Origin of the sequence: Ruania albidiflava DSM 18029, assembly GCF_000421225.1 — a bacterium.
Taxonomy (GTDB): Bacteria; Actinomycetota; Actinomycetes; order Actinomycetales; family Beutenbergiaceae; genus Ruania; species Ruania albidiflava.
Genome location: NZ_ATWL01000003.1, coordinates 112,086 through 227,428, shown reverse-complemented (window position 1 = coordinate 227,428; position 115,343 = coordinate 112,086). Strand labels below are relative to the sequence as shown.

The window sequence follows — 115,343 nt, the reverse complement described above, 5'->3', positions numbered from 1 at the left end:
CGCGGGACGTGTACGTGGCCACAGTGGGTGGCGCCCGGGTGACCGAGCCTGCCTGCGACCTGGCGATCGCGTTGGCCGTGGTGGGAGCGCGTCGCGACATGACCATGCACGAAGGGCTGGTGGCGATCGGCGAGGTCGGGCTGACCGGTGAGGTGCGCTCAGCGATCGGGCTGCCCCGGCGGCTGGCCGAGGCCGCCCGCCTGGGATTCACCAAGGCGGTGGTCCCCGCGGCCGGTGAGCTGGGCACGGTCCCGGACGGCCTCGAGGTGGTGCGTGTGGCAAACCTGCACGAGGCGGTGGCCTCTGCGGAGCGGGTGACGAAGGGCCGCAGCGCCGACCCGGTCCCCCTGCACCGCGTCTGAGCCCTCACCCCGGGTGGGGACCTCGCGTAGAGTGTGCTGCGACCGGCCTGCTCGTGCGGAAGGACCACCTCGGTGCCCGACTCCACCTTCTCCCCGTTGCTGCGGGAGACGTTGCGTGCCGTGGCGCCGGGCACCGAGCTGCGGGACGGGTTGGAACGTATCCTGCGCGGCCGCACCGGCGCGCTGATCGTGCTCGGCTATGACGACGTGGTGGCCTCCATCTGCTCCGGTGGGTTCGAGCTGGACGTGCAGTTCTCCTCCACCCGCCTGCGAGAGCTGGCGAAGATGGACGGGGCGATCGTGGTCGACCAGGGTGCGAAGCGTATCCTGCGCGCCGCCGTGCAGATGATCCCCGACGCCACCATCGAGACCTCCGAGTCCGGCACCCGGCACCGTACCGCCGAGCGGGCCGCGAAGCAGACCGGTTTCCCGGTGATCTCGGTGAGCCAGTCGATGCGCATCGTCGCCCTCTACGTAGGCGGCAAGCGGTACGTGCTCGAGGACTCCGAGGCGATCCTGTCCCGGGCGAACCAGGCACTGGCCACGCTGGAGCGGTACAAGTCCCGCCTGGACGAGGTCTCCGGCACGCTCTCCGCGCTGGAGATCGAGGACCTGGTGACCGTCCGGGACGTGACCTCGGTGGTGCAGCGCCTGGAGATGGTGCGCCGGATCTCCGCGGAGATCTCCGACTACGTGGTGGAGCTGGGCACGAACGGGCGCCTGCTGGCGCTGCAGTTCGACGAGCTGGTCGGTGGCATCGGCCCAGGTCTGGAGCTGGTGGTACGCGACTACCTGGATCCGCGCGGCAGCCGCACCCTGGACGAGGTGCTGGACGCACTGGCGGGTCTGGACTCGGCCCAGCTGATCGACCTGCCGCAGATCGCCCGGATCTTGGGCATCGGCGGTCGGCAGGGGGAGTCGCTGGACTCGGCGATCGCTCCCCGCGGTATCCGGATGCTCACCCGCATCCCTCGGCTGCCGATGTCGGTGGTGAACGCACTGACCGACCACTTCGGCACGTTGCAGAAGATGCTCGCTGCCACCATCGACGACCTCGAGGTGGTCGAGGGAGTCGGCAGCCAGCGCGCCCGCGCGGTCCGCGAAGGCCTCTCCCGCCAGGCTGAGGCGTCGCTGCTGGAACGCTTCTCCTGACCCCCTCCCGCCCCCACCTGCCGCGAACGCTCGCCTTCGCGGCCGCTGAACCGATTCACCTCGCGAAGCGGGGCGTTCGCGGGGCAGGGTCAGGTCAGGGTCAGCGTGCGCCGCTGGGTCACCTCGTCACCGTCGACGGCGATGCTCACCTCGATCTGGTACGTCCCGGCGCGTGCTTCGCGCGTGTCGTCCGGGCAGTCGGCTGCACTGCGCCGCCCGCTCCAGGAGATGGTCGTCTCCTCCATACCACCGACAGGCAGCAGGATCGGCTGCTCCGCCGTACCAGCCGGGCACTGCGCCGTGGTCCAGACGGTGTCGTTGCCGGAGGTGACCTCCAGCTGCAGGGCGTCGTTGCCCACGTCCAGCAGGCAGGGCACCTGGCCGGTGTTCGTGATCGTGATCGGCACCTCCACCTTGGTACCCGCGGCCACCTCGGTGCCTGCCGTGCCGAGCTCGAGCGAGACCGCCTCCGGCAGACAACCGACCGGATTGGCCAGCGCCTCCTCGTCCGGGCCGGTGGGCTCCTCGGTCGGTTCAGCTGACGGCTCCGCACGGTCCGGGCCGAACCGCTCCAGCAGCAGCGGCACACCCCGCACCGCTCCGACTGCCACCCCGGCGACCAGGACGAGTGCGAGCAGCCCGACCGCTATCCGGCGCCGGCGGAACGTGGCCGCGCGCTCCTCGCGTGAACGGCGCGGAGGCCTCCCCCGCCCCGACCCACGGGAGCCGCTGCGGCCGGCACCACCGCGAGCACCGGTGCCACTGCGCCCGCCGGCGCTCCGGGCCGGAGATGGCCCGCCCCCGGACGAGCGCCCACCACCAGAGGCGGTGCGCCCAGCAGTGTCCCTGCCTCGGCCTGCGCCCTGCTTCGTAGCCCCGCTGTCGGTGCGCCGGGTCGGCCTGCCCGCTGTGCGCGTGGCGGTCGTTCCGGTCGCGCGCTTGGTGGTCCCGGTGGTCGCGCGACCGCTGCTGCGTGTGGCGGCGCCCCCGGACCGGTCCCGGACGGCGGGCCCGGTGCGGCCGGCGGGGCTGCGGCGGCGCTCGGGAGCGGGGGTCTTTCTCGGCACGCCCTGACGGTAACCCGCACTGCCGCCTACACCTACGTGCACGCGCCGAGGCGTATCGAGTAGGCGGGAACCAGGGCCCTTAGCGTGACTGCCCAGCCCTCTTCTCCGCTCGCTCTCGGCGCACCCGTTCCTCCTCGGCCAGCACCTGCTGGTGCACGTGCCGCTCCTGCAGCAACCAGGGCGGTGGGTCGGCCCGCAGCGCATCGATCTGCGCGGTGGTCATCGCCTCATCGGCCCCAGAGCGCGCCAGACCGGCGATGGACACGCCGAGCCGTCCGGCAACTACCGGCCGCGGGTGCGGGCCGTCGCGCCGGAGTGTCCGCAACCACTGCGGCGGGTTGCGGTCCAGGTCGGCCAGCTCCTCCCGGGTCATCCAGGCTGCCTGGAACTCCTCCGGCGCGGCCGGCAGGTAGATGCCCAGCTTCCGTGCGGCGGTGATGGGTTTCATCCGCTGCTGCACACTCATCTGTCCTCCAGCTTCTCCGACCGCTGCGGTGCCTCGCTACGGTACCCTGGGCCCGCACCGGATCTCCCCGTACCTCCGTGGCGGCTCCTCGCACTCACTGGGGCAGTATCGCACCGCGGGTACCCTGTCTGGATGCCAGCTGTCGCCTTCCGGCTCGGATACGTGCCGGGCGTCACTCCTGCGAAGTGGGTACGCACCTGGCAGCAACGCCACGAGCTCCCGCTCGAGCTGGTCCCGCTGACCCACCCGGCCGCTGCCGAGGCTCTCGCCGATGGCCATGTAGACGCTGCGTTGCTGCGACCCCCGGTCGACCGCGACACGATGAGCGCGATCCCGCTGTACACCGAGGTGACCGTGGTGGTCGCCGCCAAGGAGCACCCGCTCGCTGCGCTCGACCCCGAGGAGCAGGTCACGGCTGCGGACCTTGCCGAGGAGACCCTGCTGCACCCCCTCGACGACGTCTACGCGGGCACCGAGCACCTCCCCGGCACCGTCCTCGAGCACCGGCCGGCGAGCACGGCCGAGGCGATCCAGCTGGTCAGCGCGGGGACTGGGCTGCTGGTGGCACCGCTCTCCCTGGCCCGGCTGCACCAGCGGCGCGACCTGGTGCACCGTCCGCTCGCCGGAGCACCCGGTGCACCGGTGCTGCTCGCCTGGTGCACCGACCGCACCACGGACGCCGTCGAGGACTTCATCGGCATCGTCCGTGGCCGCACCGTCAACTCCACCCGCGGGCGCCGCCTGCCGGCCGACCCGTCTGCCGGACCGGACCGCACGGCTGACCGAGGCAGGCCCCGCAGCCCCCGCTCGACCCAGGACCGAGGTGGGGCGGCCTCCCCAGGTGGGCACCGCCGTCGACCAGCACCACGGGGACGGCGCGGCCGCCCGCACCGCCGAGGGCGACGATGACCCTTCCCGGACCGAGCGCCCGCACCGCCCTGCGCACGGCAGTGCTGGACTGGTACGACGGCCACGCCCGAGACCTGCCGTGGCGCCGCCCGGAGACATCCGCGTGGGGCGTGCTGGTCAGCGAGGTGATGCTGCAGCAGACCCCGGTGGCGCGGGTGGAGCCCCGGTGGCGGGAGTGGATGGCGCGCTGGCCCACCCCGGTCGACCTGGCCGCCGCGCCGACCGCCGAGGTGCTGCGCGCCTGGGACCGGCTCGGCTATCCGCGCCGGGCGCTGCGGCTGCGCGCGGCCGCCCGCGCCATCACCACTGAACACGCCGGTGTGGTACCTGAGGACGAGCAGACCCTGCGCACCCTGCCCGGCATCGGCGACTACACCGCCGCCGCGGTCGCGGCCTTCGCCTACCGCCACCGGGCAGTGGTGCTAGATACCAACGTGCGGCGGGTGCTGGCTCGCGCTGTACGCGGCGAGGCGCTGCCACCACCCTCACCGCGCCGGTCCGAGGGCGAGCTGGCCGAGTCCCTCCTGCCCGACGACGGCGCAACGGCTGCACGCTTCAGCGTCGCCGTGATGGAGCTGGGCGCCCTGGTCTGCACTGCCCGGTCACCGGGATGCCAGGAGTGCCCGTTGCTCCAGCAGTGCGCCTGGGTGGCCGCAGGCCGCCCCGAGGACCCCCACGCCCATCGACGGCGCACGCAGGCCTGGCACGGTACCGACCGGCAGGCGCGGGGCCGGGTGATGGCGGCGCTCCGGGAGCAGGACCACCTCGCCGCTGCCGACGTGGCCGACCTGTGGCCGGATGCCAGGCAGCGCGAGCGCATCCTCGCCGCACTGGTAGCCGATGGCCTGGCCGCTGTGGAGACCGACGCCGACGGGGTGCCGCTGGCCTACCGACTGCCGGTCGACGAACAGCACTAGCTCAGCGCTAGCAGGCCGCTGCCTGGCGCCCGCTGGTCCGGCCTGGCCGTGGCGCCGCCGGAGGCTCCAGTGACCATCTGCTGAGCAGGGCATTGCGGGGGATGCTCGGCACCGCTAGCCTGCAGCATGTTCATGCAAGGGTGCGTAGATACCTATTCTCGCACCGGACCGGACGGGGGAGAAGAAGTGTCGAATAACGACCAAGGCGCAGCGGACCAGGGACACAGGACCGGGCTCTCCCGGCGGCGGGTGCTGGCAGCGAGCGTGGCAGCGGGCCTGGGCACTGCCGTGACCGCCGCGCCGGCAGCGGCCAGCGAGCGGGCACGCGCCCCCGGCAGCGGCGGCCAGGACCAGCGCTTCCCGGGACCGTGGCAGCGCGGCAAGCTGCAGGCCTCGGAGAACGGACGCTTCCTGCAGCATGAGGACGGCACCCCGTTCTTCTGGACGGCGGACACCGCGTGGCTGCTGCACAAGCTCTCTCGGGAGGAGGTCCGGCAGTACTTCGAGAACCGGCAGGAGAAGAAGTTCAACGTCGTGCTCCTGCAGGTGATCCCGGCGAACCTGGAGTACCAGGACTACTACGGGAACTCACCGTTCCTGCGCGAGAACGTGCGCCGGCCGAACCCGGCCTACTGGGACCACATCACCCACATGGTCGAGGAAGCCGCCCGTGCCGGGATCTACATGGCGATGAACGCCGTCTGGCGCAACATCGTCAAGGACGGGCTGATGGACGCCCGAGAGGCGGCCTGGTACGGCCGCTGGCTCGCTCGCCGCTACCGGGACTACCCGAACATCGTCTGGCTGATCGGCGGCGACTCGGTCGGCTCGCAGCAGATGGACGTGTGGTTGAGCCTGGCCGAGGCCATCCGGCAGACGGACCCGGACCACCTGATGACCTACCACCCCAACGGCCGGTTCTCCTCCTCCACCTGGTTCCACAACGAGTCCTGGCTGGACTTCAACATGTTCCAGTCCGGGCACCGGAACTACGAGCAGACCTATGACGGCGTCTCCCCCACCTACGACAGCATCGACGTGCCCACGTACTGGAAGGGCGAGGACACGTGGATGTACGTGCACGAGGACTACGCCCTCTACCCACCGAAGCCGACGCTGGACGGCGAGCCCAGCTATGAGCACGTGCACCAGGGACTGCACGACTTCTCCACCCCGTTCTGGGACGATGCGGACACCCGCCGGTACGCGTACTGGTCCGTCTTCGGCGGCTCCTGCGGGCACACCTACGGCAACGGTGGGGTGATGCCGATGCACGTCCCCTCCGACGGGCCGGTCAACGGCTACGACGTCTCCGAGTACTGGTACGAGACGATGGACGACCCGGGCGCCGGGCAGATGCAGCACCTGCAGAACCTGATGCTCTCCCGACCGTACTTCCAGCGCATCCCCGGCCCGACCTTGGTCAGCGGGGACCCGGGGTACCGGTACGACCGGGTGGTGGCCACCTACTCCGAGCAGTACGCCTTCGCCTATATCCACACCGGCCGGTCCTTCTCGCTGAAGATGGGCAAGATCTCCGGTGACCGGGTGGTGGCATGGTGGTACGACCCGAGGGACGGGAGCGCCACCCGGATCGGGGAGATCGACAACTCCGGGGTACACACCTTCGACCCGCCGGACGAGCCCGGGGAGAGCAACGACTGGGTGCTCGTCCTCGATGATGCCTCCCAGTCCTTCGGCGTGCCGGGGGAACCGATCTACGACTCCTGACGGCGACCGGGCGCCGGTGGCGTGGCCGCCGGCGGGCGCACGGTGGCCGCGGGCTGCCCCGGTAGGCTGCATCGGGACGACCTCGCCCCGTCGAGGGTGCGTCCAGAGGCCGAGCGGAGCAGGAGAGGCGCGTGCAGGTGGACGAGGACGAGGACGCGGCGCTGGAAGACGTGGCCATCGCCCGCGCTCTGCGCGCGCACACCCGCACCCTGCTGCTGATGTGTGCCACCTGCCTCGTCCTGGCCCTCGTGGGCGCCGGGGCGCTGAGCATGGCCGGTGTGCACCGCACCGACCTGCGGGTGCTGGCCGGACTGACGATGCTCGGCGTCGCCCAGCTGTTGGCGATCGTGGCCGCCGTGGTCGCGGCGCTGGGATGGCTGACGATCGCCCGAGGCGTCGGCGACCCGGGCAGCCGCACCAGCCACGACGCCGCGCGCCGCCAGCTACCGCAGCAGCAGACGATCCGCACCGCCCGCCGCCTGGCGGTCCTGCTGCGGGTGGTCGTGGCCCTGGCCGTGGTCGGGGTGACCGGGTGGGCGATCGTCGACATCAGCGCGGTCCTGGGAGCAGTGGTCGGAGCAGTGCTGCTCGTCCAGGTCGCGGTCGTGCTCGCGGTCGTGCGGGTGAACGTGCTGCTGCGCCCGAGGCTGCCCTGACCATGCCCGCCGGGGCGGCCGGCGACGCTGGGGACCAGTCAGTCGAGCTGCCGCAGCATCCGGGTGTTGCCCAGGGTGTTCGGCTTCACCCGGGCTAGGTCGAGGAACTCCGCGATGCCGTCGTCCCGGGAGAGCAGCAGCTCCAGGTAGACCTCCCGGTCCACCACCTCCCCCTCGATCGGGGCAAACCCGTGCCCGGAGAAGAAGCCGACCTCGAAGGTCAGGCAGAACACCCGGGCCAGGCGGTAGTCACGGGCACGTTGCAGCAGCGCCTCGAGCAGCTGGTGGCCCACCCCGGTACCCAGCCGGTCCCGGCGCACCGCCAAGGTGCGCACCTCCCCGAGGTCCTCCCACATCACGTGCAGCGCACCGCAGCCGATCACCTGGCCGCTACCGGGGTCCTCGGCCACCAGGAACTCCGGGACCGCCTCGTAGAAGTCGACCAGGTCCTTGGCCAGCAGGATGCGCTCCTCTGCGTACGGATCGACGATCGTCCGGATCGCGCGCACGTCCGCAGGCAGGGCAGGGCGGATGAGAGGGGCAGTCTCCGGGGTGGTGTCCACCTGCTCAGCCTGCCACGGACTCACGGTGCAGGTGCTCCAGAAGCAACCGTGCCGTGGCCTCGTCGGTGACCAGGTCGGTGGCCACCCGAGCGCGCAGCGCGCCGAGCAGCGCCGGCACCTTGGCCGCACCGACCGCCACGCACACCCGCCGCCCCAGGGTGCGCAGCTCGTGCGGGGTGGGCCCGGTGGCGCGCGCGTTGATGGCCACGTCCCGGTAGGTGCCGTCCTCGCGCAGGAACACGGTGCACACGTCCCCCACCACCCGGTCGGCCGCCAGCTCGGCCATCTCCGCATCGTCCAGGTAGCCCGCGTTGTAGACGTGCGAAGGGACGTCCGCCGCGAGCGCACCGACGCCGAACAGCGCCAGGTCCACGCGACGCTGCACCGCTAGCACCCGGCGGATGCTCCGCTCCCGCCACATCGCCTCCTTGGTCTCGGCGAAGTCGAAGAACGCGGGTACCGGGAACAGGTGCGGTGTGGAGTCGAAGGCCGTGGCGATCGAGGAGACCAGGTCGCCGGCGTAGGTGACTCCGCCAGCGAACGTGTTCGCCGCCCCGTTGAGCTGCACCACGACCGAGCCGCGCGCTGGGCTGGGGGTGAGGTGCCTGGCGATCGCGGTGACCGTCGTCCCCCAAGCCACACCGATGACCATCCCGGCCTGTACCCAGTCGGTCACCAGCCCGGCAGCCACCATCGCCACCTGTTCCAGCCGCTGCACCTCGCTGGCACGCTCCCGCACCGGTACCACGTGCGCCATGATCCCGAACGTCGCCGCCAGGCGGTGGCCCAGGTCGGCGCCGGTGCCGCTGGGCCGACGCAGCGCGATGCGCACGATGCCTTCGTCCCGCGCGGCCTTGATCAGCCGGGACACGGTGGACCGGGACACGCCGAGGGTGCCGGCGATGACCTCCATGGTCTGGTCCTGCAGGTAGTACATCGCCGCGGCCCGGTACGCATCGTCCTCACGCACTCGTTCATCCTTTCCGCGGCGGCGGTGCACGTTCGTGCACGATGGTTGCGCACTCGTGCGCCCGGGGCAACCATGACAGTCAGGACACCGTGCAACCACACCGACGTGCGGCGGCGAGTCCGCCACCGAGGCGTCGCGAGGAAGCGTCGAGAAGATCCGCCCGAGCGGAGCCCTACGAACACGAAGGAACGACATGCCTGACTACGTACTCGCCATCGACCAGGGCACGACCAGCACCCGCGCCATCATCTTCGACCACTCCGGTCAGATCGTGGAGTCCGGCCAGATCGAGCACGAGCAGATCTTCCCGAAGGCCGGCTGGGTCGAGCACGACCCCCTGGAGATCTGGCGGAACACCCGGGAGGTCGTCGGCCTGGCCCTCGCCCGTGCGCCGCTGAGCAAGAGCGACATCGCCGCTGTCGGCATCACCAACCAGCGCGAGACCGCGGTCGTGTGGGACAAGAACACCGGCGAACCGGTGTACAACGCGATCGTCTGGCAGGACACCCGCACCCAGAAGATCGTCGACGAGCTGGCTGGGTCGGACGGACCGGACAAGTACAAGGCCAAGGTGGGGCTGCCGCTGGCGACCTACTTCTCCGGTCCGAAGATCCGCTGGATCCTGGAGAACGTCGAGGGCGCGCGCGCCAAGGCCGAGGCTGGTGACCTGCTGTTCGGCAACACCGACGCCTGGCTCCTGTGGAACATGACCGGCGGGACGAACGGCGGGGTGCACGTCACCGACGTCACGAACGCGTCGCGCACCATGCTGATGGACCTGAAGACGCTGGACTGGGACGCCGACATCGCCGCCGACATGGGCATCCCGATGTCGATGCTCCCGGAGATCCGTTCCTCCTCCGAGGAGTACGGCAGAGGCCGCGAGGGCGGCATGATCCCAGGCGTACCGCTCGCCGGCATCCTCGGCGACCAGCAGGCCGCCACCTTCGGCCAGGCGTGCTTCGAGGTCGGCATGGCCAAGAACACCTACGGCACCGGCAACTTCATGCTGATGAACACCGGTGAGGAGGCCATCCCCTCGGAGAACGGTCTGCTCACCACGGTCGCGTACAAGATCGGGGATCAGAAGCCGATCTATGCGCTCGAGGGCTCGATCGCCGTGACCGGGTCGCTGGTGCAGTGGTTGCGCGACAACCTGGGACTGATCACCGAGGCTCCGCAGGTGGAGGACCTGGCCAAGACGGTGGAGGACAACGGTGGCGCGTACTTCGTCCCTGCGTTCTCCGGCCTGTTCGCCCCACACTGGCGCCCGGACGCACGCGGTGCGCTCGTCGGGCTGACCCGGTATGTGAACAAGGGGCACCTCGCCCGGGCGACGCTGGAGGCGACCGCCTTCCAGACCCGTGAGGTGGTCGATGCGATGAACGCCGACTCCGGGGTGGACGTGACCGAGCTGAAGGTCGATGGTGGCATGATCGCCAACGATCTGCTCATGCAGTTCCAGGCCGACATCCTCGGTGTCGACGTCATCCGGCCGAAGATTGCCGAGACCACTGCGCTGGGTGCCGCCTACGCGGCCGGCATCGCGGTCGGGTTCTGGTCCGGGGAGCAGGACGTGATCGACAACTGGTCCGAGGACAAGCGCTGGACCCCGCAGATGGAGGAGAACGAGCGGGAGCGGCTGTACCGGAACTGGAAGAAGGCCGTGACCAAGACCTTCGACTGGGTAGACGAAGACACCGAGGCCTGACCGTCAGTCGTCGCCGGGGCGGGTAGCGTGGCTACCCGCCCTGCTGGCACGCGTCCCGCCCGCATCGGTCCCGCCCCATCTGTCCGGCCCCGTCCGACCACATGACATGCGGCCAGCCCGGCCTGCCCCACCGACGAGCGAGGGCGGCACGCCAACCGGCCCGGGGCCGTGCCGAGCCTTGCCAGCGTGACAGCTCGCCGCTCACCGGGCCCCACGCCCCCCTTGCGGGCCGGAACCGGTTTCTAGACCTCGCTCGCAAGGCGGAGCGGCTCAGTTGACATCAGGCCGGCAATTGATTAGGTTGGTCGGAAATCGGTTTCTCGCCGTCGATCACCGAGTCGAAACAGGATCCCCATGTCTGATCGTCCCGCCCGCCGTCACGCCGTCATCGGGACCGGCGGGCGCTCCCGGATGTACATCGATGCCCTGACCTCCAGCCATGCGGATCTGGGCGAGATCGTGGCGTTCCTCGACCCGAACGAGGCGAGGATGGCCTACTACGACCGGTACCTGGCCGACCGCGGTTACGACCACCCGCCGCACTTCTCCCCCGACCAGCTCGAAGAGATGCTCGCCGCCACCCGGCCGGACGTGCTGATCGTCACCAGCAAGGACTCCACCCACGCCGATCACATCGTCGCGGGCCTGGACCGCGGTCTGGACGTCATCACGGAGAAGCCGATGACCATCGACGTGCCCAGCCTGGAACGCATCGTGCGGGCCGCCCGGGAGTCCACCGGCACGCTCACCGTCACGTTCAACTACCGCTACTCCCCGCGGAACTCGACCGTGCGGCGCCTGATCGCCGAAGGCGCCATCGGCACGGTCACCTCCGTGCACTTCGAGTGGTGCCTGGACACGGTGCACGGGGCGGACTACTTCCGCCGCTGGCACCGGGAGAAGGACAGCTCCGGCGGGCTCGCCGTGCACAAGTCCACGCACCACTTCGACCTGGTCAACTGGTGGCTCGCAGACGTCCCGGAGACCGTGTTCGCGCTCGGCGGCCTGCACTTCTACGGTGCGGAGAACGCCGCCGACCGCGGCCTGGGGGAACGGCCCGCGCTGGGTCGGGACCTGGTCGCCGCTGGCGATCCGTTCGCCCTCGACCTGGCCGCCGACCCTCAGCTCAAGGGGCTGTTCCTGGACGCGGAGCACCTGGACGGCTACCACCGCGACCAGGACGTCTTCGGCCAGGGCATCAGCATCGAGGACAACCTCTCGGTGATCGTGGGCTACCAGCGCGGGGCGGCGATGTCCTACTCGCTGAACGCGCACTCCCCGTGGGAGGGCTACCGGGTGGCGGTCAACGGCACCGAGGGCAGGCTGGAGCTGGACGTGGTGGAACGCGGGGCGGTCAGCGCCGAGCGCACCACCAGCGGACTCGGACCGGGCGGCAAAGACCGCCCGGTGCTGGACCCGAGCGCCACCGAAGCCGAGCGCACCGGGCAGCGGCTCCGGCCGCACGGCTCGCGCCTGGTGCTGCAGCGACTCTGGGCCCAGCCGGAGGAGGTACCGATCCCCGAAGGTGCCGGCGCGCACGGCGGCGGCGACGCCATGCTGCTCGACGACATCTTCCGAGGCCCGGCTGAGGATCCGCTCGGACGCCAGGCCGGCTACGGCGACGGGGTCCGGTCGGTGCTCATCGGCGCTGCGGTGAACGACTCCCTGACCTCCGGTCAGGTGGTGCGCCTTGCCGACTACGGTGAGCCGGTGCACAGCGCCGTGCTCGGCGAGTAGCCCACCGCCAGCAGAACCACCACCTCTCGAGAGAACCGCGATGGCGCCCACTGCTTCCTCCCCACGACCGAGCACCCAGGACCGTGGCGTCCCGGCACCAGGAGACATCCAGCCCATCCCGCCAGGTCTCTACCGCAACCCGGTGCTGGACGAGGACTGGCCGGACCCGGACGTCATCCGCTTCGGCGACGAGTACCTGATGGTCGCCTCCAGCTTCAACCGGGCCCCCGGGCTGCCGGTGCTGCGCTCGGCAGACCTGGTCACCTGGCAGGTCGCTGCGCATGCGCTACCGGCGGTACCACCGCACCAGCACTTCGCCCTGCCGCGGCACGGCAGTGGCGTATGGGCGCCGTCGATCCGCGCGCACGAGGGCATCCTGTACATCGTCTGGCCGGATCCCGACCACGGGCTGTGGGTCTCCACCGCCCCGGCCGCCGAGGGCCCGTGGGCCGAACCGCACCTGCTGCTCGCCGGGCAGGGACTGATCGACCCGTGCCCGCTGTGGGACAGCGACGGCCGCACCTACCTGGTGCACGGCTGGGCCGCCAGCCGGTCCGGGGTGAAGAACCGGTTGACCGTGCTGGAGGTCAGCCCGGACCTGACCAGGGTGCTCTCCCCCGGCCGCACTGTGGTCGACGGCGCAGACCTGCCCGGCTACTCCACGCTCGAGGGGCCCAAGCTGTACCGGCGGGAGGACTGGTACTGGATCTTCGCGCCCGCCGGTGGGGTCGCCACCGGCTGGCAGGCCGCGTTCCGGTCCCGGTCGGTGTACGGGCCCTACGAGGAACGGAAGGTGCTCGCCCAGGGCAGCACCCCGGTGAACGGACCGCACCAGGGCGCCTGGGTCACTGACGCCAACGGTGCGGACTGGTTCGTGCACTTCCAGGACCGCGGCCCCTACGGCCGGGTCACCCATCTGCAACCGATGTGTTGGGACACCGACGGCTGGCCGGTCCTGGGCGAGTCGGGAGAGCCGGTGCTGAGCCACCCTGCCCCGGTGCCGCACGTGCGGCAGGGGCTGCGCGCCGTCGACGGCAGTGACGACTTCACCGGCCCGCTGAACCCGAAGTGGCACTGGCAGGCCAACCCAGATCCGGGATGGGCAAGCACCGGCGCGGGGCACCTGGAGCTGCAGGCGGTGGCCAACGACCTCGGCGACCTACGCCTGCTGCCCCAGCTGCTCGGCCAGCAGCTGGCCGGGCTGCCGTGCAGCTACGAGACCAGCGTGCAGCTCACCGACGCGGCGGAGGGCACCCGTACCGGCCTGGTGGTCCTCGGCCAGGAGTACGCGTGGATCGGTCTGCAGGTGCTCGACGGCGGACCTCGCCTGGTCTGTCGTCGTTCCGGGGCGGACGACTCACCCGACCGACGCCGCATCGAGGTACCGGTCGCCGAACACCCGTTGCCGGCTGGCGGCTCCGTGCGGCTGCGGCTGAGCAGCGACGGTGCCGGAGCAGTGCAGCTGGCGTGGGCCGCCGAGGGCGATACGAGCTGGACCACGGTCGAGGAGCCGTTCAGCGCGAGCAAGGGCCACTGGATCGGCGCCGAGGTCGCGTTGTTCGCTGCCGCCCCGCTCGGCTCCTGCGCTGGCGGCGATGGCTCCCCGGACCCTGTGGCACGGTACCGTTCGTTCCGCATGAGAGGCGCCCGACCGCCGTACGAGGAGGCGTGATGAGCAGCACCGGTGTGGCGACCATCGCCGAGGTCGCCCGCGCAGCCGGCGTCTCTCGCGCCACGGTGTCCCGGGTGATGAACGGGCGGGCGACCGTCGACCCGGAGATGGCCGCCCGGGTGCGCAAGGCCGCCCGCGAGCTGAGCTACTCCCCCTCCACCGTCGCCCGGAGCCTCTCCCTGGGCCGCACGCAGACCGTGGCGCTGCTGGTCCCGGACCTGGGCAACCCGATGTTCCAGCAGGTGCTGCGCGGGGCGAACCAGGCCGCCACCCGCGCCGGCTACCGGATCCTGGTCGCGGACAGCATCGAGGAACCGGAGCGCGAGGCGGAGCTGGCGATCGAGGCGCGCCGGCGCTGTGACGCCCTCATCCTGTGCTCCCCCCGGATGCCGGAGCGCGTGCTGAACGAGGTGCTGGCCACCACCGCCCCGGTGGTGCTGGTGAACCGGGAGCCGCTCACCGGGGACGTGCCGGCGCTGGCCGTGGACTACGCGGGCGGCATCCGGCAGCTCGCTGAGCACCTCATCGACCTCGGCCACCAGAAGTTCATCTACCTGGCCGGACCGGAGACCTCGGCGTCGAACACCGCCCGGCTGCAGGGGCTGCGCGGGCTGCAGCAGGACCACCCGCAGATCAGCATCCAGCACAGCCCGTGCGGGTCGATGATCGAGGACGGCTACGCCGCTCTGGAGGCGGTGCTGAACTCCCAGGCCACAGCGGTGCTGGCGTTCAACGACCTGGTCGCCTTCGGCCTGCTCGGCAAGCTGAACGAGATCGGGTTGGGCGTGCCGCGCGGGATCTCGGTGGCCGGGTTCGACGACATCGCATTCGCCAAGTACGCCACCCCGTCGCTGACCACGATGTCGGTGCCGCAGATGGACCTGGGCCGGCACGCCTGGGAGCAGCTGCACCAGCTGCTGGTCGGCGAGGCGGAGAGCAGCTCGCTGTTCTTCCGTCCGCGGCTGATCGAGCGGGCGAGCACCGGTCCGGCACCAGCCTGGGCGACCACTGCACCTGCCGCTCCGATGGCCGGCAGCCAGCCGTTGTGGTCGCGCGACGACGAGGCTGGTGTACTGCGCGTGTCCGGCAGCACCCTCGCCCGCTACGAGCGCCACCCAGCGATGCCGGACGTGCACGCCCCCCGCCCGTACCTGCACCCGGTGCACACCTGGAACGGCACGCCGCTGACCGAGATCTCCCCGCTGGACCACCGGCACCAGTACGGCGTCTCCCTCGCGGTGGCGCAGGTGAACGACTCCTCGTTCTGGGGCGGTCGGACCTACGTGCGGGACTCCGGTCCTACGCTCCTGCCCAACCACGGCACCCAGGTCAGCCAGGACATGACGCTGGTCGGCCCGTCGATGACGGAACAGGTCACCTGGTACGGCCACGACGGCGCCGAGCTGCTCACCGAACGTCGCCGGCTGACTGCGAGCGCCCTGACCGACCGGCGCGGCTGGCAGCTGACCTGGCACTCCACGCTGCGCGCCAGTGCGGGTCCGGTGACAATCGAGTCCCCGGCTACCCAGGGTCGGCCCGGAGCTGGCTACGGCGGCATCTTCTGGCGCTTCCCCAGCGACGGTACGGCGCTGATCACCTGCGCGGACGGCACCGGTGAGGACGCGGCCAACGGCTCCACCTCGCCGTGGCTGCTGCTCTCCCGGGACGGGGAGCGTCCGTGGACCGCGTTGCTGGTGCAGCGCGGGCAGGTACGGCCGTGGTTCGTGCGCTCCACCGACTACCTCGGTGCCGGTCCGTCCCTCGCCTGGTCCCACTCGTTGCACCTGGCGACCGGGGAGGAGCTGGAGCTGGAGCTAGAGGCCGTGCTGCTCGACGGTGTGCTGTCGGTGGAGGAGGTTGCGCCCCTGCTCGAGTCGGTCGGCTCAGCAGCGTGATGCCTCGATGACCGCTGTGCTGACCGCGCTGGGCACGATGACGCTCATCGCGCTGGCCGGTTGGCTGCTCGCCACCACCCGGGTGCTCGGCCCGGAGGCACCCAAGGTGCTTGCCCGCGTGGTGTTCACCCTGTCCACACCCAGCCTGCTGATCACCACGATCGGCAACGCCCACCTGGACCTGCTGCTCACCTCTGCGGCGCTGACCACCTGGATCACCACCCTGGCGGTAGCCGGGATCGGTGCGGCGGTGTTCGCCGGGGTACTGCGCGCCGATCGAGCCACCGCCACTGTGGGCACGCTCGCCGCCAGCTATCTGAACGCCGGCAACCTGGGCATCCCGGTCGCCGTCTACGTGCTCGGCGACGCCCTGGCGGTGGTGCCCACGATGCTGCTGCAGCTGCTGGTGCTGGCCCCGGTGGCGTTCGCCGTCGGCGACGCCCGGGCGGGCCGCCGACGGGATGCGGTCGTCCGCGCGCTGCGCAGCCCGCTGACCATCGGTGCGCTCACCGGGCTGGCGCTGGCGCTGACCGGCTGGCAGCCGCCGGCCGTGCTCTGGCAGCCGCTGCAAGCGCTGGCCGCCACCGCCGCACCACTGGCGTTGCTCACCCTAGGCATGTCCATGGTGCGCTCAGCGCCACCCCCGGGCAGCGCCCGCAAACCGCTGGACCGCAGGCACTGGGCCGGTGTGCTCACCGCAACGACCCTGCGCACCGTGGTGCACCCGGTGCTCACCTATCTGGTAGCCGCGCTGGTGAGCGTCCCGGACGAGGCGAGGTTCGCCGTCGTGCTGATGGCAGCGTTGCCCACAGCGCAGAACGTGCTGGTCTATGCGATGCAGTTCGACGCCGGTCAGCGCCTGGCCCGGGACGCGCAGGTGATCACCACGTTCGCCTCCCTCCCGTTGATGGTGGCCGTGGTGGCGCTGCTGCACTGACCACCTGCTGCGCCCGCCCGTCTGAGGTACCGGAGGCGATCGGAGGTAGACCACGCGGACCTCAGATCGCCTGCAGCACCTCCGATGGGCAGGTGGGCGGGCACTCAGCCCTTCACCGAACCGATCAGCGCACCCTTGACGAAGTAGCGCTGGATGAAGGGGTAGACCACCAGCATCGGCAGCGTGGCCACGGCGATCACCGCCATCTTCACCGACTGTGCGGGCGGGACGACCTCCACCACGGAGGCATCGGCGTTCAGGCCGCTGGCTACGATCACGATCTGGCGCAGCAGCACCTGGATCGGCCACAGCGTGGAGTCGTTGATGAACAGGATGGCCCACATGTAGGTGTTCCAGTAGGCCACGGCGTAGAACAGGCCGATGGTAGCGATCGAGGCCACCGAGAGCGGCAGCACGATCCGCACGAACACCCCGAGCTCGGAGCAGCCGTCGATGCGGGCCGCCTCCTCCAGGCTGTCCGGGATGCCCTGGAAGAAGCTGCGCATGATCACGAAGTTGAACGCGTTCACCGTGAACGGCAGGATCAACGACCAGATGCTGTCCAGCAGGCCGAGGCCGTTGACCACGATGAACAGCGGGATCATACCGCCGCTGAACAGCATGGTGAACACCACGAGGAAGTTGATCACCCGGCGGCCGCGCAGGTGCCGCTTGCCGAGCGCATAGGCCATCAACGAGGTGACCAGCAGGGACAGGAAGGTGCCCACCACGGTGACGAACACCGACACCCCCATCGCGCGGAAGATCGTCGGGGTGGACAGCACATACCGGTAGGCGTCCAGGGTGAGCTCGCGCGGGATGAGCACGAACGCCCGGGTGGCCAGCTCCCCGGGGTTGGCCAACGAGCTCCCGATCACGTGCAGGAACGGCAGCAAGCAGATCAGCGCGAAGCCGATCAGCAGCACGCCGTTGACCACCTGGAACACCCGGCGCCCGGGGCTCGGCTTGCGCAGCCGGTCCGGCCGGTAGGTCAGCTTCGTCGCAGAGCTGGCAGTGCTGGCGGTCATGAGGGGCTCCCGTCCCGGACGGGGCGCACAGCCGTCAGGCCGGCGCCGAGGAAGAAGAAGAACGCGATCGGGTAGGCGATGAGCTGGCTGCCGACGAGGCAGACCAGGCCGGCGGCGAGCAGCCACCAGCCGCTCCGCCGACGCCACGGCCGGCGGCGGAGGGACAAGACCGCCACCGCTGCCAGCGCGAGCACCAGCAGCAGGGTGAAGCCGAACCAGGCACCCAGGGTCCGACCGGCCTCGAAGGCCTCGGCTGCGGTGAGGTGGTCCGCCTCGCCGAGCAGCACCGGGCGGACCACCTCCAGATACGTGGTCTGGTCGATCCGGTTCACGACCACGCTGAAGCCGCCGAGGAAGACCACCGCGAGCACGGCTCCGACGCCGGTCAGCCACAGCTCCGCCCGCCGGCTGGTGGCCGGGGGCACGTGGTGGCCCTCGGTGGGCCATCGGCGGTTGGCGGTCATCGTGCTCACGTGGATCTCTCTCTGCGATCGAGGCCCGGGGGCCAGCCGGAGGAGGGCCGGCACCCCGGGTGCGGGTCAGCCGTTCACGCTGTTGTAGGCCTCGGTGAACTCGGTGATGATGTCGTCCAGCCCCTGGCTGCGAGTGGCGTCGATCGCCGCCTCGTAGCCGGCCATGTCCAGGTCACCGACCATGTACTGGTTGAACGCGTCCATCACCGTCTGGTCGATCGTGGACCATTGCTGGTCGTAGGTCTCCGAGGTGAGCGACTGGGCCGGGTTGACCACGGCGTACTCGTCGTTCTCGGCCATCATTTCGTCCGCCCGGTTCACGAGCTCGTTGTCGGACTTGAAGATGATCACGTTGTCCGCGGGCCTGGAGCTGGCGTAGGGCTGGACCTCCTGCTCCCACTGGGTCTGGTTGATCCGGGAGTAGACGCCGTCCTCGTCCACCTCGTAGTGCTCCCCCTCGATGCCCTGGGTCATCAGCGTGAACGGTTCCTCGTCCAGCAGGGAGTCGATGAAGCCGAGCACCTCACGCAGGTCGTCCTCGGACTCCACGGTCTGGGTGTTGATCGCGAGCCAGCCGCCCATACCACCGTTGGTGTCGGAGACGATCCGGCGGGGCACGTCGCCATAGGTCATGTCGTTGATCTGCGCCCACTCCATCGGAGTCTCCGGGTCGATGCTCTCCGCCAGCTCCACGTAGCCCCGCGCCTCGAACAGACCGGTGATCACGATGCCGCCCTCACCACGGGCGATGGCGTCCCGCTGGTTGTCCTTCTGCATGGTGACGAACTCCTGGTTCATCCAGCCGTTCTCGTAGACCTCCCGGTACCACTCCATCGCCTCCTTCCACGCATCGGTGGTGAACGCCGGCACGATGTTGCCCTCGTCGTCCAGCTCGAACTTGTCCCCGGCACCGAAGTAGCCAGCGATGATCCGGAAGGACAGGCTGAAGCTCTCCGCCCGCTCGATGAAGCCGGTGGTGTCGTCCTGCCCGTTGCCGTCCGGGTCGTCCTCGGTGAACGCCTGGGCCACGTCGGCGAGCTCGTCCAGGGTGTGCGGGGCTTCCAGGCCGAGGTTGTCCAACCAGTCCTGGCGCACCAGCACGCCATACCGGGCGATCGGTTTCTGGAACGGCACGCCGTACAGACCGCCGTCCACCCGAGCCACCTCCAGGGTGGCCTCCGGGATCTGGGACAGGTTGTCGAACTCCGACAGGTACGGCTCGACGTCCCAGAACATGCCCGAGGTGAGCGCGTTGCGGACCGTGGTGGAATCGATCTGGGTGAGCGAGGTGAGGTCGGCGATCGTGCCGGAGGCGAGCGCGGCGTTGACCTTCTCTTCCTTGGACGCGTCCGGCACCCACTGCATCTCGAAGTCGGTGCCGGTGTAGTCCACCAGTGCTTCGTGGATCGGGCCGTCCGGGTCCGGCGTGGTGGGCGTGTGCAGCATCGACATCCAGGTCAGCGCGCCGGAGTCGCCCCCGCCGCCGCTGCTGTCGTCGTCGCCGCTGCCGCAGGCGGCCAGTGCGAGGGTGGCAGCCAGTACGGCAGCGGTGCCGCCGGCGATCCTCTTCCGGTGAGTCATGCTACGGATCCTTTCTCCAGGTGCAGCTCCCGCGGTCCGGTCGGTCCGGGCACAGGGGTGGCTGCGGGTGCGTCGTTGCGGTCAGGTCGTGCAGCTGTCGGGCAGGGAGCGGTCGAGGTGCTCGCGGCGGGCGTGGCGCCGGCGGCATCGTCTGCAGCGCCGGCGGCATCGTCTGCGGCGAGCTGGCGGAACACCGGTCGCACGATCAGGCCGACGACCGCCATCGGCAGGGCGATGCCGACCAGCGGCAGGAGCGGGGCGGCGAACCGGTACATCAGCCAGTACACGGCGGTCACCGCTGTGGTGCCGAGGATCGTCCAGTGCAGCGACCCCATACCGAGCAGGAGTGCGGCGCTGAGGGTCGAGCGCAGCGAGCGGACGTCCATCGCGGCGAGCACGAAGTAGACGTAGGCGCCGATCACGGCCAGCAGCACCAGTGCCGCCAGGTTCGCCATCCGCAGGTACCAGCTGGAGACGCTGACCAGGTTCACCCCGATCACGACCGCACCGGCGAGCAGCACCCAGCTGACCAGCACCGGCCGCCAGCGCAGCTCGGTGAGGTAGCTGCGGAACGTCCGGGTCATCGGTGGCAGCTCCCCGAGCCGGAACCAGCGGTCCACGTACTTGGCGAACGCGTAGGTGGCCGGTCCGACGCCCAGCAGCCCGAGGCCGAGCACACAGGTAACCACCCAGAGCAGGTTCAACCAGATCAGCCGGTAGAAGCCGGACAGGGTCTGGTTGAGCCGGACCAGGCCTTCGTAGGACACCATGGGTTCACCTCCTCCGCCCGCGGCGGGTCAGTAGACGCCTTCTTCGCCGAACTTCTTCGCCATCCGGTTCGCGATGACCACCAGCAGCAGCCCCACCAGCCCCTTGAACATGCCCACCGCGGTGGCGTAGCTGAGCTGACCGTTCTGGATACCGGCGGTGTAGACGTAGGTGTCGAAGATCTCCGCGACCTCCCGGTTCAGGGAGTTCAGCAGCAGGAACATGTGCTCGAAGCCGAGCTCGAGGAAGTCGCCGATGGCCAGGATGAACATCACCACGATCGTCGGCCGGATCGCCGGCAGGGTGATGTGCCAGGTCTGTCGCCAGCGGCCGGCGCCGTCGAGCTCGGCCGCCTCGTACAGGCTGACGTCCACCGCGGTGAGTGCGGCGAGATAGACGATCGTGCCCCAGCCGGCAGTCTTCCAGACGTTCTGGAACACATACATCGGCCGCAACCAGTCCGGATCGGTGAGGAAGCCGATCTCGTCACCGCCGGCCCGGCTGATCAGGTTGTTGATCGCCCCGTTGTCGGTGGTCAGCAGCACGTAGAAGAGGGAGACCACGATCACCCAGGACATGAAGTGCGGCAGGTACACGATGGACTGCAGGGAACGCTTGAACAGCCTGGAGCGGACCTCGTTGAGCATCAAGGAGAGGACGATCGGTATCGGGAAGGCGAACACCAGCAGCAGCAGCGAGACCACCAGGGTGTTCCGCAGCAGCATGAAGAACGTGTCCTCGGTGAACAGCCGGACGAAGTGGTCGAAGCCGACCCACGGGCTGCCGGTCACGCCCATGAACGGCATGTAGTCCTGGAACGCGATGACCAGCCCGCCCATCGGCAGGTACTTGAAGACCAGGAAGTACACGATCCCGGGCAGGGCCATCAGGTAGAGCGTCTTGTGCCGCCAGATCGCGCGGCCACGGCGCTTGGACCGGCTGGGGCCGGCCGGGGGCAAGGGGTCTGCTGGCTCGGTGCGCTGCGTGAGCAGAGGTGCACTCATCGCGTGGCCACCCTCCATGTCGTCGTCGCCGGCATTGGCGCTTTCCCTCGTCGTCGAGCCGATCAGTCAGCCACCGGTGGTAACCGGTTTCTCGGTAGGGCGAGACTACCGCAGTCTTCCCGGATCTGCAAAGACCCCGCCCCATCGGCCCGGGATACCCGCGTTTCCGCACGAAACTCCCGTTGTTGCAGCGACAGCCACAGGCTGACTCCGGGTCCTGGTGTGTGGGATACCGGTTACTCGACCTGGACCGATTCGCCGGTGCGGGTGCACGGGGCGCCTCCGCACCGGCGCACGGGCAGGCGAAGGCCCGGTCGGCGGACGCGGTGACCAGGTCGGGCCGGTGGCGGCACAGAGGCGGTCAGCGCCGGGAGAGGATCTTCGTCCTGGCCTGGGCGTAGCGGTCCCCGAGGTCCGAGCCGGCCCCGGTGGGAGCAAAGGACTTCTGGCCGGCCAGGGCCCACTCGGGTGGGCTGCCGGCCCCGCTGAGCGCCCACGCCGCCTGGCGAGCGGCGCCGTCCGCCACGTACTCGCCCGGGGCGGGCACCAGCACCTGGGAGCCGAGTACGTCCGGCGCGATCTGCTGCACCGCGGCCGACCGTGCGGCACCCCCGATGAGCATCATCCTGGCCGGCTGCACACCCTGGTCACGCAGCGCCGTGAGCGCATCGGCCAGTCCGGAGAGCACCCCCTCGACGGCGGCGCGAGCCAGGTGCGCAGGCGTCAGGTTCGCACGGCGCACGCCATGGATCGCGCCGGTCGCGTCCGGCAGGTTCGGCGTACGCTCACCCTCCAGGTAGGGCACGAGGGTCAGCCCGTCGGCGCCGGCCGGTGCGGACAGAGCCAGCTCGGCGAAGGCGGCATGGTCCACACCGAGCAGCCCGCCGACCGCGTCGAACACCTGGCTGCCGTTCAGCGTGGCCAGCAGCGGGAGGAAGTGCCCGGTCGCGTCGGCGAAGGAGGCCACGGTGCCGCTGGCATCCGTGGTGGGGGTGTCCGAGACGGCCGAGACCACTCCCGAGGTCCCGACCGAGATCGCCACGTCCCCCACTGCCATGCCCAGCCCCAGCGCGGCCGCCGCGTTGTCTCCAGCGCCGGCACCGAGCACCAGGTCTGCGCCACCGGGCCGGGGGACGGTACGCGCCACGGCCCCCGGAGCGACCACCTGCGGTACGGCGACCTGGCGGCCGAAGCCACGCTCGAGCAGGTCGAGCTGATAGCTGCCGCTGACAGCGTCGAAATAGCCGGTCCCAGAAGCGTCCGAGGCGTCGGTGGTCAGCCGGGACAGACCGCCCGTCCCGGGGCCGTCACCGGCCAGGCGCCAGGTGAGCCAGTCGTGTGGCAGTGCCACCGCGGCCACCCGGGCCGCGTTCTCTGGCTCGTGCTCAGCGAGCCAGCGCAGCTTGGTGATGGTGAACGAGGCGACCGGTACCAGGCCCACCCGTTCCGCCCAGGCCTGCCGGCCGGCGTCCGGATCCCCCTCACCCAGCTCGGCGATCAGGTCGCTGGCCGCCCCGGCGCTGCGGGTGTCGTTCCACAGCAGCGCGGGGCGCACCACCTGACCGTCCGCGTCCAGAGCGACCATGCCGTGCTGCTGCCCGCCCACGCTCACCGCAGCGACGTCACCGAGCCCGCCGGCAGCGGCGATCGCCTGCTGCAGGGCCTGCCACCAGGCTTCCGGGTCGACCTCGGTGCCGGGCGGGTGCGGGGCAGAGCCGAACCGCCGCAGAGCGCCGGTGGCCGCGTCCCGCACCACCACGGTCGCGGACTGGGTGGAGGAGTCGATCCCTGCGACCAGGGTTCCCTCAGGAAAGCTCATAGGTCCCTGCCTAGCCGATCAGGTGCCGCAGGGCCAGCTGGTTCAGCCGGACGAAACCGTAGTTCCGCTCGCTCGCCGCGTCGGCGTCGAAGTCCTCGAAGGCGGAGCGGTCGGCCAGCAGGTCGGCCACCGTCTCCCCCTCGGCGAGGGTGGGCTCGGAGAGCTCGAGCACACCACAGTCCGCGAACGCCTGCTGCACCTCGGGGTCCGCCCGGTAGGCCTGGGCCTTGGCAGCCAGCAGCAGGTAGGTCTCCATGTTCGCCCGCGCGGAGTCCCACACACCTTCGTAGCCCTCGGTGCGGGAGGGCTTGTAGTCGAAGTGCCGCGGCCCGTCGTAGCGCGGTCCGCCGCCGGGGAAGCCGTTCTCCAGCAGGTCCACGGTGAAGAACGCCGACAGCAGGTCGCCGTGGCCGAACACGAGGTCCTGGTCGTACTTGATCGAACGCTGCCCGTTCAGGTCGATGTGGAACAGCTTGCCCGCCCAGAGCGCCTGGGCCAGCCCGTGGGTGTAGTTCAGCCCGGCCATCTGCTCGTGCCCGGTCTCCGGGTTCAGGCCGACGATGTCGCCGTTCTCCAGCTCGGCGATGAAGCCGAGCGCGTGGCCCACGGTCGGCAGCAGGATGTCTCCGCGGGGCTCGTTCGGCTTCGGCTCGAGGGCGATCTTCAGGTCGTAGCCCTTCTCCTTGATGTAGGCGGCCACGGTGTCGATGCCCTCGCGGTAACGGTCCAGCGCAGCGTTGACGTCCTTGACGCCGTCGTACTCGCTGCCCTCACGCCCGCCCCACATCACGAACGTGGACGCACCCAGCTCGGCGGCCAGGTCCACGTTGCGCAACACCTTGCGCAGGCCGAAACGACGCACGGACCGGTCGTTGGCGGTGAACGCACCGTCCTTGAACACCGGGTGGGAGAAGGTGTTCGTGGTGACCATCTCGATCACCAGACCCGCGTCGTCGGTGGCCTTCTTGAAGTCGGTGAGGATCTTGGTGCGGGTGGCCTCGTCGGAGCCGAAGGGGACCACGTCGTCGTCGTGGAAGGTCACTCCCCAGGCGCCGAGCTCAGCCAGCTTGGTGGCGTACTCACGGGGGTCCAGGGCTGGGCGGCTGGCCTCGCCGAACTGGTCGCGGGCGGTCCAGCCGACGGTCCACAGACCGAAGGAGAACTTGTCGTCGGGCGTGGGGGTCACCATGGTGGGCTCCTCGTCGGTGAGTGTGCTGGTCGATTCTGATGGACGCAGCGAAGGCCGCGTCCGCCGTTTTGTTGCTTGAAACAACTTATGCGTTGGCTGCACTAAGGTCAAGGGTCATGGACCAGCCCAGCAGTCGCGCAGCGCGGCAGGAGAGCCTGCGCGAGCACAACCTTGCCCTGGTCGCCCGCGAGGTGCTCTCCGCCAGCCGACCGCTCTCCCGGGCCGAGGTCGCTGCCCGCACCGGGCTGAACCGCGCGACCGTCTCCCGACTGGTTGCCGAGCTCGTCGCCGGTCGCCTGGTGATCGAGGACGCCCCGGTCGTCGCCGGCGCGGGCCGTCCGGCGACACCGCTGCGTCCAGCGTCCTGCACTGTGGGTGGTCTCGGCCTGGAGGTCAGCCTGGACTTTCTCGGCGCGCGCGTGCTGGACCTGGCTGGTCAGGTGGTGGCCGAGGAGGTCGTCGCCGGTGACCACCGCGCCTCCGCAGCGGCCGCAGTGCTGGGCGACCTGGGTCGCCTGGCACAGCAGGTGGCCGGGCGCGCCGCAGCACAGGGCACCCAGGTGGCCGGTAGCGCGCTGGCACTGCCTGGTCTGGTGGCGCACTCTCGCCTGCTGGTCGCCCCGAACCTTGGTTGGCGGGAGGTGGATCCGGCCGCGCACCTGCACGAGCTGCCCGGTGCGCGGCTCCGGCTGGACAACGAGGCCCGGCTGGCGGCGCTGGCCGAGCTCGCTGTGGCGGAGAGCCGGTCGTTCCTGTACGTCTCCGGCGGGGTGGGCATCGGCGCCGCTGTCGTGCAGGACGGCGCGTTCGCCACCGGCGTGCACAACTTCGCCGGCGAGCTCGGGCACGTCTGCGTCGATCCGGCCGGGCCGCGCTGCCGGTGCGGGGCGACCGGCTGCCTGGAGACCTTCGCCGGGACGGCAGCGATCCTGCGCGCGGCCGACCTGCCCGAGGCGAGCGACCTGAGCCAGGTACGCTCCGCCGTCGAGCAGGGGAACGAGAAGGCCGAGCGGGCCGTGGCCCGGGCGGCCAGCGCACTGGGCATCGCACTGGCTGCGCTGGTGAACCTGGTGGACGTGAGCGACGTGGTGCTCGGCAACACGCTTGCCGAGCTGATCGAGCCGATGCGTCCGATGGTCGAGGCCGAGCTGTCCACCCGCGTGCTGGCAGCGCAGTGGGCGCCGGTGAGCCTGCGGGTGGCGGCGACCGCAGCGCACCCGGCGCTCACCGGTGCCGCTCGGGCTGCCCTGGCCCCGGTGATCGCTGACCCGGCCGGGTGGTTGGCCGGCCCGGGCCAGGGCGGCTTCGGGAAGCTGTCGCAGTAGACCCTGACCCGGCCTAGCTCGAGCCGGTGTTCCGGGTTCGCGCACGGGCAAGGCCCAGGATCGTCGGCCAGCGGGGGTTGCCCTTCGTGCACGGGACCGCTGCCCAAAGAGCGGCGGACCGCTGCCCGTACCACCTGAGGTCTCGGCGTTTGTCAGACTGTGCACCATGACCTCTGCTGCCGCGCAGAACCGAGCCTGGTGCGATGAGGCGATCCGCCGGGTCCAGGCCGATGCGCACCGATCCGCCGACACCCACCTGCACCAGCTGCCACTACCTGCCAGCTGGGGAATCGACGTCTACCTCAAGGACGAGTCGGTGCACCCGACCGGGAGCCTGAAGCACCGTCTGGCCCGCTCGCTGTTCCTCTACGCCCTGGCGAACGGGTGGCTGCGGGAGGGCTCCACCGTGGTCGAGGCCACCAGCGGGAACAGCGCTGTGGCCGAGGCCTACTTCGCCCGGATGCTGGACCTGCCGTACGTGGCGGTGATGCCGCGCAGCACCTCCCCGGAGAAGATCGCCCGGATCGAGGCCTACGGCGGGCGGTGCCACTTCGTGGACACCCCGCCGAACATCTACCCGGAGGCCGAGCGGATCGCCGCCGAGACCGGTGGGCACTACCTGGACCAGTTCACCTACGCCGAGCGGGCCACCGACTGGCGCGGGAACAACAACATCGCCGAGTCGATCTTCAGCCAGCTGGAGGCCGAGCGGCACCCGGTGCCCACGTGGATCGTGGCCGCTGCAGGCACCGGTGGCACCTCGTGCACGATCGGCCGGTACATCCGCTACCGGCGGCACGCCACCCGGCTGCTGGTGGTGGACCCGGAGAACTCCGCCTACTACCCAGGCTGGCAGGCGGGGGTGAGCGACTACACCACCGGTATGCCCTCCCGGATCGAGGGGATCGGCCGGCCGCGGATGGAGGCCAGCTTCGTGACCAGCGTGATCGACGACATGCTGCCCGTCCCGGATGCCGCCAGCGTGGCCGCGATGCGGCACCTGGCCGAGGTGTACCGGCGGCGGGCGGGAGCCTCGACCGGCACCTGCCTGTGGGGGGTGTGGTCGCTGGTGGCGGGTATGCGCGAGCGCGGTGAGACCGGCTCGATCGTCACGCTGCTGTGCGACCCGGGCGAGCTGTACACCTCCACCTACTACGACGACGACTGGCTGGCCGCCAAGGACCTGGACCCGGCGCCCTACCGGGCGCAGATCGATTCATTGCTCGACGGCGGCCCCTTCCGTCGGTGAAAACGCTTACCATGGCGCTATGCCTTCGGTGACCCTCAGCGACGTGGCCCGGGAGGCGGGGGTCTCCCTGGCCACCGCCTCCCGCGCGATCAACGGCAGCGCGAACCGCACCGTGCGCCCCGAGCTCGGCGAGCGGGTGCTGGCCGCTGCCGCCCGGCTGGGGTACTCCCCAGACGCCAACGCCCAGGCGATGGCGCGCGGGCGGACCACCACGCTCGGCCTGATCGTGCACGACATCGCCGACCCGTACTTCTCCTCGATCGCGGCCGGGGTCTCGGCAGCCGCCGAGGAGGAGGGGCTGATGGTCACGCTGGCCAGCACCGGGCACCGGCCGGAGCGGGAGACAGCGCTGCTGGAGATGCTGCAGAGCCAGCGCGCCCGGGCGATCGTGATCGTCGGTGGCCGCCAGGACGATGCGGAGACCACCAACGCGTTGCGTGCTGCGGTGGCGGCGTACGAGGACCGGGGCGGCACAGTAGCGATGATCGCCCAGCCGATCCTGCAGGTGAACACGGTGGCGATCGACAACACCGGCGGGGCGGCGGCGCTGGCCCGGGCGCTGATGGAGGTCGGCTACCAGGACTTCGCCATCCTCACCGGTCCGCGCACGCACCTGACCGGTGCCGAGCGCACCACCGGTTTCTCCGGCGCAGTGTCGGACCAAGGGCTCAGCGTCCCCGAGGCGGCCCTGGTGGAGTGCGCGTTCACCCGCGACGGCGGTTATCAGGGGATGGCCGAGCTGCTGCGCACCGGACCGCGGGTGCAGGCGGTGTTCGCCGTGAACGACGTGATGGCGATGGGTGCGATGGCCGCCGCTCGCGATGCTGGCCTCGTGGTCGGCGCGGACATCGGGGTGGCCGGGTTCGACGACATCCACACGCTGCGGGACGTCACCCCCGGGCTGTCCACCGTCGCGGTGCCGCTGCCGGAGGTAGGCCGGCTGGCCACCCGGCTCGCGCTGCAGCCTCCCGGGCCGGAGCCACGGGTCGAACCGGTGCCGGTGCAGGTGGTGCTGCGGGACTCCACCCCGCCGCTGGCCTGACCCCAGCCCTCGGCCGCCCCACCCCGCCGGCGCCCCCACCCCTACGGCTGAATCCATTCAGGCGATACTTGCGACGGCGGGGCGTGCTCGCGGGTATCGCCGCCGCATCGGCACTGCCGCACCGGTCGCACCGCGCGCCGTCGCCCGCACTCCTTGACGCCCAGCCGCTCCCCGCCCTAGGCTTGGGAAAGCGCATTCCGGCGGGCTGGTTCCGTCATGTCTGGCGGACGCCGGCAGCACGGGAACCGCTCCCTGACTTCCGCCCGGGCGGAGCCGGCGGCGCGCCGCCCACAGCAAGCACATCCACTGATCAGCACCAGGAGACCTCTATGACCACCCGCACCCTGCGCATCGCGATGAACGGCATCACCGGCCGGATGGGGTACCGCCAGCACCTGCTCCGGTCGATCCTGCCGATCCGCGACCAGGGCGGCCTCACGCTGCCGAACGGGGACAAGGTGCAGGTGGAGCCGATCCTGGTCGGCCGCCGGGAGAACGCCCTGGCCGAGATCGCCGAGCAGCACGACGTGGCGGAGTGGACCACCGACCTGGACGCCGTCATCGCCGACGAGCGCACCGACATCGTGTTCGACGCCTCGATGACCAGCCTGCGGGCCGGCACGCTCACCAAGGCGATGAAGGCCGGCAAGCACATCTTCACCGAGAAGCCCACCGCGGAGACCCTCTCCGAGGCGATCGAGCTGGCCCGGCTGCGCCAGGAGACCGGGGTGACCGCCGGCGTGGTGCACGACAAGCTCTACCTGCCGGGCCTGGTCAAGCTCCGCCGGTTGGTGGACGAGGGCTTCTTCGGCCGCATCCTGTCTCTGCGCGGGGAGTTCGGCTACTGGGTGTTCGAAGGGGACCACCAGGCGGCCCAGCGCCCGAGCTGGAACTACCGCAAGGAGGACGGTGGCGGCATGACCACGGACATGTTCTGCCACTGGAACTACGTGCTCGAGGGCATCCTCGGCTCGGTGAAGTCGGTGACCGCCAAGACCATCACGCACATCCCCACCCGCTGGGACGAGCAGGGCAAGGAGTACCCGGCCACCGCCGACGACGCCGCCTACGGGATCTTCGAGGTCGCCGGGCCCTCCGGTGAGGAGATCGTCGCCCAGATCAACTCCTCCTGGGCCGTGCGCGTGTACCGGGACGAGCTGGTGGAGTTCCAGGTGGACGGCACGCACGGGTCCGCGGTCGCGGGCTTGCGCAACTGCGTGGCCCAGCAGCGGGCGCACACCCCGAAGCCGGTGTGGAACCCGGACCTGCCGGCCACCGAGCCGTTCCGCGACCAGTGGCTCGAGGTACCGGCCAACGACGACCTGGACAACGGCTTCAAGGCCCAGTGGGAGGAGTTCCTGCGCGACGTGCTCGCCGGCCGCGAGCACCGCTACGACCTGCTCTCGGCCGCCCGCGGGGTGCAGCTGGCCGAGGCCGGCCTGGCTTCCTCGGCCGAGGGCCGCCGCATCGCGCTCGAGCCGATCAGCCTCTGACCGCCGAGCCGACCAGCAAGGAGCCGACTGTGACCGACTTCCCCACCGGCGACCTGAGCCGGCTGTCCCTGAACACGGCGACCACCAAGGCGCTCACCCTCGCCGAGGCGGTGGACGTGGCCACCCGCGCCGGCCTGGGCGCTGTGGGCCTGTGGCGCGACCGTGTGGCCGAAGCAGGTCTGGAGGAGGCGGCCCGGATCGTGAAGGCTTCCGGGCTGCGGGTCTCCTCGCTGTGCCGCGGCGGTTTCCTCACCGCCGCCGAGGCCGCCGGGCAGGCCGAGGCGCTGGCCGACAACAAGGCCGCGATCATCGAGGCCGCCACGCTCGGCACCAGCGAGCTGGTGATGGTGGTCGGCGGACTGCCCGCGGCCAGCGGCCCGAGCGGCCCACCCACCCCCGGCGGGGACCGGGACCTGGTGGCGGCCCGGCAGCGGGTCGCCGACCGGGTCGGTGAGCTGGCCCCGTTCTCCGGCGAGCACGGGGTGCGGCTGGTGCTCGAGCCGCTGCACCCGATCTTCGCCGCCGACCGGGCGGTGCTCTCCACCCTGGAGCAGTGCCTGGACCTGGCTGCCGCCTTCCCTGCCGAGCAGGTGGGCGTGGTGGTGGACACCTACCACGTGTGGTGGGACCCGAAGCTGCGCGAGCTGATTCACCGCGCCGCCAGCGAAGGCCGCCTGGCCGGCTACCAGGTGTGCGACTGGAACCTGCCGCTGGCCGCCGACTCGCTGCTCTCCCGCGGGTTCATGGGCGACGGCTACGTCGACTTCCCCACCATCACCACCTGGGTCGCCGAGGCCGGGTACACCGGGGACGTGGAGGTGGAGATCTTCAACCAGGAGATCTGGGACGCCCCCGGGGACCAGACGGTGGCCACCATGGCTGAGCGCTACCTGGAGCTGGTGCAGCCCTACCTCTGACCGCCGCAGCTCCGCGAGGGTGCGGTGATGGTCGCTCAGAGCCCTGTTGGCGACCACAACCACACCCTCGCGACCGAGCCGTACGGCATCATGGACGCGATGTCGAAGGAGCCGGTGCACGAGTTCGACCTCGGCGCCTCCAGCCCTGCCGACCCCGCCCGGTCCAACGGTCCAGCAGGACCAGAGGGTCGCGATGGCTCCTCCGGTCCTGATTCCCGACGGCGGAGCTCACCGGGATGGCGTACCTCACCCTGGCCGGTGGTCACCCTGGCGGTGCTGCTGGTGATCGGCGGCGCGGCGTTCTCCCCCCAGGGCGGGCCGCGGCACGCCCGACCGCCGGCCACGCTCTGGACCGCCCAGGTGGACACCGGCCGCTCCCCTGGTCTCTGGATGCTCGGCGAGCACCCGGTGGTCGCCGCAGCCGGCGGCCTGCAGGCGGTCGACCCGAGCACGGGTGAGCAGATGTGGCACGTGCCGCTGGACGATCCCGCCTGCACCCCCAGCGGGGACACGCTGGTCTGCGTAGCCGACGAGGGCCAGGAAGCTGCGGTCGTGATCGTCGATGCCAGCGGCGGCACCACAGCGCACGAGTTCCCAGACGCCGATGTCGCTGCCCGGAACGGCGCCGATCTGTTCGTCGCCGGCAGCACCGAGGACCGGGCCTGGTTGGCCCGCGTCCCGGCAGGCGGCGGCGCCCCGGTCTGGCACCATCAGCCCGAGCTTCCCGGCACCGGCTCGCGGTTCACCGGGATCACGATCAGCCAGGGCATCGTCACCGTGCGCACGGCCGCCGAACCTCGCGAGAACCGGCCCACGCTGCCGTTCGCGTTCGCCGCCGACGCCGACTCCGGCGACACCCGGCCAGCGGTGGTACGCGCGATGGGGATGACGATCTTCCACGGGCCGGGCGACGAGCAGGACGACGCGCCGGAGGTGCTGCCGCTCCCCGGTGCGGATCTGGTGGTCGACGGTTATCCGCAGGCGGGTTTCACCGCGAACGGACTGGTCGACCTGCCGACGCACACGCTGCTGCACGAGCACCACGCGCTCGCGCTGTACTCCCTCGGCGAGGACGTGCTGGCCACCGGGTCGGAACGGTGGCAGGACGAGACCGCGACCCCGGACCTCTGGCTCCACCGGGTGCACGCTCTCACCGGCCAGCAGCGCTGGCGCTTGTCCGTCGAGAACCGGCCCAGCTGCCCGTGCACGCGCACGGAGGACAACGTGGTGCTCTCTGCGTCATTCTCCGACCGGGAGCAGTTCACCCCGACCGCGGTCGCACTTCTCGGCGTGGACCTCCGCACCGGTCAGCTGCGCTGGCGCCAACCCATCGACACTCCACCGGAGGGGCTTGCCGCGGCCGAGGGTCAGGTCTACCTGCTCACCGGTGGCACGCTCACCGCCTACGCGGACCGCTGATCAGGCACAGGCCGACGGTCTGCCGGACGCAGCGCCGGTCGTTGGGTCAAGATGGTCAGGTGCGATCCGGGCAGGAGCAGGAGTTCCCGGTCGCCGGCGACGGCGGAGCTCACCCGTCGTCGTCCGGCGCACCGGGGTCTGCGCGCGCCCCGGGCGGACTCACCCGGCGCGGGGCCGGCCCAGTGCCCGGGACAGGGACAGCACCGGCACACCGGTCCAGAGCAGGCCGAGCTGCACCCTGGCGAGGAGCCCTGCCCTGGGCGAGCGCCGCCGTCGTGCTGGTGCTGCTCGGTGTGCTGGCCGCGCCGGCGCGAGCGCCGGAGGCCTCGCCGTGGGAGCGGCTCGCGGACGCGACCGCACCGCCGGAGCAGGTGTGGACCTACCGGCCCGAGGAGGGCGGACTGCGCTCCGCACTGCTTGCCGGTGGGAAGCTGGTGGTCTCGACGACGCACGGCCTGGTCGGCCTCGACCCCGCCTCCGGTGCTCAGCGGTGGAGCCACGCCCTGGCCTGGCCGCGATGCACCAGCGACGGGGAGGCCCTCGTCTGCGTGCCACGCGGGTCCACTGTGCTGGACCTGGATCCGGCTACTGGCGCGACCGTGGCCGAGCAGACCGTCGCCGACGCCCAGCTCGCCGCCCGGCAGGGTGAGGACCTGTACGTCATCACCGACGACGGTTCTCTAGAGCTGCACCGGCTCACCGCCGAGGAGCAGGTGTGGTCCACCAGGCTGGCCGAGCCGACCCTGGCCATCACGCACGGGACCCAGCTGGCAGTGATCGCCGGGACCGTGCTCACCGACTGGTCGTCGGTGGCCGACCAGCCGACGTATGCCGCGGCAGCAGCCCTTGACGCCGAGACCGGCGAGTCGGTAGGCAGCGCGGACGACCCGGTGCTGGTGCACCAGGTGGCGCCGGGAGTGTGGACCGCCACCACGACGACCACCGGTTCCCGGTACCTGCGCGAGGAAGAGAGCCCCGTCCCGATCGACCCGGCCGCCCGCTCGGTCGGCTACGACGAGGACTGGCAGGGCACCGACGACCTGCGGACCGGCCCCGACGGCAACGTGGCCGTCTTCGACACGACCAGCGATTCCTGGCGCTGGCAGACCGACGGCCCGGGGATCGCCCTGGCTCGGCTGGACGGCGTGCTCGTCGGACTGGGTTTCGAGCCGGTGCCGCACCTGCAGGCTCAGGACACCGCCACCGGGGAGCTGCTCTGGCAGCACGAGCACACCACCGGCGAGTGCCCGTGCCTGGCGGACGAACGCACCTTGGTCCTCGTCACCAGCTCCGTCACCGCGGGCGAGCAGGGATTCACGGTGGGCCTGCCCCGGCTGACGGCCCTGGATGCTCGCACCGGAGCCGTGCTCTGGCAGCTGGACGAGCTCACCAGCACCCCGCAGGTGCTCACCGACGGCGAGCACCTCATCGTCATCACACCGCAGAGCATCACCGGTTTCCGGCTCGGCTGACTAGCGCAGCCCCGTGCGGCGCACCGCTGCGGCCTGATGGTGGGATATCGAGGGGGCCGGTCGAGGAGTGCACCGTCGTAGGTAGCGGCGGACCACACGGCCGACGCTGACCGGCTACGCCCACGCCACCGACGACCATGGCGCGGTCGGCTGCCCTGGGTGGGCTGCGCCGTCGTGATGATGCTGCTCGGCAGGCCCCTGGCCGGGCCGCGGTGAGGAGCAACCGGTGCCCGCCGACGGGACCGGCCGCTCCTGCTCGCCTCCACCGGACCGACCGCGCACCCTCAGTACACGTTGCCGTGCTCGCGGTACTCCCGCCAGACGTTCTCGAAGAAGTCGTCGTCAGCCGGGATCGGGCGCACCGGCCGCCACCGGAACACCGGCTGCCCGGCCGGGTCCGTGCTATCCCGCTCCGCTGCGGCGGCGAACGCTGGTTCCGTGACTGGCGCCTCGCTCGGCGCCTGCGCACCGACCGATGCACCGGGAGTACCGACCGGGGCCAGCCACGCGGTCTCCTGCACCTGCCCGGCGAGCTCACCGCCGTCCAGGCTGAACCGGAACAGCTCCGGCAGGTCCAGCTCCTGCTCGGCGTGCGGCCCGTAGCCGACCAGGGGCAGGTCACCGGCCGGGTCGGTGTACAGCACCGATCCGCGGGAGCGGCCGCCGTGGGCCACGTAGTCGGCCATCGCGCTGAGGTAGATGTAGGCGGTGGTGAGGATGTCGCGGACCAGGAAGGTGCGGTTCATCGACCGACGGGAGGTGGCATCTGCGCTCACCAGCTCGCTGTACCCGGTCAGCCAGGTGTGCACCTGCGCCAGCGCCTCAGCGATCGAGTCGGCCGAGCGCACCGGGCCGGCCTTGGCGCTCATCAGCTCCTGCACGGCGGTGAGCAGCTCGCCGGTGTTGTCCGGGGTGCCGGCGGCGGCCCGGTCGGAAGCCACCTCGGCGAGCGAACGCGCTCCGGCGAGCACCGGGGCGGCCGCAGCCGCGAACTCCTCGGTGCCCAGCGGATCCTCGGTGCGCCGGGCGGCGATGAACTGTGCCGCCCGGGTGGCGCCCACCTGGCCGGAGTTCAGCGCGGACCCGCCGGGCCGGTACACCCCGTGCGCACCGCCCGCCTCCCCCACCGGGAAGAACCCGGCCACGTTCGACTGCCACCACCGGTCCACCAGCAGACCGCCGTTGTTGTGCTGGGCGCACACGTCCACCTCGAGCATCTCCTGCTCCAGGTCCACATAGGGGTTCTTGTCCAGGTAGAACTGGTAGGCGGGCTCGTTCATCGCCCGCAGCCGCTCGATCGGGGTGCCGAACAGCACCCCGGCCTTCTCCAGGTACTCGCGGGCCTCCGGCTCCAGCTCCTCGTGGTCGAAGGTCTCCCGCACCGGGTTGGACCGAAAGTCGAGGAACACCCGCCGCCCGCGCAGCACCGTCTCCCGGTAGACGAGCAGGTCGATCAGGCTGGAGCCGTCCCGGGCCTTGCGCACGTCGAACGGCCACTGGTAGCCCTTGAGGAACACCAGGGACATCAGCCGGCCGTAGTCGCCGATGACCTCGGTGAGGAACTCCCGCTCGTCGCCGCCGTCCGCGTCGGTGGAGACGAACCGCGGGATCACCTGCATGTAGGTGCCGGACACGTTCCAGCGCGGTTTGATCGAGGCGAGCCCGAACTGCCACTCGGTGACGCCCTTGCCGTGCACCCCAGCCCGGTAGGCGGCCCCGGACGCGCCCCACTGGCCGTTCGGGAACACCCGGGTGGCGTAGATGCCGGCCGGCCCGCCGGTGGCGTAGACGATGTTCGCGCAGCGCAGCAGCAGGTACGGGGACCGCTGGCCGTCGTGCGGTACGTCGGTGCGCAGCACGAGCAGCCCGGCGATCTGGGCCTCGGCCCCTTCGCCGCGCACGATCAGGTCGATCACCCGGCAGTTGTCGTAGATCGGCGTGCCGTTGCGGGCGACCTTCTTCTCCAGCTGCTGCACCATCGAGCGGGAGGTGTAGGGCCCCACGGAGGTGGCCCGGCGGCGCGGGTCGTGGTCGGTCTTGTAGCCGATGAACTCCCCGTACCGGTTCTGCGGGAAGGGCACGCCCAGGTCGCACAGCCGCAGGAAGCAGCGGGCGGACAGCGCCGCCTCGGCGAGCGCGTTGTCGCCGTCCATGGCGCCCCCGGAGAACAGCGTCTGGGCCATCTCGTGCACGGAGTCGCCGTCACCGCCGGAGAGGGTGAGCTTGTAGTAGGTCTGCTTGTCCGAGCCGGCGTTGCGACTGGCGCCGGCACCGACCTTGTCGGTGACCATCACCACGTCCTCCTGGCCGAGCTCCCAGAGCCGGTCGGCGGCGCAGAACCCGGCCGAGCCGGTGCCCACCACCACGGTGTTGGCGCTGACCACCGGCACGTCGAGGTCGTCGATGGTCAGCGTCTCGGTGCCGGGCAGGTCCTGGGCGGTGGTCATCGAAGATCTCCTCTACTGGCTTTCGCGGTCGTCATGCCAGGAGTGCGCTATGGCGCACCCTAGGCATGACGACTCGGGACGGGGGTGGGTCAGAGCCGGGGGATGTGCATCCCGCCGTCGACGTTGATGATCTCTCCGGTGGAGTAGGGCATCCGGCCGGCGGCGAGCTGCACGACGGCGCCGGCCACGTCGGCCGGTGTCCCCCACCGGGGCATCGGGGCCAGCCCGCCGGCGAACTGCTCGTCGTACTTGTCCTTGACGCCGGCGGTCATGTCGGTGGCGATCACCCCTGGACGCACCTCGTAGACCAGCACGCCCTCCGGGGCCAGGCGCGCGGCCCACAGCTGGGTGGCCATCCCGACCCCCGCCTTGGAGATGCAGTACTCGCCGCGGTTGGTGGAGACGGTCACCGCGGAGGTGGAGGAGACGTTCACGATCGTTCCGCGCACCGAGGGCGCAGCCTGGCCAGCCGCGTGGCCCGCGCCGTCCGCTGCGGTCGCTTCAGGCCGCTGCTGGTCGATCATCACCTTCGCCACCCGCTGGGTGAGGAAGTACGGGCCGCGCAGGTTGATGCCGAGCACCCGGTCGAAGCTCTCCGGCTCGGCCTCGAGGATGTCCGCGCGCACCGACGGCGCCACGCCGGCGTTGTTCACCAGCAGGTCGATCCGGCCCCAGCGTTCCAGCGCGGCGTCGACGTACCGGGCGTGGTCGTCCAGCTCTGCCACCGAGCCCTGCACGTAGCTGACCTCACCGGAGCGGCTCAGCTCGGTGATCAGCTCGGTGGGCTCGGGGCGGGTGGCCAGGATCGCGACGGCGTAGCCCTCGGCGAGCAGCGCCTGGGTGATACCCAGACCGATTCCGCGGTTTCCGCCGGTGACGAGTGCGACCTTGGGCACAGGGGACTCCTTCGGGTGGGAGGACGAGGTGAGTTCAGGGGGGCCGGGGTGACGGCCGGGGTTGCCGGAGCGCCGAGCGCAGGCGAAACCGGCGGCCCGGCTCCCGGACCGTCTCCATCATGCCGGATCCGACCCACTCTCGGCAAGCGCTTTCCGCGATGCCATCCGCTCGCGTGGAGGATGACTGGTGTCCCGGCAACAGCAATTCTCCACGCGAGCGACCTCGGCGCCACCACGCCGCCTGCCGCAGGTGCCGCGCTGTGGCCAGGGACCGGACCCCCTACTCCGGTGATGTGACCGGCATCGGGAGAGCTCCGCCGTCATAGACCACCAGGGCCGTACCGGTCGGCGACTCCGGCGGCAGGACCAGGCGCGCCTCCGGGGTGACCGGGTGCTCCCGCAGCGAGCCGTCGTGCATCAGGTGCCAGACGCCGAGCTCCTCGACGAGCACCAGGTGGTCGGCAAGCAGCCGGCGGTGGCAGCGCCACCACAGCGACTCCGAGCACATCACAGCGGTGAGCCCGACCGGGGATTCGGTCAGGGTGCTCAGCCCGTCGCGGAACTCTTCGGTCTCCATCCAGTCGGCGTAGGAGCGGAACGCCGGGTGCCGCAGACCCAGGTGCACCGACCGCTCCCCCACGCCGCGGCGGCGACCGCCCAGACGCTTCTCCCAGACGTACTCCAGGCCCGCCTCGGTGAGCCAGTCGGCCATCACCTCCCGACCGAACTGCGGATTGCGCCGCGAGCCCGGGAAGGAGCGCACGTCGACGATCCGCCCCACCCCGGCCCCACGCACCAGGTCGAGGAACTCCTCGGTCGCGAGCGTGCCGTGGCCGAGGGTGAGGATGCGGTCCGGGGTCACGCTGCCAGAGTAGGCCGGACACCGGCGGGCCGCCCGCCACCCCCCATCGCGAACGCTCGCTCTCGCGGCTGGTGAGCGCTCACAAGCCGCAGAGCAGAGCGTTCGCGAACCGGGGGCCGTGGTTGACCCGCCCAGAGCAGATCCGTACGATGGACCCCACGTTTTGGATCGTTTCAAATTGGGAACTGAGCGAAGGTATCGATGATGACTCCCAGCATGTCCCGTCGCCTGGTCACCGGGGGAATCTGCAGCACGATGCTGCTCACCGCCCTGGTCGGCACCGGCGCGAACGCCGCCCCCGCCCAGGCTGAGCCAGCACCGGTCCCGCAGCTGGAGCACCTGGACCGCGGACTGGTCGCCGCCACCACCGACGACGGCGTCTACCTCAGCTGGCGTCTCCTCGCAGGCGAGGTCACCGGTGCGGACGCCGACCGGCAGCACGGTCCGGAGTTCGTGGTCTCCCGGGACGGGGAGCCGATCGCGACGGTGACCGACAGCACGAACCTGCTCGACCCGAACGGCACCGAGACCTCTACGTACACGGTGAGCACCGCCGTCGACGGCCGCACCGTGAGCACGAGCGACGAGGTGATGCCCTGGGCGCAGGGTCACTACGACCTGCCCCTGAACCGCCCAGAGGGTGGCGTCACCCCCGCCGGGGAGTCCTACACCTACTCCGCCAACGACATGAGCGTGGGGGACGTGGACGGCGACGGGGAGTACGAGTACATCGTGAAGTGGGATCCCTCCAACAGCAAGGACGTCTCGCAGGTGGGCTACACCGGCCCGGTCTACCTGGACGCCTACGAGCTGGACGGCACCCAGCTGTGGCGGTTGGACCTGGGGCCGAACATCCGCGCCGGTGCGCACTACACCCAGTTCCTCGTCTACGACTTCGACGGGGACGGCCGCTCGGAGGTGATGCTCAAGACCGCACCGGGCACGTCCACCACGTCCCACACCGCCGACGGCGCAGGTCAGGCGGAGTACATCAGCATGCCTGCCGAGGATGTCCAGGCGGGCTACTCCCACGACGACTACCGGCTCAGCGCTGAGGACTACTACGAGCACGTCGTGGAGATGTTCCAGGGCTGGACGGAACACCCGGAGGTGGTCGCGGGCAGCTGGCCGGCCACCCTGGAGGAGGCGTTCGGGATCGAGCCGCGCTACGACTACCCGCTGTCTGCGGCCGATGCGCGCGAGCTGGCTGACTACTTCATCGACGTCTACGCCCCCAGCCGCAGCGAGCGCAACCAGCTGCGCGACTTCGAGGGCTTCGTGCTCTCCGGCCCGGAGTACCTCACCGTGTTCGACGGTGCCACCGGTGCCGAGCTGGACACGGTGCGCTACCAGCCGGGGCGTCATGACGACGGTCTGATGTGGGGCGACTATGCGATGTCCCGGATCGAGCCGGGCAACCGGGTGGACCGGTTCCTGTCCGGGGTGGCCTACCTCGACGGTACGCACCCGTCGGCGGTCTTCGCCCGCGGCTACTACACCCGCAGCACGATCGCCACCTACGACTGGGACGGTGAGAGCATCCAGCAGCAGTGGCTGGTCGACTCCGGGTGGACCCCGATGTCCAACCCGTTCGACGACAGCCCGCACGGTGTGGACGGCACCGACCCCGAGTACGGGTCGATCACCACGCAGGGCTTCCACTCCCTGTCCGCGGCGGACGTGGACGGGGACGGCAGGCACGAGATCATCTACGGATCGGCCACGATCGACGACGACGGCAGCCTGCTGTACAGCTCCTTCGACACGCTGCCGGAGGAGAGCGCCGACCCGGGTGCGGAGGCTCGGCTCGGGCACGGCGACGCGATGCACGTGACCGACATCGACCCGAACCGTCCCGGGCTGGAGATCTACACCGTGCACGAGGGCGCAGCGTGGGCCCCGTACGGCTACGCCCTGCGCGACGCGGCGACCGGTGAGGTGCTCTACGGCGCCTACTCCGGGCAGGACACCGGGCGCGGGATGGTCGGTGACGTCGATCGCACCACACCGGGCCTGGAGACCTGGGCCTGGGACCTGCGCAGCGCTGACGGTGCACTGCTGGCTGATGCGGCACCGGGCACGAACCAGTCCATCCACTGGGCGGCTGATGGCAGCACGCAGCAGGTGCACGGCGCGCAGGAGGAGACCCCCACCATCGAGGACTGGGAGAACGGCACGCTGCTGGTGGCCGAGGGCACCCGGACGAACAACGACACCAAGGGCAACCCGAGCCTGGTCGCGGACATCTTCGGCGACTGGCGCGAGGAGCTGCTGGTGCGCACCGGCGACTCCGACGCGATCCGCATCTACCTGTCCACAGAGGTCACCGACATGGCACTGACCACGCTGATGCACGACGTGCAGTACCGGGCGGAGGTGGCCCGACAGCAGACCGCCTACAACCAGCCCTCCTGGCCGAGCTACTACCTCGCCTCGGACATGGACGTCCGTGACGTGCCCACGCCCGCGGTGTGGCTGCCGGGCGCGCTGGAGGACCTGGCTACGGCAGTGGACTCGGCGATCGCTGCCGGCCAGGTGGACCGGCCCGCGGCGGCCCAGCTGGGCAACGCAGTGTCCGCGGCACAGCGGCACCTGGACGCCGGGCGCCACGAGCAGGCGGCGCGGGCCGCGGACCGGTTCGTCCGGGCGCTGGAGCGCAGTATCGACAAGGGCTGGCTGTCAGCGGACGCGGCGGCGCGGCTCGGCTACCTCATCCAGGGACTCGGTCAGCGGTGAGCGGGCGGTGCTGGCCGGCCACAAGCAGGTCGGCCAGCACCGGCGTCACCCGGTCGGCCATCCGCAGGAAGCCGAGGTCGGTCGGGTGCGAGCTGTCCACTGTGCCCTCGTCGTCCTCGCCGAGCAGCCCGGTGTGTGCCAGCAGGTGCAGGTTCGTCTCCCCCTCCGCCAGCAACGTCTCGACGGCGGTGCGCAGCTCGCGGCGGGAGGCTGCGTGCGCCTCCTGCCGGTCCGGCCGGAGCCACGCGTTGGTGTACGAGCGGTCCTCCACCAGCAGGATCGGTGTCGCGGGGCGGGCCGCGCGCAGCGTGCGCAGGAACGGCAGAGCGCGTTCGCGGACCAGGTCGGCGTCCATGTTCGGCAGGCAGTCCACCACGTACACCGCGGCGTCGAGCTCGGCGAGCAGCTCGGCCAGCGCGGTCTCCATCTTCCCGTTGCCGGAGAACCCGAGCCCGACCACGTCCCGGCCGAGCCGGCGCCCGAGGATCGCCGGCAGGCTCATCCCGGTACGGGATGCGGCGATGCCGTGGATGATCGAGGTGCCGTAGTACACCACCGGCAGCTGCCCCCCAGGTCCCACCACGGTGAGGTCGGTCCCGCCTGGCAGGCCCAGGGTGATGTCGGCGAGCTGGTTGACCAACGGTAGGTAGAGCCGGTACCGGCGCCGGCCGGGCGCCAGGTTCTCGGCGATGACGGCTTCGCTCTGCAGGCCAGTGGGCGCGGCCGAACCGGCCCAGCGCAGCGTGCCTGCCGGGCTGTGGGCGTACAGGTCGATACCGGCGGTCGCAGTGGCCGGCATGTGTCCCAGCACCATCTCCGGGCCACGGATCTCCCAGCGCGCGTGCAGCTCGGTGGCGTCGGTCTCGAACTCGTGGAACAGGCTCGAGGCGTGCCGGCTCAGACCCCAGACCAGCTCGGGCACGAGGTGGCGGGCGTGGGCGGGCAGCCGGTCGTACCTGCGGTCCATCGCCTCGGCGGGCCAGCCGCGGCCGCGGGGTTCACCGAGGTTGTGCCAGGTCAGCGCACTGCTCATCACATCTCCTACCTGCTCGCGGGTCGCCCCCTCCGGCCGGGTCCAGCGTTGCACGCCTGGCGTCACGCCGGTGACGGCGGTGGGTCAGGTGTCAGCCGTTCGGCGTGGTGGGCAGGGCGGCTGCCTGGAGCTGGTCCTCCAGGCTGAAGATCTCCGGCAGCACCTCGAAGCCTTCGTCCGGGTTCCCCGGGTTGACGAAGTACTTCTCCATGCTTGCCTGCCATCGGGCGTTCACCTGGGTCTGGGCCATCGCGGCCTGAGCGGCGTCGTAGTCGTCGGCCTCGAAGTGCCCCACCAGCAGACCGTCCGGGCTGAGGTAGAGGCGGTAGTTGCGCCAACCGGCGTCTCGCAACGCCTTGAGCATCTCCGGCCAGACAGCAGCGTGTGCCGCGGTGTATTCGGCCAGCCGGTCGGCGCGGACCCGGTTGATGAAGCAGTAGCGGGGCATCAGCGGGCGCCCTCCGTCGTCGTGGGGGCAGATGAGGCGGCATCGTCGGTGGCCCGCGAGCCCACGGATCCGGGTGCGGTCAGGTCGACGCCGAGGTCGAGCTCGGCGATGGTCACCGGCTGGCCGCTGACCAGGGACGCGTTCCCCGCGATACCCACGCTGACTGCTCGGACACCGTCCAGCACCCCGGCGGCCCGGCCCAACGGGTCGGCGGCACCGTCGGGGTCGAAGACGTCCCTGAGCAGGATGGCGTCACCGCCACCGTGACCACCGGTGCCTTCGGGGATGGTCACCTCCTCGGCCCGCTGCCAGTACCGCTGCACCACCAGGTGCTCGCCGACCGGGCGGGCACCGTCCCCGCCAACAGCCTCGGGGTCGGCGGAGGGGTCGATGGCACCGGGATCGCGTCCGGCGTCCACCCAGCTCGACTCCACCACGTCCAGCTCGGCACGCCCCTCGGTGCCGTTCACGCTGACCCGGTAGCCCTCCCACGGGGCGTGCGCGTTCAGGGAGTAGGTCAGCACGGCGCCGCGGCTGTAGTTGACCACCAGGCCCAGGTTGTCCTCGATGGTGATACCAGGGCCGAACACGTCCTGGTCGCGGCGGTAGCCGTCATAGGCCTCGGCGTCCAGGTACAGCGCCTTCAGCCGCGGGTCCTTGGCCAGGTCGAGCGACCAGGGGTCCTCGGCCGGGGCACCGGTGCCACGGTGCGGCCGTCGCCCGGCCTGCTCGGCGCCTGCACCGTCCGGGCCGTAGAACCTCAGCCCGCCGCTGGCGAAGACCCGCGTCGGAGCGTCGTCCAGCCACCAGTTCACCAGGTCGAAGTGGTGCGAGGCCTTATGCACCAGCAGACCACCGGAGCTGGCCTTCTCCCGGTGCCAGCGGCGGAAGTAGTCCGCACCGTGCGAGGTGTTCAGCACCCATTCGAAGTGCACGGACAGCACCCGCCCGATGCGGCCGGAGGCGATCACCTCCCGCAGCGCGGAGTTGCGCGGCGAGTACCGGTAGTTGAACGTCATCACCAGGTCGCGGCCGGTCTCGTCGATCGCGGTAAGGATGGTGCGCACACCCTCGGCCGTGGTGGTCAGCGGCTTCTCCACCACCACGTCCGCACCAGCACGCATGGCCCGGGCCACCAGCTCGGCATGAGCATGGTCGGGTGCGGTGACCACCACCCGGTCGACCCGCTCGGTGGCGATCATGTCCTCGAGCTGAGCAGGCTCGTACCGCGGCACCTGCACACCGAGCCGGTCCGCGTGGTAGGCGGCGCGGCCGGGGTTCGGCTCGCAGACGGCGACGAGCTCACTGGCGCGGGAGAAGGTTCCGGTGATCTCGTGCAGGTACATCCCGGCCCGGGCTCCGGTGCCGATCACCGCATACCGGCGGCGCGAGGTGGTCATGTCTCTCTCCAACAGGTCGGGGTTCGGACGGCGAGGTCAGCGGGTCTGGCGAAGCTCGTAGCGGTAGTCGACACCCAGGATCGCCAGGGCGAGCAATCCGGGCACGAGGATGGCCAGGGCGGTGAGCATCCAGACGATCACGGCGCAGACGACGAGGGCGGCCACCAGCAGGGCAGATCCCGCTGGGTCCTTCCGGCTCAGGTCGACTGCCGCGCGGAGACTGTCCGTCCAGGTGGTGTGCCGGCCGCTCTGTCGCGCCGCTGCGTGCCGACCGGCGGCACGCAGCGCCACCACAGCGACTGCGGCGCCGACCAGGACGCTGAGCAGCCGCAGCACCGAACCGCCCGGCAGCTCGGTGTAGGTGGCGATGTCGACATTCAGCACCAGCAAGAACGCGATCGCGGGCAACGCGATCCCGTAGCCCCAGACCCCCCGGCAGCTGGCGACGAAGTCGGTGAGCACCTGACGCACCGGGTCAGCACGGCCTTCCAGGTACCGGCGCAGGTGTGCGGTACCGGCGGCGAGCGCCGGCAGCACGGTCACCACCGGCAGCCAGAGCAGCAGCGTCACCAGTGCCACGGAGAGCACCTCGCCGAACAGGGCGAACCTCTTCGGCCGGTGCGCCGCGACCACCTCGTGCGGCCAGGTGGCGGTGCTGCTGCTCGCGGACGGCACGGGTCAGCCCTTCAGCCCGGAGGTGGAGACGCCTTCGACGAGGTAGCGCTGGAAGATGAAGAAGAAGATCAGCACCGGGATCAGCGCGAAGACCGCCATGGCGATCTGGGCGCCATAGTCGCTGGTGGTGGTCTGGTCCACGAACAGCCGCATCGCCACCGGCAACGTGTACAGGTCCGGCCGCTTCAGGTACAGCAACGGTCCGAGGAAGTCGTTCCACGCGTTGATGAAGGTGAAGATGCCAGCCGTCAGCAGCGCCGGCCGGGTCAGCGGCAGGATCACTGTGGCGAACACCCGGAAGTGGCCCGCGCCGTCGATCGAGGCTGCCTCGTCGAGCTCCTTGGGGATGCCGCGCATGAACTGCACCACGAGGAATACGAAGAACGCCTCGGCGGCCAGGAACTTGCCCAGCAGCAGCGGCCAGAAGGTGTTGATCATGCCCAGGGTGTTGAACAGGATGTACTGCGGGATGATCACCACGTGAAAGGGCAGCAGCATCGTGCCGATCATGATGCCGAACCACAGCCCGTGCCCTTTGAACCGCAGCCGGGCGAAGGCGTAGGCGGTCACCGCCGAGGAGAGCACCACGCCCACGACGCTGAGCACGGCGAGAATCATCGAGTTGGCGAAGAACGTCCAGGTGGACACCCCGCCGATCCCGTCCATGATCGTGATGTAGTTGCGAATCGTCCCCTGGCGCGGGATCAACGAGACGTTGCCCACGATCTCCGAGCTGGGTCGCAACGAGCTCATGACCATCCACAGCGCCGGGTAGAGCACGATCGCGACCATGATCAGCATCACGACGTGGTAGACGATGCTGCCCACGCGGGAGCGCTGCTTGGCCTGCTTGCGCAGCCGGATGCTGTCCTCTCGGCTCGGCGGCGCGACACTCTGCTCCGGCGGGACGTTGGCCACCCCGTCCTGGATTCCGCTGGTGCTCATCTCACTCCTCCCCTGCGTAGTGGACCCAGAACTTCGAGGTCCGGAAGAAGACCAGGGTCAGCAGACCGACGACGACCACCAGCACCCAGGCCATCGCCGAGGCGTAGCCCATCCGGAACTCGCTGAACCCCTTGATGTACAGGTACAGGGTGTAGAACAGCGAGGCGTCGGCAGGACCACCGGTCCCGCTGGAGATGATGAACGCCGAGCCGAACACCTGGAACGAGCCGATCGTGTCCATCAGCAGGTTGAAGAAGATCACCGGCGAGAGCATCGGCAACGTGATGTTGACAAACTTGCGCCACCGGCCGGCGCCGTCCATATCGGCCGCTTCGTACAGCTCTCCAGGCACCTGCTTCAGACCGGCGAGGAAGATCACCATCGGCGCACCGAAGGCCCAGACTGCCAGCAGGATGAACATCGGCATGATCATGCTGGTGTTTCCGACCCAGCCGCCCAGGTGGATACCGAACACCTGCAGCGCTCGGTCCACGGCGCCGTCGTCGATGAACATCGCACGCCAGACGATCGCGATCGACACACTCGCCGCCACCAGCGACGGCGCGTAGAACGCTGACCGGTAGAAGCCCAGACCCTTGCGCTTGGCGTTCAACAACATCGCCACACCCAAAGCCGCCGCCAGCTTGATCGGTACACCCAGGACGACGTACAGCCCGGTCACCTGCGCCGACTTGCGGAACCGCGGGTCGGCGAACAGGTCCTTGTAGTTGTCCGCCCCGATGAACTCCGGCGCGCCGAACAGGTCATAGTCGGTGAACGACAGGTAGAGCGACGCCAGCATCGGACCGACCGTCAGCACGAAGAAGCCCACCAGCCATGGCAGCAGGAACACATAGCCGGCCCGCGCCTCCGCCCGGGTCCGCGACCCCTGGTGGGGCCGCTTCCCGGTGTCGGCGGCAGCGCCGAGGCGAGTGTCAGTCGTCATGAGACCTCCTCGATCTCAGGGGACGCGGCCTGAATCACGGCAGAGCGCTCTCGGCCTCAGCGAACCACTGCTGGACGAACTCGTCCTCGGTGATCTCGCCGTAAGCGAGGGTCTCGGAGAGGCGCAGCCATGCCGCCTCGATCGTGCCGAAGCCTTCCGGCAGCGTGGGCACCGGCTCGGTGATCTCGTCAGCCATCTCCTCCTCGAAGGTGATGACCTGCTCGTCCGTACCGCTCACGTCCATCTCTGAGCGCGCGGACTCGGTGGCCGGGACGCCGCGGGAGGTCCCGAAGATCGCTCCGGCTTCGGCATCGTTGGTGATGAAGTTGATCAGCGCTGCCGCTGCCTCCGGGTGCTCAGTGTTCTGGCCGGCTGAGAGCAGCATCGACGGTTTCTGGAACAGTCCGCGTGCGTCGTTCCCCTCAACAGTGGGTATCGGCAGGATGTCCAGCTCGTCCAGCCCGGTGTCGGCGTAGTACATCGCGAGGAAGTTGTCCCAGGTGCCTGACGTCGCGACCTCCTGGGCGCTGAAGCCGTCCAGCGGATCGAACTGGGCAGCCCGGTCCGGGGGCCAGACCTGCCCCTCGGCCCGCAGGTCGCTCGCCAGGCTGAGCCACTCGAGAACGTCGTCCTCGGTGAAGGCCAGCTCACCGTCGTCAGTGAAGACCTCGTTGCCGTTCTGCACCATGTACTGGATGAACAGCCAGAACACTCCGGTGAAGTCGTAGGCGCCATAGAGCGCCGGATCAGCGTCGGCCCCGGCGCCTGCTGCTTCCGCTGCCCACTGGGCGTAGTCGCTCCAGGTCATGTCCGCAGTGGGCGCCTCCACGCCGAGCTCCTCGATCAGCTCCGGATTGGAGAACATCGCCAACGTGTTGGTGCTCTGCGGGATCGCGTACAGCCCGTCGCCCACCCGGCCGGAGTCGAGGAGCTCTTCGGGCATACCGGTCGCATCCAGCTCACCGCCCAGGTACGGGGTCAGGTCGACCAGCTGGTTCCGTCCGCCGTACTGGCTCAGGTAGGCCAGGTCCATCTGGAACACGTCCGGCAGCGACGATCCGGCAGCCTCTGTCGCCCGCGCGGGCCAGTAGTCGTCCCATGCGGAGTAGTTCGCCTGCACGTCGATGTTCGGGTACTCCTCCTCGAACAGCTCGATCGCCTCGTTGTACCGGTCGGCACGATCCTCGTTGCCCCACCAGTACATGGTCAGCGTGATCTGCTCGTCCGGGTCGACAGTGCCGCCACTGCCCGGTTCCCCGCCGCCATCGCTCCCGCTGGAGCACGCCGTGAGAGCGAGTGTTGCGGCGGTAGCCGCTGCGGCCAGCGGGAGGTATCGCGGAGTGGAGCGCCGGTTCCTTGCAGTCATACGGAGGAGCCTCTCTGCTCGGCCCGCATCGGAGTACGCCGTGGGCGGTGCAGGCCTCGTGTCGGGAGCAAAATGAATCGTTACAGATGATGACATGGCGAACGCCTCGACGCAAGCGCCGGAAAGCGCCATCCGGCAGTAATGGTCACGTTTTAGTCACAGCGGGCAGCCCGTGCAGAGCACTCTGGACGAGCCCTTCGCCGCATCGTCGCAGGTCAGCGCTGGATCGATACAAGATCGCATTGGAGCTACGGCGACCACCACCGGCCCCGTCGCCGACCATCGCCACGCCGCGCCGACCCTGGTCGGCTCTGACGTGTGATGAGATGGCCGAGTCCACGCTGCGCTGGCGGTCAACCGTTGGCACCTCCGGCAGCAGCCACACCGCGCCCGACAGGAGCCGATGATGCCGCAGCCAGATCCGTTGCCGACCTGGGCTCAAGACGCCAGCCTCGGGATCTTCATCCATTGGGGGGCCTACTCCGTGCCCGCGTGGGCCGAGCCCACCGGTGCGCTCGGCGCGGTGCCGGACGACGAGTGGTTCACGCACAACGCCTATGCGGAGTGGTACGCGAACACGATCCGGATCGCCGGGTCCCCCGCAGCCCAGCACCACGCCACCGCGCACGGTGACCGGCCGTACGCATCGTTCCTGCAGGACTGGCAGGCGGAGAGCTACGACCCCGCGGACTGGGTGCAGCTGTTCCAGGACGCCGGGGCCGACTACGTCATCCCGGTGACCAAGCACCACGACGGGATCTGCCTGTGGGACGCCCCGGGAGACCGGGCGCCTACCACTGTCGAGGCAGGACCGGGCCGTGACCTGCTCGCTCCCCTCGCCCACGCGACGAGACAGGCCGGCCTGCGGTTCGGCGTCTACTACTCCGGCGGGCTGGACTGGGCATTCGCCGACCACCCGCCGATCACCTCGAGCGACGACCTGGAGCCGCTGCGACCCAACGGTGCCGACTACGCCGCCTACGCCACCGCGCACGTGGACGACCTGATCGAGCGCTACCTCCCGTCCGTGCTCTGGAACGACATCAACTGGCCGGATGCGGGCAAGGCGGACGGCTCGCTGGATGCGCTGCTGACCCGGTACCGGCGGGCCGTGCCGGACGGGATCGTCAACGACCGTTGGGGCAGCCCGGTGTGGGACTACCGCACCAGCGAATACTCCCACGACGTCGCTAACGAGACGGGCAGCAGCTGGGAGCACACCCGCGGTCTCGGGTTCTCCTTCGGCTACAACCAGATGGAGGACACCGCCCTGACCCTGTCGGCACGAGAGCTGGCCCAGCTGTACGCGGACGTGGTCTCCCGTGGTGGCCGACTGCTGCTGAACGTCGGGCCGGAGGCCTCAGGTCGGATTCCCGACGTCCAGCGCCGCACCCTGGAGCAGGTGGCACCGTTCATGACCACGGTCAAACCGCTGACCACCGCCCGCTCCCAGCTGGCCGCAGGCGAGCTCACCGTCCGTGGCTCGAGCTGGTGGCGGGCATGGCAGCACGGCGAGGAGATCGTCGTGGTGGCCGAGCGCCAGGACGTCGAAGCACGGTCACCGGAGGGGCGTCCCGTGACCGTGCTGGCGCTACCCGAGAGCTGACCCTGCCGACGCGCCGCCGCTGCGGTGCCAGCACAGAGGTGAGCCGGACGGCTCCACAAGTGCGCGGCAGCGGGGCAGCTCAGTCGGCGATCTGCAGCCGGATGGCGTCGTAGGCCGCCTCGTTAAACAAGTGGGCTGCACCCTTGTTGATCTGCACTGTAATCTCGTTACGGCCGCTACGCAGCAGCGCGCCGTCGAATGCGATCTCCCGACGGTAGACCCGACCACCGCACGCGCTGCGGTAGGTCGCCCCGCGGGCATCGTCCGGCTTGAACGTCCAGACGAACGGAGTGTCGTTCACCGAGATGGTCAGGTTGCTCTCCTCCGGCGGCACAGGCAGCGCCGCACCCATCGCCCAGGCGGCCAGCCAGACCGAGAGGGTCGCCTTCACCTGCGGGGCAGGCGCGCTGGGCAGATCGAAGAGGATCTGCCAGGGCGGCTCCTGGGTGGTGACGTGCAGGCGGTAGGTGGTCGGCTCCCCGTCGCCAGCGCCGACCTGGATCTCGATCTCGCTGCGGCGCCCGCTCAGCGGCACGGTGAGCCCGCTGTCCGGAACCGGCTCACCCGCCACGGACACCGGCTCACCGTCCTTGCCGATTGCCTGGATGGTGACCGACTCGACGCCTGGGGCCAGGTCCACGGCGAAGTCCGAGCGGAACGGGCTGAACTCCGGCACCAGCTCGGCACCGTCCGTGCTGAGGGACTCCAGCACCGGCACAGCAGCATCAGCGGCGAGGATCTCTACCGCATTGATCCGTCCGTCGCCGCTGGCGGTCAGGTCCAGGCGACCACCCTGGACTGTCACCTGCTCAGTGTGGGTGGCGTACTCGCCAGCATCGGCAGACAGATCCACCGGCGGGCCGCCATCGACCGAGACCTGCGACTGGTTCGCCGCGATCGCGTCCCCCGAGTGCACGGTGAGGGCGTACTCCCCGTCCGGCAGGTCCACCGAGAAGGTGTAGTCGGCCCCGACGGTGAAGTCCCGCAGCAGCTCGCTGCCACTGTCCCGAGAGCGGGAGTCCACGCTCTTGTCGAGCCCGAAGCCCTGGCCAGCGGAGTAGAGCAGGTCATCGGCCACACGCTCGTAGCCGGCGGCCAGGGGACTGCTGCCGCTCCCGAAATCGAACAGGTAGACACCCTCGGCTCCTTCGGGCAGCACAGTGCCGCTCGGCGCCTCGACCCGGTAGGCGCGTTGGTACTGGATGTAGTTCCAGTCGGACTCGTCGCTCTCCCCGACGGTGTAGGCGACTCCGTCCGGGAAGTCCTAGTGGAACTGCTGGTAGAGGCCGTACTGCCGGAACTGGGCACCGTTGCGAAACTCGACCGAGGTGCGGTTCGGCGTCCCGATCTGGAAGACGGTGCGACCGTGCTCCTCCGTCTCCCAGTGCATCGCGCCCAGTCGCACGTGCTGTCCGGCGCCGACCTGGACGTCGTCGATCACGTGCTCACCCCAGATCCCGTCGCCGTACAGGGTGAGCCGGTAGGTGCCAGGGCGTACGTGGTCGATCTCGAACCGGCCACCGCGGCCGATGCTGGTCCAGTAGTTGTAGCCCAGGACGGTGTCTTGCATCGGTGTGCGGTTGTCGGAGAGGACCGCGAGGGCGCCGTCCCACTGGCGCACTCCCGGGATCCTGGCAACGCCGCTCACCGTGGACCGGTCGGCGCGCGGCGTCCAGCCAGGCAGGGCGAGGCGGTCGTAGAGGTCCGCATGCGCATCGAACCGGGCGTACTGCGCTGCATCCTCGTGGAGCTGCCTTGGATCGTCACCGCGGTTGAGGTGCACGTAGTAGGGGCCATAGGTCTTCTGCCAGGGCTGGCCGGCCTCGACCCGGATCGGTGGTGCGCCGTAGTGCGTGGCGTGCGGCTCTACCAGCAGCACCGGCCCTCCGGTGCGCTGGTGCAGGATCAGGTCCTGCCGCACCGGGCCACCGCTGAACGCCTCGAGGTTCGGCAGCGCTGCCCACATCCCGTAGCCGTTGCCGTACAGCCCGTGCAGCCCGTGCAGCCCGTGCTCCTGCATGTACACCGCCCAGTCGTACTTCGTGTAGTAGCGGCGCGGGTACTCGCTGCCGGTACCGGCCAGGTCGTAGGTGGCGTCCATGACCACGGCCGCCTGGCTCATCTCCTGCGGTGTGGGCATCTTGGCTGCCGCCTGGCGCCACGGCTCGCCGATCGGGTCGTCCTCCACCCACGCGTGGGTGAAGGTGTCACCTGCGGTGTAGACGACGTAACGGTGCTGGTCGGTGCGGAACCCGTGCAGATCGGCGGGGTGCTCAAAGCTCGTGGCGAGATGGACGCCGGTCTCCCCGGACCTGACGATGTGGTGCCGGGTGAGCCAGCACGGCATGTCGTTGCTGGGCGGATGGGTGAAGGCGACGTCCACGAAGTCCGCCTCCTGCCGGATGCTGAACGTCGTCTCCCCGCCAGGCAGCGGGAGTCGCGAACCCTCGCGGGTGCTGTTCATGTCATAGTTACCTCGACCGACCAGGTTGCGTCCGCCGTAGACGAGCGAGCGGGCGCGGCCGTTGGACTTGTCGATGGTGAGCTCTATCTCGCCGTTGTCGACGATGATCTGGCTGTCCGTCTCCTGGACGGCGGGCGCCTCCTGCGCCGCAGCGCGGCTCGGCACCGCCAGTGGGAGGAGCGCGCAGGCGGTCACTCCGGCCAGCCTGCCGAACGTCCGGCGGGACATCTCAGGTACATCGGTCATGGGCACGACCCTTCTCTCATCGCGGTGTCAGAAGGATCGTGGCGCGTGCCGTGCGATCTTCCTCGACTATGAATCGATTCACTCACGTTGGTGAGACGACGCACCGGAGCCCGTCACCCGGCTCGGTCGAGCATCCGACCTGCGCCGCACCCCCGTCGGTAAGCGTTATCCAGCGACGCTAGTGATGGGCACCAGCCGGGTCAAGCACCCCCTCGGGCATGGTGCACACCACCAACGCACGCCGATCCCACAAGCGCCTAGACCCAGGATCCGGGCTGGATCCTGGGTCTAGGTGCTTGTCGCTCGGCGGACGGCGGTCCATACCTGCCGATCCGCAGCCGGTCAGCGTGCAGCCCGCCTCGTGCGGTCTCGGTCAGGACAGCGCGCTGTCCGCCTCCGCGAACCACTGCTCGATGAACTCGTCCACCGTGATCTCGCCGTAGCCAAGGCTCTCCGAGAGCCGCAGCCAGGCCGACTCGATGGTGCCGAAGCCTTCCGGCAAGGTCGGTACCGGTTCGGTGATCTGGTCGGCAACGTCCTCCTCGTAACCGATCACCTGTGCATCCACACCCTCGGCATCGAGCTGCGAGCGTGCGGACTCGGTGGAGGGCACGCCGCGGGAGGTGCCAAACACCTCGCCCACCTCCGGGTCGTTGGTGATGAAATCGATCAGGGCAGCGGCAGCAGCCGGGTGCTGCGTGGTCTGGGCTGCTGAGAGCAGCATCGACGGCTTCTGGAACATCGCTCGCGCATCCGACCCCTCGACCGTGGGCACCGGGAGCATCTCGATCTGGTCCGCTCCGGAGTCGGCCAAGTAGCCGGCGAGGAAGTTGTCCCAGGAGAACTCGGTGGCGACCTCACCCTCGGTGAACCCGCTCATCGGGTCAAGCTGGGCGGCACGCTCGGCGGGGAAGAGCTGGTCGTTCTCCCGCAGGTCCGCGGTGAGCTCCAGCCAGCTGCGCACGTCGTCCTCGGTGAACGCCAGCTCACCGTCATCGGTGAAGACGTCGTTCCCGTTCTGCACCATCCACTGGATGTACATCCAGAACACGCCGGTGAAGTCACCAGTTCCGTACAACGCCGGTTCTTGGTCGGTTCCGGCGTCAGCAGCCTCGGCGTTCCACTGCACATAATCGGCCCAGGTCATGTCCGCGGTCGGCGGCTCCACGCCGATCTTCTCCACCGTGGCCGGGATGTAGAAGAGCGCGAGGGTGTTCGTGCTCTGCGGAACGCCGTAGAGCGCGTCCCCGACGCGGCCAGAGTCGAGAAGCTCTTCCGGCATGCCGCTCGCATCGAGCTCACCACCCAGGTAGGGAGCCAGGTCCAGCAGCTGGTTCCGGTTGCCGTACTGGGTGAGGTAGGCGAGGTCCATCTGGAAGACGTCCGGCAACGAGGAGCCGGCGGCCTCGGTGTTGCGCGCGGTCCAGTAGTCGTCCCAGGAGGAGAAGTTCGCCTGCACGTCGATGTTCGGGTACTCCTCCTCGAACAGCTCGATCGCCTCGTTGTACCGCTCGGCACGGTCGTCGTTACCCCACCAGTCCATCCGGAGAGTGATCTGCTCGTCCGGGTCGAGGGACTCGGCCTCCTCCGAGCCACCCCCTCCGCCACCACCAGAACAGGCAGTCAGCGCCAGCGCCGCAGCAGTCGCCGCGGCAGCGAGCGGGAGGAGATGGCGAGCACTTCGCCTGGTCGTCGATGTCATCTGCAGAGCCTCTCTGCTCGGTCTGTCGCAGCGCACCGAAGGAGTCGCTGCTCCACATCCTGCTTTCTTTGGATCGATTCGCGTGAATCGTTACAAACTATGGCAGACGGTTCGTCCCGGCGCAAGCCGCGGAAAGCGCGATCCAGCTCGACGATCATGACGATCTGGTTACGTCCATCGCTCCGGCCCCAGCGGTGATCCGGGCACCCATGCGGGCACAACGTCAATCAACATCGGGCACAGGTGCCCGGTCTTCAGTGACGTTGCGCCCACGGCGGGGCCAGGGCTCAGTCCACGTCCACCTCGATCGCCTCGGTCTCGGTCGACCCAGCATCGTTGACCAGCTCGGCCACGTAGGTGTACGTGCCCGGCTCCTGGCCGCTGATCTCGGTGACCGCCGACTGCGCGTCCGGGGTGTGCGCGGTCAGCTCCTGGGAGTCGATGAGCTCACCGTCCTCATACAGCCGGTACTCGGTGGCATTGGTCCCCCACCAGAGGTTGGCCGTGACCGTGTACTGCCCGTCGCCGTCCCAGTTGTCCGCACTGAGCACCGCCTGCCCCGGTTCAGCATCGGTCACCTGCACCGTCACCGGCGCACACTCACTCACCCCGTGCTGGTTCTCCAGCTCACAGGTGTAGGTGTAGCTGCCGTTCGCACGGCCGGACACGTCCACTGAGAACTCCTGGGCTGCCGGGGTGTCGTCGGTCAGCAGCGAGGAGCCGATCAGCTCACCGTTCTCGTACACCCGGACCTCGTTGGCGTTCTGACCCCACCACAGGTTCATCGAGACCGTGTAGTTCCCATCAGCCAACCCATACGCCCACCCGCTGGTGGTGGACAGCTCACCACGTGCCGGAGCGCTGGTCGCCGGACCGGGCACCGGCTCGGGCGCCGGCGGCTCGGTGGTGTAGGCGATCGACGGCGCCGCCGGTGTCTCCATCCCCTCACCCAGGAAGTAGCTGGTGTGCGGGGGCTGGTTGTAGCCGGTGAGCTGCCAGGCGATGCCGAGCCGGTAGACCGGGTCGGACATCAAGGTGCGCAACCGGGTGTCGGTGACGTCGGTGGTGGTGAAGATGCGCAGCGCGGAGGAGTCCTCCGTGCGGTACACCAGCTCTTCGCGCCAGTCGCCGAACAGGTCCGCCTGCAGCGAGGGGTTGCCCTTGGTGTCGTTGTTGCTGAGCACACCCTCGGGTCGGAAGATCTCCACCTGCTCGTTGTTCTCGTAGTCCCACTCGTACACGACCGGCTCTCCGGTGCGGCTGGTCTCGTCGAACTCGTGGTCGGTGATCTCCCGGAGCAGGTCGCCGTCCCACCAGGTGACGAAGTTCGCGGCCGGGATGTCGGTGCTGATCTGCTCCCCGTCGGCGCTCATCAGGTACCCCTCGGGGGAGTTCCAGGCGGCGTCACCGCCCACGCTCCACGCCTCGGCACCCTCGTGCCGCGGGTCGATGTCCGCAGCGGCACCGCGGCCGGTGTCCACCTCAGCCGGTGTGGACCACAGCACCTCACCGGTGGCGGCATCCCGGAACGTGGAACCGAGGTTCCCGGAGGCGCCCATGTCCTCGTGCACGGCGAACACCTCCAGGCCGGCACGGCTGGGGTCCAGGTCGCCCAGGTGCAGGGCGTCCCCATGACCCAGGCCGGTGGAGTACAGACCGGTGCCGTCGTCGTCGATGGTGGCCGAGCCGAACACGATCTCGTCCTTGCCGTCCTCGTCCACGTCCCCCACGGACAGGTTGTGGTTGCCCTGTCCGGCGTAGTCGCCGTTGCCCGGATCCGAGGAGTCGAACACCCACCGGCTGGTGAGCTGTTCGCCGTCGAAGTCGAACGCGGCGACCACCGCTCGGGTGTAGTAGCCCCGGGAGAAGATCACGCTCGGGTGCTCCCCGTCCAGGTAGGCCACTGCAGCCAGGAACCGGTCCACCCGGTTGCCGTAGCCGTCGCCCCAGGACTCCACGTCCCCGCGCGGCGGGACGTAGTCAACCGTGTCGATCGCCGCACCGGTCTCGCCGTCGAAGACGGTGAGGAACTCCGGTCCGGTGAGGATGTAGCCGCTGGAGTTGCGCCAGTCGGCATCGGCATCGCCGATCACGGTGCCCTGGCCGTCGACCGTGCCGTCACCGGTCTTCATCACCACTTCGGCCCGGCCGTCGGAGTCCAGGTCGTAGACCATCGCCTGGGTGTAGTGCGCCCCGGCACGGATGTTCACCCCGAGGTCGATGCGCCACAACCGGGTGCCGTCGAGCTTGTAGGCGTCCACGTACACGTTGCCGGTGTAGCCGGCCTGGGAGTTGTCCTTGGCGTTCGAGGGGTTCCAGATCAGGATGATCTCCAGCTCGCCGTCACCGTCCACGTCCCCCACGGACGCATCGCCGGCGGAGTAGGAGTAGGGCTGGCCGTCCTTGGTGTAGGCGTCGGCCGGCTTCTCCAGGGGCACGTCCAGGTACTGCTCGGCCCACGGGCTGAACTCGTCGGTGGCCCAGCTCTCCCCGTCGTCGAGCACCTGGGAGATCCGGTAGACGGAGTCGGCTGCGCCGCCGGTGTCGACGTAGTTGGTGCTGTCGGTGATCGGCTCGTCGGTGATGCGCTCACCGTCGCGGTAGACGTGGAACGCGATCCCGGCCGGGTCCAGGCCGAGCATCCGCCAGCCGAGGTAGACGCCCTGCTCCTGGGTCACCGCCACCGGGGAGCGGTCCAGGTACTCGGCGTCCCGGACCAGCTCGGTCTCACCGGGAGTCTCGATCACCGCCGAGGGCTCGGAGGCGCCGCCGGCGTTCACTGCCACCACGCGGTAGTAGTACTCGATCGTGGTGAGCACGGTCTCGTCGGTGAAGGTGGCGTCCTCGGTCCGGCCGACGACGGTGAAGTCACCGTCGGTGTCCTCGGCACGCTCCACCAGGTAGAACAGCGCCTCGGTGCTCTCGTCCCAGACCAGCTCGACGGCGTTCTTCGTCACCGAGGTGTAGGCGAGCCCGGTGGGCGCGGCGGGCACTGCCACATCGGGGTCGACCACCTCGACGTCCAGGCTCACCGAGGGTAAGGACTCCTCCCCGCTGGCGGTCACCGTGGTGACGGCGTAGGAGTAGGTGACGCCGGCGTGCGCCTCGTCGTCGGTCAGCGTGGTGCCCTCGGTCTCGCCGACGAGCGTCGCCTCGCCGTCCGGTCCGGTGCGGTACACCCGGTAGGACTCCGCTTCCGGCGCCTCCGGCCAGGACAGCTCCACCTGGCCGGTGGCGCCCTCCATGGTCAGGTTCTCCAGCTGCACCGACTCCGGTGCCACCAGGATCGGGGTGAGGGTGAAGCCGTTCAGGTGCGCGGTCTGGCCGGTGATGACCAGGTTCAGCTGGCCGTCGGTGACCACGATGTCCTCGTGCACCTTCTCCGTGTGGCCCTCGCGGGCACTCTGCCCGCCATAGTCACGACCCTCGATCTCGATGTTCGTGCGCACGCTGCCGAGCAGGTCACCCACCACCGTGGCGGCGGAGTAGCTGCCGTTCGGCAGGTCGACGAGGAACTCGTACCGGCCGCCGAACTCGATGACGAAGTCGCAGGCGACATCATCGTCTCCGTCGCCGCGGTCCCGGTCGTCCATCCCCTCGGCATCCACGAGGCCATACCCGAGCTCGGGGGTGTAGAGGGTGCTGCGGTTCACCTCGGTGTAGCCGTCAGCGACCGGTGCACCGGCGGGCTGGAAGTCGAACTTGTACTGCGCCGAACGGGTGGTGGCGCTGACGGTCTCGCTCACCACGCCCTCGCCGAGGCCGTTCATCGCACTGACCCGGAAGTCGTAGGCCACCCCTTCCTCCAGACCGCCGATGAGCGCCTGGTCAAGAGTGGAGGTCCCGGCCAGGGTGAACTCGTCTGCCCCAGCCTCGCTGCGGAACACGCGGTAGACGTCCGCGCCGTCCACAGCGTCCCAGGTGAGGGTGACCGAGGCGCTGGTCACGGTCTGCACCGCCACGCCGGCGGGCGCTGCGGGCAGCTCGTCCGGCTCGGTCACCTGCACCAGCTCGGAGACCGGCAGGTCCAGCTCGGCCAGGTCGAGCGCGACCAGCCGGGCCATCTGGATGGCGCCGTAGGACTGGAAGTGGGTGTCGTCCTGGGTGCCCTCGGGGCGGTTCGGGTACACGCCCGGTGGTACGTGCAGGAACACCGACTCGGCCATCTCCGGGCCGATCTCGTCCAGGTAGGCCCGCGAGGAGGCGGACAGGTCGATGAGGTCGACGTCGGAGGCTGCCGCGACCTCCTTCATCGCGGCCACGTACTCGGGGAAGCTCTCGTTGAACTTGCCGGTCTCGGCGTCGTAGTCCAGCCGGTTCACCGGGGTGATGAGGACCGGTGTGGCGCCGCGCTGCCGGGCACCTTCGACGAAGATCCGCAGGTAGCCCTGGTACTCCTCGGGGGTGGTGTAGCGCTCCGGACGGGACTGGGTGGCGTCGTTGTGGCCGAACTGCGCGAACACGTAGTCGCCGGGCCGGGCCTCGAGCAGCACTGCGTCCAGCCGGCCCTCCGTGACGAACGTCTTCGAGCTGCGGCCACCGATGGACTGGTTGTCCACCACCACACCCTCGGGCACGAACTGGTCGAACACCTGGCCCCAGCCGGCCTGCGGCTCCCAGTACTCGTCGTAGGTCTGCATCGTGGAGTCACCGGTGAGGAACGCGGTGGGCACATCGCCCGGCCTCTGCTCCTCCTGAGCGGTGATCACGATGGCGTTGATGTTCGGCGCGTCGCCGGTGAAGGTGAAGGACATCTGCCCGTCCACCAGGGCGATGTCGTAGTTCATCTCCAGGTACTCACCGGGCCCGCGGTCGGCGGTCTGCACCTTCTGCATCTGCTCGCTGGAGATGGCGATCTGCGTGGCCTCCTCCGAGTCCCCGGCGACCAGGGAGACCGTGTAGTCCAGGTTCGGCAGGTCGACCACGAAGGTCGCCTCAGCGGGGGTGAGGAAGTCCCCCTTGATCGGGTCCTCGCCGCCGCGGTCGGCGCCGGTCACCTCTGCGTCCCCGGTGAAACCGAACCCGGTCTCCTCGCTGTAGGTGCTGTCGGCAGTGACCTGGGCGTAGCCGTCCGCCACGGTGCCGGGACCGAAGTCGAAGCGCAGCGGCTCCTGCTGCGCTTCGGAGGTGCCGGCATCAGCCGGGTCCTGAGGCGCTGCGGTGGCGGGTGCGCTCACCACCAGCCCGGTGGTGACGGCAGTGGCCGCTGCCGCAAGCAGTGCTACTGGCCGCCCTCGGGACGAGAAAGCGACGGTCATGAGATCTTCTCCGATCGGTCATGAATCGATTCAAACAATTGTCTGCGCTATGGGTACGCGCAGGCGATCGTCATGATCTGACTGTCGGCCCAGCCAAGTGCGGCCGGACCTCGCTCACCGATCCTCGACGGCTGCCCCCCGTCCGGTAAGCGTTATCCCCTGACGCTAGCGGAGCGGTCAACGCCGCGTCAAGACAGTCTTGGATCGATTTAGGGGCGCTGGGCGCTGGGCGCTGGGCGCTCGTGGCTCGCCGATCGCCGATAGGTCGTTGGTCGCCGGCCCCGCTCAGCGCAGCTGCGGCACCACGAAGATCCCGGTCCGGGTCGGTTCGTCGGCCAGGTCGATCTCCTGCATGGTGAATCGCCGTCCGTGCACAGCAGTTGCCTGCCGGTACACCTCACGCCAGCGCTCGTCGCGCAGACCGGCCACCGAGGTGCCGCTGACCTGCAGCTCGATCTGGTTCGCACCCTCGCGCAGCAGGTGCCCGACCCGCAGCCGGTGGGGGTGGTCCCAGAGCACGCCGGCCTGCTCGCCGTTCACCCGGACCACGGCGACCACGCCGAGCGGTTCGGCGGCGTGCGCCTGGTAGGACTGCGGCTGGCGGGCGGTGCGCGGCGGTACCGGCAGCCCGGCCGGGTCGAGCACCAGGTGCTCCGGCAGCACGCCCTCGCAGGTCACCGTGCTGGTGTAGGTCGCCGTCCCGACCACGCCGTCCAGACCGTCCTCCTCCCAGACGTGCGGCAGCCGTACGGGTCTGGACCGACCACCGGGCTCGGTCAGCTGCCAGTCCGAGAGCTGCCAGGTGGGGCCAGCACCCCCGCCACCAGTCGCGAACGCTCCCCCGTGCGGCCCGTGAACCGATTCAGGTCGCGGATGGGAGCGTTCGCGATCCAGGGGTGGCCGCGGCGAGGTGACCACCACGCTCGCCTCGTAGGGGGCAAGCGCCAGCCGGATCTCGCCACTACCACGATGGCTGACGGCGCCGCTGTGGGCGTCCCAGGTCTCCCAGCCGCCGTAGGGCGTCCGTGGCTGCAGGCGGGCGGCCACCGGTCGTGGTCCGGTGTTGACCACGAGATAGACCTCCCCGGCCTCGTGGCGCCGGTGCAGCACCCCCACGTCCGGGTGGTCCACGGCGGCGTCCGGGGCGACGACGTCACCGATCACGCGCAACAGCTCGGCGGCCGCGACGTGCCGGGCCTCCGGTAGCACTGGGGAGTCGACCACGACCACCGGACACCCTCGCGCGGTGATCGCGCGCAGGTGGTCGGCATCCTGTGCGGACAGGAGCTTGCTACCCGCCAGCACGACCACCCGGTGTCGGCGGGTGATGGACTCCACCGAGGTCTGGGCGTCGACGACGTCGAAGTCGTAACCCGCCTCCCGGAGCATCGCCGGCACCTGGGCACCGATCTGTGCCACGCTGCCGCGCCACAGGTTGGCTGCGCAGTCGGGGCCGAAGGCGGCATAGGTGTCCTCGTAGGGGAGCCAGAGCGCCACGTCGGCTACGTGCTCACCGGTGCGCAGCAGCGCCGACAGCCGGGTCAGGTACCCGAACAGCTCCGGGGCGGCAGCCCACCAGGCGTTCCGGTCGCTGAGGGCGCCGGCGGCGTAGAAGGCCCAGCCGGGGTCGACGGCCGCTCGTGGGGAGAACGGCCAGCCGTGACCGATGAGCTGGTTGACGCCGAGCAGCAGGTGCTCGTGCGCCTCGCCCTTCAGGTCGATCGGGCGGGCGCGGAACGAGGGGGAGGCCACCCAGGTCCAGGTCTCCGAGGAGACCACCGGTCGGCCCAGGTGGTGGGCGGCGGAGGAGGCCCACTTGGTCTCTGGGATGCCGCGCCAGCCCCAACCCTCCCCCTCGACCAGGTCAGCGCAGCGGTAGCCGCTCACTCGCGCGGGTGGGCGGCCGTAGTTCTGCACCCGAAAGGCGACCCCGTGCTCGCGGGCCCAGGAGCGCACCGGGGTGAGGAAGCTCTCCTCCTGCAGCTCCGAGAGCGTGCGGTAGTAGTCCGCCCGCAGCCCGGCTGCCTCGGGATGGTCCACCCGGAGCCGGTACAGCACCGGCAGCGGGTCGTAGCCGCGGCGTGCGATGAACTCCGCCACCATGCTGGGCGTCCAGTCCGCGTGGTAGACCTCGAGGCTGTCGCAGAACACGGCGGTGATGTTCTTCGCACCGGCAGCAGCCAGCAGCGGTTCGCCGACCGCGCGCAGGTGGTGGGCGATCGCCTCGGCCGAGTAGTGGTCCAGCACCGGTCCCTCGGCACCGTTCGCCGCGCGCTTCACCTGCTGCCCGGTAGGACCGGCGACCGCGAGCAGCAGGGTACGCGGCCCGGCCCCGGGTGGCACGACGACCTCGGCTCCGGTGAGCTCGACCTGCTGGTAGTCCTCCGGCCCCTCGCCGGGTGAGCCCTCACCAACGTAGGCGGCGACCACGTGCTCCTGCGGCCATCGGCTCCCGATGCGCAGCCGCGCCGCTCCTGGCCCGATGGTCCGCTGGTCCCACCACAGTCGTTGCGCAGCCAGCGCTGGCGGGACGTGCGCGCCTCCATAGGACCAGCCGCTGCCCAGCGTGAGGTCCACACGCAGGCCGAGGTCGCGCCCGCGGCGCGCGGCGTGGCCGACCAGGTGGAGCATCTCCTGCGACAGGAAGGCCGGCCCCGGCGCGGGATCCAGCGGGTAGACGAAGGCGAGCTCCACACCACCGAGACCGGAGCGGTGCATCGAGGCCAGCTGGTCGTCGATGTCGGCCGTGGACATGCCCGCGCCGAACCACCACCACCGCATCATCGGACGGGCCTCGGCGGGCGGGTCGGTGAAGGTCGCGAAGGCCTCCGGGAGCAGGTCGCTGTGCTGCTGAGCTGATAGCGCAGACACTCAGACCGTCTGCCAGGCGGTGTGCTCGGCACGGTCCGGCTGGTAGGTGCGCACGTCGGCGGTGCGGGCGGCCACTGCGCGCAGGGCGGTGCGGTCGCCGCTGAGCACCCCGGCAGCTCGGGCCTGCACCAGGGCGTTGCCCAGCGCGGTGCCCTCGACCGGTCCGGCCAGCACGGGTAGGCCGGTGGCATCGGCGGTGGCCTGGCAGAGCAGGCTGTTCTGCGACCCGCCCCCGACCACGTGCACCACGGCGACCTGCCGGCCGGACAGGCGAGCAGCGTCGTCGATGGCTCTCCGGTAGGCCAGGGCGAGGGAGTCGATGATGCAGCGGGCGTGCTCAGCCGGGCTGGTCGGTTCCGGTTGTCTGGCGGCGCGGGCGTGCGCGCGCAGCCGGGCCGGCATGTCCCCGGGCGGCAGGAAGTCCGCGTGGTCCACGTCCAGCAGCGTGCGGCGCGCAGGGAGTGCTTCGGCTTCGGCGAGCAGCTCGGCCAGCTCGACCGGGTGCCCCTGGTCCGCCCAGGTGCGCTGGCACTCCGAGAGCACCCACAGGCCCATCACGTTGCGCAGGTAGCGCACCGTGCCGTCGACACCGAGCTCATTGGTGAAGTTCGCCGTCCGGGAGTCCTCGGTGAGCACCGGCTCGGTGAGCTCCACCCCGACCAGGGACCACGTACCCGAGGAGATGTAGGCGAAGTCCTCCCGCTCTGCCGGCACCGAGAGCACTGCTGAGGCGGTGTCGTGCGAGCCGACGGTGTACACCGGGACCGAGCCCAGACCCGTGCTGGTCTGGACCTCCTCGGTGAGGTGGCCGAGCAGCGTGCCCGGTTCGACCACCGGGGCGAGCAGGTCGCCCGGCACGCCGACGGCGGAGAGCAGCTGGCTCGACCAGGTCCGGCTGCGTTGGTCCAGCAGGGCGGTGGTGGAGGCATTGGTCAGCTCGCTCACCTGCACGCCGGTGAGCCAGTAGCCGAGCAGGTCGGGCAGCAGCAGCGCGCGGGCCGCCCGGTCCCACAGCGGGCCGCGTTGCTCGGCGGCCAGCTGGTAGATGGTGTTGAACGGCAGGTGCTGCATGCCGCTGATCGCGTACAGGTCCTCCGGGCTGATCCGGGTGTGCACCTGCTCGATCACGTCGGCGGTGCGCTCGTCCCGGTAGGCGACCGGGTCGGCGAGCAGTCGGCCCGCGGAGTCCAGCAGACCGTAGTCCACCGCCCAGGAGTCGATGCCGATGCCGTCCAGGACCCCGTCTGCGCCGGCCGCCCGGAGCCCTACCAGCACCTCCTGCCAGAGTGCGATGACCTGCCACCGCAACGTGCCGCCGTCCTCGATGGGCTCGTTGGCGAACCGGTGCACCTCCTGCAGGTCGACCCCGCCGGCGCGCACCTCCGCGCGGATCACCCGCCCGGAGGTGGCGCCCAGGTCGACTGCGGCGAACGTGCCGGCCCGGGCCATCAGCGCAGGAAGGCGGCCGCCACCCCGGAGTCGACCGGGATGTGCAGACCGGTGGTCTGGGCCAGGTCGCCGCCGGTGAGGGCGAACACGGCGGCGGCCACGTGCTCGGGCAGCACCTCGCGGCCGAGCAGGGTGCGCTTGGCGTAGTAGGCGCCCAGCTCGGACTCCTCCACCCCGTAGACCGCGGCGCGCTTGGCGCCCCAACCGCCGGCGAAGATGCCCGAGCCGCGCACCACACCGTCGGGGTTGATGCCGTTGACCCGGATGCCGTGCGCACCCAGCTCGGCGGCCAGCAGCCGCACCTGGTGCGCCTGGTCGGCCTTGGTGGCGGAGTAGGCGATGTTGTTCGGGCCGGCGAACAGCGAGTTCTTGCTCGCGATGTAGACGATGTCACCGCCCATCTTCTGGGCAATCATCGCCCGGGCCGCCTCCCGGGAGACCAGGAAGGAGCCGCGGGCCATCACGTCGTGCTGCAGGTCCCAGTCCTTGGTGCTGGTCTCCAGCAGCGGCTTGGAGATGGACAGCCCGGCGTTGTTCACCACCAGGTCGACCCCGCCGAAGGCCAGCGCGGCGGCGTCGATGAGCGCGCTCACCTGGGCCTCGTCGGTGACGTCGCAGGCCACGGCGGTGGCCACGTCCGCACCCCCGAGCTCGTCGGCCAGCTGCTGGGCGGCCTCGAGGTTCAGGTCGGCGATCACCACGCAGGCACCCTCGGCGGCGAGCCGCTGCGCGGTGGCCTTGCCGATCCCGGAGGCACCGCCGGTGACCACGGCCACCCGGGTGGCCAACGCCTTCGGCTTGGGCATCCGCTGCAGCTTGGCCTCCTCCAGCGCCCAGTACTCGATCCGGAACTTCTCCCGCTCGTCGATCGGGGCGTAGGTGGACAGCGCCTCGGCACCGCGCATCACGTTGATCGCGTTGACGTAGAACTCACCGGCGACCCGGGCGGTCTGCTTGTTCTTCCCGAAGGAGAACATGCCCACGCCCGGCACCAGCACGATCGCCGGGTCGGCACCCCGCATGGCGGGGGACTCGGCGTCGGCGTGCCGCTCGTAGTAGGCGGCGTAGTCGGCGCGGTAGGTCTCGTGCAGCTCACCGAGGCGAGCCACGACGTCCTCCACCGGGGCGTCGGCGGGCAGATCGAGGACCAGCGGCTTGACCTTGGTGCGCAGGAAGTGGTCCGGGCAGGAGGTACCGAGCTCGGCCAGCGGGGCCAGCTTCTCCCGGGAGAGGAACTCCAGCACCTCCTCGGAGTCGGTGAAGTGCCCCACCTGCGGGGCGTCGGTGGAGGCCAGGCCGCGGATCACCGGCGCCAGCGCGGCAGCCTTCGCGCGCCGCTCGGCCTCCGGCAGGGGCTCGTAGCCAGGCACCACAGCGCCGAACGGCTCGGCCTTGCCGTGCGCGGCGATGTACTCCTCAGCGGTGCGGATGATCTGCAGCGAGTTCGCCTCGGCCTCCTCGCTGGTCTCGCCCCAGGAGGTGATGCCGTGCCCACCGAGGATGCAGCCGATCGCCCGGGGGTTGGCCTCCTTGATCGCAGCGATGTCCAGGCCGAGCTGGAAACCGGGGCGGCGCCAGGGCACCCATACCACCGTGTCACCGAAGATGGTCTCGGTGAGCTGCTCACCGTCGGCGGCGGTGGCGATGGCGATGCCGGAGTCGGGGTGCAGGTGGTCCACGTGCGGGGCATCCACCAGACCGTGCATCGCGGTGTCGATGCTCGGCGCCGCACCGCCCTTGCCGTGCAGGCAGTAGTCGAAGGCGGCGACCATCTCGTCCTCGCGGTCCACGCCCGGGTAGACGTCCACCAGGGACCGGAGCCGGTCCACCCGAAGCACGGCCAGCCCCTTCTCGGTGAGGGTGCCCAGGTCACCGCCGGAGCCCTTCACCCAGCACAGCTCGATCTCCTGCCCGGTGACCGGGTCGGTAGCGCTGCCCTTGGCGGAGGTGTTCCCGCCGGCGTAGTTGGTGTTGCGCGGGTCGGCACCGAGACGGTTGGAACGGGCGATCAGGTCGGACACGACGGGGTGGGTCATAGTGGCTTTCCGATAGGTCTGGGGTCGGTCAGTCTGGAACTTGTTCGTCGATCTGGCCACGATCTGTGGCCAGATCGACGAGCAATTCCGCCCGGGGCGGGCGGCGGGTCGGGAGGGCGGGGCCGGTCAGGCGCCCCAGCCGGCCTGGGTGCCGCCCACGCGCTCGGCAGCGATCTTGCTGCCGTAGCCGGAGTCCTTGTACGCCCGCACCGGGTCGGGTGCCAGCCCCTTCTGCTCGCGGATCTCTGCCAGCAGTGGGCGCACGTCGGTGTTGTAGGCGTCCATGAAGATCTCGTTGGCGCCGAGCACGTCCCCACCGAGCTGGGCCTCGCGCAGCGCCTCGTGGTCGACCAGCAGGGCCTTGGCGGTGGCCTCCTGGACGTTCATCACCGACCGGATCTGAGCAGTGATGTTGTCCTCGATGTTGTGGCACTGGTCCAGCATGAAGTTCACTCCGGCCTCCGGCCGCAGCGCGTCCGCCGCCACGATCTCGTGCATGATCCGGAACAGCTGGAACGGGTCCGCGGCACCGACCATCAGGTCGTCGTCGGCGTAGAAGCGGGAGTTGAAGTCGAATGCGCCGAGCTTGCCGAGCCGGAGCAGCTGGGCGACGATGAACTCGATGTTCGTGCCGGGTGCGTGGTGGCCGGTGTCCAGCACCACCTTCGCCTTGTCGCCCAGGGCCAGGCAGTGGGTGAGCGAGGTGCCCCAGTCCGGGATGTCCATGGTGTAGAAGTACGGTTCGAAGAACTTGTACTCGATCACCATGCGCTGGTCCGGCCCGAGCGCCGCGTAGATCTGCTGCAGCGAGTCGGCCAGCCGCTCCTGCCGGCCGCGGATCGAGTCCTGCCCGGGGTAGTTGGTGCCGTCCGGGAGCCAGAGCTTCAGCTCGGTCGAACCGGTCGCGGTCATCACCTCGATGCACTGCAGGTGGTGGTCGACGGCCTTCTTGCGGATCGCCGGGTCGGCGTTCGTGAGCGATCCGAGCTTGTAGTCCTCGTCCTGGAAGACGTTGGAGTTGATCATCCCGATCTGCACACCGAGGTCGGCGGCGTGCTTGGCCAGGTCGCTGAAGTCCTCTACCAGGTCCCACGGGATGTGCAACGACACCCGCGGTGCCGCACCGGTGTAGGTGTGCACCTGGGCCGCATCGGCGAGCTTCTCGTACGGGTCACGGGGGACGCCCGGCTGAGAGAACACCTTGAACCTGGTGCCGGAGTTGCCGAATGCCCAGGAGGGCAGCTCGATGGTCTGGGCAGCGAGCGCGTCGCGCACCCCTGGTGCGACGGGGACCGTGCTGGTCATGGGACGGATGCTCCAAACGGGACTCGTGGTAAAGATGACCGTCGAACGTCTCTGAAACGATTCATCGTCTGGCAGCACTTTACGAGCCCAGCCGCTTCGGCGTCAAGACCGACCCGTGGGGACGCCGTCGAACAAGCCCTCCCGTGCCAGACTGAACGAGGACGAGAGAATCTGGAGGGCCGTGGTGCTGGTGACCGATCGTCGTCGGCGTGTGCTCGACGAGGTGCGCCGCTACGGGTCGGTGAGCGTGCGGAACCTAGCCGATCGACTCGCCGTGTCGGAGATGACCATCCGGCGAGACCTCGAACAGCTCGCCGCCGAGGGCCGGCTGCACCGGGTGCGGGGCGGGGCTGTCGCGCCCCGTGCCCAGGACACCGAAGAGCCGGTGTTCGCCGAGACCACCCGCCGGCACACCGCAGAGAAAGAAGCCATCGGCCGGGCCGCGGCGCACCTCGTCCAGCCCGGGATGTGCATCGGCCTCTCCGGCGGGTCGACCACGTGGACGCTGGCACGCGAGCTGCGACGGGTGCCGGACCTGACGATCGTGACGAACTCGCTGCGCATCGGAGACGAGTTCGCCGGGGGCGAGGCCAAGCCCACGGTGATCCTCACCGGCGGGATCCGCACCCCCTCAGACGCGCTCGTGGGGCCGGTGGCGGTGCAGGCGCTGCAGCACCTGCACTGCGACCTGTTGTTCATGGGGGTGTTCGGGATGGCACCCCGGGCCGGGTTCACCACTCCCAACCTGATGGAGGCAGAGACCAACCGCGCACTGGTCCAGACCGCCCGCCGCGTCGCGGTGGTGGCCGACCACTCCAAGTGGGGCAGGATCGGCCTGAGCACGATCGCCGAGCTGGCAGCGGCGGACGTACTGGTCTGCGACGACCAGCTTCCTGCCGAAGCACGAGAAGAGCTCGACACCCAGATCGAGCAGATTGTCCTCGCAGCCGTGGAATGAATCGATACACTACGGGCGGGCACCGGAGCCGGTCGGATCCGTCCGTCAGGCAGCGGCCCATCCGAACGCGTGACAGGAGCACCATGTCGAACCAGCCCCCGACCATCCGTCGGCCGAGCGTCACCGACGTCGCCAAGCGAGCCGGCGTCTCCGTGGGCACGGTGTCCAACGTGCTGAACCGACCGGAGAGCGTCTCCGAGCGCACCAGGGCGAAGGTCGAGCGCGTGATCGGCGAGCTGAACTTCGTCCGGAACGCCTCTGCGCGGCAGCTGCGCAGCGGTGAAGTCAGCACCGTGGGAGCGGTGGTGCTGGACATCGCCAACCCGTTCTTCACCGAGATGGCCCGTGGTATCGAGGACCGACTCGCCCAGGATGACTTCACCTTGATGCTGTGCAGCTCGGACGAGAACCCGGAACGTGAGGCACGGTTCCTGCGCCTGTTCGAGGAGCGTGGCGTCCGGGGGGTGATCGCCACTCCGAGCCACGGCAGCCTGGACTCGCTGCTGCGGCTGCGCGACCACGGGATCGAGGTGGTGCTGCTGGACCACACGTCCCCGGTGCCGGGCCTCGCGTCGGTGGCTGTGGACGACGTGGGTGGGGCGTCGCTGGCGATGGAGCACCTGATCGGGCTGGGCCACCAGCACTTCGCGTTCCTCAACGGGCCGCTGAACCTGCGCCAGTGCGTCGACCGTCGCGACGGTGTGTACCGCACGCTGCACGCACACGGGCTGGACCCAGCCGTGGCGCTCGAGGAGATCGCGCTAGACGCACTGAACGCCGATGCGGGCGACGCGGGCGTGCGCGAGCTGTGGGCACGCACCGGGCCGCGACCGACCGCCATCTTCTGCGCGAACGACTTCACCGCGCTCGGGGCCCTGCGCGCACTGAGCGAGCTGGAGGTGGAGGTGCCGGGGGACGTGGCCGTGGTCGGGTACGACGATGTCATGTTCGCCTCGATGCTCACCACGCCGCTGACCTCGGTGCGCCAGCCGATGCACACGCTCGGCTGGACGGCGGCGGACATGCTGCTCACCCGCCGCTCCTCCGGTGAGGACGCCGCGCAGGTGGAGTTCGAACCAGAGTTGGTGGTGCGGGCCTCGTCCGGGGCAGCCTGAACCTCACGCACCGACTGCACAAGCACCGCCCCCGGCACGGTCAACGAACGGCAGGAATCTGCTGCCACGATCACCAGCGGGCAGCGGAAGTTGTCAGGCCGGGCGTCAGCGAACCGGTGCCGCCGGGGCCGGCGGCACCCAGCCCATGGCCGCATCCGCACCGCGGTTGATGGCGCCCGCCGGGGTCAGTCGCATCAGGGCGTTCCGCAGCGGCTGACGCAGTCCCCCACCCAGGTGGGAGCCGAACCTCGCGGTGAGCACCGACGCGCGCCCGAGCGCCCGGCACCGGGGGCGCCGGGCACGGTCGAACCCGGCGAGCGCCGGCGCCATCCGCCCGCCAGCCGCCACCGGCGAGCCGATCAGCAGCCCGACGCACAGCCCGTCCTCCAGTGCGGTGGCCACGCCCTGCCCCATCGTCGGGAGGAACCCGTGCGCGGCATCGCCGACCATCACGACCCGCCCGCTCGTGTACCCCGGCAGGCCACCGGGTAGGTGGTGGACGTCGTGGCGCAGCACGGCGGCCGGATCGGTGCGGGCCAGGATCTGCTGGATCGGATCGGCCCAGCCGGTGAACCGGCGCTTCGCCGCGGCCAGCTCGTCGGCGATCCGGGTCCGCTCGGACATAGCCACGTAGCCATACCAGTAGGTCTCGCTCTCGGAGACCGGCATGATGCCGAACTCGGCGCGCGCCCCCCAGTACTGGCGCAGCGTGGTCTCGGCGGGGACTCTGGGCACGATCGCGCGCCAGCTGGAGAACCCGCTGTAGGTTGCTCGGTTGGAATACAGTGCGGTGCGGACCGCGCTGCGCATGCCGTCGGCGCCGACCACCAGATCGGCCTCACGGCCTGCCACCACCGCGGGCGCGCCGCCGGGCACACCCGGAGTCACGGTGGTCACGGGGACGCCGGGCACGAGGCGCACCCCAGCGCTCCGCGCACGCCCGAGCAGTGCCTGGTGCACGCGCCGGCGGTGCACGCCGATGAGTGCTACCGCCTCCCGCGTGGCCTCGTCGTCCCGGATGGTCAGGATGGGACGTCCGTGGCTGTCCCAGGTGCCCTCGGCCCTGGTGGCACATCCGAGCGCTGCCACCTCGTCGGCGTCGAAGCCGAGGCCTTGATAGGCGGCGACGGCGTTGCGGGACATGGCGAAGCCCGCCCCGATCTCACCGAGCTCGGGCGAACGTTCCAGCACGGTGACGTCCCAGCCGGCCTGGGTGAGCGAGACGGCCGCCGCGAGCCCAGCGATCCCTGCGCCGACGACGACAGCCGAACTACCCATCAGCATCCTCCGCTCTCAACCACTACGATCGTTCTAGTACGTATTCTGTCATAATCTGGCCATGCCGCGTTCCAACCCGGAGCGGCGCCGGGCCCTGGCCGACGCCGCGATCGAGCTCCTCGCCGCCGAGGGCAGCCACGGGCTGACCCACAGGGCGGTAGAGCGCGCTGCGGGCGTACCGGCCGGCACGGCGTCGAACTACTTCCCGAGCCGACAAGAGCTCTTCGTCGCTGCCGCCGAACGCGCCGTCGCACTGCATGAGCAGCAGATGCAGCGGATCGACGACGAGCTCGACACCTCCGCCGACGACGACCCGCTGGTCGCGCTGGTCACCGCCTCGCTCGTGGATGCGGTGACCACCTCACGGCGCCGGTACCTGGCCCTCTTCGAGCTGCAGTCCGAAGCCACCCGTCAGCCCGCCCTGGCCGTTGCACTGGCCGCGCTGGCAGGTGATGCACAGCGCTTCACCGCGGGTGAGCACGCCCGACTCGGGCTCACCACGTCCCCCGACGCCCTGCGGCTGCTGATCACCCTCTACGGCGGCGCCCTGTTCGCGCTGGTCAATGCACCCGTGGCGCCCGGCGCGGCCCAGGTGCGCCAAGCGGCAGCGGCCATCGTGACCGGGGCGAGGTCCGCCGTCGAGATGGGCAGCTGAACCGGAGAGTCAGAGCAGCCGCCAGCCCAGACGCTGGGCAGCAGAGCGGTCGAAGGTCACCACCTCCGCAGCACCGAACTGTTCCATCGAGCCCTGGATCAGCACGTCCGGACAGGGGTCATCGGAGCGCCCGCTGGCGACAGAATTCCGCCAGCGGCCCCTCGGGCAGGAGGCCGGCCAGCTCCCGGTAGCGGGCCGCCGCCTCCACCGGCCGGCCGGTGCGGTGGGCCAGGTCTGCCAGTGCCAGCTGTGCGTCGCGTGCCGCGTACGGCGGCCCGTCCGCCACCAGATCTTCGAGCTCGTTCTCGACGGCGGTGAGGTCACCGTGGTCACGAAGGGCGCGCCGGGACAGGGCCACCAGTCGGGCGACGCGCACGGCCGGGGCCGGCCAGCGCTGCAGCAGGGCGTCGTAGAGGCCCACGACGGCGTCCCAGTCGGTGCTCTCGACGGTCACCGCCGTGGTGTGCAGCCCGGAGATGGCCGCCTCCAGCACGAACCGGCCCGGCTCGTCGGTGAGCCGCTCCGCACGAGCGACGTCGGCGAGCCCTGCGCGCAGCAGCACCGGGTCCCAGGCGGACCGGTCGGCCTCGTCCAACGGCAGCGCCACACCATCGCGCACCCGACCAGGGCGGCGTCCGAGGGCAAGCCGGGTGCACGCGCGCAGGCCGATCACCTCCGCCTCTCGCGGGTACTCCGCGGCGAGCGTCTCGGCCAGGGTGAGCGCGTCCCGGGCCGGGTCGGCGGTCGGGTCCTCCGGGTCCACGACGTCGCGCTGGCCCACCGTGAGCAGCGCGGCGAGGCAGGTGAGCACTGCCGGCAGACGTACGGCGCGCTGCGCCTCGTCCGGCAGGGTGAACCCGCCGCGTCGGCGCGCCAGGGCGGACTTGGCCCGGGTCAGGCGGGCGGCCGCGGTGGTGGTGCTGATTCCGAGGTGACCGGCGATCTGCGCTGTGGTGAGCCCGCAGACCAGCCGCATCGCCAGCACCAGCTGGCCACCGACCGCAAGCGCGTCGTCACAGGCGACGAACAACAACGCGAGCCGATCATCGAGAACGGAACCTCCGCCGTCGTGATCGGACTCGGCGACCGCCTGCTGGGCGACTTGGTAGCGGAGCTTGCCGAACCGCTCGGCCCGCCGGACGTCATCCAGCCACGCCCGCCGACCCACAGCCACGCACCAAGCGGCCAGGTCGTCGATGCGCCCCTCCGGCTGCTCAGCCGCGCGGGCGAACGCCTCGGCGGCGTACTCCTCGCCGCGGTCGAGGCTGTGGGTGGTCACCGCGAGGTTCCGCACCACCTGAGGCCAGGCGGTGCGGAAGTCCTCGCGGGTGATGGTCACTCGAAGGGATGCACCTTGCGCCACTCGACGATGTTCCCGCTCGGCACCAGGGCGGCCAGGCGCCGCGCGGTCGACTCGTCACACTCCACGGTGTAGAAGCCGGTGATCAGCTCAGAGGAGTCGGTGAACGGGGCATCGGTGTACACCGGGGCCTCACCGTCCTTGCCGACCTTCACCCAGCCGCCGTACGAGGCGTTCTGCAGCGCCTGGCTGTAGGTGATCTTGGCCCCCAGATCGGCCACCGCCTGTTGGAACCGGCCGTGCGAGGCGAAGTCTTCGTTGAGCTCGGTCCGGTTCGTGCCGCCGAGGCTCTCCGGCAGGTAGGGATCGGAGTCCCAGTCGCCCTCGCGGATCAGGAATACCCAGGTGTCAGTCATCTCGACTCCTTCATCGTGTGGATTCTGTCATGCAGATGACGAACAGCCCGAGGCATATTCGACAGCTGTGGCGAGAACAGTCCACGCTCGCCTCGGTGGGCTGCTCCACCGGGCGGGCCGACGGGAGGCAGGTGAGCTCCGCCGTCAGACGCGCGCGCCCACCCCGTCGACCGGGACCAGCCGCTGCAGCTGGGTGACGTGCTCGGGGCCCAGGTCGGCCAGGCTCGGGGCGCCGAGCAGCTTCATCGTGCGCTCGATCTCGCCCCGCAGGATCTCGATCGCGCGGTCCACCCCCTGCCGACCGCCGGCCATCAACCCGTACAGGTACGCGCGCCCGATCAGGGTGAAGTCGGCGCCCATCGCTACCGCTGCCACGATGTCGGCACCGTTCATGATGCCGGTGTCCAGGATGATCTCGTAGGCGTCGCCGAGCTCGCGGGCCACCTGCGGCAACAGGCGGAACGGGATCGGCGCCCGGTCCAGCTGGCGGCCACCGTGGTTGGACAGCACGATGCCGTCCACGCCGATCTCGGCCACCCGACGGGCGTCCTCGATGGTCTGGATACCTTTCACCACGATCTTTCCGGGCCACTGCTCGGCGATCCAGCGCAGGTCGTCGAAGTCCACGGTCGGGTCGAACATGGTGTCCAGCAGCTGGGCCACGGTCCCGGACCAGCGGTCCAGGGAGGCGAAGGCGAGCGGCTCGGTGGTGAGGAAGTCGAACCACCACTCGGCTCGGGGGGCCGCGTTCAGCACGGTCTTCAGGGTCAGGCTCGGCGGGATCGTCATCCCGTTGCGGGAGTCGCGCAGCCGGGCGCCGCCGACCGGAACGTCCACGGTGACCAGCAGGGTGTCGAATCCGGCCTTCGCCGCGCGCTCGACCAGCGCCATCGACCGGTCCCGGTCCTTCCACATGTAGAGCTGGAACCAGTTCCGTCCACCGGGGTTGGCGGCGGCCACGTCCTCGATCGAGCTGGTGCCCATCGTGGACAGCGAGTAGGGGATGCCTGCGGCGCAGGCGGCCCCGGCACCGGCGATCTCGCCCTCGGTCTGCATCATCCGGGTGAAGCCGGTGGGGGCGATGCCGAACGGCAGCGCCGACTCGCCGCCGAGGATCGTGGTGGAGGTGTCCACGGCGGAGACATCGCGCAGGATCGCCGGGTGGAACTCGATGTCCTTGAACGCCTGCCGGGCTCGGGCCAGGGAGAGCTCGCCCTCGGCGGCACCGTCGGTGTAGTCGAACGGCGCCTTCGGGGTGCGGCGCTTGGCGATCCGGCGCAGGTCCTCGATGGTGTACGCGGCGTCGAGCCGTCGCTTGCGCCCGTCGAGCTCGGGCCGCTTGAACTGCAGCAGTGGCGCAAGATCGCGGGCCTTGGGGATTCGACGCTGGACCATCCGTACTACTCCCTCAGTTCTGAACGGCCTCGACGGACCCCAGATTGAACCGTTTCATGACCATCCTAACGCGGCAGTCGACCTCACCCTACGACGAGAGCGGGCGTCGGCCTGCACATCGAACGTCTTCCTGACCTGGGGGACGACGTCCGCTAGCTGAGGCGCGGCTCGACGATGGTGGGGGCTCGACCCGGTGAGCTGCGAACCTGGCGCAGAGCGCGGCTGTACTGTGCTCTGACCCGGCGGTACGTCAGCCAGAGATATCCCTGGACGAGCCATCGCCGCAGCCCCGCACCCCATTCGAGCGCCCATCCGGTGGCTCGGAACCTGGTCAGCCCTATGACCACTCGCCCGGGTCGGGCTGTCAACCTCTCGGCCCGTTCCAGACTCTCCGGTGCCTGGATGCACCACCTCAGCGGGCAGTACGAGGTCAGGAGGCAGGAGAGCAGCCAGAGTGCCAGCAACGCGTAGGCCAGCCAGGAGGGGGCGTCCTCGCTCCCGAACCGGGACCCGATTACCAGCGCGAGCGTGCTGACCACGCACAGCACCGGGGCCGTCAGAGCAACCCAGGCGCTGGTCCGGCGTGCACGGGGCGCAAGACCAGCGGACTCCTTCGGCACTGACACCCACCGGTCCCCTGCCCTCGCCAATAGCCAGTAGCCAAGGACGACGCTGAAGCCCGCCACGACCTTCACAATGTCCCAGATCTCCGCCCAGGAGGCGCCCTGGAGACCGATGACAACCATCAAGGGTGCGGCAGCGAGCACCGCGGCCGCTGGCCCCACGAGCATCCAGACCGTCCACCACCCGACCGACCGCCACCAGACCGTCCACCACCCGACCGATCGCCACCGCGGGGCAGTAACGACCGTGCGAGCACGGCGGGAAGCCAGCTCGGCGTACCGCTGGCCAAGGATCAGCCGCCGCGTGCCCAGAGCTCGCCAGACCTCCCACTCCCGACCCCGTTCGCTCGAGGTTTTTGCCCGACCCGGCACCGCACCGGTCAGGATCACCGCCAGAACGGCGAGCAGAACGATCTGCACGCCCACGGTCCAGGGCGGCCGCACGAACACCACGGCGATGATCGCGAGGGAGACGGTGGCCGTGCCGACACCGAACGCCAGTCGGACGAGGTTCGTGTAATCGCCAACCCGGACCACGCGGTTGCCGGAGATCGCCGCGATCATGAGCGCAATGGCCACGCCCACGGAGACTCCGAGCGTCTGCACCGTGATACCGCCGACCTGGATCGCCATCTCCGCGTCCAGCCGCGACTGCTCATACAGGTCGAGCAGCGACCCGTCGGTCACCGCGGAGAGCCCGGAAGCAGGAGGCAGTTGGGACCGCGCCAGGATCGGAGCCGAGGACGCGACGCCGGCAGCCACCAGCCAAGCGCCGCCAAGCAGCATCCCGAGCACTTGCCGGACGAAGACGCCACTACCACCACCGGTCAGCACGACCGGTTCGGCCCCGTCCTCCGTTCTACCCGCGCGCACCCGCCGCCCCTCACCAGCGTCAGATGGCTCCACTGCCCCTCCCTCACCACCGGATGTCGCCCCCGGCACACGCGGCATCGCCGCCGGGCGCCGGCCCGACAGACCACCCTGCCATAGGCGCGGCTGCCGCGGACAGAGCGGAGCGCGGACAAGCGGCCGAGGGCCGCGCCGGCGCGCGCCCCGCTCAGACCCTCGCGGTCATCCGGTAGTAGACCTGGTTCCACCGCAGCTCGCGCTGGAACTCCCGAACCGTCGTCGCCGAATCGATCACGGCGAGCTCGGTGCGGGCGATCTCGGCGAAGTCCTCGAACACCTCGATGCCCAGTGCGGTGCTCATCACCGTGTGGTGCGCCCCGCCGGCGGTCAGCCAGGCGCGGGCAGAGGTGCGAAAGTCCGGGCGCGGCACCCACACCGCGCGGGCGACCGGCAGCTTCGGCAGCTCGGCGTCCGGACCGACCACGTCCACCACGTTGGCTACCAGGCGGAACCGCTCGCGCATGTCGGACAGCGCCACCACCACGGCCGGGCCGGTGTCGGTGTCGAACACCATCCGCACCGGGTCCTCCCGGTCGCCGATGCCCAGCGGGTGGATCTCCACCCGGGGCTTGCTCGTGGTCAGCGACGGACAGATCTCCAGCATGTGCGCGCCGAGGATCTTCTCCTTGCCGGGGCTGAGCTCGTAGGTGTAGTCCTCCATCAGCGAGGCCCCGCCCGGCAGACCGTGGCCCATCACCTTCGCCAGCCGCACCAGGATGGCGGTCTTCCAGTCGCCCTCGGCGCCGAACCCGTACCCGTCGGCCATCAGCCGCTGCACCGCCAGACCAGGGAGCTGGCGCAGCCCGCCGAGGTCCTCGAAGTTGGTGGTGAACGCCTCGAACCCGCCGCGCTCCAGGAACGAGCGCATCCCGGCCTCCTGCCGGGCGGCGTACCGGAGCGAGTCGTGCCGGTCGCCACCGGGCAGCAGCTCGCCTGCCACGTCATAGGCAGCGGCGTACTCGGCCACCAGCTCGTCCACCACGGAGTCCGGGACCGCGTCCACGGCCTCGACCAGGTCGTTCACGCCCCAGGTGTTCACCGAGACGCCGAACCGCAGCTCGGCCTCGGTCTTGTCCCCCTCGGTCACGGCGACGTTGCGCATGTTGTCCCCGAACCGGGCGAGCTTCATCCCGGTCAGCGCCGCCCAGCCGGTGGCTGCCCGCGCCCAGGTGGACACCTCGTCCTGCACGGCCACGTCGGAGGCGTGCCCGACCACGATCTTGCGGGCCACCCCGAGCCGGGCGGCCACGTACCCGAACTCGCGGTCGCCGTGGGCGGCCTGGTTCAGGTTCATGAAGTCCATGTCGATGTCCGCCCAGGGCAGCTCCATACCGGCCTGGGTGTGCAGGTGCAGCAGCGGCGTGCGCAGCGCGTCCAGCCCGGTGATCCACATCTTCGCCGGGGAGAAGGTGTGCATCCAGGTGATCACCCCGATGCAGGCCTCGTCCGCGTTCGCCTCCAGTGCGGCGCGGCGGATCGCGGCGGCGTCCTTGAGCACCGGCTTCCAGACGATCTTCACCGGGATGCGCCCGGAGTCGGACAGCAGCCGGGCGACCTCCTGGGACTGCTCGGCGACCTGCGCGAGCGTGTCCTCGCCGTACAGGTCCTGGCTGCCGGTGAGGAACCAGATCTCGCGGCCGTCGAAGGGGTTGTTCACTGCTGCTCCTTAGCATCGTCGGCGCGCTGGCCGTACACGTTCTGGTACCGCTCGTACAGGGAGTCCACGTCGGACTGGGCGATCGGCTTCGGCTCCCCGAGCTGGCGGGCGATGTGCACGGTACGGGCCACGTCCTCGCACATCACCGCGGCCTTCACCGCCTCACGGGCATCCTTGCCGATGGTGAACGGGCCGTGCCCGGCCATGAGCACCGCGCGGGACCGGGACTCCCGCAGGGTCTGAACGATGCCGCGGCCGATGGAGTCGTCCCCGATCAGCGCGAACGGGCCCACCGGGATCTCCCCGCCGAACTCGTCGGCCATCATCGTGATCACGCACGGGATGGGCTCGTGCCGGGCGGCCCAGGCGGTGGCGTAGGTGGAGTGGGTGTGCACCACCCCGCCGACCTCGGGCATGTGCTGGTAGACGTAGGCGTGCGCGGCAGTGTCCGAGGAGGGGGTGAGCGCATCGGGGGTGCCGTCGGCGATCTTCGCCCCGTCCAGGGTGCACACCACCATCGAGGCCGGAGTGAGCTCGTCGTAGGAGACCCCGGAGGGCTTGATGACGAACAGCTCCACCTCCTCGGACGGCACCCGCTCGGAGACGTTCCCGGCTGTCCACACCACCAGCTCGTACCGGGTCAGCTCGGCGTGCAGCGCGGCCACCCGCTCCCGGGTCGCGGCCACCGCCTGCTGCACCGCCTCGGGTAGCTCGGTCAGCACCAGCTGCTCCCCACCGCCCTGTCCGGGCCGGCTCATCCGGCTCTCGACGGCGGAGCCCGCCGTGGTCTCATCGGTCACTGTGCTCTCTCCTCGTCTGTCCTTGCTGGTGCGCCGGCGAGCCGCGCCGGCACGGCGCGTTGCCCGCCCGCTACGCGATGCCCACGCACGCTCATGCCAGCTCTTCGGGTACCTGGAGAGCTGGCGCTGCGCCGTCGTCGGTATCGGCAACGCTGGCCAGCGCCTCCCGGCGGATCTTCTTCAGCCGGCGCATCACGTCGTTGCCGCCGCGGCCGAAGTAGTCGTGCAGCTGGGTGTACTCCGCATACAGCTCGTCGTAGGCGGCCTTGGCCTGCGGGTCGGGCTGGTAGGCGCCGACCACGCGGGCGCCCATCGACTCCCCGGCCACCTGCACGTCAGGGTACGCGCCGGCGGCGACCGCGGCATGGATGGCCGACCCGAGCGCGGGACCCTGGGTGGAGACGATCGTGCTCAGCGGCAGCCCGGTGACGTCGGCGTAGACCTGCATGAGGAACTCGTTCTTCAGCAGCCCGCCAGCCACCACGAGCTCGTCGATCGGTACCCCGGAGGAGACGAACGCTTCCACGATGGTGCGGGTGCCGAACGCAGTGGCCTCCAGCAGCGCGCGGTAGACGTCTTCGGGCCGGGTGGCCAGCGTCTGGCCGAGCACCAGACCGGAGAGCTCGGTGTCCACCAGCACCGACCGGTTGCCGTTGTGCCAGTCGAGGGCCACCAACCCGTGGGCGCCCACCGGCTGGGCCGCGGCGAGCTCGGTGAGGTAGGCGTGCAGCGACTGTCCGGCGGCCTCGGCCGCCTGGGCGTAGGCGGCGGGCACGCTGGTGGCCACGAAGTGCCCGAAGATGTCGCCCACACCGGACTGGCCGGCCTCGTAGCCGTACCGGCCGGCGCTGACTCCGCCGTCCACCACCCCGCACATGCCGGGGACCTCGTGCAGCTCCTCGCTGTTGACCACGTGGCAGGTGGAGGTGCCCATGATCAGCACCAGCTTGCCGGGGGCCACGGCGTTCGCGGCGGGCAGGGTGACGTGCGCGTCCACGTTGCCCACGGCCACCGCGATCCCTTCCGGCAGGCCGGTCCAGCGAGCAGCCTCGGCGGTCAGCGAGCCGGCGCGGGAGCCGAGCGGGTGGATCTCCTGCGGCAGCTTCTCGGCCGGGAAGGAGGCGAAGTCGGGGTTCAGCGCGCCGAGGAACTCCTCGCTCGGGTAGGCACCGTCCTGGTAGATGCCCTTGTAGCCGGCGGTGCAGGCGTTCGCGGCGTACTGCCCGCACAGCTGCCAGACGATCCAGTCCGCCGCCTCCACCCAGTGGTCTGTGGCGTCATAGATCTCTCGGTCCTCCTCCAGCAGCTGCAGCGCCTTGGCGTACTGCCACTCCGAGGAGATCAGGCCGCCGTAGCGGGGCAGCCAGGCCTCACCGCGTTCTTCGGCGAGGGCGTTGATCCGGTCGGCGTGCGGCTGGGCGGCGTGGTGCTTCCACAGCTTGACGTAGGCGTGCGGACGATTGGCGAACTGCTCCTCCTCGCACAGCGGCGTGCCGTCGGCGCGGACCGGCAGCACGGTGCTGGCGGTGAAGTCGATGCCGATGCCGATCACCTTCGCCGGGTCGATCCCCGCCGCGGTGACGGCCTGCGGCACGGCGTTCTTCAGCACGTCGACATAGTCAGCGGGGACCTGCAGCGCCCACTCCGGCGGCAGCACCTGGTCGTCGCCGGCGGTCAGCGTGGTGTCCATCACGGCGTGGGGGTAGACGTGCTCGGCATCGGCGAGCTCGGCGCCGTCGGACACGCGCACCACCACGGCGCGGCCGGAGAGGGTGCCGAAATCGACGCCGATGGCGTAGGCGTCCTGGGGCTGGTCAGTCATGGGGTCCTCGCAGTGGGCTTCGGTGCACGGGGGCCGGATGGTTGCCGGCGACTCGATGCTAAGGCGTCAGGTGCAGAGACCGGGGTCCTGCCTCGATGTTAGCGCTCACAACAATGGGTGACCAGTCCACAACCCCATGCGTGAGTCCTCATGCCACGCTGCACCCGTGGCATGAGGACTCGGGCGGATGGGTGATCAGTCCTGGTGCGCACCACCCCAGCAGGCGAGGTCCTCCTCGGTGATCTCCTGCAGCGGTGTCTGCTGGGTGATGCGGATGTGGTTGCCGAACGGGTCGCGCAGCGCACAGTCGATCCCGTAGGGCTGCTTGGTGGGCTTCTCGGTGAACTCCACCCCCTTGGCGAGGAGCTCGTCGTAGGTCGCCTGGCAGTCGTCTGTGGACAAGATGGCGGCAGTGCCCATGGCTCCTTGGGTGACCAGCTCGCGCACCGTGGCTGCGGTCCTCTCCGGAAGCATCGGCGGCGCCGGGACCTCCAGCAGGATGTTCCGGTCGGGCTGGCTGGCCGGGGCGACGGTGAGCCAGCGCATGAAGCCCATGTCCACGTCGGCGGTCACCTCGAAGCCGAGGATGTCGACGTAGAAGTCGAGGGCCTTCTGCTGGTCAAGAACATAGACGCTGTGGATGCTGATTCCGGTGATCATGCCGCCAACGCTAAGCGCACACGCTGCCGAGCCGCTTATCCAAAACTGCTCGGTCGCCGCGTCCAGGCCTTGGTGAAGCAGACCGGCACGTCCACCGGGTGTGTCTCCCGCCGGTACCGGCTCGGGCTGCGGCCGACGATCGCGGTGAATGTTCGGCTGAAGGTACCGAGGCTGGCGAAGCCCACCGCCAGCGCTACGTCGGTCACCGGCAGCGTGGTGTCCCGCAACAGGGCGCAGGCGCGCTCCACCCGGCGTCGCTGCAGGTGCCGGTGTGGTGTCTCGCCGAACAGACCACGGAACCGGCGGCTGAAGTGCGCGGGCGACATGTACGCCAGCGCCGCCACTGCCGGCACGTCGATCGGCTGCGCGTAGTCGCGGTCCAGCGCGTCCCGTGCACGCAGCAACCTGCGGTTCTCGTCCTCGGTCGGGGTGAACACGGGCCGGCGCTACTGTCGACCGGCGGACGCGGTGCCGGTGCTCGGACGGGCCTGCGGTGCCGCCTCTCGGCCCGCCGGTGCCGCTTCACGGGCAGGGCCGGTGCTGGCGCGCACCACCAGCGAGGGAGTGACCGGTTCGGCCACCTCCTCCGCGCCGGCGATCTGTGCCACCAGCACCTCGATCGCCCGCCGGCCCAGGGTGACGAAGTCCTGCTGCACAGTGGTCAGCGGTGGGATGTAGTGGTCCGAGCCGACGACGTCGTCGAAGCCCACCACACTCACCTGCTCCGGCACTCCCACCCCCGCCTCAGCGAAGGCGTGCAGCACCCCGAGAGCCATCTGGTCGTTGCTGGCGAACACTGCCTGCGGCAGGTCGGTGAGCAGCTCCTGGGCGGCCGCGTAGCCGGAGGCGGCGCTCCAGTCTCCGACCAGGTCCGCCCGCGGCACCAGCCCGGCCCCGGCCAGCGCCTCCCACCAGGCGCGCTGGCGCACCTGGGCGTCGAACCACTCCGGCGGGCCGGCCACGTGCACCACGTCCCGGTGGCCCAGGCCGGTGAGGTGCTCGACCACCAGGTGCACTCCGGCGGCCTGGTCCACGTGCAGCACCGGTGGCTCGAACGCGTCGGCGTCCGCCGCGGAGATCAGCAGCACCGGCAGCTGCGCGGAGACCGCCTGGGCGGCGCGGGCCACCTGCTCCACCGGCGCGATCACCACCACCCCCTCGACGGCCTGGTCCATCAGCGAGTCCAGCACTCCGGTGAGCACCTCGGGAGTCGGGTCCGGGGCCATCGCCACGGTCACGAAGTAGCCGGCGGCACGTGCGGACTGCTCCAGCACCGCCAGCGTGGTGGCCGGGCCGAACTGCATCGAGCCGGTGGTGACGATGCCGATCGCCCCGGAGCGCCGGGTGACCAGGGCGCGGGCGGCACTGTTGCGCCGGTAGCCGAGCTCACGGATTGCCGCCTGCACGCGGTCACGGGTCGCCGGCCGCACGTTCGGGTGACCGTTGAGCACCCGGGAGACGGTCTGGTGGGAGACACCGGCCAGCCGGGCGACGTCGCTCATCCCCGGCCGTGCGCCGGGGTACGTGCTGGCGGACACCAGAGGATCACCCCTTCTGCTCGAGTGGGATGAGCCTAGTGGAGCCGACCGCTCATGCAGCGGCGACCAGGTGCGGGCGGACCTGCCCAGCGGGCGGGTTGGTGTGCGCGACGCCGTCGATCACCACAGTGGGCACGGTCTCGTTGCCGTCGTTGACGCTGCGCAGGTAGGCGGCGGCGTCCTCGTCGGTCCAGATGTTGATCCAGGTCGCCGAGCGGCCCAGTCGACCGAGCCGCCGCCGCAGCGCACTGCAGTACGGGCACCCGGGCCGCCAGTAGATCACCACGGCTCGGGCCGGGTCGTCTGCCGGCAAGCGGTCCAGCTCAGCCTGGCTCGTCCCGCCCCGGCCCCGCCAGGGGAACGTCCAGACCAGCACAGCGGTCATCGCCAGCCCGTACCCGGCGAAGAACAGCCACTGCCGGTCCAGGGCGAACGTGACCAGCACCGCCACGACCGCGACCAGCAGGAGCCACCACCATCCACGACGCACCTGTCCAGTATCACCCGGGTGCGGCACCCCGTGCCTCCACTGTGGGACGGAGACCGTCTCGCCCACAGTGGAGGCCGGACACGCGGTGCCGGTGGCTCAGCGCCGGACGATGACCTTCATCGCCTTCGTCTCGGCCGCGCGACCGAAGGTGTCGTAGGCATCCATGAAGTCATCCATGGCGAAGGTGTGGGTCACGAACCGCTCCGGGTCGAGCTTGCCCTGGGCCACCAGCTTGAGCAGCATCGGTGTGGTGGTCGCCGAGACCAGACCGGTGGTGATGGCGATGTCCTTGATCCACAGGTCCTGCAGCTTCAGCTCGACCGAGCTGCCGTGCACGCCCACGTTCGCCACCGTGCCACCAGGCCGGATCAGCTCGGTGCACATCTCGAAGGTCGCGGGCACACCGACTGCCTCGACGGCCACGTCCACGCCCAGACCGTCGGTCATGGCCAGGACCTGGTCCTGCCAGTCCGCGGCACCGCTGTTCACCGAGTCGGTCGCGCCGAACTCCTTGGCGAGCTCCAGCCGGTTGTCATCCAGGTCGATCGCGATCACGCGAGAGGCCCCGTAGAGGCCGGCAGTCATGACCACTGCCAGGCCCACTGGTCCGGCGCCGATCACGGCGACCACATCGCCCGGCTTCACCCGGCCGTTGCGCACCCCGATCTCGAAGCCGGTCGGCAAGATGTCCGACAGCATCACGGCCGCCTCGTCGCTGACTGCCTCGGGCAGCTTGTGCAGGGAGCTGTCGGCGAACGGGACCCGGACGTACTCAGCCTGGGTGCCGTCGATCAGGTGCCCGAAGATCCACCCGACACCTGGTGCCCCCTCGGCGTGCAGACAGTGCGACGGCAGCTGCTGGTGGCAGTACGAGCAGGAGCCGCACGCGGACACACAGGAGATGATCACCCGGTCGCCGACCGCCAGAGTCCCGACCGCGGAGCCGACCTCGGTGATGGTGCCGACGCCCTCGTGCCCCAGGATCCGGCCAGGTGTGACGGCGGGGACGTCACCTTTGAGGATGTGCAGGTCGGTGCCGCAGATGGTGGTGGTGTCGACCTGCACGATCACGTCGGTCGGTTCGAGGATCGTCGGGTCCGGCACCTCCTCCCACGCCTTCTGACCGGGCCCGTGATAGACGAGTGCCTTCATGACGATGCGCCTCCTTGGTCCACCCCGACCGTGATCGGTGGGGGTGATTCCACGCTATCGACGAGAACGGCTCGCTACCGGGGACCTTCGTCCCTCCCGGGCCGCAGCATCAACGGCCGCTGGGTGGGCCGCCCGGACGGTCCGCCCGGCGGGACCGGCGACCCCTGCGCGATGGGCTGCTCCCGGAGCCGGCGCGTGGACCGTCGGGGACGGTGGCCCAGGACGCCTGCATCCCGGAACGGGTCTGGCCGCCGACCTGGCCCGAGGAGGTCGAGTAGGTCAGGGTCGAACCGCCGGCCCGGGTCGGGGCCCCGGACCGGCTCGGTCCGCCAGACCTGGTCGAGCCACGCCCACCAGCACCGCGTCCAGCCGGCTGCCCGGTGCGTGCGCCCGACCGGTCCCGGTCCAGTGCCCCCGAGCCCCGGCCGCGACCACCACGGCTGCGCGACGAACCGCCCTGGGCCCCTGCTGCGGGTCGGCGCCGGTCGCCGGCGCCCCCTGATTGCCCAGTGCGCGGTTTGCGGCCGGGCCGCTGGCCCTGCGGAGCCGGCTTACGAGCTGCCGCGGCGGGGGCGTGCTCCGGTGCCACCCGCGGTGCGACCTGGCCGACCAGGGCATCGACCAGCTGCTGTGCGGCGGGCTGCGGTCGCGCGGAGATCTTCGCCGCGCGCAGCAGCTGGCGCACGTCACCGCGCTGCTCGCTGAGCATGATCGTGACCACGGTGCCACCGGACCCGGCGCGGGCAGTCCGTCCAGAGCGGTGCAGGTAGGCCTTGTGCTCGGCGGGTGGATCCACGTGCACCACCAGGTCCACATCGTCCACGTGGATGCCACGGGCGGCGATGTCGGTGGCGACCAGCACTCGCACGGTGCCGGTGGTGAACGCCTCCAGGTTGCGTTCCCGGGCGTTCTGGCTCAGGTTGCCGTGCAGGTCGACGGCGGGGATGCCGTTGGCAGTGAGCTGTCGGGCGAGCTTGCGCGCCTGGTGCTTGGTGCGGGTGAACAGCAGCCGGCGCCTGCTCCCGGAGGCAAGGCGTTCGACCAGCTCGCGCTTGGCGGCCGGGTCGGCGACCTCGAGGATGTGATGGGTCATCTCCCCCACCGGTGAGGTCTCCGGGTCCACGGAGTGCTGCAGGGGGCGGTGCAGGTACTTCTTCACCAGCACGTCCACACCGCGGTCCAGAGTGGCGGAGAACAGCATCCGCTGGCCCTTGGCCGGGGTGGCGTCCAGGATGCGGCGCACCACCGGGAGGAAGCCTAGGTCTGCCATGTGGTCGGCCTCGTCGAGCACGGTGATCTCCACGGTGTCCAGGTGCAGGTGGCCCTGACCGCGCAGGTCCTCCAGTCGCCCCGGGCAGGCGACGAGGATCTCCACCCCGGCGGCCAGGGCCTCCACCTGCCGGCCCTGGCCGACCCCGCCGAAGATCACCGTGGTGCGCAGCCCAGCCGCCTTGGCCAGCGGGGTGAGGGTGGCGCTGATCTGGCTGGCCAGCTCTCGGGTGGGGGCGAGCACCAGTCCCAGCGGGCGACCCCGCTGGGCGCGCCGGCCGGTGAGGTTGGCCACCATCGGCAGGCTGAACGCGAGGGTCTTGCCGGAGCCGGTGCGGCCGCGGCCGAGCACGTCCCGCCCGGCGAGGGTGTCGGCGAGGGTGGCGGACTGGATCGGGAACGGCGAGGTGATGCCTCCTGCGGTGAGGGAGTCCACCAGCGGGGCTGGGACGCCGAGGTCGAGGAAGCTCTGGGCAGGCATGGATGGTGCAGACAAGTAACTACTCCGCAGGTCGAGGTTCACCGCAGAGACCGTCACTTGGCGCTCACCAGCGTCCAGCCGGCGCACCCGAAACCGCGATGCCGGGCGCGCTCCTGTCGCTGCCCTACCCACTAGTGTCCCCCATCCCGGCACGCGGGCACGACCATCGTGGGCAGCCTCACAGCTGGCGATAGGGTCAGGGACCGTGACGATTCTTCTGACCGGTGACTCGATCACCGACTGTGGCCGTGACCGTGACGACCTGACCAGCCTCGGCGCAGGCTATGCCGCACTGGTGGCTGCTGGGCTGCCGGAGGAGCGGGTGATCAACACCGGCATCGGCGGCAACCGGGTGAAGGACCTGCAGGCCCGCTGGGACGCCGACGTGCTCGTGCACTCCCCCGCAGTGCTCTCGATCATGATCGGTATCAACGACACCTGGCGCCGGTACGACTCCGAGGATCCCACCTCGGCCGCCGACTACGAGGCCGGTTACCGGGACATCCTCACCCGGTCCCGGGAGGCGGGCATCGGGCGGATCGTGCTCATCGAGCCGTTCCTGCTCCCGGTGAACGAAGAACAGTGGTCCTGGCGCGAGGACCTGGACCCGAAGATCCAGGTGGTGCGCCGCCTCGCCGCCGAGTTCGCCACCGACTACCTGGCCACCGACGGACCGCTGGCCGAGGTCGCCGCGCGGACCGGTGCCGCGGCGCTCGCCCACGACGGGGTGCACCCGACCGAAGCCGGCCACCGGTTCCTGGCCGACCGCTGGCTGGAGCTCTACCAGGCCTGAGCCCGCGGCCCACGCCCGCGCCCACGCCGCCGCCGGCCCGACCCCTACGCACGGGGAGAACACCTCAGCCAGGTGAGCTCCGCCGTCGCCGGCGTGCTCTGGTGTGGACGTCTGCTGGTGTCAGAGCAGCACCGATCCTCCACACGAGCACCACGCGAGCACCACGCCATGCGAGCACCAGAACGCACCGGGCCGGCCGGGCGCTCTCGCACCCGACCGGCCCTGCGTGTGGCTTCCGGGGCGGCTACTCGCCGGAGGAGGCCTCCGGCAGCTGCGGCGCCGAGCCCGCACCGACTGCCAGCGGCTCCTTCTCGTCCTTCTGCTTGTCCACACCGGTGAAGGTGAACTCGCCGAGCAGGCCCTCGCCGGTGGCGTCCACGATGATCTTCTGGCCGGCGTGCAGCTCGCCGTAGAGGATCTTCTCCGAGAGCTGGTCCTCGATCTCCCGCTGGATCGCGCGGCGCAGCGGCCGGGCCCCGAGCACCGGGTCGTACCCACGCTCGGCGATCAGCTGGTGCGCGGCCTCGGTGAGCTCGATGTCCATGTCCTTGTCCGCCAGGCGGTCGGAGAGCTTGTCCACCATCAGGTCCACGATCTGGTGGATCTCCTCCTGGGACAGCTGCGGGAACACGATCACGTCGTCCACCCGGTTGAGGAACTCGGGGCGGAAGTGCTGCTTGAGCTCTTCGTTCACCTTCGTCTTCATCCGGTCGTAGCTGGTGGACAGGTCACCGCCGGCCTGGAACCCGGTGATCAGCCCCTTGGCGATGTCCCGGGTGCCGAGGTTGGTGGTCATGATGATCACGGTGTTCTTGAAGTCCACCACGCGGCCCTGGGCGTCGGTGAGACGACCGTCCTCGAGGATCTGCAGCAGCGAGTTGAAGATGTCCGCGTGCGCCTTCTCCACCTCGTCGAACAGCACCACGGAGAACGGACGGCGGCGCACCTTCTCGGTGAGCTGGCCACCCTCTTCGTAGCCGACGTACCCGGGCGGGGACCCGAACATCCGGGACACGGTGTGCTTCTCGGAGTACTCGCTCATGTCCAGCTGGATGAGCGCGTCCTCGTCCCCGAACAGGAACTCCGCGAGCGCCTTGGCCAGCTCGGTCTTCCCGACGCCGGTGGGCCCAGCGAAGATGAACGAGCCGCCGGGGCGCTTCGGGTCCTTCAGGCCGGCACGGGTGCGCCGGATCGCCTGGGAGAGCGCCTTGACCGCCGCGTCCTGGCCGACGATCCGCTTGTGCAGCTCGTCCTCCATCCGCAGCAGCCGGCTGGACTCCTCCTCGGTGAGCTTGAACACCGGGATGCCGGTGGAGTTGGCGAGGACCTCAGCGATCAGCTCCTCGTCCACCTCCGCGACGTTGTCCAGATCACCGGACTTCCAGGCCTTGTCCTTCTCCGCGCGGGTGCTCGAGAGGGTCTTCTCCTCGTCCCGCAGCCGGGCGGCACGCTCGAAGTCCTGGTCGTCGATCGCGGACTCCTTGGCGCGGCGGGTCTCGGCGATCTGCTCGTCGAGCTCCCGCAGCTCCGGTGGGGCGGTCATCCGGCGGATGCGCAGCCGGGCACCGGCCTCGTCGATCAGGTCGATCGCCTTGTCCGGCAGGAACCGGTCGTTGACGTACCGGTCGGCGAGGTTGGCCGCCGCCACCAGGGCGTCATCGGTGATGGTCACCCGGTGGTGCGCCTCGTACCGGTCGCGCAGTCCCTTGAGGATCTCGATGGTGTGCGCGAGCGTGGGCTCGGCCACCTGGATCGGCTGGAACCGGCGCTCCAGGGCGGCGTCCTTCTCGATGTACTTGCGGTACTCCTCGAGCGTGGTGGCACCGATGGTCTGCAGCTCGCCGCGGGCCAGCATCGGCTTGAGGATGCTGGCGGCGTCGATGGCGCCCTCGGCGGCCCCGGCACCCACGAGCGTGTGGATCTCGTCGATGAACAGGATGATGTCGCCGCGGGTGCGGATCTCCTTGAGCACCTTGCGCAGCCGCTCCTCGAAGTCACCGCGGTAGCGGGAGCCGGCCACCAGGGCACCGAGGTCGAGGGTGTAGAGCTGCTTGTCCTTCAGCGTCTCGGGCACGTCGCCGCGGACGATGTCCTGGGCCAGGCCCTCCACCACCGCCGTCTTGCCGACGCCGGGCTCACCGATCAGCACCGGGTTGTTCTTGGTGCGCCGGGAGAGCACCTGCATCACCCGCTCGATCTCGTTGGCACGCCCGATCACCGGGTCGAGCTTCACGTCCCGGGCCGCCTGGGTGAGGTTGCGGCCGAACTGGTCCAGCACGGCAGACCCGGACGGGGTGCCCTCGGCCGGGCCACCAGCGGAGACCGGCTCCTTGCCCTGGTAGCCGGACAGCAGCTGGATGACCTGCTGGCGCACCCGGTTCAGGTCGGCGCCGAGCTTGGTGAGCACCTTGGCGGCGACGCCCTCACCTTCACGGATCAGGCCGAGCAGGATGTGCTCGGTGCCGATGTAGTTGTGGCCGAGCTGCAGCGCCTCGCGCAGGGACAGCTCCAGCACCTTCTTGGCGCGCGGGGTGAACGGGATGTGCCCGTTCGGGGCCTGCTGGCCCTCGCCGATGATCTCCTGCACCTGCTGGCGTACTGCTTCCAGGGAGATGTTCAGCGACTCCAACGCCTTCGCGGCAACGCCTTCGCCCTCATGGATGAGGCCGAGCAGGATGTGCTCGGTGCCGATGTAGTTGTGGTTAAGCATCCGCGCCTCTTCTTGGGCGAGGACGACTACCCGACGGGCTCGGTCGGTAAATCTCTCGAACATCTCGTGCTCCTCACTGGCCGGACCGCATGCGGTCATGGCGGTGTTCATCCAGGCTAACGGCGCCCACCCCCTGGGCATGCCCCTGTTCGCCAGCGGCAGAGAAGGTGAGACCGGGCTGTGACCCAGGTGGGCTCACTGCGCGGGCAGGTGCTGGGTGAAGCTGGCTCGGGCGTCCTCGTTGACCAGCACGAACCGCCCCAGCTCGACGGCGGAGGCTGGGTGGTTCTGCACCCAGCCGTGGGTAGCGCTCACCGCGATCTGGGCAACCTGCTCCATCGGCCAGCCGTAGACGCCGGCGCTGACCGCCGGGAACGCGAGGCTGGTGGCGCCGACCTGGTCGGCCACGTCCAGGCTGGAGGTGAAGCAGGCGGCCAGCAGGGCGGGGTCGGTCTGACCGGCGTGCGCGTTCGGGCCGACGGTGTGGATCACCCAGCGCGCGGGCAGGTTCCCCGCGCCGGTGGCCACCGCGTGCCCGACCGCGAGCCCGTCTGGCAGGGCGGTCTCGCGCAGGTGGCGGCACTCGGCGAGCAGGTCCGGCCCGGCGGCACGGTGGATCGCTCCGTCCACCCCGCCGCCGCCGAGCAGCGAGGAGTTGGCGGCGTTCACCACCGCGTCGACCGGCTGGGTGGTGATGTCCCCGACGACGGCCTCGATACGCATAGGTCCCACTCTGCCAGTCGCCGAGCTGGTGTGGAAGATCGGTGGTGCTCTAGCACCAGCAACCTTCCACACCAGCTCGGCGATCAAGCACCAGGGTGACCGGGCCGTCGTTCGTCAGCTCCACCGCCATGTCGGCACCGAAGGCTCCGGTCTCGGTGCGCACGCCTCGCTCCCGCAGCGCCGCGACGACGGTGTCCACCAGTGGCTCTGCCACCTCACCGGGGGCCGCGTCGGTCCAGGAGGGACGACGGCCCTTGCGCGCCTGCCCGTACAGGGTGAACTGGCTGACCACGAGCACCTCGGCACCCGTATCGGCCACCGAGGTCTCCTCACGCAGGATGCGCAGGTCGGCGATCTTGCGGGCGATCCACTGCGCCTCGGCGACCGTGTCGGTGTGCGTGACCCCGACCAGGGCCAGCAGGCCTGGGCCGATCTCACCGACTGTCTGCCCGGCCACGCTCACCCGGGCACGGGTGACCCGTTGCAGCACTGCCCGCACAGCTCAGTCCCGCCCCGCGCCGGAGCCGGCGGCACCCGCAGGCCCCGCAGCACCACCAGACCCCGGCGACCCGGCCACCCCACGTGATGCTCCGCCGTCAACCTGGAACGCCGGCAGCACCGACCCGACCGGCTCCCCGTGCCCGAGCACCGGCACTTGTGCCCACGGCCAGTGGCCCCGCTCCCCCAGAGCGCGCAGCGCGGCGGCGAGCAGCACCGGGCGGGGGCGAGAGGCGCCGTCGGAGACCTTGAGCGCGACTGCCCGCCCATCGGGTAGCGCCGCTGCGTACACCCCTTCGGCACCGTCCTTGGCGATCAGCCCGGGCACGGTCTGCATCGCCGCGGTCGCGTCCCTGCCGGTACCGGCGACCAGGAACGGGTGGGCGCGCATGGCGCTGGCCACCCGGTGCTCGGGCGTGCCCGGGGCGGCGGTGGCGATGTGCGCGAACGACCGAGCCAGCCCGCGCACCGTGGTGGAGGGCTGCGGCGCCCCGCACCCGTCCACGGCCAGGTAGCGGTCCGGCGCACCGGTGAGCTCGGTGATCACCTGCAGGATGTGCGCCTGCAGCGGGTGCTGCGCCTCCAGGTAGCCGGCGGTGGGCCAGCCAGCGGCGACACAGGTGGCCAGCATGGCCGCATGCTTGCCGGAGCAGTTCTGCGCGATCGGTTCGGCACCCCGGCCGGCCTCCCGCCAGGCGGTCGCCGCGTCCGTGCTCAACGGCCAGTCCGGGGTGTTGCCCAGGTCGGCCTCGGTCAGGTGCGCAGCGGCGAGGATGCTGCGCACCACCTCCCGGTGCCGGCCTTCCCCGTTGTGCGAGGCGCAGGCCAGGGCGATCTGCTCATCGGTCAGCACCACCCCTGCGCGTAGCATCGCCACCGTCTGCAGCGGCTTGAGCGAAGAGCGGGCGTAGATCTGCTGCTCCGGCTGCCCGAGGCTGAGCACGTCGGTGCCGTCAGCGGCCAGGGCGAGCAGGTGGCCGGTGTGCACCGACTCGACCATCTCCGAACGCACCACCCAGGCCAGCTCGGCCCCGCGGGCGGGCACCTCCAGACCCGGCGAGGTCACCACGGCCCCCGGTTGCCGCCCGAGCCGCGGCTGTAGCGGGAGACCGCCGGGCGCACGTCCGCCAGGTACACCCCCGCCGGCACTCCGCCGAGCAGCATCAGCAGCAGCGAGCTCCCGGAGCCACCGGCCGGGATGCCGAGGAAGGCGAGCAGCGTGGCCAGACCGGTGACGAGGCACCAGAAGCCCTTGGTGCGCTTGTCCGCGTCCGTGAACGCCGACGCCGGCCGGATCGCAGCGTCGATCAGCGCCCAGGCCGCGAGCCCGAACGCCACCAGTGCCAGCGCCAGGAACAGGTAGTACTGGATGCTCGCGATGATCACAGGGGAAGCCTACGCGAGTGTGCCACGGCAGCGGCCCTCAGCCGGTCTTCCCGGTGCCCGGACCGGTCTGACCGGTGCTCGGTCCGGTCTCCCCGGTGCTCGGCGGTTCCGGTGCGCCGGTGCCCACCAGGACCTCCCGCGCCTGGGAGCCGGTCAGCCCGGTCAGCTCCAGCAGGTCCACCACCAGGGAGCGGACCAGCACCACCAGCGTCTGCGCCGGCCAGCCGGAGAACTGCTGCGGGTCCAGCCGGCCGGCCACCTCCAGCAGCCGGGGGCGCAGCTGGATCAGCTCTGCGCTGGAGCCCAGGGCCACGGAAAGCTCACGCACCGAGTGGCCGATCGACTCCAGGATGTCCGCCAGCTCCTCCTGGTGCGCTACGTCCCGCGTGACCACCCAGGCGCGGCGAGCGATCACCCGGGTGTTGCGCATCGCCCGGTCGGCGAGCACCCCGGCCCGGCGCATCCGCAGCAGGTAGTCGTCATGGCGCAGGCGGGCCGGGGTGAGCCGGGTGGCGGCCAGGGCGGTGTCCACCAGGTCGGCCCACTCGTCGATCACCCCCTGGGAGCCGCGGGCGCGGGTGAGCGCATCGTCGACCACCGCCCCGTCCCCGCTGCGCAGGCCGCGGGCGACGTCGGTGAGGGTGAGGGCGATCTCGGTCATCCCGGACTCGGCGAGCCGTCGCGAGCGTCGGCGCACGTCCAGCGGCAGCCCCGCCGCCACCAGCAGTGCCATCGAGCCGCCGACCAGCGCATCGGTCCACCGGGTGAACCCACCACCGCCGACGATCGCCGGCAGCGCCACCACCACCACGGACTGCACCCCGGCCTGCATACCGAACATGGTGGCGCCGTCGACCAGCCGCGCCAGGCTCACCGCCAGGGCCAGCACCACTGCGATCTGCACCGGTCCGGAGCCGAACAGGTAGGCGAACAGCTCCCCGAACGCCACCCCGACGCTCACCCCCAGGGCGAGCTCGGCGACCTTCCGGGGGCGGCGGTCGATGCCGAAGCCGAGGGAGACGAACGCGGCGATCGGGGCGAAGATCGGGTACGGGTGGCCCAGGGCGTAGTGCGCGATCGCGTACGCGGCGCCGGCAGCCAGCGCAGCGGTGAGGATGGCGCGCGCCTCCGAGCGCACCCGGCGGCCGCCGCGGCGGACCCTGGCCCGCGCCCGCACCCAGGTCTGCCGCAGCCCGGTCTGGCTGCTGCGGGCGGTCGGGTCAGCGGCGCCGGCCACCTGCTACAGCGTCCGTCGGCGCAGCTGCGGCCGGCCGGAGGGCTCCGGGCGGCCGGTGCCGAACCCGTCGGTGTTCACGATGACCTCCTGGGCGGCAGCGATCCCGGCGACCATCAGCTCCGCAGCCGGGTCCAGGTTGCGCTTGAGCAGGGCGAGCGCCACCGGCCCGAGCTCGTGGTGGCGCACCACGGAGGTCACCACGCCCACCTTCCGTTCCCCGTGCAGGACGTCGTCTCCCGGCTCGGGCAGCACGTGCTCGCTGCCGTCCAGGTGCAGCATGGTCAGCCGCCGGGGTGGGCGACCCAGGTTGAACACGCGGGCCACCGACTCCTGGCCGCGGTAGCAACCCTTGTGCAGGTGCACCCCGGTGCGCAACCAGTCCAGCTCGTGCGGGATGGCCCGTTCGTCGACGTCCCGGGCCAGCCGAGGCCGCCAGGCGCCCACCCGCAACGCTTCCAGCGCCCAGACACCAGCTGCACGTGCACCGGCGGACTCCGCCTCGGCGACCACGTCGGCGACCTGGTCCCGGGGGGTGATCCAGTAGCGCACCTGCCACTCGGTGCCGGGGTGCTCCGCCTCGGGCGGGCCGTACCGGGTGGAGCCCTCCGGGGTGTGTGGCCACGGGTCGGTCCAGGACGGCAGCTCGGCCCCGTCCGCTCCGCGCAGGGTGGGGCCGGTGGCGCTGGTGGCCAGCACCCCGAGGTCGCTGCGGTGGGTGATCTCCACCCGGAGCATGAACTTCATCGACTCCAGGAAGGCGGCCAGGTCGGCGCCGTCGGCCGCGTCGGCGACCAGGAAGGTGCACTCGCCGTCGTCCAGCACCGCCGGGGCGTGGCTGATCCGCCCGTTCACGTCCAGCAGCATCATCTCTGCGCTCTGCCCAGGTGCCAGGTCCCGCAGCCACTGGGAGGAGAGCGTGTCCAGCCAGCTGAGCCGGTCCGGTCCGGTGACGGTGACCACGCCGCGGTGGCTGGCGTCCACTACGCCGATACCGCGCACCAGGGCTCGCTGCTCGGCGACCGGTTCACCGTAGTGCGCGGCCACACCTTCGTCCGGGGCGGAGGCGGCGACAGCGCCGCGGCGGCTCAGCAGCGGAGAACGGTACTCAGCGGTCTGGGTGGTCATGTCTCCTCAATCACCAGGCAGGGGTGCTTCATTCCGGCCCGCGAGCGCTGCACGACCTACTCCTGCCGCTGCATCCGGCCGGAGGAGTAGGACTGCATCTCGTGGCCGAAGGCGGCCAGGTCGGTGGCCCACATCAGCTCGGAGTGGACCAGCCCGTACATCCGCTGCGCGGCGGTCATCTCCGCACCGGTGGCGGTGCGGGCGATCAGGTCGGTGGCCAGCTGGATCCGTGGGCCCTGGGCCACGCCGAGGTAGACGCTCACATGGCCGCTCGGTTCGGCCAGCAGCACCTCCAGCTCGGTGCGAGCAGGCTGGTCGTCCGGGGTGGTGGGGGCGTCCTCGGCCGGCGGCGGTACCCGCCAGTAGCCCGACTCGCTGGTCCACACCTGTCCTGCCTGCAGGCTGGCCACGTCGATGTCGCCCTCGAGGGAGGCTGGCGGGTTGGTCAGCTCCCAGGTGGTCGCGGTGTACAGCAGGTAGGGGCCGCCGTCGCTGCTGAAGTGGGCCTCCACCAGCACCGGCCGTTCCCCGATGCCGGGGTAGTCGATGAACCCCGGTCCCCGCCAGGTGCCCACCAGCCACGCCAGCGGGTACACCTCGGGCGGGAGTCCTTCGGGGATGGTGAAGCTCATGGGCGCCCCTCTCGGTGGTCCGTGCGCACTGGCGCAGGTCGACGACGGTACGCGCCCCAGGTTATCGGCTCACCCTGGTCCCAGCACCGGCGGTGCCCGAGCAGCCGCAGGGTGCTGTGCTGGTCCGGGCCGCAGTCGCCGGCACGTCGCGGCAGCCCCTCCGCATCACGTCGACCACCGTGCGACTTGACGACTTGATAGAATCATCAAGTCAAGGAGGTTGCTGAGTGCCCACCCGTGCCACCGAGCCGCTGTATCGGATCAAGGCAGACCTGTTCAAGTCCCTCGCCCACCCCACCCGCATCCAGGTGCTCGAGGTGCTCGCCGCCACCCCGGACCACCATGCCGGGGTCGCCCGGCTGCTGGAGGCCACCGGCTGCGAGGCCTCCCAGCTCTCCCAGCACCTGGCCGTGCTGAAGCGCGCCGGAGTCGTCGCTTCCGTACGCAGCGGCAACCACGTGGAGTACCGGCTCACCGCCCCGGTGGTGGCCGAGCTGCTCACCACGGCACGGGCGTTCCTGCTCAGTCGGTTGGCGGGCGCCTCGGACCAGCTGCACGCTGCTGCCGAGCTGCCGCCGCTGCCCGGGGCCAGTGCGCAGGCGGTGCTGGACGCCGCCGCGCAGCAGTGAGGCTGCGGACCGCCGCCGCGGACCTGCTCCCCCGGCGGACCGACTACCTGCTGCGCCCGGCTGCTGTCCGCGCCGACCTGCTCGCCGGCCTCACCGTGGGGGTGGTGGCCCTTCCGCTGGCGCTCGCCTTCGGGATCAGCTCTGGGGTGGGTGCGGCTGCCGGTTTGGTGACGGCGGTGGTCGCCGGGGTGGTAGCGGCCGTGTTCGGCGGGTCGCACCACCAGGTGTCCGGCCCCACCGGGGCGATGGCCGTCGTTCTCGCACCGGTGGTCGCCGCGCACGGGTTGGGGTCGTTGGCGCTGGTGACCCTGGCGGCCGGGCTGATCGTGCTGCTGCTCGGCCTGGCCCGGCTGGGCCGGATCGTCACCTACATCCCGTGGCCGGTGGTGGAGGGGTTCACCCTCGGTATCGCCTGCATCATCTTCCTGCAGCAGGTTCCCGCCGCAGTGGGCGAGCGTGCGGACCCCGGCCACAACACCCTGGTGACGGCGCTACGTTCGGTGCGCTCCGCCGTCGAGGACGCTGACCTGGTCCAGCTCGCCTGGACCCTGGGGGCAGTGCTGCTGGTGGCAGCGGCGATGCTCGTCCTGCCCCGGTGGCACAGTGCGATCCCGGCCTCGCTGGTCGGGGTGGCGGCCGCGACCCTGGTCGCCGAGCTGGCCCACGCCCCCCTCGCGCGGATCGGGGCGCTGCCGGACGGGCTGCCGGCCCCCACGCTGCCGGAGGTGGACCCCGGGGCGCTGCGCGAGCTGGCTGGCGCCGCGGTGGCGATCGCGGCACTGGCGGCGATCGAGTCGCTGCTGTCCATCCGGGTGGCGGCGGCGATGGAGCACGCGGGGGAGCCGGACGGCACCGTGTACGAACCGGACCGGGAGCTGGTCGGGCAGGGGCTGGCTTCGTTGGCCAGCGGGCTGTTCGGCGGGATGCCCGCGACCGGGGCGATCGCACGCACCGCGGTGAACATCCGCTCCGGGGCGCGCACCCGGCTGGCCTCGGTCAGCCATGCCCTGGTGATCCTCGCGGTGATCTACCTGGCCACCGGCCCGGTCTCCCGCATCCCGCTGGCGGCCCTGGCCGGGGTGCTGATGGTCACCGCGGTGCGGATGGTCTCGGTGCCCTCGGCCCGGGCGGTGCTGCGGGTGAACCGGTCCAGTGCGCTCACGTTCACGGTGACGGCGGTGGTCACCGTGGCCTTCGACCTGGTCCAGGCGATCCAGATCGGGCTCGTGGTGGCGGCGTTCTTCACGCTGCGCTCGATCGCCCGGGCGGCCGGGGTACGCCGGGAGGCGCTGCCCGGCACAGCCTGCCCAGGGGACGAGCACATCGCGCTGTACCGCCTGGAGGGGGCGGTGTTCTTCGGGGCCGCGGACCGGATCATGGCGCAGGTGACCGACGAGGCGGCAGAGAACGGGGTGCAGGTGGTGATCCTGCGCCTCTCCCGGGTGCAGCTGGTGGACGCGACCGCTGCCAAGGCGCTGGCCGAGCTGATCGAGACGCTGGAGCGGCGGCGCATCACCGTGCTGGTCAAGGGGGTGCAGGCCCGCCACCGCGGCACCCTGACCACTGTCGGCACGCTGAGCGTGCTGCGGCACGAGAACCACCTGTTCGACACGCTCGCTGCGGCAGCCGACCACGCCCGCTCGCACGTGCGACGCGAGACGGCGGTCGGTACCGCTGCGGCGGTCAGGACGCCGTGAGCTCGGGCCGGTCGCCGAGCAGGGCGTACACCTGGCTGGCGGTGGTCTGCGGAAAGTCCCGGTAGCAGGCGGAGACAGCCTGGACGTGCGGCCGCTGCTCGAGACAGACCACCTGAGCGGCGCCAGTGATCCGAGGCACGGCCATGAGGCTGGCGACGGGCGCTGCGGCGATCACCCGTGCAGCACCGCGCTTGCGGGCAACGAGGCTGGCCGCCGACATCGTCACCCAGCTGGTGATTCCGTCGTCGACGATCAGGACAGTCTGCCCGATCAGGTCCCGTGGCCGGTGATCGCCGCGGACCGCCTCGACCCACCGGTCGAGCACCTCCCGCTCCCTGCGCTCCGCGGCCGCGAAGTCACCGAACGTCGCTCCAGCGCGCCGAAGGAGGGCTGCGTCGATGAGCCGGACCCAGTCCTCGCCGATGGCGCCCATGGCCATACCGGGGCGAGCGGGTAACCCGAGCTTGCGCACGACGATGACGTCCAGGGGTACAGCCAGCACGTCGGCCACCTCGGCTGCTACGAGCACGCCACCCGGCAGCAGTCCGCAGACCACCGACACCTGCTCCCCTCTGCTGACCAGCTCGCGGCCCAGTCGTCGCCCGGCGTCGCGTCGATCGCGGAACATCATCCCTCGTGGGCCGGGCCGTTGACCCGGCGGGGTCACCATCGTGCAAGCACTTCGGGTGCTCGACGGCGCGGCGGGTGACATGGTTGGCTCCTGGGGTCTGAACGGGTGCGGGGTCTCAGTAGGTGCGGACGATGATCTGGTTGTCCACCTCGACCACGTGCGGTGACGCCCAGGCCGCATGGCCGGCCTGGGCACGTTGGGACCAGGACTTCACGGTGCCGGTGAGCGTGACCCGGCTCCCGGAGACGAGCACGCGGATCCGCGTCACGTCCAGCTGTGCGTTGCGGGTGATCGCGGTCCTGATCTGTTCCTGGGTCCCAGGAGCCGGCACCCGGGCGGTGAGACTGATGAGGTTGTGGACCGTGCCCACGCCTCGCAGGTACTGCACAGCCCGCTGGGCAGCGTGCCGCTGGAAGTCCCAGTCCACCTCGCCGACCAGTGTGACGGTGCGGGCGTGGATCTCGGCCGTGACCGCCTCGGGAACGTCGCTGGTCTCCCGCAGGGACCGCTCGACCCGTTGGGCGATGCCGGCCTCCGTGACCGGCCACGGTGACCGTGGGTGAACGGTGAGGTTGTCCACGACCGCCCGGACGCCGCGCACGCGCAGGGCTGCTCGTCGGGCCGCGAGCCGCTCGGCGTAGCTGTCCACCTCCCCGGAGAGCACGACGGCGCCGTGCTCCACAGCCACCACGATTCCGGTGCAGTCCACGTCCGGAGTCCATTCGAGCTCTGCGCTGACCAGTGCCTGCACATCGAGGTCTCGGTCTGTTGCGATGGTCATCGGTGGTCCTTTCCCGCGGTGCGAAGCTGCACCTCCCACGCTCACCTGCACCCGCCGGCGGCGGCAGGGTCCTAAGTCCCACGCCGGGGCGTCCTAGGTCCCACGCCGGGGGCGCCGGCTGACCATGTGACTTTCGTCCCGGCCGCGCACGCCGAGACCGGGGGATAGTAGGGGCATGGACATCAACAGGGACCGCATCGTCGTCGGTGTGGACGGGTCGAGCTCATCGGTGGCCGCTCTGCGGTATGCCGCACGGCTGGCCACGGCACTCGACGCACCGCTGGAGGCAGTGATCACCTGGTCGTATCCGGCGTTCACCGACCCCTACCTGGTCGCGCACTGGTCACCGGAGGAAGACGCCGGCGAGAGCCTCGCTGCTGCGATCGCTGAGGCGTTCGACGACGAGCCGCCCGAGGACCTGACCCGCACCGTGCTGTCCGGCCCACCCGCACCCACCCTCATCGATCTGAGCAAGACCAGCGCGATGCTCGTGCTCGGGAGCCGCGGGCACGGCGGTTTCGTCGGGATGCTCCTCGGTTCGGTCAGCGCGGCCTGTGCCCAGCACGCGCACTGCCCGGTGCTGATCATGCACGGCGACGAGGAGACCCAGGAGCAGGGCAGCACCGAGAAGGGCAGGTCCCGCTCGGACGCTGGCTGAGGCCCAGGCCGGCCCGGGCGAGTCAGCTCCTCGGGCCCGGACCGGCCCGATGGCCACCGGTGTGCGGAACCTGCGCAGCTGCCGGCCGCGCAGAACCGGCGGTCCGCTCCAGCTCGAAGACGGCGGCCTGGGTGCGGTGCTCGAACCCGAGCTTGCCCAGCATGGAGGAGACGTAGTTCTTCACCGTCTTCTCCGCCAGCCCGAGCCGGTCGCTGATCTGCCGGTTGGTGAGCGCGTCAGCGATCAGGGCGAGGATCTGCCGCTCCCGCAGGCTCAGCGACCGGAACCGGGGATCATCGTCGTGGTCGGCACGCATCCGCTGCGTAGCCCGTCTCTTCATCGACGGGTCCAGCAACGTCCGTCCGGCGGCCACGGCACGGATGGCCCCGGTGATGTCGGCGGTGCGGAGGGTCTTCAGCAGGTACCCGGAGGCATCGGCCATCACCGCCGCCAGGAGCGCGTCGTCGTCCTCGAACGCGGTCAGGACCAGGCACCGCACGTCAGGGTGCGACTGCCGGATGTCACGGCACAGGTCGATACCGTTGCCGTCCGGCAGCATGACGTCCAGCACTGCGACATCGGGACGGACGGCCGCGATCCGGCGCCGCGCCTCTGCGCAGCTGGAGGCTTCTCCGACCACCTGGAGGTCCGGCTGCAGGTCCACGACACCGGCAACACCGCTGCGGACGACCTCATGGTCATCGACGAGGAAGACCCTGGTCATCAGCCACCACCTCTCACCCCTGCGCTGGAGTGCCGGCACCGCTGCGGCATCGATACCGCAGTGTACCGAGCGCCCCTTCGACCTGCACGTGAGAGGCCGGGGGCGCCCGTGGGACCAAGGACCCAACAGCGCCCCGGTCGGGGGCCGAAGACTGGCAGCACACCCGATGTGACGATCAAGGATCGAGGAACACCATGCGCGCGCTCGTCGTCTACGAGTCCATGTTCGGCAACACCGCCGCGATCGCCCAGGCGGTCGCCGACGGCCTGTCCACCGGCGCCGAGGTCACCCTCACCCACGTCGCCGACGCTCCGACCGATGTGCCACCCGATGTGGACGTGGTCGTCGTCGGCGGGCCGACGCACACCTTCACCATGTCGCGGGAGGCTACTCGGGAGGAAGCTGCCCGCCGCGGTGGCGACCGTACTCCCGGCGGGATCCGGGAGTGGCTCCAGGCGCTGCCCACCGGTGGCCACCCGCAGGACTTCGTCGCCTTCGACACACGCGTGAACATGCCCCTGCTGCCGGGGGCGGCGTCCCACAGCGCCACCCGGCTGGCCCGCCGGCGCGGCTTCTCCGTGACCGCTCCGGAGCACTTCCTCGTCTACGGCTACCACGGTCCGCTCATCGACGGAGAGGTCGATCGTGCTCGGCAGTGGGGCCAGCGGCTCAGTCAGCAGCTCGCTGACTAGCGCAGGAGATCCTCACGTGCTCAGGTCCAGCCGGTGCCCGGTCCAGGACCGGCGCAACCAACGGTCGTGCGAGGCGAGGACGACGCTGCCCGGGTAGTCGCCGATGGCGGCTTCGAGCTGGGTGACCAGCAGCAGGGAGAGGTGGTTGGTCGGCTCGTCCAGGAGCAGCACGTCCGGTGGGTCGGCGAGCAGCACGGCGAGTGCGAGCCGGCGCCGCTGGCCGACGCTGAGCACGCCGACCGGGCGGTTCTCGTCCCGGCCGGGCAGCAGCGCGAACGTGCTCAGCGGCACCTGCTCGGCACGCTCGGCACCGACCAGGTCCGCATACGCCTGCCGGGCGGTGCGCCCCTCGCCCCGGCGCTGCGGGTCCGGGAGGTGCACCTCCTGGGCGAGCAGACCGATGCGCAGGGCTCCCGGGGCGTTGACCGATCCGGCCCACGGGTGCAGGTCGCCGGCGAGCAGCTGCAGCAGCGTGGACTTGCCGGACCCGTTCGGGCCGGTGACCAGCCACTTCTCCCCCGCTGCCACGCTCAGCGAGGTCACCGGCAGCCGCCCCGGCACCGACACCTGGGTGGCGGTGAGCACCGGTCCGGTCCAGGACCGGCGAGCGCGGTCCGCGCCGACCGTCAGCCCGCGGAACCACAGCTCGCGGGGCGGTTTGCGCAGCTGGCTCTCCTCCAGCTGGGCCAGGCGGGTGCGGGCGTCGTTCACCCGCCGGGAGACGACCTTGGCGTTGCGGTCAGCGTAGAACTTCTTCGCCGCACGGGCCTCGGTGCGCGGTGCGCGACCGGGGTGGCCCACGGTGTGGGAGTCCCGCACGGCCGCGCGCAGCTGCCCCAGCTCATCCTGCTCGGCTATGTACTGCTGCTCCCAGCGGGCGCGCGCATCCATGCGTGCGTGCAGGTAGTCGGTGTAGCTGCCGGTGAAGCTGACCGTGCCGATCCCGGAGCCGTCACCGTCGCCGACCAGTGGGCCGGCCACCGCGTGCGGCATCGGTGCGGGGTCCAGGTCCACCAGGGAGCTCACCGTCTCGTCCAGGAAGGCCCGGTCGTGGCTGGCCAGCAGCACCGGGCCGGGCCAGTCGGCCAGGACCTGCTGCAGGTGGGCGGCCGCGGCGTCGTCGAGGTGGTTGGTCGGTTCGTCCAGGAGCAGCACGTCCGGGGCGGACAGCAGCAGCCAGGCCAGCGCCAGCCGGGCCCGCTGGCCGCCGGAGAGCGTGCTGGTGGGCCGGTCGCGCGGTAGGTCGGCCAGTCCCAGCCCGGCGAGCATCGCCTCCACCCGGGCGTCGACGCTCCAGGCTTCCATGCGTTCGGCGGTCTCCAGGGCGGTGGCGAACGCGGTCTCGACGGCGGGGTCCCCCGGGGCTGTCGCCAGTCTGGCGCCGGCGGAGTCCACAGCAGCGGCGGCCTGGCGGACCGGTGCGATCGCTGCTTCCAGGGCCTGGGTGACTGAGTCGGTGGGCGCGAACGGGCTCTCCTGGTGCAGCAGCCCGACCCGCGGCGTTCGCCCTCCGGGCGCCGTGACGTGCACAGCACCGCCGTCCGGGCGCAGCAGTCCCGCAGCGATCCGCAGCAGCGTGGTCTTACCGGAGCCGTTCTCGCCGATCAGCCCTGTGCGCCGGCTGGCGGGGACCAACACGGAGACGTCGGTGAGCACCCGGCGGGTGCCGAAGGAGCAGGAGACGCCCTCGATCCGCAGGTGGGCGGCGGAACCGGGCGCAGTGGGAGCTGTGGTCACAGGTGTCCTCGAGGTCGTGCGGGGTCCTGCCGGGCGACGCCGCGGGCACAGGACAGGTGAGGGTCACAGCCACATGAGCGTCAGCCTACCGAGCACCGGCCGCCGCTGCGAGGCCTTTTCCCGCCGGCTCCTGTGCAGGACGGACGCTCAGCCCAGCACCAGCCGACCCACGACGTAGACCGGCACCCCTGCCACGGCGACCGGGAGCATCGCCGCTGCAAGTGCCGCCGTCGGCCTGCCGGAGGCCGGGAACTGCCCGAACAGGGCATGGACCGCTGCGGTGAGCACCCCGGCGGCCAGGCCCACCAGGCCCCCGGTGAGCAGCCCGACCACCTCGATCAGCGACCCGACCAGCAGCCCGGAGGCGCAGCCGAGCACGATCGTTGCAGCCGAGCCGAGCCACCCGGGGATCGGCAGCGCAGTGCACGCCGAGGAGACGGTCAACGTCACCGCACCCACCAGCAGCAGCCCAACGGAGACCTTCCCGGTGCCGATCGCCAACCAGCCGGCGGCCGAGGCCATCACGACGGCGCCGGTCACCACCCCGGAGACCGACTCCACCAGCCGTGGTCGCCCGTCCCGGCGGGCCAGCTCGCGCACGAACGCGCCGACGACGGCCAGCCCGAGCACCACCGCCACATAGAGCAGGTCGTCCCAGAGCAGCAGCAGGCCGATCGAGGCGGCACCGGTGAGCAGCAGCACGATCGCCGCGCCCCGGCGTGCGGGCAGCTCCACCAGCGTGGGCCAGCCGATCGCGAACAGGGCGGCGATCCCTGCGACGGTGATGACCAGCAGGAACCGGTCGCCGAAGGCAGTGATGCCGATACCGGCCGCCGCCGTGGCAGTCACCACGGCGCGGAACGTGCCGCTGATCATGCCTCGGTCCACCTCATCTGGTCGATCGTAATGGTCGCCGCGGCGTTCGACGGCGAAGAGCACGCCGGGCACTCGCTAGGGTAAGGGCGTCAGGTCGGGAGGAGCGCACGTGGCAGACCTGTTGCTGCTGACCACCGCGCCCCCGGACGGGCCACCGGTGGTACCAGCGCTCGCCCTGCTGCACCACCGGGTCCACCTTGCCCCACCGGAGGCGCGCGCGGCGCTGTCCCGCACCGACGCCGACGTGGTGGTGGTGGACGGCCGGGCGGACCTCGCCCTGGCGCGGGGCGTCTGCCGCACCCTGCACGCCGCAGGGGTGGAGCATCCGGTGCTGCTGGTGCTGGGCGAGGGTGGGCTCCCGGTGGTCGGCGCCGACTGGGGTGTGGCCGACATCGTGCTCGCCACCGCCGGCCCCGCCGAGCTGGACGCGCGGTTGCGGCTGCTGGTGCAACGAGCCGGCGACGTGGACGTGCCGGGCGACCCGGACCAGATCGAGGCCGGCGACCTGACCATCGATCCCGGCGGGTACACCGCCCGGCTGCGCGGGGTCGCGCTGAACCTGACCTACAAGGAGTTCGAGCTGCTCCGCTTCCTCATCCAGCACCCGGGGCGGGTGTTCACCCGGGCACAGCTGCTGCAGGAGGTGTGGGGGTATGACTACTTCGGCGGCACCCGCACCGTGGACGTGCACATCCGCCGGCTGCGCGCCAAGCTCGGTCCGGAGCACGACCAGCTGATCGGCACGGTGCGCAACGTCGGGTACCGCTTCGACCTGCCGGCGGACCGCCCACCGTCCGAGCCACCGACAGCCCACCTCCCACCGGCAGAGCCCCCGCCGGCAGAGCCCTCGCCGGCCGACTGACTCCCGCCCGCGTGCTGCAGCACCCAGATCCGCCTCGTACACTGGGCCGCGACACCGGGTCGCGCTAGCCCCGGGCTCCAACATCTGCCGCTTCGAGCGGCCTTCGCGCCGTCAGGCGCTGGGCGGCCCGGTGTCCTTTCCCCCGCCCCGCGCGGCCCACGCCCCACGTGCGGGCCACGTCACGCCCCGCGCGGACCACAGCCGCCTGGAATGCTCTAGCCTGTTCGAGTTGCCCTCCCACCCCTCCTGGAGTCTGCTGTGCGCTTCCGCCTGACCCCACGCGACGTGACGTTCTTCGACCTGCTGGCTACCTCGGCCGGTCACCTGGTCACCGGGGCGGACCAGCTCGCCCAGCTGATCGGCGCCCCGCCGGCCGAGCGCCCCCCGTACGCGGAGCAGCTCAAGCAGTCCGAGCACGACGCCGACGACAGCACGCACGCGATCATGCGGCGGCTGAACCAGACGTTCGTCACCCCGTTCGACCGGGACGACATCTACAACCTGGCCTCCGCGCTGGACGACTGCATGGACAGCATGGAGGCTGCCGGCGACCTGATCGTGCTCTACCGCGTGCACGAGCTGCCGGAGGGGGTGACCGAGCAGGTGTCCACGCTGCAGCGGGCCGCCGAGCTGACCGCTGCGGCGATGCCGAAGCTGCAGGACATGAACGAGGAGCTCACCGAGTACTGGATCGAGGTGAACCGGCTGGAGAACGAGGCGGACCGCATCTACCGCGAGCTGCTCGCGCTGCTGTTCCAGAGCCCCCGGTACCAGGAGAGCCCGGCCGCGGTGATCGAGATGTTCAAGCTCAAGGGCATCATCGACGTGCTGGAGCAGGCGGCCGACTCCTTCGAGAAGGTCGCCAACTTCGTCGAGACCATCGTGCTCAAGGAGTCCTGAGCCGGTGGAGCTCGTCCTCGTCCTCCTCGTCATCGTCATCGCACTGTCGTTCGACTACACGAACGGGTTCCACGATGCTGCGAACGCGATCGCCACGTCGGTCTCCACCCGGGCCCTGACCCCGCGTGCGGCGCTGCTGATGGCGGCAGTGATGAACCTGGTCGGTGCACTGCTGGGCACCGGGGTGGCCGAGACCATCGGGTCCGGCATCGTGGACGCTCCGGAGGGCACCAGCGGTCTGGTCGTGGTGCTGGCCGGCCTGATGGGTGCGATCACCTGGAACCTGATCACCTGGTGGAAGGGTTTGCCGTCCTCCTCCTCGCACGCGCTCATCGGCGGGCTCACCGGCGCCGGGCTGGCCTCGATGTCCACAGTGCACTGGACGGTCATCCTGGACAAGGTGGTCATCCCGATGGTCGCCTCGCCGTTGGTCGGGTTCCTGCTCGCCTACGTGGTGATGGTGGCGGTGCTGTGGATCTTCCGGAACGCCGCCCCGGGGCGCACCCAGCGCCGGTTCCGGGTGGCGCAGACGGTCTCGGCGGCTGCGATGGCCCTGGGCCACGGCCTGCAGGACGCGCAGAAGACGATGGGGGTGATCGTGCTGGCGCTGGTGGCTGCCGGCTGGCACACCGGTACCGACATCCCGCTGTGGGTCAAGCTCGCCGCAGCCAGCGCGATCTCGCTGGGCACCTACTCCGGCGGCTGGCGGATCATGCGGACCCTGGGGCGGAAGGTGATCGAGCTGGACCCTGCGCGCGGGTTCGTGGCCGAGTCGGTCTCCGCCGGTGTGCTGTACACCACGGCGTTCATCTTCCACGCGCCGATCTCCACCACGCACACCATCACCTCGGCGATCATGGGTGTGGGTGCTACCAAGCGGGCCTCCGCAGTGCGCTGGGGCGTGGCGCGCAGCATCGGGGTCGCCTGGGTGCTGACCATCCCGGCGGCTGCCGCGGTCGCTGCCGTGCTGTTCTTCGTGCTGCACTTCCTGCTCGCCTGAGCCGCCGCGGACGACGGCGCAGCGCACCTGGACCGGCATCTCTCACCTGGGTCGGGACTGCTCGGGGTGTTCGCGCCCTGGCTACGGAGCCGGTGTTGGCCTGGTCACATGGGGAGTTCGACCCGTGGCGCCGCGTTCCTCGGGCCTGGTCGGGCGCTTACGATGACTGCCGGAGAACGGGAAGACTGTCCCGTCGTGACGCTTTGGGGAGACTCATGAACACTGCTCGTATTTCTCGCGCCGCCCTGGCCGTCGTCGGTGCTGTCGGGGTGACCGCCTCGATCGCCGCCTGTGGTGGTCAGGTCGCCAGCGCTGACGTCGGCACCTGCCTGAACTCCTCGGACTTCGAAGGGGAGATCACCGAGATCCCCGAGGTGGACTGCTCGGAGGAGCACGACGCCCAGGTGTTCTTCAAGTTCGACATGGACGACGGCGACTTCCCCGGCAACGACGCGATCCAGACGGCCGCTGGGGAGCAGTGCGTCCCGGCGTTCGAGGACTTCGTCGGCACCGGCTACCAGGAGTCCTCGCTGGACATCAACTTCATCGGCCCGAGCGAGGACACCTGGGACCAGGCCGACGACCGCGAGGTCATCTGCTACCTGTACACGATGGACGGCTCCACCTCGACCGAGAGCTTCGAGGGCTCCGGCCTCTGAGCCGACCCGGTGACCGGGCTCCAGCCGGTTGACCTGTAGCCGCACCCCACGGGCTGGATCGATGCAGTCGATACCTGGCCCGTGGGGTAGTGCTCTGCGGTATCGCCTTGGCGCAGGAGGTATCGACGCGGCGCAGTCCGGCGCAGCCGTCAGCCGCCGCCTGCGGTCAGCCGAACCAGCCGTCAGCCGAACCGGCCGGAGATGTAGTCCTCGGTGGCCTGCTGTGCCGGGCTGGAGAACATCGTGGTGGTGTCATCCATCTCGATCAACCGGCCCGGCTTTCCGGTGCCCTCGATGTTGAAGAACCCGGTGCGGTCGGAGACGCGTGCCGCCTGCTGCATGTTGTGGGTGACGATCACGATCGTGTAGTCGTTCTTCAGCTCGTGCACCAGCTCCTCGATCGCCAGGGTGGAGATCGGGTCGAGCGCGGAGCACGGCTCGTCCATCAGCAGCACCTGCGGCTGCACGGCGATCGCCCGGGCGATGCACAGCCGCTGCTGCTGCCCACCGGACAGGGACGACCCGGGCTTCTCCAGCCGGTCCTTGACCTCGTTCCACAGGTTCGCCCCGGTGAGCGAACGCTCCACGAGCTCATCCGCCGCGGCCTTGGAGATCCGCCGGTTGTTCAGCTTCACCCCGGCGAGCACGTTGTCCGCGATCGACATGGTCGGGAACGGGTTCGGCCGCTGGAACACCATGCCGACCTGGCGGCGCACCTCCACCGGGTCGATGTCCGGTGCGTACAGGTCCTGCCCGTCCATCACTGCCTTGCCGGTCACCCGCGCGCCGGGGATGACCTCGTGCATCCGGTTCAGGGTGCGCAGGAACGTGGACTTGCCGCAGCCCGAGGGGCCGATCAGGGCGGTGACGCTGCGCGGCTCGATGCTCATGTGCACGCCTTCGACGGCGAGGAAGTCGCCGTAGTAGACGTTCAGGTCCGAGATGTCGATCCTCTTGCTCATCAGTCTTCCTCTCCCCGCTCGGTGCTCAGCGGGCTCCCTTCGGGGCGAAGTAGCGGCTGACCAGCCGCGCGATCAGGTTCAGCAGCATCACGATGATGATCAGCGTGAGCGCCCCGGCCCAGGCCCGGTCGGCGGCCACCCCACCCTGGGCGTACTGCCGGTAGACGAACACCGGGAGGGTGGCGATCCGGCCGTCGAAGGCGTCCCAGTTGACGTTCTGGGCGATACCGACGGTCATCAGCAACGGCGCCGTCTCACCGATCACCCGGGCGATGGCGATCATCACGCCGGTGGTGATCCCGGCCACCGAGGTGCGCAGCACGACCTTGACGACGGTCAACCACTTCGGCACACCGAGAGCGTAGGAGGCCTCACGGAGCTCGTTCGGCACCAACCGGAGCATCTCCTCCACGCTGCGGATCACCACCGGCGTCATCAGCACCGCGAGCGCCACCCCGCCGATGAGCGCGGACTTGTATGCCGGACCGAAGAGCACCAGGAACACCGTGTAGGCGAACAGCCCGGCGACGATCGAGGGGATCCCGGTCATCACGTCTACCAGCAGGGTGATGCCCCGCTTGAGCCGGCCCTGCCCGTACTCCACCAGGTAGATGGCCGTGAAGATGCCCAGCGGGATGGAGACCAGCGAGGCGATGCCGGTCACGTAGACCGTGCCGATGATGGCGTGCAGCGCTCCGCCGCTGGTCATCGAGCCGAACACGCCGACCATGTCGGTGGACAGGAAGTCCCAGCTGAAGCCGCCCAGCCCGTCGCCCACCACGATCGCCAGCAGCGAGACGAGTGGGATGAGGGCGAGCAGGAAGGCCAGGGTGACCAACGCCGTCGCGAGCCGGTCCTTGGCCCACCTGGGGCCTTCCACCACCCGGGAGAGGGTGGTGATGGCGACGGCGTAGCTCACCGCGGTGAGCGCGAACAGTCCCGCGATGGTCACCGTGGTCAGCAGCGCGAGCAGCCCGGCGGAGAATGCCGCTGACCCGGCGAGCACAGCGTAGGGCGCCCAGCGGGCGAGCTTGCGGCTGCGGCGCACGGGCAGCGGCGGGGCGAGGACGGACATCAGTTGGCTCCGGAGAACTCGGCCCGGCGGTTGATGACCCACCGGGCGATGAGGTTCACGCCGAAGGTCACGGCGAACAGGATCAGGCCCGAGGCGATCAGTGCGTCCACCCCGGTGCTGCCGGCCTCGGGCAGGTGGCTGGCGATGTTCGCGGCGATCGACTGGTGCTGGCCGGGCTGCAGCAGGAAGAGGTTGATCGCATATCCCGGGGAGAGCACCATCAGCACCGCCATCGTCTCCCCGAGCGCCCGGCCCAGTCCGAGCATCGCGGCGGAGATGATGCCGGAGCGACCGAACGGCAGCACCGCCTGGCGGATCATCTCCCAGCGGGTGGCGCCCAGGGCCAGCGATGCCTCCTCGTGCAGCCGCGGGGTCTGCAGGAACACCTCGCGGATGGTGGCGGTGATGATCGGCAGGATCATCACCGCCAGCACCAGACCAGCGGTCATGATGTTGCGGGCCGGTGCCTGGTAGCCGGCGAACAGCGGGATGAACCCCAGCCGGGTGCTCAGCCAGGTGAACACCGGGCTGACCAGCGGCATCAGCCACTGGATGCCCCACAGGCCGAAGATCACCGAGGGGATCGCGGCGAGCAGGTCGATCACATAGCCGAGCAGCTGGGCCAGCCGGCGCGGCGCGTAGTGCGAGATGAACAGGGCGATGCCGATGCTCAGCGGCACGGCAACTACCAGCGCCAGCACCGAGGAGAGCACTGTGCCGAACACCAGCGGGGCCACCCACGCCCACAGGCCGCGGCCGGACATGAAGTCCACCTCGGCGAAGGTGTCGGCTCCTGCGGTGAGCGCGGGCCAGGCCCGGTAGAGCAGGAAGGCGGCGACCGCGGCGAGGATCACCAGGATGAGGACGCCGCTTCCGGTGGACAGCCCGGCGAAGATGCGGTTGCCCAGACGCCCGGAGCTCCCGGTGCGCGGCAGCGCGGCGGCGCCGGCCGTGCTGGTGGTGTCCGCAGCACTGCTGGCGCCGCTCCTGCCGGGCTTCGGTTCGGCGTTCTGGGTGGCGGTCACGTGGTTCTCCATGGTCTCCAGCGGGCACACGAGGGGCCGTACCGGGTCTGCCGGTACGGCCCCGGGGGCGTCAGCCGGCGGCCGAGATGCCCTCGATCGCTGCCTCGACCCGCTCGCGCAGGTCACCGGAGATCGGGGCGGCTCCGGCCACGTCCGGTTGTGCGGCGCGCTGCTGCCCCTCCTCGGAGGCGACGTAGCTGAGGTAGCCCTGCACCACCTCGGCGTGCTCGGCCGACTCGTAGCTCTGGCAGGCGATCGAGTAGGAGACCAGCACGATCGGGTAGGCGCCGGAGGCCTCGGTGTCCCGGGCCAGGTCGATGGTCAGGATGGTGTCGCTGGCATCCTCGGCCGGCGGGGAGACGTCCACCACGGCGGCGGCGGCCTCCGGGGAGAACGGCACGAACTCCTCGCCCACACCGACCGCGACCGAACCGAGGTCGCCCACGCGGGAGGCGTCGGCATAGCCGATGGTGCCCTCGGCGCCGCCGACCACTTCGAGCATCCCGGAGGTCTGCGCCCCGGACTGGGTGCCCTCGATCGGCCAGAGGCCGGCGGGCTCGTGGCTCCAGTCCTCAGGGGCGGCGGCGGCCAGGTACTCGGTGAGGTTCTCCGTGGTGCCGGAGTCGTCGGACCGGTTCACCGGGATGATCGGCAGGTCGGGCAGGTCTACGTCCGGGTTCGTCTCGGCGATCGCCGGATCGTCCCAGGCAGTGATCTCGCCGGAGAAGATCTGCGCGATCACGCTCGGGGAGAGGTTCAGGTGGGTGTCGTTCAGCCCGGGCAGGTTGTAGATCACGGCGATCGGGCTGATGTACAGGGGCAGCTCGAGCACGTCGCCACCGCAGCGCTCCTGGGCGGCGGCCAGCTCCTCGGCGTCCATCGCGGCGTCCGAGCCGGCGAACTGCACCGTGCCGTTGATGAACTGCTCCCGGCCGGTGCCCGACCCGGTGGGGTCGTAGCTGACCGAGGCACCCGGGTTGGTCTCCATGAACCCAGCGATCCACCCCTGCACGGCGTTCTCCTGGGAGCTGGCACCGGAGCCGGCGATCGTACCGGTCAGCTCGTCGCCGGAATCGCTGCCATCGGCAGCCTGGGAGCCGCCACCGCAGGCGGTGAGCGTCAGTGCGAGTGCGCCGAGCGCCGAGATACCCGCCAGGCGGCGGCTGATCACACGTGTCACGTTCGTTTCTCGTCTCCTGGTCGGTGTCAGGTGCTGCGCTCTGTCAGTGCAGCCAGTGCCGACGCTAAGGAACGCGGGTGACCGGGTCGCCGAGTTTGGGTGAACAGCAGGTGAACACCTGCCGCCCAAGTGGTCGCGAACGCCCTGCTTCGCGAGGTGAATCGGTTCAGAGACCGCGAAGCAGGGCGTTCGCGATGAGGGGTCAGCTGGGTGGGCGGTAGGTCTCGACCGACACCACCCGGGCCCGGCGATGGTTGCGCCGGGCCATGTGCAGCACCAGCACCTCGGCGGTGCGCAGGTACGGGTTCTCCTTCGGCAGCCGCTTGACCACCCGGTGCGGGCTGCGCTTGCTGATCGCCTCGAGCACGAACGGCAGCACCGGCCGGTGCGTGCACACGGCGGTGACCTCCCGGGGGCGGGCGAGCAGGTCATCGACCAGTGCCCGCACGCCGGCGGGTCGCTTCTTCGCCGCGGACTCGGTGATCTCCGGGGCGAGCACCACGTGGTTGTCGCTGGCCTCGGCGAACGGGCGCACTGTGGCAGCGCACCGCTCCCACGGGGAGGAGATCACCTCCTGCACCCCGAACGCCGCCAGGATCGGCACCAGGCCGTTGCTCTGCCGCCGGCCGGCGGGGGTGAGCGGTCGGGTAGCCTCCCCGTCCTCCCAGGCCGAACGCTTCTTCGCCCGACCGTGCCGGACCACCAGCAGCGTCCAGGTGCGCAACATGTCCTCTTCGAACATATCCCTCAGCACACCCAAGGGTTCGACGTCGTCAGGGCGGGTAAGCAGCTTGGCAGCCTTGCGCGCCTCCACCCAGCGGACCTCGTCCACCTCGTTCTTCGAGCACTCCTTGATCGTGCCGCGGGCCCGCAGCGCACCGGCGGCCGGTCCCTCCGGATCCAGCGGAGTGGCGGCCCAGTAGTGACACACCTTCTTCACCCCGCCGGGCAGCTTGTACCGGACAGTCGGCAGCTTGGCACCAAGGAGCACCGGTACCCCGGTCTCCTCCTGCACCTCACGGACCGCGCACATCGGCAGCGGCTCGTCCTTGCTGTCCAGCTTGCCCTTGGGCCAGGACCAGTCGTCATACCGGGGCCGGTGGATCAGCAGCACCTCCAGACGGCGGCCGGTCACCCGCCACACCACGGCTCCCGCCGCGAGCACCTCGCGACGCGACTTGCTCATCTCAGCGGTCCGTGAGGCGTCGGCGGTGCGTGGACATCAGGTGCTCGTGCAGGTCCAGCAGCCTGCGGCCGTCGTCGTCGAGATGGTGGCGCTGCCACACCGGTTCACCGTCCTCGTCGGTCGCCAGGTGCCAGGAAGACGTGCTCTGCGCCATGGACAGGTCGAGCAGCCCGAGCAGGTCCTCCACCTGACCGGGGTCGGTGACCCGCACCAGCACCTCCACCCGGCGGTCCAGGTTCCGGTGCATCAGGTCTGCTGAGCCGATGAACACCTCCGGGTCGCCGTCGGCGGCGAACGCATACACCCGGGAGTGCTCCAGGAACCGGCCGAGGATGGACCGTACCCGGATGTTCTCGCTCAGCCCCGGCACGCCGGTCTTGATCGCACAGATGCCGCGGACCACCAGGTCCACCTGCACCCCGGCGCGGGAGGCACGGTAGAGCGCGTCGATGGTCTCCTCGTCCACCACCGCGTTGAGCTTCATCTTCACCCAGGCGGGCCGGCCGGCCTCAGCAGCCGCGGTCTCCCGCTCGATACGCTCGATCAGGCCCCGGCGCACCGAGCGCGGCGCCACCAGGAGCCGGTGGAACTTGCTCCGCGGGGCGTAGCCGGAGAGCTGGTTGAACAGCCGGGTGAGGTCCTGGCCGACGTCGGGGTCGCAGGTGAGCAGCCCGTGGTCCTCGTACATCCGGGCGGTCTTCGGGTTGTAGTTGCCGGTGCCGATGTGGCAGTAGCGGCGCAGACCGTCCGGTTCCTGGCGCACCACCAGGGTGAGCTTGCAGTGCGTCTTCAGCCCGACGATGCCGTAGACCACATGCACCCCGGCGCGTTCCAGCTTGCGCGCCCAGGAGATGTTCGCCTCCTCGTCGAAACGGGCCTTGATCTCCACGATCGCCAGCACCTGCTTGCCGGCCTCAGCAGCGTCGATCAGCGAGTCCACGATCGGGGAGTCACCGGAGGTGCGGTACAGGGTGACCTTGATCGCCAGCACCTGCGGGTCGGTGGCCGCTTGGGCGAGGAACTGCTGCACGCTGGTGGAGAAGGAGTCGTACGGGTGGTGCAGCAGGATGTCCCGGGCCCGGATGGCGCCGAACATGTCCACCGGTTTGGCGCTCTCCACCTCGGCCAGCCCACGGGCGGTGGAGGCCAGGTGCTGCGGATAGTGCAGCTCCGGGCGCTCCAGGTCGGCCACCAGGTTCAGCCCGGTCAGGTCCAGCGGAGAGGGGAGCTCGTAGACATCGGTCTCAGCGATGCCGAGCTCACCGATGAGCAGGTCCCGTAGCCGCGGGGTGAACCCCTGTGCCAGCTCCAGGCGCACCGCGGGCCCGAACCTGCGCCGCAGCAGCTCCTTCTCCAGCGCCTTGAGGATGTTCTCGGCGTCGTCCTCCTCCACCTCCAGGTCTTCGTTCCGGGTCACCCGGAACACGTGGTGCTCCACCACCTCCATCCCGGGGAACAGGTAGTAGAGGAAGGAGGAGATGACATCCTCCAGCGGCACGAAGGAACGGAACCCGTCGTCGTCGGGCGCGTCCTCGGGCCGGTGCGGTCGCCCGCGGGCGTCCACAGCGATGAACCGCGGTAGCAGCGGCGGCACCTTCACCCGGGCGAAGTGCTCCTTGCCGGTGTTCGGGTTGCGCACCATCACCGCGAGGTTCAGCGACAGCCCGGAGATGTAGGGGAACGGGTGCGCGGGGTCCACGGCCAGCGGGGTGAGCACCGGGAAGATCATCTTCCGGAAGTACTTGTGCAGCCGCTCCTTCTCGCTGTCGTGCAGCGCCTCGAAGTGCACCAGGGTGATCCCCTCGGCGGCGAGCGCCGGCTGCACCTGTTCGGCGAACACGGCGGCGTGGCGCGCGGCGAGCTCGTGCGCCTTGACCGAGATCATCTCCAGCACCTGCCGGGGCAGCAACCCAGAGGCGGCGGTGACGGCCATCCCGGTGGCGATGCGCCGCTTCAGCCCGGCCACCCGGACCATGAAGAACTCGTCCAGGTTGGAGGCGAAGATCGCCAGGAACCGCACCCGCTCCAGCAGCGGCAGACCGTCGTCCTCGGCGAGCTCGAGCACTCGCTCGTTGAACTGCAACCAGCTCAGCTCCCGGTCGGCGAACCGGCCCTCGGGCAGCTCCTGGTCCGCCGCCTGCTCCAGCTCGGCGGTCAGGGTGCCTGGAGTCGACTCGTCCCCGGTCTGCGTGCTCATGAGGCCCATGTTGGCACCTTCGCACCGGCTGCTGCCACCGCTTCGCAGCCGGCCCGCCCGCTGTGCACCGTCAGCGAAGGATGCCGGCCAACCGGGTGCCGTCAGCGCCGGGCATACTGCACGTCGGCGCGCTCCTTGGCGAACCCCACCCGCGTGTAGGTGCGGATCGCCGCGGTGTTCTCGCCCTCCACGTACAGCTCGAGCCGGTCCAGGCCGGCACCGGCCAACGCGGCCATCGCATGGGCGGTGAGCAGCCCGCCCACACCGCGGCCCTGCGCATCCGGGTGCACGCCGAGGGCGTAGATCTCCCCGACTGTTCCCTCGATCTTCACCCACAGGCTGCCCAGCAGCCGCCTGCTGGACACCTCCTCGGCGAGGAAGAACATCGACGGGTCGAACCAGGGCTGGGCCATCCGGGCGTCCAGGTCCGCGCGGGTGAGGCGGCCCTGCTCAGGGTGGTCGGCGAACGCGCGGGCGTTCACCGCCAGCCAGGCGTCCTCGTCCTGCCCGGTGGTGAAGGTGCGCACGTGGATGTCGGTGCGGGTGGGCACCTGCGGCGGCTCGGCCGGCGGTGGGGCGCTCATCAGCCACAGGTCGCGCACCCGCACCAGGTCGAGCTGTTCGGCGAGCGCTGCGGCAGCCGGCAGCTCACCGTGCGCCCAGAGGCGCACCTGCGGTTCGGTCAGCACTGCGGTGACCAGCCGCCGGCCCAGTCCGCGGCGGCGGTGGTCGGGATGGATGGCCAGCTCGGCGGCACCGCCGTCGATCTGGGCGTAGCCGAGCAGGTCGACGGCGGAGCTCGCCTCTCCCTGTGCGTCACCCTGGTCCGGGGTCGTTCCGGGCAGGGTGGGTGCCACTGTTCCCGCGGTCCCCGAGCCTGCGGGCGCGGTGAGCAGCAGGTGGGTGACCTCGCGGTGGTCGTCGGTGAGGTTGAGCAGCATCTGCTCGGAGAATGCCTCGTAGCCGTCGGCGGCGGTGACGGCCTGCGCCAGGTGGGTGACCGCCTCGGCCTGGCCGGGAGCCAACCGGCTGAGGCGGGTGAGGACCGGCTCGCCCGGGTGCGCTGCGCCGTCCCCGGGTGTGGGACCTGACCGACCCACCCCGGTCAGCGCGGGCTCGCCCGGGTGCGCTGCGCCGTCGTGCACTCTTCAGTCCAGCTTCCCGGCCCGCCACAGCGCGGCGGCCTGCTGCAGGTCCTCGGCGGTGGACTGCAGTGCACCAGCGCGCCGGGTGAGCCGGTCGGCTCCGCCGGCGTCGGCGTCCTCCACCCAGTCGGCATCCAGTGCCGTCCCGGCCACGAGCACGTGCAGGAACGCCGCAGCCCGGTCCAGCGCCACGTCCAGGTCGCCGCCGAACACCCCGTGCAGCACCGCGTCGGTGAGGTCGCGTACCTCCTGTGGTCCCGGGGGGCTGACTACTCCGGCGACCACCTCGGAGACCTCGGCGCGGCTGCACCCCAACCGGTATCGTTCGGCGATGGTGTGCGGATCCCGGCGGGTCCACTCGCGCAGCAGGTAGAGCCGCCACAGCGCCCCGGGCAGGGTCTCCGCCGGGCTGGCCGACCACAGCTGGGCGAGCAGGTCCAGGCCCTCCACGTCCACCAGGTGCACCAGGCGGCGCTGCAGGTCGGCGTCGTCGGCGCCGGCGCGGCCGCCGGAGACCAGTGCGGTGGCCGTGGTGTGCGCCAGGTCGTTGCGCTCGGCCGGGTCCGGTTCACCGGGGAGCAGCGCGGCGCGTTCGTCACTGAGCATCGCTGGGCGGCGGAACGGGGATGCGGGCACGGGTCTCCTCTCCGGGCGGACGCGGCAACTGGTGAGGCCAACGGCTACGGGTCAGCCGAAATTCCTGCCCTCCCCACGATAGGTGCGGACGGTCTCGACCATGCGGGTGCCGCGCACCAGGTGCACCGCATCGAAGCGTTCCATCATCTCCCCGGCCTTCGCATGCCGCAGCCAGACGCGGGAGCCGATCGCGCCGCCGTCCCGCCCGCGGGGGTAGCGCAGCGGTGTCTGCACCTCCCCGGCGCCCTCGGAGC

At 70.5% G+C, this 115,343-nt stretch carries 97 protein-coding genes (2 of these 97 cut by a window edge); 32 read left to right on the top strand and 65 right to left on the bottom strand.

The features are described from left to right. Both radA and disA read left to right on the top strand, forming a co-directional pair. Positions 1-362 carry the end of a DNA repair protein RadA gene (radA, locus tag K338_RS0105330; protein ID WP_022917145.1) on the top strand. Its footprint begins 1,051 nt before the window's first position, so the window shows 362 of its 1,413 coding nt (coding positions 1,052-1,413); its start codon lies off the left edge, out of view; the stop codon is at positions 360-362. Positions 363-434: 72 nt separating this feature from the next. Continuing rightward, entirely contained in the window at positions 435-1,514 is a 1,080-nt protein-coding gene (gene disA, locus K338_RS0105325; protein ID WP_022917144.1) for a DNA integrity scanning diadenylate cyclase DisA, read from the top strand. 89 nt (positions 1,515-1,603) lie between these two features. Here the strand turns inward: disA and K338_RS24315 are convergent, their stop codons facing one another. Together K338_RS24315 and K338_RS0105315 are read right to left on the bottom strand one after the other, a co-directional pair. Next, positions 1,604-2,101, bottom strand: a complete 498-nt coding sequence (locus tag K338_RS24315; protein ID WP_157612231.1) for a hypothetical protein — start codon at positions 2,099-2,101, stop codon at positions 1,604-1,606. Between the two features lie 559 nt (positions 2,102-2,660). Next, on the bottom strand, positions 2,661-3,047 hold the full coding sequence (locus K338_RS0105315) for a DUF5997 family protein (RefSeq protein WP_022917142.1): 387 nt from the start codon (positions 3,045-3,047) through the stop codon (positions 2,661-2,663). A gap of 132 nt (positions 3,048-3,179) precedes the next feature. Here K338_RS0105315 and K338_RS0105310 point away from each other — a divergent pair, with 132 nt between their 5' ends. The 4 genes from K338_RS0105310 (at position 3,180) to K338_RS0105295 (ending at position 7,260) form a co-directional block, all read left to right on the top strand. Next, on the top strand, positions 3,180-3,956 hold the full coding sequence (locus tag K338_RS0105310; protein ID WP_022917141.1) for a LysR substrate-binding domain-containing protein: 777 nt from the start codon (positions 3,180-3,182) through the stop codon (positions 3,954-3,956). Then, entirely contained in the window at positions 3,953-4,873 is a 921-nt protein-coding gene (locus K338_RS0105305; protein ID WP_022917140.1) for an HhH-GPD family protein, read from the top strand. Before K338_RS0105310 ends, K338_RS0105305 begins: the two co-directional genes overlap by 4 nt. Positions 4,874-5,059: 186 nt before the next feature. Further along, positions 5,060-6,604 carry a glycoside hydrolase family 140 protein gene (locus K338_RS0105300; RefSeq protein WP_169579519.1) on the top strand — a complete coding sequence of 515 codons (1,545 nt, stop codon included), beginning with the start codon at positions 5,060-5,062 and terminating at the stop codon, positions 6,602-6,604. 131 nt (positions 6,605-6,735) lie between these two features. Then, a complete protein-coding gene (locus K338_RS0105295; RefSeq protein ID WP_022917138.1) occupies positions 6,736-7,260 on the top strand; it encodes a hypothetical protein in 525 nt (174 codons plus the stop codon). Positions 7,261-7,298: 38 nt separating this feature from the next. Here the strand turns inward: K338_RS0105295 and K338_RS0105290 are convergent, their stop codons facing one another. Both K338_RS0105290 and K338_RS0105285 read right to left on the bottom strand, forming a co-directional pair. After that, on the bottom strand, positions 7,299-7,847 hold the full coding sequence (locus K338_RS0105290; protein ID WP_022917137.1) for an amino-acid N-acetyltransferase: 549 nt from the start codon (positions 7,845-7,847) through the stop codon (positions 7,299-7,301). Then, complete coding sequence (locus K338_RS0105285) at positions 7,828-8,793, bottom strand: sugar-binding transcriptional regulator (protein WP_022917136.1); 966 nt, start codon at positions 8,791-8,793, stop codon at positions 7,828-7,830. Before K338_RS0105285 ends, K338_RS0105290 begins: the two co-directional genes overlap by 20 nt. A gap of 193 nt (positions 8,794-8,986) precedes the next feature. Here K338_RS0105285 and glpK point away from each other — a divergent pair, with 193 nt between their 5' ends. The 5 genes from glpK (at position 8,987) to K338_RS0105260 (ending at position 16,745) form a co-directional block, all read left to right on the top strand. Further along, a complete protein-coding gene (glpK, locus tag K338_RS0105280) occupies positions 8,987-10,504 on the top strand; it encodes a glycerol kinase GlpK (RefSeq protein WP_022917135.1) in 1,518 nt (505 codons plus the stop codon). 354 nt (positions 10,505-10,858) lie between these two features. After that, positions 10,859-12,241: a Gfo/Idh/MocA family protein gene (locus tag K338_RS20685; RefSeq protein ID WP_022917134.1), complete on the top strand. Its 1,383-nt coding sequence runs from the start codon at positions 10,859-10,861 to the stop codon at positions 12,239-12,241. A gap of 40 nt (positions 12,242-12,281) precedes the next feature. Further along, a complete protein-coding gene (locus K338_RS20680) occupies positions 12,282-13,913 on the top strand; it encodes a glycoside hydrolase family 43 protein (protein ID WP_022917133.1) in 1,632 nt (543 codons plus the stop codon). Then, complete coding sequence (locus K338_RS0105265; RefSeq protein ID WP_022917132.1) at positions 13,913-15,808, top strand: DUF6807 family protein; 1,896 nt, start codon at positions 13,913-13,915, stop codon at positions 15,806-15,808. Before K338_RS20680 ends, K338_RS0105265 begins: the two co-directional genes overlap by 1 nt. Before the next feature lie 7 nt (positions 15,809-15,815). Next, positions 15,816-16,745, top strand: coding sequence for an AEC family transporter (locus K338_RS0105260; protein ID WP_022917131.1), 930 nt, complete (start codon positions 15,816-15,818; stop codon positions 16,743-16,745). A 104-nt stretch (positions 16,746-16,849) separates the two neighbouring features. On the opposite strand, the gene K338_RS0105255 is transcribed toward K338_RS0105260, so the two are convergent. The 7 genes from K338_RS0105255 to xylA all read right to left on the bottom strand — a co-directional run bounded on the left by K338_RS0105255 (position 16,850) and on the right by xylA (position 24,607). Then, positions 16,850-17,773 carry a carbohydrate ABC transporter permease gene (locus K338_RS0105255; RefSeq protein ID WP_022917130.1) on the bottom strand — a complete coding sequence of 308 codons (924 nt, stop codon included), beginning with the start codon at positions 17,771-17,773 and terminating at the stop codon, positions 16,850-16,852. Then, entirely contained in the window at positions 17,770-18,246 is a 477-nt protein-coding gene (locus K338_RS20675) for a DUF4064 domain-containing protein (RefSeq protein WP_157612229.1), read from the bottom strand. The genes K338_RS0105255 and K338_RS20675 overlap by 4 nt, the downstream gene beginning before the upstream one ends. Before the next feature lie 66 nt (positions 18,247-18,312). Next, on the bottom strand, positions 18,313-19,827 hold the full coding sequence (locus K338_RS0105245) for an extracellular solute-binding protein (RefSeq protein ID WP_022917128.1): 1,515 nt from the start codon (positions 19,825-19,827) through the stop codon (positions 18,313-18,315). Further along, complete coding sequence (locus K338_RS24310) at positions 19,824-20,597, bottom strand: YesL family protein (RefSeq protein WP_022917127.1); 774 nt, start codon at positions 20,595-20,597, stop codon at positions 19,824-19,826. The genes K338_RS0105245 and K338_RS24310 overlap by 4 nt, the downstream gene beginning before the upstream one ends. 27 nt (positions 20,598-20,624) lie before the next feature. Continuing rightward, a complete protein-coding gene (locus K338_RS0105235) occupies positions 20,625-21,599 on the bottom strand; it encodes an ABC transporter permease (RefSeq protein WP_084480667.1) in 975 nt (324 codons plus the stop codon). A 361-nt stretch (positions 21,600-21,960) separates the two neighbouring features. Further along, positions 21,961-23,418, bottom strand: a complete 1,458-nt coding sequence (locus K338_RS0105230) for a xylulokinase (RefSeq protein ID WP_022917125.1) — start codon at positions 23,416-23,418, stop codon at positions 21,961-21,963. A gap of 10 nt (positions 23,419-23,428) precedes the next feature. Next, complete coding sequence (gene xylA / locus K338_RS0105225) at positions 23,429-24,607, bottom strand: xylose isomerase (protein WP_022917124.1); 1,179 nt, start codon at positions 24,605-24,607, stop codon at positions 23,429-23,431. Positions 24,608-24,723: 116 nt separating this feature from the next. Between xylA and K338_RS20665 the strand changes: the two genes are divergently transcribed. From K338_RS20665 to K338_RS0105190, 7 genes are all read left to right on the top strand, one after another. Further along, a complete protein-coding gene (locus K338_RS20665) occupies positions 24,724-25,932 on the top strand; it encodes an ROK family protein (RefSeq protein ID WP_022917123.1) in 1,209 nt (402 codons plus the stop codon). 166 nt (positions 25,933-26,098) lie between these two features. Then, on the top strand, positions 26,099-27,181 hold the full coding sequence (locus K338_RS0105215; protein ID WP_022917122.1) for a PLP-dependent cysteine synthase family protein: 1,083 nt from the start codon (positions 26,099-26,101) through the stop codon (positions 27,179-27,181). A gap of 19 nt (positions 27,182-27,200) precedes the next feature. Next, complete coding sequence (locus K338_RS0105210; protein ID WP_022917121.1) at positions 27,201-28,223, top strand: LacI family DNA-binding transcriptional regulator; 1,023 nt, start codon at positions 27,201-27,203, stop codon at positions 28,221-28,223. A 329-nt stretch (positions 28,224-28,552) separates the two neighbouring features. Next, a complete protein-coding gene (locus tag K338_RS0105205) occupies positions 28,553-29,716 on the top strand; it encodes a Gfo/Idh/MocA family protein (RefSeq protein ID WP_022917120.1) in 1,164 nt (387 codons plus the stop codon). A 29-nt stretch (positions 29,717-29,745) separates the two neighbouring features. After that, positions 29,746-30,633: a sugar phosphate isomerase/epimerase family protein gene (locus tag K338_RS0105200; protein ID WP_022917119.1), complete on the top strand. Its 888-nt coding sequence runs from the start codon at positions 29,746-29,748 to the stop codon at positions 30,631-30,633. Between the two features lie 27 nt (positions 30,634-30,660). After that, positions 30,661-32,052: an outer membrane protein assembly factor BamB family protein gene (locus K338_RS25460; RefSeq protein WP_022917118.1), complete on the top strand. Its 1,392-nt coding sequence runs from the start codon at positions 30,661-30,663 to the stop codon at positions 32,050-32,052. A 59-nt stretch (positions 32,053-32,111) separates the two neighbouring features. Beyond that, positions 32,112-33,524 carry an outer membrane protein assembly factor BamB family protein gene (locus K338_RS0105190; protein WP_157612228.1) on the top strand — a complete coding sequence of 471 codons (1,413 nt, stop codon included), beginning with the start codon at positions 32,112-32,114 and terminating at the stop codon, positions 33,522-33,524. Positions 33,525-33,808: 284 nt separating this feature from the next. On the opposite strand, the gene K338_RS0105185 is transcribed toward K338_RS0105190, so the two are convergent. The 3 genes from K338_RS0105185 to K338_RS20660 form a co-directional block, all read right to left on the bottom strand. Continuing rightward, positions 33,809-35,971, bottom strand: coding sequence for an FAD-binding protein (locus K338_RS0105185; protein ID WP_022917116.1), 2,163 nt, complete (start codon positions 35,969-35,971; stop codon positions 33,809-33,811). A gap of 89 nt (positions 35,972-36,060) precedes the next feature. Then, positions 36,061-36,867, bottom strand: a complete 807-nt coding sequence (locus tag K338_RS0105180; RefSeq protein ID WP_022917115.1) for a 3-ketoacyl-ACP reductase — start codon at positions 36,865-36,867, stop codon at positions 36,061-36,063. 280 nt (positions 36,868-37,147) lie between these two features. After that, positions 37,148-37,729, bottom strand: a complete 582-nt coding sequence (locus K338_RS20660) for a DUF488 domain-containing protein (RefSeq protein ID WP_022917114.1) — start codon at positions 37,727-37,729, stop codon at positions 37,148-37,150. Between the two features lie 204 nt (positions 37,730-37,933). Here K338_RS20660 and K338_RS0105170 point away from each other — a divergent pair, with 204 nt between their 5' ends. Beyond that, a complete protein-coding gene (locus tag K338_RS0105170; protein WP_040652933.1) occupies positions 37,934-40,465 on the top strand; it encodes a rhamnogalacturonan lyase in 2,532 nt (843 codons plus the stop codon). Here K338_RS0105170 and K338_RS20655 read toward each other — a convergent pair. The 7 genes from K338_RS20655 to K338_RS0105135 form a co-directional block, all read right to left on the bottom strand. Next, entirely contained in the window at positions 40,440-41,498 is a 1,059-nt protein-coding gene (locus tag K338_RS20655) for an SGNH/GDSL hydrolase family protein (RefSeq protein WP_022917112.1), read from the bottom strand. The genes K338_RS0105170 and K338_RS20655 overlap by 26 nt on opposite strands. Positions 41,499-41,589: 91 nt before the next feature. Then, positions 41,590-41,946 carry an L-rhamnose mutarotase gene (locus tag K338_RS0105160; RefSeq protein ID WP_022917111.1) on the bottom strand — a complete coding sequence of 119 codons (357 nt, stop codon included), beginning with the start codon at positions 41,944-41,946 and terminating at the stop codon, positions 41,590-41,592. Beyond that, on the bottom strand, positions 41,946-43,346 hold the full coding sequence (locus K338_RS20650; RefSeq protein ID WP_022917110.1) for a Gfo/Idh/MocA family protein: 1,401 nt from the start codon (positions 43,344-43,346) through the stop codon (positions 41,946-41,948). Before K338_RS20650 ends, K338_RS0105160 begins: the two co-directional genes overlap by 1 nt. Before the next feature lie 36 nt (positions 43,347-43,382). Beyond that, positions 43,383-44,021: a hypothetical protein gene (locus K338_RS20645; RefSeq protein ID WP_022917109.1), complete on the bottom strand. Its 639-nt coding sequence runs from the start codon at positions 44,019-44,021 to the stop codon at positions 43,383-43,385. Positions 44,022-44,024: 3 nt separating this feature from the next. Further along, the gene (locus tag K338_RS0105145) at positions 44,025-44,966 is read right to left on the bottom strand and encodes a carbohydrate ABC transporter permease (RefSeq protein WP_022917108.1); all 942 of its coding nucleotides are present in this window, start codon (positions 44,964-44,966) and stop codon (positions 44,025-44,027) included. 1 nt (position 44,967) lies between these two features. Next, on the bottom strand, positions 44,968-45,912 hold the full coding sequence (locus tag K338_RS0105140; RefSeq protein WP_022917107.1) for a carbohydrate ABC transporter permease: 945 nt from the start codon (positions 45,910-45,912) through the stop codon (positions 44,968-44,970). A 34-nt stretch (positions 45,913-45,946) separates the two neighbouring features. After that, positions 45,947-47,278, bottom strand: a complete 1,332-nt coding sequence (locus K338_RS0105135) for an ABC transporter substrate-binding protein (protein WP_022917106.1) — start codon at positions 47,276-47,278, stop codon at positions 45,947-45,949. Between the two features lie 406 nt (positions 47,279-47,684). Here K338_RS0105135 and K338_RS20640 point away from each other — a divergent pair, with 406 nt between their 5' ends. Further along, positions 47,685-48,884 carry an alpha-L-fucosidase gene (locus K338_RS20640; RefSeq protein WP_169579518.1) on the top strand — a complete coding sequence of 400 codons (1,200 nt, stop codon included), beginning with the start codon at positions 47,685-47,687 and terminating at the stop codon, positions 48,882-48,884. Between the two features lie 79 nt (positions 48,885-48,963). Here K338_RS20640 and K338_RS0105125 read toward each other — a convergent pair whose 3' ends face one another. The 8 genes from K338_RS0105125 to rhaI all read right to left on the bottom strand — a co-directional run bounded on the left by K338_RS0105125 (position 48,964) and on the right by rhaI (position 66,215). Continuing rightward, positions 48,964-50,043: a polysaccharide lyase family protein gene (locus K338_RS0105125; RefSeq protein ID WP_022917104.1), complete on the bottom strand. Its 1,080-nt coding sequence runs from the start codon at positions 50,041-50,043 to the stop codon at positions 48,964-48,966. A 105-nt stretch (positions 50,044-50,148) separates the two neighbouring features. Further along, positions 50,149-51,594 carry a hypothetical protein gene (locus K338_RS0105120; RefSeq protein ID WP_022917103.1) on the bottom strand — a complete coding sequence of 482 codons (1,446 nt, stop codon included), beginning with the start codon at positions 51,592-51,594 and terminating at the stop codon, positions 50,149-50,151. Positions 51,595-51,967: 373 nt separating this feature from the next. Next, entirely contained in the window at positions 51,968-53,296 is a 1,329-nt protein-coding gene (locus K338_RS0105115) for an ABC transporter substrate-binding protein (RefSeq protein WP_022917102.1), read from the bottom strand. A 287-nt stretch (positions 53,297-53,583) separates the two neighbouring features. Continuing rightward, a complete protein-coding gene (locus K338_RS26380; protein WP_022917101.1) occupies positions 53,584-58,554 on the bottom strand; it encodes a rhamnogalacturonan lyase family protein in 4,971 nt (1,656 codons plus the stop codon). Positions 58,555-58,839: 285 nt separating this feature from the next. Continuing rightward, positions 58,840-61,425: a glycosyl hydrolase gene (locus tag K338_RS0105105; RefSeq protein WP_022917100.1), complete on the bottom strand. Its 2,586-nt coding sequence runs from the start codon at positions 61,423-61,425 to the stop codon at positions 58,840-58,842. Beyond that, a complete protein-coding gene (locus tag K338_RS20635; RefSeq protein ID WP_022917099.1) occupies positions 61,426-62,874 on the bottom strand; it encodes a rhamnulokinase in 1,449 nt (482 codons plus the stop codon). Then, positions 62,874-64,910 (bottom strand): bifunctional rhamnulose-1-phosphate aldolase/short-chain dehydrogenase, encoded by a 2,037-nt coding sequence (locus K338_RS0105095; protein WP_022917098.1) that lies wholly within the window; start codon positions 64,908-64,910, stop codon positions 62,874-62,876. Before K338_RS0105095 ends, K338_RS20635 begins: the two co-directional genes overlap by 1 nt. Positions 64,911-65,036: 126 nt before the next feature. Further along, a complete protein-coding gene (gene rhaI / locus K338_RS0105090; protein WP_022917097.1) occupies positions 65,037-66,215 on the bottom strand; it encodes an L-rhamnose isomerase in 1,179 nt (392 codons plus the stop codon). A 181-nt stretch (positions 66,216-66,396) separates the two neighbouring features. Here rhaI and K338_RS0105085 point away from each other — a divergent pair, with 181 nt between their 5' ends. Together K338_RS0105085 and K338_RS0105080 are read left to right on the top strand one after the other, a co-directional pair. Then, the gene (locus K338_RS0105085) at positions 66,397-67,173 is read left to right on the top strand and encodes a DeoR family transcriptional regulator (protein ID WP_022917096.1); all 777 of its coding nucleotides are present in this window, start codon (positions 66,397-66,399) and stop codon (positions 67,171-67,173) included. Between the two features lie 83 nt (positions 67,174-67,256). Continuing rightward, positions 67,257-68,288: a LacI family DNA-binding transcriptional regulator gene (locus K338_RS0105080; protein ID WP_022917095.1), complete on the top strand. Its 1,032-nt coding sequence runs from the start codon at positions 67,257-67,259 to the stop codon at positions 68,286-68,288. A 105-nt stretch (positions 68,289-68,393) separates the two neighbouring features. Here the strand turns inward: K338_RS0105080 and K338_RS20630 are convergent, their stop codons facing one another. Next, positions 68,394-69,566, bottom strand: coding sequence for an FAD-dependent oxidoreductase (locus tag K338_RS20630; RefSeq protein WP_022917094.1), 1,173 nt, complete (start codon positions 69,564-69,566; stop codon positions 68,394-68,396). A gap of 61 nt (positions 69,567-69,627) precedes the next feature. Here K338_RS20630 and K338_RS20625 point away from each other — a divergent pair, with 61 nt between their 5' ends. Then, positions 69,628-70,221 (top strand): TetR/AcrR family transcriptional regulator, encoded by a 594-nt coding sequence (locus K338_RS20625; protein ID WP_022917093.1) that lies wholly within the window; start codon positions 69,628-69,630, stop codon positions 70,219-70,221. Positions 70,222-70,339: 118 nt separating this feature from the next. Here K338_RS20625 and K338_RS26375 read toward each other — a convergent pair whose 3' ends face one another. The 13 genes from K338_RS26375 to K338_RS0104995 form a co-directional block, all read right to left on the bottom strand. Beyond that, entirely contained in the window at positions 70,340-71,560 is a 1,221-nt protein-coding gene (locus K338_RS26375) for a DUF6596 domain-containing protein (RefSeq protein ID WP_022917091.1), read from the bottom strand. Beyond that, a complete protein-coding gene (locus K338_RS0105055; protein ID WP_022917090.1) occupies positions 71,557-71,937 on the bottom strand; it encodes a YciI family protein in 381 nt (126 codons plus the stop codon). The genes K338_RS26375 and K338_RS0105055 overlap by 4 nt, the downstream gene beginning before the upstream one ends. A gap of 144 nt (positions 71,938-72,081) precedes the next feature. After that, complete coding sequence (locus tag K338_RS0105050) at positions 72,082-73,332, bottom strand: alpha-hydroxy acid oxidase (RefSeq protein ID WP_022917089.1); 1,251 nt, start codon at positions 73,330-73,332, stop codon at positions 72,082-72,084. 152 nt (positions 73,333-73,484) lie between these two features. Beyond that, complete coding sequence (locus K338_RS0105045; RefSeq protein WP_157612226.1) at positions 73,485-74,861, bottom strand: hypothetical protein; 1,377 nt, start codon at positions 74,859-74,861, stop codon at positions 73,485-73,487. Positions 74,862-75,012: 151 nt separating this feature from the next. Continuing rightward, positions 75,013-76,521: an L-arabinose isomerase gene (gene araA / locus K338_RS0105035; RefSeq protein ID WP_022917088.1), complete on the bottom strand. Its 1,509-nt coding sequence runs from the start codon at positions 76,519-76,521 to the stop codon at positions 75,013-75,015. Next, entirely contained in the window at positions 76,518-77,279 is a 762-nt protein-coding gene (locus K338_RS0105030) for an L-ribulose-5-phosphate 4-epimerase (RefSeq protein WP_040653020.1), read from the bottom strand. The genes araA and K338_RS0105030 overlap by 4 nt, the downstream gene beginning before the upstream one ends. Positions 77,280-77,412: 133 nt before the next feature. Next, positions 77,413-79,143: a ribulokinase gene (araB, locus tag K338_RS0105025; protein ID WP_022917086.1), complete on the bottom strand. Its 1,731-nt coding sequence runs from the start codon at positions 79,141-79,143 to the stop codon at positions 77,413-77,415. A 195-nt stretch (positions 79,144-79,338) separates the two neighbouring features. Then, entirely contained in the window at positions 79,339-79,803 is a 465-nt protein-coding gene (locus tag K338_RS0105020) for a VOC family protein (protein WP_022917085.1), read from the bottom strand. Positions 79,804-79,838: 35 nt separating this feature from the next. Further along, entirely contained in the window at positions 79,839-80,240 is a 402-nt protein-coding gene (locus tag K338_RS0105015; RefSeq protein WP_022917084.1) for a helix-turn-helix domain-containing protein, read from the bottom strand. A gap of 9 nt (positions 80,241-80,249) precedes the next feature. Continuing rightward, positions 80,250-81,341 carry a LacI family DNA-binding transcriptional regulator gene (locus tag K338_RS20620; protein WP_245542895.1) on the bottom strand — a complete coding sequence of 364 codons (1,092 nt, stop codon included), beginning with the start codon at positions 81,339-81,341 and terminating at the stop codon, positions 80,250-80,252. Between the two features lie 52 nt (positions 81,342-81,393). Continuing rightward, positions 81,394-81,831 carry a glutaredoxin domain-containing protein gene (locus K338_RS26560; RefSeq protein ID WP_022917082.1) on the bottom strand — a complete coding sequence of 146 codons (438 nt, stop codon included), beginning with the start codon at positions 81,829-81,831 and terminating at the stop codon, positions 81,394-81,396. A 96-nt stretch (positions 81,832-81,927) separates the two neighbouring features. Continuing rightward, positions 81,928-82,983, bottom strand: a complete 1,056-nt coding sequence (locus tag K338_RS0105000; RefSeq protein WP_022917081.1) for a zinc-dependent alcohol dehydrogenase family protein — start codon at positions 82,981-82,983, stop codon at positions 81,928-81,930. Between the two features lie 109 nt (positions 82,984-83,092). Beyond that, positions 83,093-84,733, bottom strand: a complete 1,641-nt coding sequence (locus K338_RS0104995) for a DEAD/DEAH box helicase (RefSeq protein ID WP_040652929.1) — start codon at positions 84,731-84,733, stop codon at positions 83,093-83,095. A gap of 205 nt (positions 84,734-84,938) precedes the next feature. On the opposite strand from K338_RS0104995, the gene K338_RS0104990 reads away from it, so the two are divergent. Then, on the top strand, positions 84,939-85,526 hold the full coding sequence (locus tag K338_RS0104990; protein WP_022917079.1) for an SGNH/GDSL hydrolase family protein: 588 nt from the start codon (positions 84,939-84,941) through the stop codon (positions 85,524-85,526). Between the two features lie 244 nt (positions 85,527-85,770). On the opposite strand, the gene K338_RS20610 is transcribed toward K338_RS0104990, so the two are convergent. The 8 genes from K338_RS20610 to K338_RS0104945 all read right to left on the bottom strand — a co-directional run bounded on the left by K338_RS20610 (position 85,771) and on the right by K338_RS0104945 (position 93,837). Then, positions 85,771-88,299: an ATP-dependent Clp protease ATP-binding subunit gene (locus K338_RS20610; RefSeq protein WP_022917078.1), complete on the bottom strand. Its 2,529-nt coding sequence runs from the start codon at positions 88,297-88,299 to the stop codon at positions 85,771-85,773. 132 nt (positions 88,300-88,431) lie between these two features. Then, positions 88,432-88,959: an O-acetyl-ADP-ribose deacetylase gene (locus tag K338_RS0104975; RefSeq protein ID WP_022917077.1), complete on the bottom strand. Its 528-nt coding sequence runs from the start codon at positions 88,957-88,959 to the stop codon at positions 88,432-88,434. 49 nt (positions 88,960-89,008) lie between these two features. Beyond that, on the bottom strand, positions 89,009-89,458 hold the full coding sequence (gene dtd / locus K338_RS0104970) for a D-aminoacyl-tRNA deacylase (protein WP_027286449.1): 450 nt from the start codon (positions 89,456-89,458) through the stop codon (positions 89,009-89,011). Between the two features lie 3 nt (positions 89,459-89,461). Further along, positions 89,462-90,526, bottom strand: a complete 1,065-nt coding sequence (locus K338_RS20605) for an asparaginase (RefSeq protein ID WP_245542894.1) — start codon at positions 90,524-90,526, stop codon at positions 89,462-89,464. Beyond that, the gene (locus K338_RS0104960) at positions 90,520-90,843 is read right to left on the bottom strand and encodes a DUF2516 family protein (RefSeq protein WP_022917074.1); all 324 of its coding nucleotides are present in this window, start codon (positions 90,841-90,843) and stop codon (positions 90,520-90,522) included. Before K338_RS0104960 ends, K338_RS20605 begins: the two co-directional genes overlap by 7 nt. Before the next feature lie 37 nt (positions 90,844-90,880). Continuing rightward, positions 90,881-92,080: an FUSC family protein gene (locus K338_RS20600; protein WP_022917073.1), complete on the bottom strand. Its 1,200-nt coding sequence runs from the start codon at positions 92,078-92,080 to the stop codon at positions 90,881-90,883. A gap of 3 nt (positions 92,081-92,083) precedes the next feature. After that, complete coding sequence (gene ygfZ, locus K338_RS20595; RefSeq protein ID WP_022917072.1) at positions 92,084-93,205, bottom strand: CAF17-like 4Fe-4S cluster assembly/insertion protein YgfZ; 1,122 nt, start codon at positions 93,203-93,205, stop codon at positions 92,084-92,086. 56 nt (positions 93,206-93,261) lie between these two features. Beyond that, positions 93,262-93,837, bottom strand: a complete 576-nt coding sequence (locus tag K338_RS0104945; RefSeq protein WP_022917071.1) for a heme-binding beta-barrel domain-containing protein — start codon at positions 93,835-93,837, stop codon at positions 93,262-93,264. A gap of 227 nt (positions 93,838-94,064) precedes the next feature. On the opposite strand from K338_RS0104945, the gene K338_RS0104940 reads away from it, so the two are divergent. Together K338_RS0104940 and K338_RS0104935 are read left to right on the top strand one after the other, a co-directional pair. Next, the gene (locus K338_RS0104940; protein WP_022917070.1) at positions 94,065-94,466 is read left to right on the top strand and encodes an ArsR/SmtB family transcription factor; all 402 of its coding nucleotides are present in this window, start codon (positions 94,065-94,067) and stop codon (positions 94,464-94,466) included. Next, the gene (locus K338_RS0104935; protein ID WP_022917069.1) at positions 94,463-96,163 is read left to right on the top strand and encodes a SulP family inorganic anion transporter; all 1,701 of its coding nucleotides are present in this window, start codon (positions 94,463-94,465) and stop codon (positions 96,161-96,163) included. The genes K338_RS0104940 and K338_RS0104935 overlap by 4 nt, the downstream gene beginning before the upstream one ends. On the opposite strand, the gene K338_RS20590 is transcribed toward K338_RS0104935, so the two are convergent. After that, positions 96,150-96,791 (bottom strand): phosphoribosyltransferase, encoded by a 642-nt coding sequence (locus tag K338_RS20590; protein ID WP_169579517.1) that lies wholly within the window; start codon positions 96,789-96,791, stop codon positions 96,150-96,152. The genes K338_RS0104935 and K338_RS20590 overlap by 14 nt on opposite strands. A 118-nt stretch (positions 96,792-96,909) precedes the next feature. Beyond that, positions 96,910-97,575, bottom strand: a complete 666-nt coding sequence (locus K338_RS0104925) for a BON domain-containing protein (protein ID WP_022917067.1) — start codon at positions 97,573-97,575, stop codon at positions 96,910-96,912. 175 nt (positions 97,576-97,750) lie between these two features. On the opposite strand from K338_RS0104925, the gene K338_RS20585 reads away from it, so the two are divergent. Further along, positions 97,751-98,233: a universal stress protein gene (locus tag K338_RS20585; protein WP_022917066.1), complete on the top strand. Its 483-nt coding sequence runs from the start codon at positions 97,751-97,753 to the stop codon at positions 98,231-98,233. Positions 98,234-98,255: 22 nt separating this feature from the next. On the opposite strand, the gene K338_RS20580 is transcribed toward K338_RS20585, so the two are convergent. Beyond that, on the bottom strand, positions 98,256-98,957 hold the full coding sequence (locus K338_RS20580) for a response regulator (RefSeq protein ID WP_022917065.1): 702 nt from the start codon (positions 98,955-98,957) through the stop codon (positions 98,256-98,258). A gap of 194 nt (positions 98,958-99,151) precedes the next feature. On the opposite strand from K338_RS20580, the gene K338_RS0104910 reads away from it, so the two are divergent. Beyond that, positions 99,152-99,649: a flavodoxin domain-containing protein gene (locus K338_RS0104910; RefSeq protein ID WP_022917064.1), complete on the top strand. Its 498-nt coding sequence runs from the start codon at positions 99,152-99,154 to the stop codon at positions 99,647-99,649. A 12-nt stretch (positions 99,650-99,661) separates the two neighbouring features. On the opposite strand, the gene K338_RS0104905 is transcribed toward K338_RS0104910, so the two are convergent. Together K338_RS0104905 and K338_RS0104900 are read right to left on the bottom strand one after the other, a co-directional pair. Continuing rightward, positions 99,662-101,386, bottom strand: a complete 1,725-nt coding sequence (locus tag K338_RS0104905; RefSeq protein WP_022917063.1) for an ABC-F family ATP-binding cassette domain-containing protein — start codon at positions 101,384-101,386, stop codon at positions 99,662-99,664. 147 nt (positions 101,387-101,533) lie between these two features. Next, entirely contained in the window at positions 101,534-102,262 is a 729-nt protein-coding gene (locus K338_RS0104900) for a hypothetical protein (RefSeq protein WP_022917062.1), read from the bottom strand. Positions 102,263-102,371: 109 nt separating this feature from the next. Here K338_RS0104900 and K338_RS0104895 point away from each other — a divergent pair, with 109 nt between their 5' ends. The 4 genes from K338_RS0104895 to K338_RS0104880 all read left to right on the top strand — a co-directional run bounded on the left by K338_RS0104895 (position 102,372) and on the right by K338_RS0104880 (position 105,683). After that, the gene (locus K338_RS0104895; protein WP_022917061.1) at positions 102,372-103,124 is read left to right on the top strand and encodes a winged helix-turn-helix transcriptional regulator; all 753 of its coding nucleotides are present in this window, start codon (positions 102,372-102,374) and stop codon (positions 103,122-103,124) included. 258 nt (positions 103,125-103,382) lie between these two features. Continuing rightward, positions 103,383-104,024 carry a DUF47 domain-containing protein gene (locus K338_RS0104890; protein ID WP_022917060.1) on the top strand — a complete coding sequence of 214 codons (642 nt, stop codon included), beginning with the start codon at positions 103,383-103,385 and terminating at the stop codon, positions 104,022-104,024. Positions 104,025-104,028: 4 nt separating this feature from the next. After that, positions 104,029-105,024 (top strand): inorganic phosphate transporter, encoded by a 996-nt coding sequence (locus K338_RS0104885; RefSeq protein ID WP_022917059.1) that lies wholly within the window; start codon positions 104,029-104,031, stop codon positions 105,022-105,024. A 215-nt stretch (positions 105,025-105,239) separates the two neighbouring features. Then, positions 105,240-105,683 carry a septum formation family protein gene (locus tag K338_RS0104880; protein ID WP_040652925.1) on the top strand — a complete coding sequence of 148 codons (444 nt, stop codon included), beginning with the start codon at positions 105,240-105,242 and terminating at the stop codon, positions 105,681-105,683. A 182-nt stretch (positions 105,684-105,865) separates the two neighbouring features. Here the strand turns inward: K338_RS0104880 and pstB are convergent, their stop codons facing one another. The 9 genes from pstB to K338_RS0104835 form a co-directional block, all read right to left on the bottom strand. Further along, on the bottom strand, positions 105,866-106,645 hold the full coding sequence (gene pstB, locus K338_RS0104875; protein ID WP_022917057.1) for a phosphate ABC transporter ATP-binding protein PstB: 780 nt from the start codon (positions 106,643-106,645) through the stop codon (positions 105,866-105,868). A 25-nt stretch (positions 106,646-106,670) separates the two neighbouring features. Next, on the bottom strand, positions 106,671-107,720 hold the full coding sequence (gene pstA / locus K338_RS0104870) for a phosphate ABC transporter permease PstA (RefSeq protein ID WP_022917056.1): 1,050 nt from the start codon (positions 107,718-107,720) through the stop codon (positions 106,671-106,673). Then, complete coding sequence (gene pstC / locus K338_RS0104865) at positions 107,720-108,745, bottom strand: phosphate ABC transporter permease subunit PstC (RefSeq protein ID WP_051154685.1); 1,026 nt, start codon at positions 108,743-108,745, stop codon at positions 107,720-107,722. The genes pstA and pstC overlap by 1 nt, the downstream gene beginning before the upstream one ends. A 70-nt stretch (positions 108,746-108,815) precedes the next feature. Then, positions 108,816-109,925, bottom strand: coding sequence for a phosphate ABC transporter substrate-binding protein PstS (gene pstS, locus K338_RS0104860; RefSeq protein ID WP_022917054.1), 1,110 nt, complete (start codon positions 109,923-109,925; stop codon positions 108,816-108,818). 202 nt (positions 109,926-110,127) lie between these two features. Next, positions 110,128-111,111, bottom strand: coding sequence for an NUDIX hydrolase (locus K338_RS0104855; RefSeq protein ID WP_022917053.1), 984 nt, complete (start codon positions 111,109-111,111; stop codon positions 110,128-110,130). 1 nt (position 111,112) lies between these two features. Further along, positions 111,113-113,308, bottom strand: a complete 2,196-nt coding sequence (locus K338_RS20575; protein WP_040653002.1) for an RNA degradosome polyphosphate kinase — start codon at positions 113,306-113,308, stop codon at positions 111,113-111,115. 101 nt (positions 113,309-113,409) lie between these two features. Beyond that, positions 113,410-114,453, bottom strand: a complete 1,044-nt coding sequence (gene mshD / locus K338_RS20570; RefSeq protein WP_022917051.1) for a mycothiol synthase — start codon at positions 114,451-114,453, stop codon at positions 113,410-113,412. Positions 114,454-114,456: 3 nt separating this feature from the next. Then, positions 114,457-115,089 carry a hypothetical protein gene (locus K338_RS0104840; RefSeq protein WP_245542893.1) on the bottom strand — a complete coding sequence of 211 codons (633 nt, stop codon included), beginning with the start codon at positions 115,087-115,089 and terminating at the stop codon, positions 114,457-114,459. Positions 115,090-115,140: 51 nt separating this feature from the next. After that, positions 115,141-115,343, bottom strand: partial view of an alanine racemase gene (locus K338_RS0104835; RefSeq protein ID WP_022917049.1) — the 3' portion only. The gene runs 1,003 nt beyond the window's last position; the window shows 203 of its 1,206 coding nt (coding positions 1,004-1,206); its start codon lies off the right edge, out of view; its stop codon occupies positions 115,141-115,143.

Bases quoted from the DNA above. Each gene is read 5' to 3' on its own strand.
- K338_RS0105095 (WP_022917098.1), bottom strand. From the start codon at position 64,910: ATGACCCACCCCGTCGTGTCCGACCTGATCGCCCGTTCCAACCGTCTC.
- K338_RS0105080 (WP_022917095.1), top strand. From the start codon at position 67,257: ATGTCGAACCAGCCCCCGACCATCCGTCGGCCGAGCGTCACCGACGTC.
- K338_RS0104900 (WP_022917062.1), bottom strand. From the start codon at position 102,262: ATGATCAGCGGCACGTTCCGCGCCGTGGTGACTGCCACGGCGGCGGCC.
- K338_RS20610 (WP_022917078.1), bottom strand. From the start codon at position 88,299: ATGTTCGAGAGATTTACCGACCGAGCCCGTCGGGTAGTCGTCCTCGCC.
- K338_RS25460 (WP_022917118.1), top strand. From the start codon at position 30,661: ATGGTCGCTCAGAGCCCTGTTGGCGACCACAACCACACCCTCGCGACC.
- K338_RS20575 (WP_040653002.1), bottom strand. From the start codon at position 113,308: ATGAGCACGCAGACCGGGGACGAGTCGACTCCAGGCACCCTGACCGCC.
- xylA (WP_022917124.1), bottom strand. From the start codon at position 24,607: ATGGTGACCCCCACGCCCGACGACAAGTTCTCCTTCGGTCTGTGGACC.
- araB (WP_022917086.1), bottom strand. From the start codon at position 79,143: ATGACTGACCAGCCCCAGGACGCCTACGCCATCGGCGTCGATTTCGGC.
- K338_RS0105260 (WP_022917131.1), top strand. From the start codon at position 15,816: ATGACCGCTGTGCTGACCGCGCTGGGCACGATGACGCTCATCGCGCTG.
- K338_RS0105210 (WP_022917121.1), top strand. From the start codon at position 27,201: ATGCCTTCGGTGACCCTCAGCGACGTGGCCCGGGAGGCGGGGGTCTCC.
- K338_RS20680 (WP_022917133.1), top strand. From the start codon at position 12,282: ATGGCGCCCACTGCTTCCTCCCCACGACCGAGCACCCAGGACCGTGGC.
- K338_RS0105120 (WP_022917103.1), bottom strand. From the start codon at position 51,594: ATGACCGATGTACCTGAGATGTCCCGCCGGACGTTCGGCAGGCTGGCC.
- K338_RS20665 (WP_022917123.1), top strand. From the start codon at position 24,724: ATGGACCAGCCCAGCAGTCGCGCAGCGCGGCAGGAGAGCCTGCGCGAG.
- K338_RS20655 (WP_022917112.1), bottom strand. From the start codon at position 41,498: ATGAGCAGTGCGCTGACCTGGCACAACCTCGGTGAACCCCGCGGCCGC.
- K338_RS0105055 (WP_022917090.1), bottom strand. From the start codon at position 71,937: ATGACTGACACCTGGGTATTCCTGATCCGCGAGGGCGACTGGGACTCC.
- K338_RS0105135 (WP_022917106.1), bottom strand. From the start codon at position 47,278: ATGACTGCAAGGAACCGGCGCTCCACTCCGCGATACCTCCCGCTGGCC.
- K338_RS0104910 (WP_022917064.1), top strand. From the start codon at position 99,152: ATGCGCGCGCTCGTCGTCTACGAGTCCATGTTCGGCAACACCGCCGCG.
- K338_RS20580 (WP_022917065.1), bottom strand. From the start codon at position 98,957: ATGACCAGGGTCTTCCTCGTCGATGACCATGAGGTCGTCCGCAGCGGT.
- K338_RS0105265 (WP_022917132.1), top strand. From the start codon at position 13,913: ATGAGCAGCACCGGTGTGGCGACCATCGCCGAGGTCGCCCGCGCAGCC.
- K338_RS20635 (WP_022917099.1), bottom strand. From the start codon at position 62,874: ATGGCCCGGGCCGGCACGTTCGCCGCAGTCGACCTGGGCGCCACCTCC.
- K338_RS0105145 (WP_022917108.1), bottom strand. From the start codon at position 44,966: ATGAGCACCAGCGGAATCCAGGACGGGGTGGCCAACGTCCCGCCGGAG.
- K338_RS0105255 (WP_022917130.1), bottom strand. From the start codon at position 17,773: ATGACCGCCAGCACTGCCAGCTCTGCGACGAAGCTGACCTACCGGCCG.
- K338_RS0105235 (WP_084480667.1), bottom strand. From the start codon at position 21,599: ATGAGTGCACCTCTGCTCACGCAGCGCACCGAGCCAGCAGACCCCTTG.
- K338_RS0105020 (WP_022917085.1), bottom strand. From the start codon at position 79,803: ATGATCACCGGAATCAGCATCCACAGCGTCTATGTTCTTGACCAGCAG.
- K338_RS0105000 (WP_022917081.1), bottom strand. From the start codon at position 82,983: ATGAAGGCACTCGTCTATCACGGGCCCGGTCAGAAGGCGTGGGAGGAG.
- K338_RS0105115 (WP_022917102.1), bottom strand. From the start codon at position 53,296: ATGACATCGACGACCAGGCGAAGTGCTCGCCATCTCCTCCCGCTCGCT.
- K338_RS0104995 (WP_040652929.1), bottom strand. From the start codon at position 84,733: ATGCCTGCCCAGAGCTTCCTCGACCTCGGCGTCCCAGCCCCGCTGGTG.
- K338_RS20640 (WP_169579518.1), top strand. From the start codon at position 47,685: ATGCCGCAGCCAGATCCGTTGCCGACCTGGGCTCAAGACGCCAGCCTC.
- glpK (WP_022917135.1), top strand. From the start codon at position 8,987: ATGCCTGACTACGTACTCGCCATCGACCAGGGCACGACCAGCACCCGC.
- K338_RS0105215 (WP_022917122.1), top strand. From the start codon at position 26,099: ATGACCTCTGCTGCCGCGCAGAACCGAGCCTGGTGCGATGAGGCGATC.
- pstA (WP_022917056.1), bottom strand. From the start codon at position 107,720: ATGTCCGTCCTCGCCCCGCCGCTGCCCGTGCGCCGCAGCCGCAAGCTC.
- K338_RS26380 (WP_022917101.1), bottom strand. From the start codon at position 58,554: ATGACCGTCGCTTTCTCGTCCCGAGGGCGGCCAGTAGCACTGCTTGCG.
- K338_RS20585 (WP_022917066.1), top strand. From the start codon at position 97,751: ATGGACATCAACAGGGACCGCATCGTCGTCGGTGTGGACGGGTCGAGC.
- K338_RS0105305 (WP_022917140.1), top strand. From the start codon at position 3,953: ATGACCCTTCCCGGACCGAGCGCCCGCACCGCCCTGCGCACGGCAGTG.
- K338_RS24310 (WP_022917127.1), bottom strand. From the start codon at position 20,597: ATGGTGTCCTACGAAGGCCTGGTCCGGCTCAACCAGACCCTGTCCGGC.
- K338_RS0105185 (WP_022917116.1), bottom strand. From the start codon at position 35,971: ATGACCACCGCCCAGGACCTGCCCGGCACCGAGACGCTGACCATCGAC.
- K338_RS0105310 (WP_022917141.1), top strand. From the start codon at position 3,180: ATGCCAGCTGTCGCCTTCCGGCTCGGATACGTGCCGGGCGTCACTCCT.
- K338_RS0104975 (WP_022917077.1), bottom strand. From the start codon at position 88,959: ATGCGTATCGAGGCCGTCGTCGGGGACATCACCACCCAGCCGGTCGAC.
- pstB (WP_022917057.1), bottom strand. From the start codon at position 106,645: ATGAGCAAGAGGATCGACATCTCGGACCTGAACGTCTACTACGGCGAC.
- K338_RS0105170 (WP_040652933.1), top strand. From the start codon at position 37,934: ATGACTCCCAGCATGTCCCGTCGCCTGGTCACCGGGGGAATCTGCAGC.
- K338_RS0105030 (WP_040653020.1), bottom strand. From the start codon at position 77,279: ATGAGCCGGCCCGGACAGGGCGGTGGGGAGCAGCTGGTGCTGACCGAG.
- K338_RS0104925 (WP_022917067.1), bottom strand. From the start codon at position 97,575: ATGACCATCGCAACAGACCGAGACCTCGATGTGCAGGCACTGGTCAGC.
- K338_RS20590 (WP_169579517.1), bottom strand. From the start codon at position 96,791: ATGTTCCGCGATCGACGCGACGCCGGGCGACGACTGGGCCGCGAGCTG.
- K338_RS20650 (WP_022917110.1), bottom strand. From the start codon at position 43,346: ATGACCACCTCGCGCCGCCGGTATGCGGTGATCGGCACCGGAGCCCGG.
- K338_RS0104855 (WP_022917053.1), bottom strand. From the start codon at position 111,111: ATGAGCAAGTCGCGTCGCGAGGTGCTCGCGGCGGGAGCCGTGGTGTGG.
- K338_RS0105205 (WP_022917120.1), top strand. From the start codon at position 28,553: ATGACCACCCGCACCCTGCGCATCGCGATGAACGGCATCACCGGCCGG.
- ygfZ (WP_022917072.1), bottom strand. From the start codon at position 93,205: ATGACCACCCAGACCGCTGAGTACCGTTCTCCGCTGCTGAGCCGCCGC.
- rhaI (WP_022917097.1), bottom strand. From the start codon at position 66,215: ATGACCAGCACGGTCCCCGTCGCACCAGGGGTGCGCGACGCGCTCGCT.
- K338_RS0105230 (WP_022917125.1), bottom strand. From the start codon at position 23,418: ATGAGCTTTCCTGAGGGAACCCTGGTCGCAGGGATCGACTCCTCCACC.
- K338_RS0105050 (WP_022917089.1), bottom strand. From the start codon at position 73,332: ATGGTCCAGCGTCGAATCCCCAAGGCCCGCGATCTTGCGCCACTGCTG.
- K338_RS20685 (WP_022917134.1), top strand. From the start codon at position 10,859: ATGTCTGATCGTCCCGCCCGCCGTCACGCCGTCATCGGGACCGGCGGG.
- K338_RS0105140 (WP_022917107.1), bottom strand. From the start codon at position 45,912: ATGACGACTGACACTCGCCTCGGCGCTGCCGCCGACACCGGGAAGCGG.
- K338_RS0104945 (WP_022917071.1), bottom strand. From the start codon at position 93,837: ATGAGCTTCACCATCCCCGAAGGACTCCCGCCCGAGGTGTACCCGCTG.
- K338_RS0105160 (WP_022917111.1), bottom strand. From the start codon at position 41,946: ATGCCCCGCTACTGCTTCATCAACCGGGTCCGCGCCGACCGGCTGGCC.
- K338_RS0105315 (WP_022917142.1), bottom strand. From the start codon at position 3,047: ATGAGTGTGCAGCAGCGGATGAAACCCATCACCGCCGCACGGAAGCTG.
- K338_RS0105245 (WP_022917128.1), bottom strand. From the start codon at position 19,827: ATGACTCACCGGAAGAGGATCGCCGGCGGCACCGCTGCCGTACTGGCT.
- K338_RS0104880 (WP_040652925.1), top strand. From the start codon at position 105,240: ATGAACACTGCTCGTATTTCTCGCGCCGCCCTGGCCGTCGTCGGTGCT.
- K338_RS20630 (WP_022917094.1), bottom strand. From the start codon at position 69,566: ATGGGTAGTTCGGCTGTCGTCGTCGGCGCAGGGATCGCTGGGCTCGCG.
- K338_RS20625 (WP_022917093.1), top strand. From the start codon at position 69,628: ATGCCGCGTTCCAACCCGGAGCGGCGCCGGGCCCTGGCCGACGCCGCG.